Source organism: Fictibacillus sp. S7 (assembly GCF_004127935.1).
Lineage (GTDB): Bacteria > Bacillota > Bacilli > Bacillales > Fictibacillaceae > Fictibacillus_C > Fictibacillus_C enclensis.
This window is the reverse complement of the sequence record NZ_QJKL01000001.1, coordinates 2635113-2747609: the sequence shown is the minus strand read 5'-3', so window position 1 is coordinate 2747609 and position 112497 is coordinate 2635113. Positions and strand designations below refer to the sequence as shown.

At 44.8% G+C, this 112497-nt stretch carries 124 protein-coding genes, 2 pseudogenes and 2 riboswitches (2 of these 128 running past the window's edge); of the genes and pseudogenes, 100 read left to right on the top strand and 26 right to left on the bottom strand.

The features are described from left to right. A riboswitch (purine riboswitch) is annotated at positions 1 to 96 on the top strand (it extends 6 nt beyond the left edge of the window). 137 nt (positions 97 to 233) lie between these two features. The 12 genes from purE (at position 234) to purD (ending at position 13084) form a co-directional block, all read left to right on the top strand. Continuing rightward, positions 234 to 722 (top strand): 5-(carboxyamino)imidazole ribonucleotide mutase, encoded by a 489-nt coding sequence (gene purE / locus DMO16_RS14170; RefSeq protein ID WP_129478223.1) that lies wholly within the window; start codon positions 234 to 236, stop codon positions 720 to 722. After that, positions 715 to 1875 (top strand): 5-(carboxyamino)imidazole ribonucleotide synthase, encoded by a 1161-nt coding sequence (purK, locus tag DMO16_RS14165; RefSeq protein ID WP_241840572.1) that lies wholly within the window; start codon positions 715 to 717, stop codon positions 1873 to 1875. Before purE ends, purK begins: the two co-directional genes overlap by 8 nt. Then, positions 1872 to 3164: an adenylosuccinate lyase gene (gene purB / locus DMO16_RS14160; RefSeq protein WP_129478221.1), complete on the top strand. Its 1293-nt coding sequence runs from the start codon at positions 1872 to 1874 to the stop codon at positions 3162 to 3164. The genes purK and purB overlap by 4 nt, the downstream gene beginning before the upstream one ends. A 188-nt stretch (positions 3165 to 3352) precedes the next feature. Further along, entirely contained in the window at positions 3353 to 4072 is a 720-nt protein-coding gene (gene purC / locus DMO16_RS14155) for a phosphoribosylaminoimidazolesuccinocarboxamide synthase (RefSeq protein WP_129478219.1), read from the top strand. Next, a complete protein-coding gene (gene purS, locus DMO16_RS14150) occupies positions 4065 to 4319 on the top strand; it encodes a phosphoribosylformylglycinamidine synthase subunit PurS (protein WP_129478217.1) in 255 nt (84 codons plus the stop codon). The genes purC and purS overlap by 8 nt, the downstream gene beginning before the upstream one ends. Further along, entirely contained in the window at positions 4316 to 4999 is a 684-nt protein-coding gene (purQ, locus tag DMO16_RS14145) for a phosphoribosylformylglycinamidine synthase subunit PurQ (protein WP_129478215.1), read from the top strand. The genes purS and purQ overlap by 4 nt, the downstream gene beginning before the upstream one ends. Next, complete coding sequence (gene purL, locus DMO16_RS14140; RefSeq protein ID WP_129478213.1) at positions 4983 to 7211, top strand: phosphoribosylformylglycinamidine synthase subunit PurL; 2229 nt, start codon at positions 4983 to 4985, stop codon at positions 7209 to 7211. The genes purQ and purL overlap by 17 nt, the downstream gene beginning before the upstream one ends. After that, positions 7187 to 8605 carry an amidophosphoribosyltransferase gene (gene purF, locus DMO16_RS14135; protein WP_061974999.1) on the top strand — a complete coding sequence of 473 codons (1419 nt, stop codon included), beginning with the start codon at positions 7187 to 7189 and terminating at the stop codon, positions 8603 to 8605. The genes purL and purF overlap by 25 nt, the downstream gene beginning before the upstream one ends. A gap of 23 nt (positions 8606 to 8628) precedes the next feature. Next, a complete protein-coding gene (gene purM, locus DMO16_RS14130) occupies positions 8629 to 9669 on the top strand; it encodes a phosphoribosylformylglycinamidine cyclo-ligase (RefSeq protein ID WP_061974997.1) in 1041 nt (346 codons plus the stop codon). After that, the gene (gene purN / locus DMO16_RS14125) at positions 9666 to 10256 is read left to right on the top strand and encodes a phosphoribosylglycinamide formyltransferase (RefSeq protein WP_129478211.1); all 591 of its coding nucleotides are present in this window, start codon (positions 9666 to 9668) and stop codon (positions 10254 to 10256) included. The genes purM and purN overlap by 4 nt, the downstream gene beginning before the upstream one ends. Continuing rightward, on the top strand, positions 10253 to 11791 hold the full coding sequence (gene purH, locus DMO16_RS14120; protein WP_061974994.1) for a bifunctional phosphoribosylaminoimidazolecarboxamide formyltransferase/IMP cyclohydrolase: 1539 nt from the start codon (positions 10253 to 10255) through the stop codon (positions 11789 to 11791). Before purN ends, purH begins: the two co-directional genes overlap by 4 nt. Positions 11792 to 11815: 24 nt before the next feature. Continuing rightward, positions 11816 to 13084, top strand: coding sequence for a phosphoribosylamine--glycine ligase (gene purD / locus DMO16_RS14115; RefSeq protein ID WP_129478209.1), 1269 nt, complete (start codon positions 11816 to 11818; stop codon positions 13082 to 13084). Here purD and DMO16_RS25325 read toward each other — a convergent pair. Beyond that, positions 13062 to 13163, bottom strand: coding sequence for an EYxxD motif small membrane protein (locus DMO16_RS25325; protein ID WP_338082342.1), 102 nt, complete (start codon positions 13161 to 13163; stop codon positions 13062 to 13064). The genes purD and DMO16_RS25325 overlap by 23 nt on opposite strands. 329 nt (positions 13164 to 13492) lie before the next feature. After that, complete coding sequence (locus tag DMO16_RS14110) at positions 13493 to 13753, bottom strand: YgaP family membrane protein (protein ID WP_061974989.1); 261 nt, start codon at positions 13751 to 13753, stop codon at positions 13493 to 13495. A 121-nt stretch (positions 13754 to 13874) separates the two neighbouring features. On the opposite strand from DMO16_RS14110, the gene DMO16_RS14105 reads away from it, so the two are divergent. The 7 genes from DMO16_RS14105 (at position 13875) to DMO16_RS14075 (ending at position 20179) form a co-directional block, all read left to right on the top strand. Next, complete coding sequence (locus tag DMO16_RS14105; RefSeq protein ID WP_129478207.1) at positions 13875 to 15617, top strand: adenine deaminase C-terminal domain-containing protein; 1743 nt, start codon at positions 13875 to 13877, stop codon at positions 15615 to 15617. Between the two features lie 62 nt (positions 15618 to 15679). After that, entirely contained in the window at positions 15680 to 16717 is a 1038-nt protein-coding gene (locus DMO16_RS14100) for a DUF3048 domain-containing protein (protein ID WP_129478205.1), read from the top strand. A gap of 21 nt (positions 16718 to 16738) precedes the next feature. Next, positions 16739 to 17044 (top strand): YerC/YecD family TrpR-related protein, encoded by a 306-nt coding sequence (locus DMO16_RS14095; RefSeq protein ID WP_129478202.1) that lies wholly within the window; start codon positions 16739 to 16741, stop codon positions 17042 to 17044. A 153-nt stretch (positions 17045 to 17197) separates the two neighbouring features. Beyond that, positions 17198 to 17659: a MarR family winged helix-turn-helix transcriptional regulator gene (locus DMO16_RS14090; RefSeq protein ID WP_164988930.1), complete on the top strand. Its 462-nt coding sequence runs from the start codon at positions 17198 to 17200 to the stop codon at positions 17657 to 17659. A gap of 15 nt (positions 17660 to 17674) precedes the next feature. Then, entirely contained in the window at positions 17675 to 18232 is a 558-nt protein-coding gene (locus DMO16_RS14085; protein ID WP_129478198.1) for a TVP38/TMEM64 family protein, read from the top strand. 40 nt (positions 18233 to 18272) lie between these two features. Further along, positions 18273 to 19106 carry an archaetidylserine decarboxylase gene (asd, locus tag DMO16_RS14080; RefSeq protein WP_061974976.1) on the top strand — a complete coding sequence of 278 codons (834 nt, stop codon included), beginning with the start codon at positions 18273 to 18275 and terminating at the stop codon, positions 19104 to 19106. A gap of 365 nt (positions 19107 to 19471) precedes the next feature. Then, the gene (locus DMO16_RS14075; RefSeq protein WP_074440618.1) at positions 19472 to 20179 is read left to right on the top strand and encodes a VC0807 family protein; all 708 of its coding nucleotides are present in this window, start codon (positions 19472 to 19474) and stop codon (positions 20177 to 20179) included. Here DMO16_RS14075 and DMO16_RS14070 read toward each other — a convergent pair. Then, positions 20176 to 20727, bottom strand: a complete 552-nt coding sequence (locus DMO16_RS14070; RefSeq protein WP_061974972.1) for a GNAT family N-acetyltransferase — start codon at positions 20725 to 20727, stop codon at positions 20176 to 20178. The genes DMO16_RS14075 and DMO16_RS14070 overlap by 4 nt on opposite strands. 107 nt (positions 20728 to 20834) lie before the next feature. Here DMO16_RS14070 and DMO16_RS24610 point away from each other — a divergent pair, with 107 nt between their 5' ends. The 6 genes from DMO16_RS24610 to pruA all read left to right on the top strand — a co-directional run bounded on the left by DMO16_RS24610 (position 20835) and on the right by pruA (position 29200). After that, a complete protein-coding gene (locus DMO16_RS24610) occupies positions 20835 to 21128 on the top strand; it encodes a hypothetical protein (RefSeq protein WP_206738106.1) in 294 nt (97 codons plus the stop codon). A gap of 35 nt (positions 21129 to 21163) precedes the next feature. Beyond that, a complete protein-coding gene (locus DMO16_RS14065; protein WP_129478196.1) occupies positions 21164 to 21853 on the top strand; it encodes a heptaprenylglyceryl phosphate synthase in 690 nt (229 codons plus the stop codon). 72 nt (positions 21854 to 21925) lie between these two features. Continuing rightward, positions 21926 to 24166: a DNA helicase PcrA gene (gene pcrA, locus DMO16_RS14060; RefSeq protein ID WP_129480401.1), complete on the top strand. Its 2241-nt coding sequence runs from the start codon at positions 21926 to 21928 to the stop codon at positions 24164 to 24166. Between the two features lie 34 nt (positions 24167 to 24200). Further along, positions 24201 to 26210: an NAD-dependent DNA ligase LigA gene (gene ligA, locus DMO16_RS14055; RefSeq protein WP_129478194.1), complete on the top strand. Its 2010-nt coding sequence runs from the start codon at positions 24201 to 24203 to the stop codon at positions 26208 to 26210. A gap of 44 nt (positions 26211 to 26254) precedes the next feature. Next, entirely contained in the window at positions 26255 to 27454 is a 1200-nt protein-coding gene (locus tag DMO16_RS14050; RefSeq protein WP_061974966.1) for a CamS family sex pheromone protein, read from the top strand. A gap of 198 nt (positions 27455 to 27652) precedes the next feature. Continuing rightward, the gene (gene pruA / locus DMO16_RS14045) at positions 27653 to 29200 is read left to right on the top strand and encodes an L-glutamate gamma-semialdehyde dehydrogenase (RefSeq protein ID WP_061974964.1); all 1548 of its coding nucleotides are present in this window, start codon (positions 27653 to 27655) and stop codon (positions 29198 to 29200) included. 237 nt (positions 29201 to 29437) lie between these two features. On the opposite strand, the gene DMO16_RS14040 is transcribed toward pruA, so the two are convergent. Then, on the bottom strand, positions 29438 to 30133 hold the full coding sequence (locus DMO16_RS14040) for an FHA domain-containing protein (protein ID WP_061974962.1): 696 nt from the start codon (positions 30131 to 30133) through the stop codon (positions 29438 to 29440). Between the two features lie 152 nt (positions 30134 to 30285). Here DMO16_RS14040 and bla point away from each other — a divergent pair, with 152 nt between their 5' ends. Continuing rightward, complete coding sequence (gene bla, locus DMO16_RS14035; protein ID WP_425590073.1) at positions 30286 to 31071, top strand: subclass B1 metallo-beta-lactamase; 786 nt, start codon at positions 30286 to 30288, stop codon at positions 31069 to 31071. 49 nt (positions 31072 to 31120) lie between these two features. Here the strand turns inward: bla and DMO16_RS14030 are convergent, their stop codons facing one another. Next, a complete protein-coding gene (locus tag DMO16_RS14030; RefSeq protein ID WP_061974958.1) occupies positions 31121 to 31519 on the bottom strand; it encodes a DoxX family protein in 399 nt (132 codons plus the stop codon). Positions 31520 to 31714: 195 nt separating this feature from the next. Between DMO16_RS14030 and DMO16_RS24605 the strand changes: the two genes are divergently transcribed. From DMO16_RS24605 to DMO16_RS13995, 8 genes are all read left to right on the top strand, one after another. Then, complete coding sequence (locus DMO16_RS24605) at positions 31715 to 31852, top strand: hypothetical protein (protein WP_206738105.1); 138 nt, start codon at positions 31715 to 31717, stop codon at positions 31850 to 31852. A gap of 108 nt (positions 31853 to 31960) precedes the next feature. After that, positions 31961 to 32314: a DUF3905 domain-containing protein gene (locus DMO16_RS14025; protein WP_061974957.1), complete on the top strand. Its 354-nt coding sequence runs from the start codon at positions 31961 to 31963 to the stop codon at positions 32312 to 32314. 131 nt (positions 32315 to 32445) lie between these two features. After that, positions 32446 to 32733, top strand: a complete 288-nt coding sequence (gene gatC / locus DMO16_RS14020) for an Asp-tRNA(Asn)/Glu-tRNA(Gln) amidotransferase subunit GatC (protein ID WP_061974955.1) — start codon at positions 32446 to 32448, stop codon at positions 32731 to 32733. Between the two features lie 15 nt (positions 32734 to 32748). Further along, positions 32749 to 34206: an Asp-tRNA(Asn)/Glu-tRNA(Gln) amidotransferase subunit GatA gene (gatA, locus tag DMO16_RS14015; RefSeq protein ID WP_129478190.1), complete on the top strand. Its 1458-nt coding sequence runs from the start codon at positions 32749 to 32751 to the stop codon at positions 34204 to 34206. A gap of 11 nt (positions 34207 to 34217) precedes the next feature. Further along, a complete protein-coding gene (gene gatB / locus DMO16_RS14010; protein ID WP_129478188.1) occupies positions 34218 to 35651 on the top strand; it encodes an Asp-tRNA(Asn)/Glu-tRNA(Gln) amidotransferase subunit GatB in 1434 nt (477 codons plus the stop codon). A gap of 372 nt (positions 35652 to 36023) precedes the next feature. Next, positions 36024 to 36572: a hypothetical protein gene (locus DMO16_RS14005; protein WP_129478186.1), complete on the top strand. Its 549-nt coding sequence runs from the start codon at positions 36024 to 36026 to the stop codon at positions 36570 to 36572. Between the two features lie 13 nt (positions 36573 to 36585). Beyond that, on the top strand, positions 36586 to 37062 hold the full coding sequence (locus DMO16_RS14000) for a hypothetical protein (RefSeq protein WP_061974947.1): 477 nt from the start codon (positions 36586 to 36588) through the stop codon (positions 37060 to 37062). 93 nt (positions 37063 to 37155) lie between these two features. After that, positions 37156 to 37758 (top strand): NUDIX hydrolase, encoded by a 603-nt coding sequence (locus DMO16_RS13995; RefSeq protein WP_129478184.1) that lies wholly within the window; start codon positions 37156 to 37158, stop codon positions 37756 to 37758. A gap of 28 nt (positions 37759 to 37786) precedes the next feature. Here DMO16_RS13995 and DMO16_RS13990 read toward each other — a convergent pair whose 3' ends face one another. Beyond that, positions 37787 to 38194, bottom strand: coding sequence for a hypothetical protein (locus DMO16_RS13990; protein WP_129478182.1), 408 nt, complete (start codon positions 38192 to 38194; stop codon positions 37787 to 37789). A gap of 115 nt (positions 38195 to 38309) precedes the next feature. On the opposite strand from DMO16_RS13990, the gene DMO16_RS13985 reads away from it, so the two are divergent. After that, complete coding sequence (locus DMO16_RS13985; RefSeq protein WP_164988928.1) at positions 38310 to 38540, top strand: hypothetical protein; 231 nt, start codon at positions 38310 to 38312, stop codon at positions 38538 to 38540. Here DMO16_RS13985 and DMO16_RS13980 read toward each other — a convergent pair. After that, the gene (locus DMO16_RS13980; protein WP_061974940.1) at positions 38537 to 39031 is read right to left on the bottom strand and encodes an Hsp20/alpha crystallin family protein; all 495 of its coding nucleotides are present in this window, start codon (positions 39029 to 39031) and stop codon (positions 38537 to 38539) included. The genes DMO16_RS13985 and DMO16_RS13980 overlap by 4 nt on opposite strands. A 78-nt stretch (positions 39032 to 39109) precedes the next feature. Between DMO16_RS13980 and DMO16_RS13975 the strand changes: the two genes are divergently transcribed. From DMO16_RS13975 to DMO16_RS13935, 9 genes are all read left to right on the top strand, one after another. Next, positions 39110 to 39373, top strand: a complete 264-nt coding sequence (locus tag DMO16_RS13975; protein ID WP_061974938.1) for a hypothetical protein — start codon at positions 39110 to 39112, stop codon at positions 39371 to 39373. A gap of 23 nt (positions 39374 to 39396) precedes the next feature. Next, complete coding sequence (locus DMO16_RS13970; RefSeq protein ID WP_061975071.1) at positions 39397 to 39630, top strand: hypothetical protein; 234 nt, start codon at positions 39397 to 39399, stop codon at positions 39628 to 39630. 105 nt (positions 39631 to 39735) lie between these two features. Beyond that, entirely contained in the window at positions 39736 to 40506 is a 771-nt protein-coding gene (locus tag DMO16_RS13965) for a GNAT family N-acetyltransferase (RefSeq protein ID WP_129478178.1), read from the top strand. 131 nt (positions 40507 to 40637) lie between these two features. Further along, complete coding sequence (locus DMO16_RS13960) at positions 40638 to 41510, top strand: SDR family oxidoreductase (RefSeq protein WP_129478176.1); 873 nt, start codon at positions 40638 to 40640, stop codon at positions 41508 to 41510. Between the two features lie 120 nt (positions 41511 to 41630). After that, positions 41631 to 42128 carry a GNAT family N-acetyltransferase gene (locus DMO16_RS13955; protein WP_206738104.1) on the top strand — a complete coding sequence of 166 codons (498 nt, stop codon included), beginning with the start codon at positions 41631 to 41633 and terminating at the stop codon, positions 42126 to 42128. Continuing rightward, positions 42125 to 42613, top strand: coding sequence for a DinB family protein (locus DMO16_RS13950; protein ID WP_061974930.1), 489 nt, complete (start codon positions 42125 to 42127; stop codon positions 42611 to 42613). Before DMO16_RS13955 ends, DMO16_RS13950 begins: the two co-directional genes overlap by 4 nt. Before the next feature lie 66 nt (positions 42614 to 42679). Next, positions 42680 to 43294 carry a PH domain-containing protein gene (locus DMO16_RS13945; protein ID WP_129478174.1) on the top strand — a complete coding sequence of 205 codons (615 nt, stop codon included), beginning with the start codon at positions 42680 to 42682 and terminating at the stop codon, positions 43292 to 43294. A 140-nt stretch (positions 43295 to 43434) separates the two neighbouring features. Then, positions 43435 to 43815 carry a YkvA family protein gene (locus tag DMO16_RS13940; RefSeq protein ID WP_129478172.1) on the top strand — a complete coding sequence of 127 codons (381 nt, stop codon included), beginning with the start codon at positions 43435 to 43437 and terminating at the stop codon, positions 43813 to 43815. Positions 43816 to 43825: 10 nt separating this feature from the next. Further along, positions 43826 to 44428, top strand: coding sequence for a transglutaminase-like domain-containing protein (locus DMO16_RS13935; protein ID WP_129478170.1), 603 nt, complete (start codon positions 43826 to 43828; stop codon positions 44426 to 44428). A 120-nt stretch (positions 44429 to 44548) separates the two neighbouring features. Here DMO16_RS13935 and DMO16_RS13930 read toward each other — a convergent pair whose 3' ends face one another. After that, positions 44549 to 44989, bottom strand: a complete 441-nt coding sequence (locus DMO16_RS13930; protein WP_129478168.1) for an Rrf2 family transcriptional regulator — start codon at positions 44987 to 44989, stop codon at positions 44549 to 44551. 153 nt (positions 44990 to 45142) lie between these two features. Between DMO16_RS13930 and DMO16_RS13925 the strand changes: the two genes are divergently transcribed. Then, positions 45143 to 45784 carry an NAD(P)-dependent oxidoreductase gene (locus DMO16_RS13925; protein ID WP_129480399.1) on the top strand — a complete coding sequence of 214 codons (642 nt, stop codon included), beginning with the start codon at positions 45143 to 45145 and terminating at the stop codon, positions 45782 to 45784. A gap of 90 nt (positions 45785 to 45874) precedes the next feature. Here DMO16_RS13925 and DMO16_RS13920 read toward each other — a convergent pair whose 3' ends face one another. Beyond that, the gene (locus DMO16_RS13920; protein ID WP_129478166.1) at positions 45875 to 46003 is read right to left on the bottom strand and encodes a hypothetical protein; all 129 of its coding nucleotides are present in this window, start codon (positions 46001 to 46003) and stop codon (positions 45875 to 45877) included. A gap of 127 nt (positions 46004 to 46130) precedes the next feature. Next, positions 46131 to 46274, top strand: a riboswitch (cyclic di-AMP (ydaO/yuaA leader). Between the two features lie 120 nt (positions 46275 to 46394). On the opposite strand from DMO16_RS13920, the gene DMO16_RS13915 reads away from it, so the two are divergent. Then, entirely contained in the window at positions 46395 to 48218 is a 1824-nt protein-coding gene (locus DMO16_RS13915) for an APC family permease (protein ID WP_129478163.1), read from the top strand. 56 nt (positions 48219 to 48274) lie between these two features. On the opposite strand, the gene DMO16_RS13910 is transcribed toward DMO16_RS13915, so the two are convergent. Further along, positions 48275 to 49252 (bottom strand): arsenic resistance protein, encoded by a 978-nt coding sequence (locus DMO16_RS13910; protein WP_129478161.1) that lies wholly within the window; start codon positions 49250 to 49252, stop codon positions 48275 to 48277. 150 nt (positions 49253 to 49402) lie between these two features. On the opposite strand from DMO16_RS13910, the gene DMO16_RS13905 reads away from it, so the two are divergent. From DMO16_RS13905 to DMO16_RS13855, 11 genes are all read left to right on the top strand, one after another. Then, positions 49403 to 49783: a VOC family protein gene (locus DMO16_RS13905; RefSeq protein WP_129478158.1), complete on the top strand. Its 381-nt coding sequence runs from the start codon at positions 49403 to 49405 to the stop codon at positions 49781 to 49783. A gap of 128 nt (positions 49784 to 49911) precedes the next feature. Next, positions 49912 to 50487 (top strand): dihydrofolate reductase family protein, encoded by a 576-nt coding sequence (locus tag DMO16_RS13900; RefSeq protein ID WP_061974914.1) that lies wholly within the window; start codon positions 49912 to 49914, stop codon positions 50485 to 50487. A gap of 30 nt (positions 50488 to 50517) precedes the next feature. Continuing rightward, positions 50518 to 50973: a GNAT family N-acetyltransferase gene (locus DMO16_RS13895; RefSeq protein ID WP_061974912.1), complete on the top strand. Its 456-nt coding sequence runs from the start codon at positions 50518 to 50520 to the stop codon at positions 50971 to 50973. 96 nt (positions 50974 to 51069) lie between these two features. Beyond that, positions 51070 to 52155, top strand: a complete 1086-nt coding sequence (locus DMO16_RS13890; RefSeq protein ID WP_129478156.1) for a glycerophosphodiester phosphodiesterase — start codon at positions 51070 to 51072, stop codon at positions 52153 to 52155. A gap of 276 nt (positions 52156 to 52431) precedes the next feature. After that, entirely contained in the window at positions 52432 to 53742 is a 1311-nt protein-coding gene (locus DMO16_RS13885) for a hemolysin family protein (RefSeq protein ID WP_061974908.1), read from the top strand. 425 nt (positions 53743 to 54167) lie between these two features. Next, entirely contained in the window at positions 54168 to 54872 is a 705-nt protein-coding gene (locus DMO16_RS13880; RefSeq protein WP_129478154.1) for a DUF5058 family protein, read from the top strand. A gap of 21 nt (positions 54873 to 54893) precedes the next feature. Continuing rightward, on the top strand, positions 54894 to 55589 hold the full coding sequence (locus DMO16_RS13875; protein ID WP_129478152.1) for a small-conductance mechanosensitive channel: 696 nt from the start codon (positions 54894 to 54896) through the stop codon (positions 55587 to 55589). A gap of 12 nt (positions 55590 to 55601) precedes the next feature. Then, positions 55602 to 57035, top strand: coding sequence for an amidohydrolase (locus DMO16_RS13870; protein WP_129478150.1), 1434 nt, complete (start codon positions 55602 to 55604; stop codon positions 57033 to 57035). 157 nt (positions 57036 to 57192) lie between these two features. Then, positions 57193 to 57642 (top strand): NUDIX hydrolase, encoded by a 450-nt coding sequence (locus DMO16_RS13865; protein ID WP_129478148.1) that lies wholly within the window; start codon positions 57193 to 57195, stop codon positions 57640 to 57642. Beyond that, complete coding sequence (locus DMO16_RS13860) at positions 57642 to 58094, top strand: GNAT family N-acetyltransferase (RefSeq protein ID WP_129478146.1); 453 nt, start codon at positions 57642 to 57644, stop codon at positions 58092 to 58094. Before DMO16_RS13865 ends, DMO16_RS13860 begins: the two co-directional genes overlap by 1 nt. A gap of 253 nt (positions 58095 to 58347) precedes the next feature. Beyond that, on the top strand, positions 58348 to 59706 hold the full coding sequence (locus tag DMO16_RS13855) for a glycosyltransferase family 2 protein (RefSeq protein WP_164988927.1): 1359 nt from the start codon (positions 58348 to 58350) through the stop codon (positions 59704 to 59706). Between the two features lie 40 nt (positions 59707 to 59746). Here DMO16_RS13855 and DMO16_RS13850 read toward each other — a convergent pair whose 3' ends face one another. Continuing rightward, complete coding sequence (locus tag DMO16_RS13850; protein ID WP_129478142.1) at positions 59747 to 60019, bottom strand: excalibur calcium-binding domain-containing protein; 273 nt, start codon at positions 60017 to 60019, stop codon at positions 59747 to 59749. A 224-nt stretch (positions 60020 to 60243) separates the two neighbouring features. On the opposite strand from DMO16_RS13850, the gene DMO16_RS13845 reads away from it, so the two are divergent. Continuing rightward, complete coding sequence (locus DMO16_RS13845) at positions 60244 to 61086, top strand: aldo/keto reductase (RefSeq protein WP_129478140.1); 843 nt, start codon at positions 60244 to 60246, stop codon at positions 61084 to 61086. 31 nt (positions 61087 to 61117) lie between these two features. On the opposite strand, the gene DMO16_RS13840 is transcribed toward DMO16_RS13845, so the two are convergent. Together DMO16_RS13840 and DMO16_RS13835 are read right to left on the bottom strand one after the other, a co-directional pair. Then, positions 61118 to 61576 (bottom strand): DinB family protein, encoded by a 459-nt coding sequence (locus tag DMO16_RS13840; protein ID WP_061974896.1) that lies wholly within the window; start codon positions 61574 to 61576, stop codon positions 61118 to 61120. Between the two features lie 30 nt (positions 61577 to 61606). Continuing rightward, entirely contained in the window at positions 61607 to 62335 is a 729-nt protein-coding gene (locus DMO16_RS13835; protein ID WP_129478138.1) for an MOSC domain-containing protein, read from the bottom strand. A 234-nt stretch (positions 62336 to 62569) separates the two neighbouring features. Between DMO16_RS13835 and DMO16_RS13830 the strand changes: the two genes are divergently transcribed. The 3 genes and pseudogenes from DMO16_RS13830 (at position 62570) to DMO16_RS13815 (ending at position 64317) form a co-directional block, all read left to right on the top strand. Beyond that, entirely contained in the window at positions 62570 to 63334 is a 765-nt protein-coding gene (locus DMO16_RS13830; RefSeq protein WP_129478135.1) for an SDR family NAD(P)-dependent oxidoreductase, read from the top strand. A gap of 16 nt (positions 63335 to 63350) precedes the next feature. After that, positions 63351 to 63470 (top strand): annotated as a pseudogene (locus DMO16_RS13825) (PhzF family phenazine biosynthesis protein); the annotation flags it as partial. A gap of 292 nt (positions 63471 to 63762) precedes the next feature. Continuing rightward, positions 63763 to 64317: a GNAT family N-acetyltransferase gene (locus tag DMO16_RS13815; protein ID WP_129478133.1), complete on the top strand. Its 555-nt coding sequence runs from the start codon at positions 63763 to 63765 to the stop codon at positions 64315 to 64317. Positions 64318 to 64355: 38 nt separating this feature from the next. Here DMO16_RS13815 and DMO16_RS13810 read toward each other — a convergent pair whose 3' ends face one another. Then, positions 64356 to 64892 carry a sugar O-acetyltransferase gene (locus DMO16_RS13810; RefSeq protein ID WP_061974886.1) on the bottom strand — a complete coding sequence of 179 codons (537 nt, stop codon included), beginning with the start codon at positions 64890 to 64892 and terminating at the stop codon, positions 64356 to 64358. Between the two features lie 26 nt (positions 64893 to 64918). Beyond that, entirely contained in the window at positions 64919 to 65374 is a 456-nt protein-coding gene (locus tag DMO16_RS13805) for a GNAT family N-acetyltransferase (RefSeq protein WP_129478131.1), read from the bottom strand. A gap of 131 nt (positions 65375 to 65505) precedes the next feature. On the opposite strand from DMO16_RS13805, the gene DMO16_RS13800 reads away from it, so the two are divergent. After that, positions 65506 to 65967, top strand: coding sequence for a GNAT family N-acetyltransferase (locus DMO16_RS13800; RefSeq protein WP_129478129.1), 462 nt, complete (start codon positions 65506 to 65508; stop codon positions 65965 to 65967). Positions 65968 to 66034: 67 nt separating this feature from the next. Next, positions 66035 to 66475, top strand: coding sequence for a YybH family protein (locus DMO16_RS13795; RefSeq protein WP_129478126.1), 441 nt, complete (start codon positions 66035 to 66037; stop codon positions 66473 to 66475). A gap of 125 nt (positions 66476 to 66600) precedes the next feature. Here the strand turns inward: DMO16_RS13795 and DMO16_RS13790 are convergent, their stop codons facing one another. Beyond that, entirely contained in the window at positions 66601 to 68046 is a 1446-nt protein-coding gene (locus DMO16_RS13790; protein WP_129478124.1) for a PLP-dependent aminotransferase family protein, read from the bottom strand. Positions 68047 to 68165: 119 nt separating this feature from the next. Here DMO16_RS13790 and DMO16_RS13785 point away from each other — a divergent pair, with 119 nt between their 5' ends. From DMO16_RS13785 to DMO16_RS13770, 4 genes are all read left to right on the top strand, one after another. Beyond that, positions 68166 to 68783, top strand: coding sequence for a LysE/ArgO family amino acid transporter (locus tag DMO16_RS13785; protein WP_129478122.1), 618 nt, complete (start codon positions 68166 to 68168; stop codon positions 68781 to 68783). Positions 68784 to 68795: 12 nt separating this feature from the next. Next, positions 68796 to 69251, top strand: a complete 456-nt coding sequence (locus tag DMO16_RS13780) for a GNAT family N-acetyltransferase (protein ID WP_129478120.1) — start codon at positions 68796 to 68798, stop codon at positions 69249 to 69251. Beyond that, positions 69214 to 69603 carry a GNAT family N-acetyltransferase gene (locus tag DMO16_RS13775; protein WP_241840571.1) on the top strand — a complete coding sequence of 130 codons (390 nt, stop codon included), beginning with the start codon at positions 69214 to 69216 and terminating at the stop codon, positions 69601 to 69603. The genes DMO16_RS13780 and DMO16_RS13775 overlap by 38 nt, the downstream gene beginning before the upstream one ends. Before the next feature lie 65 nt (positions 69604 to 69668). After that, positions 69669 to 70187 carry a histidine phosphatase family protein gene (locus tag DMO16_RS13770; protein ID WP_129478116.1) on the top strand — a complete coding sequence of 173 codons (519 nt, stop codon included), beginning with the start codon at positions 69669 to 69671 and terminating at the stop codon, positions 70185 to 70187. A gap of 8 nt (positions 70188 to 70195) precedes the next feature. Here DMO16_RS13770 and DMO16_RS13765 read toward each other — a convergent pair whose 3' ends face one another. Next, on the bottom strand, positions 70196 to 70924 hold the full coding sequence (locus DMO16_RS13765) for a MurR/RpiR family transcriptional regulator (RefSeq protein WP_129478114.1): 729 nt from the start codon (positions 70922 to 70924) through the stop codon (positions 70196 to 70198). Between the two features lie 218 nt (positions 70925 to 71142). Between DMO16_RS13765 and DMO16_RS13760 the strand changes: the two genes are divergently transcribed. The 7 genes from DMO16_RS13760 (at position 71143) to DMO16_RS13735 (ending at position 76790) form a co-directional block, all read left to right on the top strand. After that, entirely contained in the window at positions 71143 to 71865 is a 723-nt protein-coding gene (locus DMO16_RS13760) for an ABC transporter ATP-binding protein (RefSeq protein WP_129478112.1), read from the top strand. Further along, complete coding sequence (locus DMO16_RS13755) at positions 71862 to 72968, top strand: ABC transporter permease (protein ID WP_129478110.1); 1107 nt, start codon at positions 71862 to 71864, stop codon at positions 72966 to 72968. The genes DMO16_RS13760 and DMO16_RS13755 overlap by 4 nt, the downstream gene beginning before the upstream one ends. An 11-nt stretch (positions 72969 to 72979) precedes the next feature. Then, positions 72980 to 73630, top strand: coding sequence for a TetR/AcrR family transcriptional regulator (locus DMO16_RS13750; RefSeq protein WP_129478107.1), 651 nt, complete (start codon positions 72980 to 72982; stop codon positions 73628 to 73630). A 57-nt stretch (positions 73631 to 73687) separates the two neighbouring features. Then, a complete protein-coding gene (locus DMO16_RS24345; protein ID WP_164988926.1) occupies positions 73688 to 73828 on the top strand; it encodes a GyrI-like domain-containing protein in 141 nt (46 codons plus the stop codon). Positions 73829 to 73937: 109 nt separating this feature from the next. Further along, positions 73938 to 74195, top strand: a complete 258-nt coding sequence (locus DMO16_RS25445) for a GyrI-like domain-containing protein (RefSeq protein WP_129480397.1) — start codon at positions 73938 to 73940, stop codon at positions 74193 to 74195. A gap of 309 nt (positions 74196 to 74504) precedes the next feature. Beyond that, positions 74505 to 75950: a glycoside hydrolase family 1 protein gene (locus DMO16_RS13740; protein WP_129478104.1), complete on the top strand. Its 1446-nt coding sequence runs from the start codon at positions 74505 to 74507 to the stop codon at positions 75948 to 75950. Positions 75951 to 76217: 267 nt separating this feature from the next. Beyond that, the gene (locus tag DMO16_RS13735) at positions 76218 to 76790 is read left to right on the top strand and encodes a non-oxidative hydroxyarylic acid decarboxylases subunit B (protein ID WP_129478102.1); all 573 of its coding nucleotides are present in this window, start codon (positions 76218 to 76220) and stop codon (positions 76788 to 76790) included. Positions 76791 to 76855: 65 nt separating this feature from the next. Here the strand turns inward: DMO16_RS13735 and DMO16_RS13730 are convergent, their stop codons facing one another. The 3 genes from DMO16_RS13730 to DMO16_RS13720 form a co-directional block, all read right to left on the bottom strand. Beyond that, positions 76856 to 77185, bottom strand: coding sequence for a DUF1516 family protein (locus DMO16_RS13730; RefSeq protein ID WP_129478100.1), 330 nt, complete (start codon positions 77183 to 77185; stop codon positions 76856 to 76858). 106 nt (positions 77186 to 77291) lie between these two features. Next, positions 77292 to 77822: an HXXEE domain-containing protein gene (locus tag DMO16_RS13725; RefSeq protein ID WP_129478098.1), complete on the bottom strand. Its 531-nt coding sequence runs from the start codon at positions 77820 to 77822 to the stop codon at positions 77292 to 77294. Further along, positions 77815 to 78309 carry a GNAT family N-acetyltransferase gene (locus DMO16_RS13720; RefSeq protein WP_164988925.1) on the bottom strand — a complete coding sequence of 165 codons (495 nt, stop codon included), beginning with the start codon at positions 78307 to 78309 and terminating at the stop codon, positions 77815 to 77817. Before DMO16_RS13720 ends, DMO16_RS13725 begins: the two co-directional genes overlap by 8 nt. 138 nt (positions 78310 to 78447) lie before the next feature. Between DMO16_RS13720 and DMO16_RS13715 the strand changes: the two genes are divergently transcribed. The 5 genes from DMO16_RS13715 (at position 78448) to rlmD (ending at position 82303) form a co-directional block, all read left to right on the top strand. After that, on the top strand, positions 78448 to 79023 hold the full coding sequence (locus DMO16_RS13715) for a TetR/AcrR family transcriptional regulator (protein ID WP_129478094.1): 576 nt from the start codon (positions 78448 to 78450) through the stop codon (positions 79021 to 79023). Between the two features lie 13 nt (positions 79024 to 79036). Further along, the gene (locus DMO16_RS13710; protein ID WP_061974862.1) at positions 79037 to 79378 is read left to right on the top strand and encodes a DMT family transporter; all 342 of its coding nucleotides are present in this window, start codon (positions 79037 to 79039) and stop codon (positions 79376 to 79378) included. After that, a complete protein-coding gene (locus tag DMO16_RS13705) occupies positions 79378 to 79692 on the top strand; it encodes a DMT family transporter (protein ID WP_129478092.1) in 315 nt (104 codons plus the stop codon). Before DMO16_RS13710 ends, DMO16_RS13705 begins: the two co-directional genes overlap by 1 nt. Before the next feature lie 148 nt (positions 79693 to 79840). Further along, positions 79841 to 80761, top strand: a complete 921-nt coding sequence (locus DMO16_RS13700) for a diacylglycerol kinase (protein WP_129478090.1) — start codon at positions 79841 to 79843, stop codon at positions 80759 to 80761. Between the two features lie 153 nt (positions 80762 to 80914). Then, positions 80915 to 82303, top strand: coding sequence for a 23S rRNA (uracil(1939)-C(5))-methyltransferase RlmD (gene rlmD / locus DMO16_RS13695; RefSeq protein ID WP_129478088.1), 1389 nt, complete (start codon positions 80915 to 80917; stop codon positions 82301 to 82303). A gap of 217 nt (positions 82304 to 82520) precedes the next feature. On the opposite strand, the gene DMO16_RS13690 is transcribed toward rlmD, so the two are convergent. Beyond that, positions 82521 to 83390: a LysR family transcriptional regulator gene (locus DMO16_RS13690; protein WP_129478086.1), complete on the bottom strand. Its 870-nt coding sequence runs from the start codon at positions 83388 to 83390 to the stop codon at positions 82521 to 82523. A gap of 127 nt (positions 83391 to 83517) precedes the next feature. Here DMO16_RS13690 and DMO16_RS13685 point away from each other — a divergent pair, with 127 nt between their 5' ends. From DMO16_RS13685 to DMO16_RS13660, 6 genes are all read left to right on the top strand, one after another. After that, complete coding sequence (locus tag DMO16_RS13685) at positions 83518 to 84069, top strand: prolyl-tRNA synthetase associated domain-containing protein (protein ID WP_129478084.1); 552 nt, start codon at positions 83518 to 83520, stop codon at positions 84067 to 84069. A 49-nt stretch (positions 84070 to 84118) separates the two neighbouring features. Beyond that, positions 84119 to 85027, top strand: a complete 909-nt coding sequence (locus tag DMO16_RS13680) for a DMT family transporter (RefSeq protein ID WP_129478082.1) — start codon at positions 84119 to 84121, stop codon at positions 85025 to 85027. A gap of 360 nt (positions 85028 to 85387) precedes the next feature. Beyond that, entirely contained in the window at positions 85388 to 86050 is a 663-nt protein-coding gene (locus DMO16_RS13675) for a Type 1 glutamine amidotransferase-like domain-containing protein (protein ID WP_129478080.1), read from the top strand. 302 nt (positions 86051 to 86352) lie between these two features. Further along, entirely contained in the window at positions 86353 to 87327 is a 975-nt protein-coding gene (locus DMO16_RS13670; RefSeq protein WP_129478078.1) for a tRNA dihydrouridine synthase, read from the top strand. 395 nt (positions 87328 to 87722) lie between these two features. After that, positions 87723 to 88499: an SRPBCC domain-containing protein gene (locus tag DMO16_RS13665; RefSeq protein WP_129478076.1), complete on the top strand. Its 777-nt coding sequence runs from the start codon at positions 87723 to 87725 to the stop codon at positions 88497 to 88499. A gap of 27 nt (positions 88500 to 88526) precedes the next feature. Next, positions 88527 to 88967 carry an SRPBCC family protein gene (locus DMO16_RS13660; protein WP_129478074.1) on the top strand — a complete coding sequence of 147 codons (441 nt, stop codon included), beginning with the start codon at positions 88527 to 88529 and terminating at the stop codon, positions 88965 to 88967. A gap of 144 nt (positions 88968 to 89111) precedes the next feature. On the opposite strand, the gene DMO16_RS13655 is transcribed toward DMO16_RS13660, so the two are convergent. Continuing rightward, positions 89112 to 90074: a helix-turn-helix transcriptional regulator gene (locus tag DMO16_RS13655; RefSeq protein WP_129478071.1), complete on the bottom strand. Its 963-nt coding sequence runs from the start codon at positions 90072 to 90074 to the stop codon at positions 89112 to 89114. A 104-nt stretch (positions 90075 to 90178) separates the two neighbouring features. Here DMO16_RS13655 and DMO16_RS13650 point away from each other — a divergent pair, with 104 nt between their 5' ends. From DMO16_RS13650 to DMO16_RS13625, 6 genes and pseudogenes are all read left to right on the top strand, one after another. Continuing rightward, positions 90179 to 90658 (top strand): GyrI-like domain-containing protein, encoded by a 480-nt coding sequence (locus tag DMO16_RS13650; protein ID WP_129478069.1) that lies wholly within the window; start codon positions 90179 to 90181, stop codon positions 90656 to 90658. A gap of 18 nt (positions 90659 to 90676) precedes the next feature. Next, positions 90677 to 91126 (top strand): annotated as a pseudogene (locus tag DMO16_RS13645) (phage tail protein). A 307-nt stretch (positions 91127 to 91433) separates the two neighbouring features. Continuing rightward, positions 91434 to 92171, top strand: coding sequence for a tRNA pseudouridine(38-40) synthase TruA (truA, locus tag DMO16_RS13640; RefSeq protein WP_129478067.1), 738 nt, complete (start codon positions 91434 to 91436; stop codon positions 92169 to 92171). A gap of 168 nt (positions 92172 to 92339) precedes the next feature. Then, positions 92340 to 94271 (top strand): BglG family transcription antiterminator, encoded by a 1932-nt coding sequence (locus DMO16_RS13635; RefSeq protein ID WP_129478065.1) that lies wholly within the window; start codon positions 92340 to 92342, stop codon positions 94269 to 94271. Positions 94272 to 94427: 156 nt separating this feature from the next. Continuing rightward, a complete protein-coding gene (locus DMO16_RS13630; protein WP_129478062.1) occupies positions 94428 to 96362 on the top strand; it encodes a PTS fructose transporter subunit IIABC in 1935 nt (644 codons plus the stop codon). Positions 96363 to 97237: 875 nt separating this feature from the next. Then, on the top strand, positions 97238 to 97633 hold the full coding sequence (locus DMO16_RS13625; RefSeq protein WP_129478060.1) for a VOC family protein: 396 nt from the start codon (positions 97238 to 97240) through the stop codon (positions 97631 to 97633). Between the two features lie 51 nt (positions 97634 to 97684). On the opposite strand, the gene DMO16_RS13620 is transcribed toward DMO16_RS13625, so the two are convergent. Next, positions 97685 to 98617, bottom strand: a complete 933-nt coding sequence (locus DMO16_RS13620) for a nucleoside hydrolase (protein WP_129478058.1) — start codon at positions 98615 to 98617, stop codon at positions 97685 to 97687. A gap of 126 nt (positions 98618 to 98743) precedes the next feature. Here DMO16_RS13620 and DMO16_RS13615 point away from each other — a divergent pair, with 126 nt between their 5' ends. Next, a complete protein-coding gene (locus DMO16_RS13615; RefSeq protein ID WP_129478055.1) occupies positions 98744 to 98992 on the top strand; it encodes a hypothetical protein in 249 nt (82 codons plus the stop codon). 55 nt (positions 98993 to 99047) lie between these two features. Here the strand turns inward: DMO16_RS13615 and DMO16_RS13610 are convergent, their stop codons facing one another. After that, positions 99048 to 99920: a LysR family transcriptional regulator gene (locus DMO16_RS13610; RefSeq protein WP_129478053.1), complete on the bottom strand. Its 873-nt coding sequence runs from the start codon at positions 99918 to 99920 to the stop codon at positions 99048 to 99050. 175 nt (positions 99921 to 100095) lie between these two features. On the opposite strand from DMO16_RS13610, the gene DMO16_RS13605 reads away from it, so the two are divergent. The 3 genes from DMO16_RS13605 to DMO16_RS13595 all read left to right on the top strand — a co-directional run bounded on the left by DMO16_RS13605 (position 100096) and on the right by DMO16_RS13595 (position 103785). After that, positions 100096 to 101325: an MFS transporter gene (locus DMO16_RS13605; protein WP_129478051.1), complete on the top strand. Its 1230-nt coding sequence runs from the start codon at positions 100096 to 100098 to the stop codon at positions 101323 to 101325. Positions 101326 to 101458: 133 nt separating this feature from the next. Beyond that, entirely contained in the window at positions 101459 to 101836 is a 378-nt protein-coding gene (locus DMO16_RS13600; protein ID WP_129478049.1) for a VOC family protein, read from the top strand. A gap of 149 nt (positions 101837 to 101985) precedes the next feature. After that, positions 101986 to 103785, top strand: coding sequence for a GmrSD restriction endonuclease domain-containing protein (locus DMO16_RS13595; protein WP_129478047.1), 1800 nt, complete (start codon positions 101986 to 101988; stop codon positions 103783 to 103785). 51 nt (positions 103786 to 103836) lie between these two features. Here the strand turns inward: DMO16_RS13595 and DMO16_RS13590 are convergent, their stop codons facing one another. Beyond that, positions 103837 to 105861, bottom strand: a complete 2025-nt coding sequence (locus tag DMO16_RS13590; RefSeq protein WP_129478045.1) for a Na+/H+ antiporter — start codon at positions 105859 to 105861, stop codon at positions 103837 to 103839. Between the two features lie 586 nt (positions 105862 to 106447). Between DMO16_RS13590 and DMO16_RS24945 the strand changes: the two genes are divergently transcribed. Next, positions 106448 to 107551 (top strand): DUF6946 family protein, encoded by a 1104-nt coding sequence (locus DMO16_RS24945; protein ID WP_241840570.1) that lies wholly within the window; start codon positions 106448 to 106450, stop codon positions 107549 to 107551. 62 nt (positions 107552 to 107613) lie between these two features. Here the strand turns inward: DMO16_RS24945 and DMO16_RS13580 are convergent, their stop codons facing one another. Continuing rightward, positions 107614 to 108141: a GNAT family N-acetyltransferase gene (locus DMO16_RS13580; RefSeq protein ID WP_129478044.1), complete on the bottom strand. Its 528-nt coding sequence runs from the start codon at positions 108139 to 108141 to the stop codon at positions 107614 to 107616. Positions 108142 to 108520: 379 nt separating this feature from the next. Here DMO16_RS13580 and DMO16_RS13575 point away from each other — a divergent pair, with 379 nt between their 5' ends. From DMO16_RS13575 to DMO16_RS13560, 4 genes are all read left to right on the top strand, one after another. Next, on the top strand, positions 108521 to 109024 hold the full coding sequence (locus DMO16_RS13575; RefSeq protein WP_129478043.1) for a GNAT family N-acetyltransferase: 504 nt from the start codon (positions 108521 to 108523) through the stop codon (positions 109022 to 109024). Positions 109025 to 109197: 173 nt separating this feature from the next. Then, complete coding sequence (locus DMO16_RS13570) at positions 109198 to 110247, top strand: LacI family DNA-binding transcriptional regulator (RefSeq protein ID WP_129478042.1); 1050 nt, start codon at positions 109198 to 109200, stop codon at positions 110245 to 110247. 91 nt (positions 110248 to 110338) lie between these two features. Then, positions 110339 to 111679, top strand: a complete 1341-nt coding sequence (gene fucP, locus DMO16_RS13565; RefSeq protein ID WP_129478041.1) for an L-fucose:H+ symporter permease — start codon at positions 110339 to 110341, stop codon at positions 111677 to 111679. A gap of 75 nt (positions 111680 to 111754) precedes the next feature. Next, positions 111755 to 112497 carry the 5' portion of an aldose 1-epimerase family protein gene (locus DMO16_RS13560; RefSeq protein ID WP_129478040.1) on the top strand. Its footprint extends 271 nt past the window's final position, so 743 of the gene's 1014 nt are visible here — the first part of the coding sequence; the start codon lies at positions 111755 to 111757; the stop codon falls past the right edge of the window.

Here is a 112497-nt window from a genome sequence, read left to right as displayed (position 1 = left end):
AAAACAATAGTACCTCATATAATCACGGGATTATGGCCCGTAAGTCTCTACCCGATGACCGTTATTCATCGGACTATGAGGGGAAGCACACTGCTGTTTTCGGCATATCCGCAGGTGATGAAGTATGTCCAGCGTAGTAGCTTTCTCTCAAAGATAGAGAAAGTGAGTACACTGGACTTTTTTATTGCAAAAAATTCATTTCACATAGCATTTTTGATTGCGGGGAGGATACGATGGAAAACAAAGTTGGCGTAATAATGGGAAGTACATCCGATTGGGAAACAATGAAACATGCCTGTGATATTCTTGAGGAGCTGAAGGTTCCTTATGAAAAGCAGGTGGTGTCGGCTCATCGGACGCCTGACCGCATGTTCCAGTATGCTGAAGAGGCAAAAAGCAGAAATATTGGCGTTATAATTGCAGGAGCGGGCGGTGCAGCCCATCTGCCGGGAATGGTGGCGGCTAAAACCGTGCTGCCGGTCATCGGCGTTCCGGTACAATCCAAAGCCTTAAACGGACTGGATTCTCTTCTGTCCATCGTGCAGATGCCTGGAGGTGTTCCGGTAGCAACTGTTGCCATCGGGAAAGCTGGAGCCACCAACGCAGGTCTCCTGGCCGCACAGATTCTAGCCATTACAGATCAGGATTTAAACAATCGTTTAACGAAGCGGCGTGAGAAGATTGAACAAGCCGTTATAGAAAGCAGTGATTCTCTTGGCTAAAAACAAAACGATTTTGCCGGGCCAAACGATTGGCATCTTGGGCGGAGGCCAATTGGGCCGTATGATGGCAATCAGCGCTAGAGAAATGGGATACGGAATTGTAGTTTTGGACCCTGGTGAAAATTCACCGTGTGGACAAATCAGCGACCACCAGATTGTTGCACCTTATGACGATGTAAAGGGCATTGAAGAACTGGCTCAAAAAAGTGACGTGATCACCTATGAATTTGAAAACGTGGACAGCGAGAGAGCGCAATGGCTTGAGAATAACGCCTATATGCCACAGGGCAGCGAGCTTCTCTATCTGACTCAGCACCGCATTCGTGAAAAGCAGGCGATTGAAAAAGCGGGCGTACGTGTTGCTCCTTACCTTCCTGTACAAAGCAAGGAAGAGCTCCAGGCGGCTGTCAGCCAGCTCGGTCTTCCTGCCGTTTTGAAAACGTGCCAGGGCGGCTATGACGGAAAAGGCCAGGCTGTCATCCGGACAGAAGGGGATATGGAAAAAGCAGAGGAGCTTTTCGCAGGGAGCAGAGAATGCGTTCTTGAAAGCTGGGTATCCTTTGAAAAAGAACTGTCGGTAATCGTCACCCGAAGCACAAAAGGTGAAATGAGCACGTTCCCTGTGGCGGAGAACATCCACCTGGAAAACATTCTTCACGAGTCGATTGTGCCGGCAAGAATTTCAGAGGAAACAGCGGCCAATGCGTATGACATGGCCAAGAAAATTGCTCATGAGCTTAACCTGTATGGAACGCTTGCTGTGGAGATGTTCCTTGGCATCAACGGGGAAATTTACGTGAACGAACTGGCGCCGCGGCCTCATAATTCCGGCCACTACAGCATTGAAGCCTGTGAAACCTCACAGTTTCAGCAGCATGTACGCGCCGTATGCGGACTTCCGCTCGGCCGGACGTCACTGGTCAGCCCCGTAGTCATGATCAATGTGCTCGGTGAACATGTGAAACCGCTGCTTGAAAACCTGGAACTTCTGAAAGACGCCAAGCTGCATCTTTACGGAAAAGAAGAAGCAAAAGTGAAACGAAAAATGGGACACATCACCGTGCTCGGAAACACGGTAAGCGAAGCACTCAACAAAGCAGAATACATTAAAGCTGCTGTACTCAAGATGGAAAAGCTGGAGGTAACGACATGATTGAACGGTATACACGCCCTGAAATGGGAGCGATTTGGACAGACGAGAACCGCTTTAAGGCTTGGCTGGAAGTCGAGATTTTGGCTTGTGAAGCATGGGCAGAGCTTGGGGAGATTCCAAAAGAGGACGTTAAGAAACTGCGCGAGAACGCATCATTTGATATTAATCGTATTTTTGAAATCGAGCAGGAAACACGCCATGATGTGGTTGCTTTTACACGCGCGGTATCCGAATCACTCGGCAAAGAGCGCAAGTGGGTCCACTACGGACTGACTTCCACCGACGTAGTGGATACAGCATTATCTTACCTGCTTTTGCAGGCGAACGAAATTTTGATCAAAGACATCGAGAAGTTCATCGAGATCATCGGAAACAAAGCGAAAGAACATAAATACACGGTCATGATGGGCCGCACGCACGGTGTTCACGCAGAACCGACTACCTTTGGTTTGAAGCTCGCGCTCTGGTATGGAGAGATGAAGCGAAACCTTGAGCGTTTCAAGCAGGCAGCTGACACCGTACGCGTTGGAAAAATCAGCGGAGCTGTTGGTACATATGCCAACATCGATCCATTCGTTGAAAAATATGTTTGTGAAAAGTTGGGGCTTGAAGCATCGCCAATTTCCACACAAACCCTGCAGCGTGACCGTCATGCGCATTACATGTCAGCATTGGCGCTTGTAGCAACAAGCATTGAGAAGTTCGCCGTTGAAATCCGCGGACTGCAAAAAAGTGAAACGCGTGAAGTGGAAGAGTTCTTCGCCAAAGGCCAAAAAGGATCTTCTGCGATGCCTCACAAACGCAACCCGATTGGTTCCGAGAACATGACGGGTATGGCACGCGTCATCCGCGGCTACATGATGACCGCGTATGAAAATGTGGCACTTTGGCATGAACGTGACATCTCTCACTCTTCTGCAGAGCGTGTCATTCTGCCGGATGCAACCATTGCGCTCGATTACATGCTTAACCGCTTTGGCAACATCGTGAAGAACTTAACAGTGTTCCCGGAAAACATGAAACGCAACATGACAAGGACGTACGGATTGATTTACTCGCAGCGTGTGCTGTTGAAGCTGATCGATAAAGGCATGAGCCGTGAAGCTGCTTATGACATTGTTCAGCCGAAAGCCATGCAGGCTTGGGAAGAAGGCATCCAGTTCAAGCAGCTCGTACAGGAAGAGCCGCGCATTACGGAAAAACTTACACCAGAAGACATCGAAGACTGCTTCGACTACTCGTACCACCTACAGCATGTTGATACGATTTTCGAGCGACTCGGTCTTTAATATACCAATGGGATATTCAGGACGGAAAAGCAGATTGGTGCCGTCCTGGAAACCCTGCTGAATTGGATCGCGTTTTATGATCAAAAGTTCCAACGCTTGTCGGGTCTTAACGGACATTTCAGCATTTCTATTTTTCCAATATTCGTGATTTTTGCAATGAAATTCGACTTATGTCAGGGGGATTTTGAATGGAAAAGCAAACCTTGCTTTATGAAGGAAAGGCGAAGAAGATTTACAGCACAGAAGACAGAAACACCGTGTGGGTGGAGTACAAGGATTCAGCAACTGCGTTTAACGGTGAGAAGAAAGCAACCATCGATGGAAAAGGCCGCTTGAACAACGAGATCACCAGCCTGATGTTTGCACTTTTGCAGCAAAACAACATTCCAAATCACTTTATCTCCAAACAATCTCCAACCGAACAGATTGTCCAGCATGTGGAGATCATTCCACTGGAAGTGGTTGTCCGTAACGTGGTGGCAGGAACACTGGCCAAACGGACGGGACTGCCGGAAGGACACGTTCTGCGTAAGCCGATCGTCGAATTTTATTACAAAAATGACGACCTTGGCGATCCTCTTTTTAACACCGACCATATCGCAGCTTTAGAGCTTGCTGTTCCACAGCAGCTTGAAGAAATGAAGGAGCTTGCGCTTCAGGTCAATTCCGTTCTTGTTCAATTTTTTGCAGAAAAAAATATAAGATTAGTAGATTTCAAACTGGAGTTCGGCACCAATGCCAAAGGTGAGCTTCTGGTGGCCGACGAAATTTCACCGGATACGTGCCGCCTTTGGGATAGTGAAACGAATGAAAAGCTCGATAAAGACGTATTTCGCCGAGATCTTGGCAGCTTAACAGATGCTTATGAAAAAATCTTAGAACGCTTAGGGGGAAACCTTCATGTATAAAGTAAAAGTATTCGTCACATTGAAAGAAAGCGTATTGGATCCACAGGGATCAGCGGTTAAAGGCTCATTGCACCGCATGGAGTACAACGAGGTACAGGATGTCCGCATCGGTAAATACCTCGAGCTTACGATTGAAGACAGCGTTCAGGATTTAGACAAATCCGTCAGAGAAATGTGTGAAAAATTGCTTTCCAACCCGGTCATTGAAGATTACCGCTATGAGGTGGAGGAGGTTGTCGCACAGTGAGGTTTGCGGTCATTGTTTTTCCAGGATCCAACTGTGACATTGACATGTTTCACGCCGTAAAGGACGAGCTTGGTGCAGAAGCCGAGTACGTTTGGCATGACGAAGAAAATCTCGACCGTTTTGACGGCATCCTGCTGCCGGGCGGCTTCTCGTATGGCGATTACCTTCGTACAGGCGCCATCGCCCAGTTTTCCAATGTTATGGATGAAGTGAAAAAAGCGGCACAAGCAGGCAAGCCAGTGCTTGGCGTCTGCAACGGATTTCAAATCCTTTTAGAAACCGGATTGCTTCCGGGGGCCATGCGCCGGAACGAATCATTGAAATTCATCTGCCAGCCCGAAACATTGAACGTTGTAAACAACGAAACCATGTTCAGCTCTTCTTATGAGAAGGACGAAGAGATTGTTATTCCGATCGCTCACGGCGAGGGAAACTATTATTGTGATGAAGAGACACTAAAACAGCTGGAAGAAGAGAACCGCATTATTTTCCGCTATAAAAATAACCCGAACGGATCGATTTCGGATATTGCCGGAATCATGAATGCCAAAGGCAACGTGCTTGGCATGATGCCGCATCCGGAGCGCGCGGTAAGCGAGCTTTTGGGCAGTGCCGACGGACTGAAATTGTTTCAATCAATCGTAAAAAGCTGGAGGGAAAACCATGTCTTATCTTCATGAGCCGACTGCAGAGCAAATTCAGGAGCAAAAATTATATCGTGAAATGGGCTTGAATGACGAGGAGTTTGGGCTGGTCCAATCGATCATCGGCCGCCTTCCGAACTGGACGGAGACCGGATTGTTCTCGGTCATGTGGAGTGAGCATTGTTCATATAAAAACTCCAAGCCGGTGCTTCGAAAGTTCCCGGTGGATGGAGAACGCGTGCTTCAGGGACCAGGAGAAGGAGCCGGAGTGGTAGACATCGGCGATGGCCAGGCAGTTGTTTTCAAAATTGAAAGCCACAACCACCCATCTGCGATTGAACCGTACCAGGGTGCAGCCACAGGAGTGGGCGGCATCATCCGTGACATCTTTTCCATGGGTGCGCGCCCGGTTGCGCTGTTAAACTCGCTTCGTTTTGGCGAATTGACGTCTTCTCGCGTGAAATATTTGTTTGAAGAAGTGGTAGCCGGGATCGCAGGCTACGGCAACTGTATCGGGATTCCAACCGTTGGGGGCGAAGTTCAGTTTGACGCTTCCTACGACGGAAATCCTCTTGTCAACGCGATGTGTGTGGGCTTGATCGACCACAAGGACATCCAAAAAGGACAGGCAAAAGGCGCTGGCAACTCGGTTATGTATGTTGGAGCAAGAACAGGACGCGACGGAATCCACGGGGCGACTTTCGCCTCCGAGGAATTGACCGAAGCTTCTGAGGAGAAGCGCCCTGCCGTTCAGGTGGGCGATCCGTTCATGGAAAAGTTATTGCTTGAAGCGTGCCTTGAGCTGATTCAGAACTGTGATGCTCTTGTTGGTATCCAGGACATGGGAGCAGCCGGCCTTACCAGCTCATCCGCTGAGATGGCAAGTAAAGCAGGAATGGGAATCGAGATGAACCTTGACCTTGTGCCGCAGCGTGAATTGAACATGACCGCTTACGAAATGATGCTATCTGAATCTCAGGAACGTATGTTGATCGTTATGCAAAAAGGCAGAGAACAGGAAGCCATTGATATTTTTGAAAAATGGGGTCTTGAAGCAGTAGTCGTTGGTACGGTTATTGAAGAAAAACAGCTTCGCCTTCTTCATCACGGCGAAGTCGTCGCCGATGTTCCGGTTGATGCACTTGCAGAAGAAGCACCGGTTTATCATAAGCCATCCAAGGAACCCGAGATGTTTTCACAGTTTCAAAACGAGGAAGCGTTCGTTCCAACAGTAGAAAGCAAAAAGGAAACGCTTCTGGAGCTGTTATCACAGCCGACGATCGCGAGCAAATCGTGGGTATTTGACCAGTATGACTATATGGTTCGCACGAACACGGTCGTGCCTCCGGGATCGGATAGCGCTGTTATCCGCATCCGTGAAACGGATAAGGCACTAGCGATGACAACTGACTGTAACTCACGCTATCTCTACCTTGATCCGGAAACCGGCGGAAAGATTGCAGTGGCAGAAGCAGCGAGAAACCTCGTTTGTTCCGGTGCTGAACCGCTTGCCATTACGGACTGCCTGAACTACGGAAATCCGGAAAAGCCGGAAATCTTCTGGCAGCTGGAAAAATCCACGGACGGAATGAGTGAAGCATGCCGCACGCTAAGCACACCGGTTATCGGCGGAAACGTATCTCTTTATAATGAAACGAACGGTGTGGCCGTGTATCCGACGCCTGTGATCGGGATGGTTGGACTCGTACATCACCTTGACCATATTACAACCCAATACTTTAAAACACCGGGAGATCTGATCTATGTGATTGGTGAAACCCATCAGGAGTTTGGCGGAAGCGAGCTGCAAAAAATGCAGCTTGGCAAAATTTCAGGAAAAGCACCGGCGTTGAATCTTGAAACGGAAGTCAAACGCCAGAAGCAATTGCTAGAAGCGATTCAGAACGGACTTGTGGAATCTGCACATGACGTAGCAGAGGGCGGATTGGCTGTTGCGCTTGCCGAAAGCATGATGAACGGCAATACAGGGGCGTCCGTTGAGCTTGAGGGAGACCTTGTTTCAGCCCTTTACAGCGAAACCCAATCACGCTTCCTTGTTTCAGTAAAACCGGAAAACGCCAAAGCGTTTGAATCAATGAACGAAGACGCGAAACAGATCGGATTTGTAACGGATAACGCGGTTCTGCGCATCGACCATGAAAATGAAGAAGTGCTGACCGCAACTTACGATGAACTTCATTCGGCTTGGAAAGGAGCCATACCATGCTTGCTGACATCAAAGGCTTAAACGAAGAATGTGGTGTGTTTGGAATCTGGGGACATCAGGATGCTGCCCAGCTCACCTATTACGGGTTGCACAGCCTTCAGCACAGAGGACAGGAAGGCGCAGGAATTGTTGTAACAGACGGTGAAAAGTTGAAAATGCACAAAGGACATGGGCTTGTTACCGAGGTGTTCAGCCGCGGAGAACTTGAAGGAATGACAGGGCATGCGGCCATCGGCCATGTGCGCTATTCCACAGCAGGGGGCAATGAATATGCAAATGTTCAGCCCCTGCTTTTCCGCTCACAAACGTCAAGCCTTGCCGTTGCACATAACGGAAACCTTGTGAACGCGAACGCGCTGAAACACCAGCTCGAAGCGCAAGGAAGCATTTTTCAGACGACATCTGATACGGAAGTTTTGGCCCATCTGATCAAGCGCAGCGGTTATATGGATCTCAAGGATCAGGTAAGAAATGCCCTTACTATGCTGAAAGGGGCTTATGCCTTTGTCATCATGACCGAGGAAAAGCTGATGGTCGCTCTAGACCCAAACGGTTTGCGTCCGCTTTCCATTGGCATGCTGGGAGATGCTTATGTGGTGGCTTCCGAAACCTGTGCCTTTGACGTGGTGGGTGCAGAGTATCTTCGCGATGTGAAACCGGGAGAACTTTTGATTATTGACGATAATGGAATGACAGCGGACCGTTTTTCTTCACCGACGAACCGTTCGATTTGTTCCATGGAATATATTTATTTTTCACGGCCTGACAGCAACATCGACCAGGTGAACGTTCACAGTGCCAGAAAGAACCTTGGAAAAGAATTGTACCGTGAAGCTCCAGTTGAAGCGGATGTCGTGACAGGGGTTCCGGACTCCAGTATTTCAGCCGCGATCGGCTATGCCGAAGCATCAGGCATTCCATACGAAATCGGCTTGATCAAAAACCGTTATGTGGGCCGGACATTCATCCAGCCTTCACAGGAATTGCGGGAGCTTGGTGTGAAAATGAAGCTGTCCCCTGTACGGGGAATCGTCGAAGGCAAACGCGTGGTGATGGTCGATGACTCCATCGTCCGCGGAACAACGAGCCGCAGAATCGTGAAAATGCTGCGTGCAGCAGGAGCAACTGAAGTGCATGTGCGGATTACAGCGCCTCCAATTGCTCATCCGTGCTACTACGGCATTGATACATCCGAGCGTGCTGAATTGATCGCCTCCAATCACTCGGTAGAGGAAATCAGAGACATTATCGGAGCAGATTCATTAGCCTTCTTATCACCTGAAGGATTATTGAGAGGCATCGGACGCCCGGACGGCGATCCGAATAACGGACAGTGCCTGGCTTGCTTTACCGGGAAGTATCCAACAGAGATTTATCCGGATACCGTGCTTCCGTACGAAAAAGAAATGGTGTAATGGCAAAAAAGGGAGGAAATACAATGGCAGAGGCATATAGACAGGCCGGAGTGGATATTGAAGCGGGTTACGAGGCGGTAGACAGAATCAAGAAGCACGCATTGCGTACACGCCGTCCTGAAGTCATGGCAGGCCTTGGCGGCTTTGGGGCAATGTTTGACTTGTCCAATCTGCCGTACAAGGAGCCGGTTCTGATTTCCGGTACGGACGGAGTGGGCACAAAGCTTATGGTCGCAATCATGATGGATAAACATGATACCATTGGAGTGGACGCTGTGGCGATGTGCGTGAACGATATCGTTGCACAGGGAGCCGAGCCGCTGTACTTCCTGGATTACATCGCATGCGGAAAGCTGGATCCTGTGAAAATTGAGGATATCGTCAAAGGGGTAGCCGACGGATGTGAGCAGGCAGGCTGTGCCCTGATTGGTGGAGAAACGGCAGAAATGCCAGGCATGTACAGCAATGGTGATTATGATCTTGCCGGCTTTTCGGTCGGCGCTGCAGAAAAATCCAAACTCATTCACCCTGACCTTGTAAAAGAAGGAGACGTTCTTATCGGGCTTGCCTCCAATGGCATCCACAGCAACGGCTATTCCCTCGTCCGCAAAGCTCTTCTGGAATCAGGCCAGCTGGATTTGGATGGCAGCTTTGGAACGGATGGAAAAACATTGGGCGAAGAGCTGCTGGCTCCAACACGCATTTATGTAAAACCGTTGCTTAATGTCTTTAAAAACTATCAAGTACACGGCGCAGCTCATATTACGGGCGGCGGATTTGAGGAAAATATTCCGCGTATGCTTCCGGAAGGACTTGCAGCAGAAGTGGATTACGGTTCATGGCCGGTTCCCGCTATCTTTGAAACCATTGAACAAACAGGAAACATCGGAAGAAAAGAAATGTTCACTACGTTCAACATGGGGATTGGGATGGTGCTTGCTGTCGATTATGAGGAATCTTTTGATGTGATCAAGTCACTCGAAAATGACGGGGAAAAGGCGTTTGTCATCGGCCGCGTGAAAACGGGCGAAGGTGTCCACTTTGGCGGCGGTGAGCTGAAATGAAGAAAATCGCTATCTTCGCATCAGGAAGCGGCTCGAATTTCCAGGCGATCATCGACGCCATCAATGAAAAGAAACTGGAAGCGAACGTCTCGCTTCTGGTTTGCGACAAGCCCGGCGCGCGCGTAGTGGAGCGTGCTGAACAGTCAGGAACGGAAACGTTTGCGTTTTATCCAAAAGAGTATGAAACAAAAACAGCGTTCGAAACGGAAATTTTAAAACAGCTGAGGGACAGAAACATAGAATTTATCGTGCTTGCGGGTTACATGCGTCTGATTGGTTCTACATTGCTGTCTGAATATGAAGGGCGTATCGTTAACATCCATCCTTCGCTCTTGCCGGCATTTCCGGGCAAGGATGCGGTCGGACAGGCTCTCGACGCAAAGGCAGAAGTAACCGGTGTTACCGTACATTTCGTGGACAGTGGTATGGATACAGGTCCAATCATCGCACAGAAAACGGTAGCGATTAAAAAAGAGGATACAAGAGAGACACTGCAGGAGCGGATTCAGCAGGTCGAGCATCAATTGTTTCCAAGTGTGCTGCAACAGCTATTCAACCAAGAGAAAGTAGGAGGCGTATCATTTTGAGCATCAAACGAGCATTAGTGTCAGTTTCCAATAAAGAAGGGTTGGTTCCTTTTGTTCAGGCGCTGGCCGAACAAGGCGTGGAAATCATCTCCACTGGGGGAACAAGCAAGGCATTGCAGGAAGCTGGTGTTAAGGTAACCGGTATATCTGAAGTAACAGGCTTTCCGGAAATCATGGACGGACGTGTAAAAACACTTCATCCGATGATTCACGGCGGCCTTCTTGCGGTTCGCGACAATGAGAGCCACGTTCAGCAAATGGAGGAGAACGGCATCTCCCCGATCGATCTTGTTGTGGTTAACCTTTATCCGTTTAAAGAAACCATCGCAAAGGAAAATGTAGCGTTTGAAGATGCCATTGAAAATATTGATATCGGTGGGCCAAGCATGCTTCGCTCGGCTGCGAAAAACCATGCGTATGTAACGGTTGTCGTAGATCCTGCAGATTACTCCAAAGTGCTGGAAGAAGTTCAGCAAAACAATCAGGTGTCGGATGAAACACGCAAAAAGCTTGCGGCAAAGACATTCCGTCACACAGCGGCTTACGACGCGCTGATCGCAGAATACCTCACCAACATGGTGGAAGAGGAGAACCCGGAATCTTTCACGGTTACCTACGAAAAGAAACAGGATCTTCGCTATGGGGAGAACCCACACCAAAAGGCAGCATTTTACAAAGCGCCGCTTGGCACGAAAACATCGATTGCCCAGGCTGAACAGCTTCATGGCAAAGAGCTTTCCTACAACAACATCAATGATGCGGATGCAGCTCTCCAAATCGTTCGCGAATTTTCAGATCCGGCTGTTGTGGCTGTTAAACACATGAATCCGTGCGGAGTCGGCACAGGCAGCTCTGTAGAAGAAGCGTTCGCGAGAGCGTTTGAAGCCGATCCGATCTCTATTTTTGGGGGCATCATCGCATCCAACGTGGAAATCAACGCAGCGGCAGCGCAAAAAATGAGCGAGATTTTCCTTGAAATCGTCATTGCACCATCGTTCAGCACAGAAGCGAAAGAAATTTTAACAAAAAAGAAAAACATCCGTCTCCTTACATTGGAGCTCGGTGAAGATAAAAAGCAGGAGAAAAAGCTGACTACCGTCCGCGGCGGCCTTCTTGTTCAGGACGAGGATGCTTACGGTCTGGATCAAGCCAACATCTCCGTGCCAACGAAGCGTGAGCCGACCGAAAAAGAATGGGAAGATCTAAAACTCGCATGGAAAGTGGTTAAGCACATTAAATCCAATGCGATTGTTCTAACAAAGGATCAAATGACCATCGGTGTCGGTGCCGGACAGATGAACCGTGTCGGCGCGGCAAATATTGCGATTGAACAGGCAGGAGAAAAAGCACAGGGAAGCGCCCTTGGATCAGATGCCTTTTTCCCAATGGACGATACCGTCGAAGCCGCAGCGAAAGCAGGAATCACTGCCATCATCCAGCCAGGCGGATCGGTTAAAGATGAAGATTCCATCAAAAAGGCAGACGAATACGGCATCGCCATGGTATTTACCGGCGTACGCCACTTCAAACATTAAAATCTGTACCAAGGAGGAGACAGCATGAACGTTTTGGTAGTAGGAAAGGGCGGCCGTGAGCATGCCATCGTATGGCGTTTTGCGAACAGCCCGAGTGTAACAAAAGTGTACGCCGCACCGGGCAATCCGGGAATGGCAGATGTGGCAGAATGCGTAAACATCGAGGAAAGCGATCATGAAGGTCTTATCGCGTTTGCCAAGGAAAATGACATCGCGCTTACCTTCGTGGGAGCTGAAGTCCCTCTTTTAAACGGAATCGTCAATGATTTTCAACAAGAAGGGCTGTCTATTTTCGGTCCGTCAAAGGAAGCCGCATTGATCGAGGGAAGTAAATCATTTGCGAAGGATCTTATGGACAAGCACGGCATCCCGACAGCGAAATCAAAAACGTTTACTTCCTATGAGGAAGCAAGAACGTATTTGAAGGAGCAGGGGGCACCAATCGTTTTAAAAGCGGACGGACTTGCGGCAGGTAAAGGTGTAATTGTGGCCATGACCGAAGAGGAAGCAGAAAAAGGCCTTGATGAAATGCTGAACCAGGCCCGTTTTGGAGAAGCAAGCGCTTCTGTCGTGATGGAAGAGTATCTGGAAGGCGAAGAATTTTCTTTCATGGCGTTTGTGAACGAAGAGAACGTGTACCCGATGGTGATTGCTCAGGACCATAAACGTGCCTTCACAGGCGACAAAGGGCCAAACACCGGAGGAATGGGCGCTTACTCACCGGTACCTCAGATTCCTCAAACCGTGGTGGAGGAAGCACGAAAAACGGTTCTTGATCCTGCTGCCCAAGCGATGGTGAAGGAAGGCCGTTCATTTACAGGGATTTTGTACGCAGGTCTCATGCTGACGGCAGACGGTCCGAAGGTCATTGAGTTCAACGCCCGTTTCGGCGATCCGGAAACACAGGTCGTATTGCCAAGGCTGCAGGGTGATTTTGCCCAGATCCTGCTTGGTATTTTACGAAAAGAAGAAGTGGAATTGAACTGGAGTGACGAAGCGGTGATCGGTGTGGTTCTCGCTTCTGGCGGCTATCCTGATCAATATGAGAAAGGCATCGCCATCAACGGGATTGAAAACCTTGATGAGTCTACACTGTTATTCCATGCCGGAACGAAACTGGCAGGAGACCAGCTGGTGACGGATGGCGGACGCATTCTCCTGGCGGCTGTAAAAGGAACAGACTTGGCCAGCGCTCAGGAAAACGTGTATACAGAAATGCAGAAAATCAGCTGCAGCCAGTCCTTTTACCGGACAGACATCGGTTCGAAAGCTATTTCACGCGCCGCTTTTTAACCACAGCAAAAAGTATGGCAATGATCCCGCCAATGAGCGTGGCATATACAAAAATCGTATCCATTAAAAATTCTTTCATAGCTGTCCCTCCTTGCAGAAAACTCCCCAATCAAGGGGAGTTTTTTTGTATGCATTTTTAGTTGATGTGGGTAGTTGATTTACGCTAGAGGATGCTCGCTTTCCGAGGGTGGGCGCTGAGCCCATACGGCGCAAGCGGCTTCCTGGTCTCAGCTGTCCCGCTTTTCCCTCAGGACAAGGAACGCTTCAGCAGCGATACATCGCACGAAGAAAATGTGGTGTTCATTTTCGAGGAGTCTCGCACCTTGCACTCAATCAACTCTTCAATGAAGATTTTTTGCAGGAGACTCTCTAAGCAATAATTTTATAACCGCTTGGGAAATGTGAGATTTAGCTCGGGTTAATCGGGTTGCCTTCTTTGGTGATGTCATTGAGGTCCATGTCTTTCAGCTCGGAGCCTTGTTTGACCATTTCGGTGACCGGACAATAGCGGAGGATGCCCTCGGCGACTTTCATGGCGGCAAGGGTCATCATGAATACGTACGAACCTTTCCATGGTTTACGGGTGTATTTGGCAGTTAACATGGCAAGCATGGTTAACCCGCAAACAATGCGGATCATGGCGTTGAGGATTCCGATATTCTGTTTCATAGCAGTGATTTTCCTTTCTGTTAATGAATTTCAAGTGTTTGGAGTTATGACACACATTCAGCGCAAATGTATGGTATCCTTGAGAAAATGTAACTTACAGAGAAAAAGGTGAAACAAGCACATGTCTAACCAGATTTTATTTTGGTCAAAGGTGGAATTGCGCCGTCATCAGGCCGTTATTCTCGGCGAATTGGCTCCCACCATGGTACTGAAGAATGCAACGTATTTAAATACTGCCCGGCATTGCTGGACTAAAGCAAATATATGGATCTACGATAACCGCATTGTATATGTGGGGGACAACCTGCCCCATGAAACCACCGGCACAGAAATGGTGGAGCTGGACGGAAAATATGTTGTGCCCGGATATATTGAACCGCATGCACACCCGTTTCAATTATATAATCCCCAGACGTTGGGTGATTATGCGTCGGTTCGCGGCACAACCACATTCATCTGCGACAACCTCAAACTTTTTTTATCGACGCCAATTACGAAAGCGCTTTCTCTTATGGAGGACATGAATAAACTGCCTTATACCTATTATTGGTGGTGCCGGTTTGATTCACAGTCCGAGCTGTTAAATGAAGATGCGCTCTTCTCATTGAGCAATGTGAAAAAAATGCTGTCTTCTCCGTATGTCATTCAGGGGGGAGAACTAACCAGCTGGCCTAAAGTCATGCAGGGAGATGATAACCTGCTGCATTACATGCGTGAAACCCGAAGAGCAGGAAAAAGGGTGGAAGGGCATCTGCCGGGAGCTTCTGAGAAAACCCTCACGCAAATGGCTCTTCTCGGAGTGGATTGTGACCATGAGGCGATGACAGGGGAAGAGGCCATGATGAGACTGAATCTCGGGCTGACCACGTCACTAAGGTATTCATCCATTCGCCCGGATCTTCGTCAAATCCTAAGGGAAATGAAAGAGATTGGTGCGGCTCATTTTGACCGTGTGATTTTTACAACAGATGGCTCCACACCTGCTTTTTATGAAGAGGGTGTGACGGATAAAATGATTTCCATTGCGCTTGAAGAAGGAATTGACCCGATTGATGCGTATAAGATGGCATCCTATAACATAGCAAGATATTACGGCAAGGAGCATATACTCGGAATGGTCGCACCGGGAAGAGTGGCTCATCTTAACATTCTCGACGCTGTGCAGCATCCAAATCCTGAGGCCGTGCTGGCGAAAGGACAATGGATCAAGCGGGACGGCAAAGCTGTGAAGGAGAGATCTTCATTCCCATGGAACGATTATGGAATGGGTCCTCTTGATTTGAACTGGGATTTAACGCTGAAGGATTTTCAGTTCAGCTCACTGGCCGGAATTGATATGGTGAACTCTGTTATTACGAAGCCGTATCATATTTCTCTCAATCCAACGGCTGAAAAGCTCGATGATGATCATGATGAGTGCTTTTTCATGCTGGTGGACAAAAAGGGCAAATGGAGAGTGAACACGCTTCTCAAAGGATTTGCCACGAGTGTATCGGGATTTGCAAGCTCGTACTCCAGCACAGGAGACATCCTTTTAATCGGAAAAAGCAAGCGTGATATGCTTGCAGCTTTCAATCGCATCAAGGAAATGAAAGGCGGCATCGTTCTAGTTGAAGATCGAAGCGTTGTAAGTGAGATCAAGCTCCCCATCGCGGGAGGAATGTCTCCGCTTGCGGTCGAAGAACTAATAGAGGAAGAGAAAAAATTAACATCTGAACTCCGAAAACGCGGCTATGCGTTTGAAGATCCAATCTACAGCCTGCTGTTTTTTTCATCTACACATCTTCCGTATGTCCGCATTACACAGCTTGGATTATATGATGTGAAAAAGAAAGTCATACTCTTTCCTTCGATTATGCGTTAAACTAAAGAAGTAAAGTGTTTGATCACTTCAGGCCGGGGGGCCATAGGGGGCAGGGGTGCCTAATGAGAAAATGGATGCTTGGTATTTGTGCTGCGTTCTTGATTCTTGGAGGAACCGGGTGCCAAAAGGAAGAAAAACCAACGGCGCAGGAAACGAAGCCTGCGCAGCCGGCGGAAAAGCCGGAGAAAAAGGAAGAAAAAAAGGAGCACTTAAATACGTTCCCGCTGACGGGAATAAAAACAAAGAAACCGACCGATGCCAGAGTGTTTTCAGTGATGGTAAATAATCATCAGCGGGCTCGGCCGCAGTCCGGCGTTTATAAGGCTGACCTTGTGTATGAGGTGCTCGCAGAAGGAGAAATCACGCGGTTCCTTGCTGTTTTCCAGAGTGAAAAACCGAACGTGATCGGACCGGTACGCAGTGCACGTGATTATTTTATCGAGCTCAGCCAGGGATATCATTCGTTTTATGTCCATCATGGCTGGAGCCCTGATGCAAAGAAGATGCTTTCAGGGAAAAACAGCAAGGTGGACTCGCTGAACGGACTTTATTATGACGGGACGCTTTTTCACAGGGCAACATTCCGGCAAGCGCCTCACAATTCGTACATCACCTACGAGGACCTGATGACAGGTTTAAAGAAGAAAGGGTATGACGATAAAGATAAAATAAAGCCGCTTCCTTTTTTGAAACCAAAAGAGGTTAAAGGGCTTACCGGTGACAAAGCGGATCAAGTTCTGATAACATACAGTCAAAATGAGAAAGTTGGTTACAAATTTAACCCGTCTACGAAACGCTATGCCCGGTCAAGCAACGGAACGCCGACAACCGATCTTGAAACGAAGAAACCGGTCGAGGTGAATAATGTGTTTATCGTGGAGATGAAGCACAGGATTATCGACAGCTATGGCCGCAGAGCCATTGATCTTACATCAGGCGGCAAGGGCCTTCTCCTACAGCAGGGAAAAGTGAGAGAAGTGACCTGGAAAAACAAAAACGGCAGAATTATTCCGTCAGGCACCGGATTTGTTCCGGGAAAAACCTGGATTAACATAATTCCGACGCAGCCAGGAATCAGCAAGAGTGTTTCTATTGAATAGAGCAGAAGGAGTGCTAAATCTATGCAAATTGATAAATTAAGGGGTAAAGCGCTGGATCAGCTGTTTGAAGCGGTCCTTTCGCTGAAAAACCTTGAAGAGTGCTACATGTTCTTCGATGATCTGTGCACAATGAACGAAATTCAATCGCTGGCACAGCGTCTCGAAGTGGCACGCATGCTTCGGGAAGGAAAGACCTATCACAAAATCGAGTCTGAGACCGGCGCGAGCACGGCGACTATTTCACGTGTCAAACGCTGTCTGAACTTTGGAAACGACGCCTATCAAATGGCACTTGACCGAGTACATGGTCAAGAAGAAGCAAAATAAACTCACAATCACCTTTTGTGAGTGCGGCCCGAATCATGGACTCTCTTGGCTAAGCGTCCGTGATTCGGGTTTTTCGTATGCTTGTTTTTATTGACGGAACGTTGGAAGGGTAGTATAGTTTATCTTGTTAAACTGTTTAAGTGGATAAACGAGGTGAAAGAAGTGGAGCAAGGCGATTATATAAAAGAGGCATACGACTTTTTTGATAAAGTGAATGCTCATTTATTGAAGCATTATTTCTCATCGTTAGATTATGAGATTACTCCAAAGCAATTTTTAATCCTGGACCGGGTACATAAGCATCAGCCGGTAAAGGTACAGACGATCGCCGAGCAGCTGAACTTTTCGATGAGCTCCACGAGCCAGCTTGTCAGCAAGCTCGAACAGGAAAGCTATGTTGTTCGAAGCATAAATCCCCAAAACCGGCGAGAAATTTTTTTGACGCTTGGAGAAAAGGGAAATGAATATTATGATGAATACGACCAGATAGACCAGTTTGTGATCGATAGGTTCTTTTCCCAATTGACAGTAGAAGAAACAAAGCAATTAAGGGACATTGCCGAAAAACTCCATACCATCGTTACGGAGGAGAAAAAGGCCATCACCCATGAATAAAAAGGTTCATATCCAATGACGGTGCTAAAGGATACCGTCATTGATTGGCTGGTATCGTACGGGCAGGTCGCCGTTATCATCAGCATCTTTTTGAATGTTGTGATCAGTGTGCTCGGAATCGTACCGAGTGTTTTTTTGACTGCTGCCAACCTGGCTGTTTTCGGCCTCTGGCCAGGCATGGCTGTATCGTTTGCGGGAGAAGCAATCGGTGCCGTCGTGTCCTTTGTTCTGTACAGAAAAGGGTTCCGGAAAGCAGCGGAATGGAAGGCCATGCATCATCCCAAAATAAAACAATTGCTCGAAGCGAAGAGCAAAGAGGCGTTTATGCTGATTTTGGCGCTCCGGATTTTGCCCTTCATGCCTTCGGGTGTAGTTACATTTGTGGCGGCTGTCGGCAAATCCTCGCTTTTGCTGTTTGTGCTGGCCAGCTCCATCGGAAAAATCCCTGCGATTTTAATCGAAGGATATTCGGTTTACCAGCTCATCCAATGGACATGGGAAGGAAAGCTTGTGGCTACCGTCATGGCGGTTCTTCTATTGCTGTGGTGCTGGAAGAAGCTTAGAACACCGTGACTGCAGGATGTGTCAGTCGTGAAAGGATTGTAGAATAAACATGATAAACTCTGTACTAAAGCATGTAATCAGGCTTTTGCCGCAAAATGCAATTTCCCGAACGGCGGGGAAATGGGGACATTCGTCCCTCAGCCGGCACATCATTAAACCTTACAGCGCGCTATATAAAATTGACAAAGAAGAGATCGAGAAACCTCTGGAAGAATACCCGACGTTTACCGCGTTTTTCACAAGAAAGCTGAAAGAGGACGCACGTCCGATCTCATCGGGCATCGATACACTAGTCAGCCCTGTCGATGGAAAAGTGGCACAGTTTGGCACCATTACAGAAGGAGCACTTATTCAGGCTAAAGGCATCAATTATACGGTTGAGCAGCTTTTGGGATGCACGTCCGAGATCTCGGATAAGTATGAAGGAGGCACGTTCCTCACCATCTATCTCAGCCCGAGTGACTATCACCGTATCCACATGCCTTTGCCGGGCAAGCTGACCAAGGCGACTTACCTTCCAGGCCGGTTGTTTCCGGTGAACCGGATCGGGGTGGAGCACGTCCAAGGCCTGTTTACCAAAAACGAGAGGCTCATCACGTATGCTGATACACCGGCGGGTGAAATGGCGCTCGTCAAAGTCGGCGCGTTCGTGGTCGGAAGCGTGCGTGTGCCGTATGGCGAGCACTCGACCAATGTAAAAAACGGGCGTGCCTATTCCACCGAGCTTCCGGATGTTCCTTTTGAAAAAGGGGAAGAAGTCGGGTTGTTCGAATTCGGCTCCACCGTCGTCCTGTTGTTTGAAAAAGATCACATTTTTTTGAGTGATAAAATACAGCCCGATGCTCATCTAAAATACGGAGAGGCCATCGGCACGTTTCGTTGATAAGAGCCTGTACCGCCTGGGGTGGTGCGGGTTTTTGTATTGTTGTTTATGAAAATGATGTGTTTGGTGAGTAACTGTTGAAAAACGGTCAGTCAAGTGCGTTTTTGCGTGAGTAAAGCCCATAAAACGGTGAGTAAACAGAAGATTCCCGTGAGTAAACAAAGAAAAACCGAGAGTAAACGCCAAGCATACCTGCCAGCGACATTAAAAAAAGCCGCCCAGGGACTCGAGTGGCTCTCAAAATCAGTTTTTTACGCAAATGATGATAATATTTTCCAATCGTGGTATCATTTCAATAGCATGTCCGAAAAGGACGGGGAACGGCCGAACACTATAGTCAAGGATTGCCAGAAGGATGACCCTCAATGGCAAAAGAACGAACCAATTCAAAACGGGAAGTGAAAAACTTGAAGAAAAGTATCGTCGTTTTTGATTTGCTGTTTTATTTGATTATACCGTACCTGATCTGGAACCAGGGAAGAGACATGCTTGGCGACTATTACGCCATTCTTCTTTCGTCAGTTCCGGGTTTTATCTATACCATTTACCGGTTTGTGAAGGAAAAGCAGTTCAATGTCACAGGGATGTTTATCCTGTTTTCCCTTTTTGCCGGAACAACGATTGACCTCTTGTCCGGATCGGCCGGAAGAATGCTCTGGAACCAGGTGTTCTTCGGTATCTTCATGGGACTGCTTATTTTCTCAACCATTTTCATTAAACAGCCGCTCGGCATGCACTTTGCCGTGGACATCGCCTACCTTCAGGGGGAGCCGCGCAACGAAACCCAGGCGTTGTACCGGAAGCCGGAGTTTTACAAGCACTTTGTCTGGCTGACGGCCCTGTTTGCATTTCGCAGTCTGTTTCAGGCCGGGTTAAAATCCTACCTGCTGATGGAATACGGCGTGAAAAAGTATGACTTTATTTTATTTGCGATGAAGATTTCAGGCTGGATTTTTGGCGCCCTGATCACAGCAGGATTTGTATTCATTTCAGTCAAAATCTATAACTATCATGAGAAGAAAAAAGGACCGGAGGAACCGGGCAGCAACATTCGGACCGAACCCAAGATTTAAGTTTTGGGAAATGCCCAGTCCTCTGCCAGCATGCCGTACAGCGCGACATCCACAAAGTGATCGTGCAGCCATTCGGCCTGCCGGAGCTCTCCTTCCTGCTTAAAACCAAGCCGTTCGGCCACCGAGCGGCTTCTTTTGTTTGCCAGGGCTGCCTTTAATTCCAGGCGGTTCAAACCGAGCGTGCCAAACGAATAATCCACCATAGCACCGCACGAACGGGTCATAATTCCCTTCCCTTCAAAGTCCTTGCCCAGCCAATAGCCAATGTTTGCAGAATAATTATTCCACTTGATATCATACAGAGCCAGGGAACCCGCCGGGATGCCTCGGTACCAAACCATGGTAACGAGATCCGTGGAATCAACGTATTTTTGATTGGCAAGCTTGATGAATGTTTTGGTATCCTTGAGCGTTCGCGAGTAATCAACCCAGCCCAGCCAGTTCCGGAGATGATCCCTGGAATGTTCCGTGAGCTGAAAGAGGAGCTGGGCATCTCTTTTTTCGAGCAGCTTTAAGGAAATTTCCTCATCGACTTGTAAAAAAAACATACACATTCTCCTGTTCCTTGCGTGTCGTAGCAAAGCGTAAGATTTAATTTTGGTGTAAGCGTTGTTTCACAGTGTGAAAGATGAGTAGCCCTATAATTTTTGATATAATGGCAAAAGGTATAAAGAGAGAAAACCAGCCGGGAAATCCGGATATAAAAATATATGAGTTTACGTTTGGTATCATCCAGCTTCAACGCTCAAAAGCTCGGCCGTTTCACTCTCTCCCAAAATACAAAAAGCGTATTTGTGATCGAGAGTTCCAACGTCTGCCGCTTTTAAACGAGCGTTTCAGCATTAGTCATCATCCAGCTTCAGCAGCCAGAGCCTCGATCGTTTCACTCTTCCACCTCAACACAAAAATCGTGTTGCTGTGTAAGAGTTCCAACGCTTTTCGGCCCTGAACGGCTGCTTCAGCTTTAGTTAACTAGGAGGATTTATGAATTTTGATTATCGGGTTTGGAAGCATGTGTTTAAGCTGGATCCCAATAAGGAAATTTCCGATGCGGATCTTGAAGCGATCTGCGAGTCGGGTACAGATGCGATTTTTGTGGGCGGGAGTGACGGAGTAACACTTGATAATACTCTTGATCTGATGTCCCGTGTGCGCAAGTATGCTGTTCCCTGTGTCCTGGAAGTGACCACGATTGAATCCCTCACACCGGGCTTTGATCTGTATTACATTCCTACGGTATTAAATAGCAAGGATGCGAGCTTTATTGTTGGCCTTCAGCATGACGCTGTGAAGGAATACGGCGATCTGATGAACTGGGATGAGGTTGTGACAGAAGGCTATTGCATTGCCAATCCTGATTGCAAAGCTGCTGACTATTCAAACGCCAATGCCAGTCTTTCATTGGAAGATGTTGTAGCTTATGCGCGCATGTCGGAAAAAATGTTCCGGCTTCCCATCTTTTATCTTGAGTACAGCGGAACATACGGAGATATCGAAGTGGTAAAAGAGGTCAGAAAAGTTCTCGACCGCACGAGGTTTTATTATGGAGGCGGCATTCAAAGCGCCGGGCAGGCAAGGGAAATGGCCATGTTTGCGGATACCGTTGTGGTTGGAAACATTATTTATGATAATGTACAGGCAGCAATAGAAACGGTAAAAGCTGCAAAAGGATAATTGAATACAGCTTGGGAATCCTTTATGATAGAAATAAGAACAAACGTTTGGGCGGGTGAAGTTTAAATGAGTATGCATCAAATGATAGAACAGTTGCTGACAGGGCTTAATCCTGAACAAAAGGCAGCTGTAAAACATACAGAAGGACCGCTATTGATTATGGCGGGAGCGGGAAGCGGAAAGACGCGGGTGCTGACCCACCGCATCGCGTATTTAATGATGGATAAAGAAGTGGCGCCGTGGAACATTCTTGCGATCACGTTTACGAACAAGGCAGCGCGTGAGATGAAGGACAGGGTGGCGGCCATTACCGGACCGGTCGCGGAGGACATCTGGATTTCCACGTTCCACTCCATGTGTGTGCGGATCTTGCGCCGTGACATCGACCGGATCGGCATCAGCCGGAACTTCTCGATTCTTGATTCTACCGATCAGCTTTCGGTGATCAAAAATATTTTAAAAGACAAGAACATAGATCCGAAAAAGTTTGAGCCTCGAAGCATTCTGGGCTCCATTTCATCATTGAAAAATGAATTGAAGACGAGCGGCGATTTTGCAAAAACGATGAACGGACCGTATGACACAGTAGTGCATGAGGTATACAAAGAATATGAAAAACGTTTGAAAAAGAACTCTGCTCTCGATTTTGATGATTTAATTATGACAACGATTCATTTATTCAAGCGTGTGCCGGAAGTGCTGCAATTCTATCAGCGCAAATTCCAATACATTCATGTGGATGAGTATCAGGATACGAACCGTGCGCAGTATATGCTCGTGAATATGCTGGCTGACCGGTTCCGCAACCTTTGTGTGGTCGGGGACTCCGACCAGTCCATTTACGGCTGGCGTGGCGCGGACATCGCCAACATTCTTTCCTTTGAAAAGGATTATAACGACGCCAAGGTCATTCTTCTTGAACAAAACTACCGATCCACGAAAACCATTCTTGATGCAGCGAACAAGGTGATCGAAAACAACTTTAACCGCAAACCCAAGAATCTGTGGACCGATAAAACCGGGGGCCGGAATATCACATACTACCAGGGGGATAATGAGCACGATGAAGGCCATTATATTGCTGGGAAAATCCGTGAAATGACAGCTGGCGGCCCGCGCAAATGCTCGGACATCGCTATTCTCTATCGGACGAACGCACAGTCCCGTGTAATGGAGGAAATTTTGATCAAGTCGAATATTCCTTATAATATCGTCGGCGGCATCAAGTTCTATGACAGAAAAGAAATCAAGGATATCCTTGCGTACCTGCGGCTGATCGCAAATCCTGATGATGACATCAGCATGATGCGGATCATCAATGTTCCAAAACGCGGAATTGGTGCATCGACCGTTGATAAAATTTTGCATTATGGTGCAGATAACGACCTTTCTATGTACCAGGCGCTTCAGGAAGTGGAGCAGATCGGCCTGTCACCTCGCTTTACCAATGTATTGCGTGAGTTTTCCGAGCTGATTACGAACTGGAACCGGATGCAGGAATTCCTTTCCGTAACCGAGCTTGTAGAAGAAGTTATCGATAAAACTGGCTACCGCGACATGCTAAAGGCGGATAAATCGCTTGAAGCAGAGAGCCGCCTGGAGAACATCGACGAATTTCTTTCCGTTACCCAGGATTTTGAAAAGAATCAGGACGACAAAAGCCTTGTGGCCTTCCTGACGGATCTTGCCCTCGTAGCGGACATTGACCGTCTGGATGAGGATGAAGGCGACAAACCGAAGGAATCCGTTGTGCTTATGACCCTTCACTCTGCCAAAGGGCTGGAGTTTCCGGTCGTGTTCCTGATGGGTCTGGAAGAAGGAGTTTTCCCTCACAGCCGGGCGCTGTTTGAAGAAAGCGAAATGGAAGAAGAGCGCCGTCTGGCTTACGTGGGAATTACCCGTGCCGAGGAGGAGCTGTTTATGACCAACGCACGGATGCGCACGCTCTTCGGCCGTACGAACATGAACCCGGTTTCCCGCTTTATCGGTGAAATTCCGGAAGAACTCTTGGAATCTGAGCAAAAGGAAAAAGAGGCATCTCCAAGCTGGGGCAGACCTTCACGTTCCCATGCGGCACCGTCCTTCATGAGACAGCAGCCGGGAGTGAAGAAAACATCACCGGTCTTTACATCACCCGGCAGTGAAAATGCAGACTGGAAAGTTAGCGACAAGGTAAAACACCGCAAATGGGGAACCGGAGTAGTCGTCAGCATGAAGGGCGAAGGCGACTCTATTGAACTGGACATCGCATTTCCTCAGCCGGTGGGGCTTAAGCGTCTGCTTGCCAAGTTCGCACCAATTGAAAAAGTTTAGAGTTGAACGTGAATGATTGAAGGAGTTGAAGGATTTGAACGAAGAGCATGCCAGCCAACGGGTGAATGAATTACGTGAGCTCCTTGAAACATACAGTTATGAATATTACGTCCTCGACAAGCCAACCGTGCCCGATTCCGAGTATGACAGGCTGCTGAAGGAACTGATTGAACTTGAAAACAACCATCCGGAACTTCGGGACGAGCATTCCCCGACTGTCCGGGTGGGAGGTCAGGTTCTTGACTATTTCAGGAAAGTGCAGCACAAGGTGCCAATGCTCAGCCTTGCCAATGCCTTTAATGAAGAAGATTTACGCGACTTTGACAGAAGGGTGCGAAATGGCGTCGGCGACAATGTTACTTATGTTGCCGAGCTGAAGATCGATGGCCTTGCTGTGTCCCTTACGTATGAACAGGGGCGCTTTGTGCTGGGCGCGACCCGCGGCGATGGAACGACGGGTGAAGATATCACGAATAACCTGAAAACGATACGGGCCATTCCTCTGCGCATCAAGGACAAGGCTGTGTCCCTTGAGGTGCGCGGGGAAGCTTACATGCCGAAGCGCTCCTTTCAAAAGCTGAACGAATCTCGCCAGGAAGAGGGACAGGAGCCTTTCGCCAATCCGCGAAATGCAGCAGCAGGCTCTCTCCGTCAGCTGGATCCAAAAATAGCCGGCAAGAGGAATCTGTCCATTTTCGTTTACGGTATTGGTCAGCTTTCAGGCCATTCGGTTGATTCCCACAGTGAGAGTCTGAAATTTTTGCAGAGCCTTGGCTTCAAAACCAATCCGGAATGGCACCACTGCCAAAATATCGATGAAGTCGTTGAGTTTGTCAGAGGCTGGGGAGAACGCCGGCCAAATCTTGACTATGAAATTGACGGCATCGTTATTAAGGTTGACTCTCTCCATCAGCAGGAGGAGCTTGGTTTTACAGCGAAAAGTCCCCGTTGGGCCATCGCCTACAAGTTTCCGGCAGAAGAGGTTGTCACCCAGCTGGAAGGCATTGAGCTTAATGTCGGACGGACCGGTGTGGTTACACCGACCGCTCTTTTATCTCCGGTAACGGTTGCTGGTACAACCGTCAAACGGGCTTCATTGCATAACGAAGACTTGATCCGCGAGAAGGACATTAAGATCGGCGATTTTGTGGTCGTGAAGAAAGCGGGAGACATCATCCCTGAGGTCGTCAATGTGATCGTTGACCGCCGTACCGGGGAGGAAAAGGACTTCCACATGCCGACCCATTGTCCCGAATGTGAAAGCGAACTGGAACGGCTGGACGGAGAGGTTGCGCTGCGCTGCCTGAATCCGCAGTGCCCGGCTCAGATCCGTGAAGGTCTGATCCACTTTGTTTCCAGAAATGCCATGAACATCGATGGGCTTGGTGAAAAAGTGATTGCCCAGCTTTTCAGGGAAAATCTGATCCAGGATGTAGCCGATCTGTATACATTGAATAAGGAAGAACTGCTGAACCTTGAGAGAATGGGTGAAAAGTCGGTTGACAACCTGCTTGAAGCTATAGAAAAATCGAAAGAGAATTCGCTCGAGAAGCTGTTGTTCGGCCTTGGCGTCCGACATGTCGGAGCAAAAGCAGCCAAAACGGTCGCCCAGGTGTTTGAAACGATGGACCGTTTAATGGCGGCCACGAAGGAAGAACTGATCGCGATTGATGAGGTCGGCGACAAAATGGCCGATTCCATTGAAACGTATTTTAATAAACCGGAAGTTGCAGAGCTCATCTCCGAGCTGAAGGAATATGGCGTTAATATGGAATATAAGGGACCAAGGGTCATCCGTGCGGAAGATGTGGATTCGTTTTTTGCAGGAAAAACGATCGTTCTGACCGGAAAACTTTCCATCTTGAACCGGAACGAAGCGAAAGAAAGACTCGAAGCGCTCGGCGGAAAAGTCACCGGCAGCGTTTCTAAGAATACCGACCTGCTGATTGCGGGGGAAGACGCGGGCTCCAAACTGGATAAAGCGCAATCCCTAGGTGTGGAGGTTTGGACGGAACAGCGATTTATTGAGGAGCTTGAAAAATAAAGAATAGCTCTGTTCCATCAAGTTATATGGAGGAGTGTTTTACCATGATAAAACGGATCAGTCTGATCCTGTTAAGCTCCCTTTTGCTCCTGACCGGCTGTCTGAACAGAGACAAGCTGCAAAAGGAAGAGGAAGTTGTGAAGAAAAAAGGAAAGACCGAAGAAAAAGCAATCATTACTGGGGAAATCAAGACCGGGGAAAAATACTACCGAAGCATCGTGCCCTTTGAACCCGGGGGGGCCCGCGGCCTGATCAAGTATGGCGTGGACAACCGTCTGGACATCAACGAATTTGAATTGGGTCTTATGCGGATCGCACAGGATGATTTCAGCACAGACAAGTATTATTATCAGGAAGGGCAGTATCTGTCTTCTACAACCGTTAATAACTGGCTGAAGCGTGCTGATGAAAAAGTGGAAAAAAACAGCAAGACGGACATGACGCAAAAAGGTCTGAACCCGGCCCTTGGCGTGAAAAAGGATGCGCCGTACAAGCAAGTGCTGGATGCTGAAGATAAGCATCCGAAATACTTATCTTACGTTCTAGAACAAAACTATCTGGTGCAAAGCGGAAACGACAAAGTAAAGCTGGGCGGCCTGGTGGTAGGTCTGTCGTTTAACTCTACCTATTACTACAAAGCAACAGACAGCTCCGGCTTGATTTACAATGGATCCAAAAAACTTCAGGCAAGCGATGTTGCCCAGGAAGCAAGACAAATGGGTCAGCAGGTGGTGAAACGCCTGCGCCAAAATAGTTCTCTGAAGAATGTGCCGATCACGATCGCTCTTTATCAGGAAGCCGAGAAGGAATCGGTTACTCCGGGACACTTTTTTGCAAAAGCGGAGGCTGGAGCAGGCAGCACCCAGTTGGGCAGCTGGGACAAGATCGATGAGAAATACTATCTGTTCCCATCGAAAGAAGCCACAGCGAATAAACGGGATGATGCGGAGAAGTTTAATAACTTCAAATCCAAAATTCAGGATTACTTCCCGAACTACGTGGGTGTCATTGGTAAGGCCCATTACCATGATGGCAGCCTCGACCGGCTGGATATCGATATTCCGATGCAGTTCCAAGGGAAAGCCGAAGTTATTTCCTTTACACAGTATGTAACGTCTTCCGTTATGAAGGAACTTCCAAACGTACCGGTGACGATTAACATCCAATCGGCCGTCAATGAACCGGAAGCTTTGATTGTCCGGGATGATGGCAGCGGCGAACCAAACGTGCATATTTATAGATAATTAATGAGACAGACCTTTGAACCTTCAAGGGTCTGTCTTCTTCTATTTGCATACTTATGAAAACCCTTGCAAACAAAGGGTTTTTTATTTATTTCAAATAATTCCGACTATTTTCCATAGTTTGAACTGTGGCACGAGTTTAGGGTAGAATAGACATGTTGCATAATGAAAACGCTTAAGGGCATAGGAGGGGACAAAATGATTCGAGAATACAAACACGAACCATTTACGGATTTTTCAGTTAAAGAAAACAAGAAAGCTTTTGAGGAAGCTTTAGATCTTGTTAATTCCCAGCTAGGCAAAGAGTATCCTCTTGTCATTGGCGGAGAGCGCATCACGACTGATGAAAAAATTGTTTCTATCAATCCGGCCAATAAAACAGAAGTAATTGGTACGGTTTCTAAAGCAAATAAAGATTTGGCTGAAAAAGCCATGCAAACCGCAGTTTCCACTTTTGAAACATGGAAAAAGTGGTCTCCAGAATCACGTGCCAACATTCTTTACCGCGCGGCTGCCATCTTGCGCCGCCGAAAGCATGAATTCTCGGCATATCTCGTAAAAGAAGGCGGAAAGCCATGGAAGGAAGCAGATGCAGATACGGCAGAAGCGATTGACTTCCTTGAATTCTATGCGCGCCAAATGGAACTTTTGAAAAACGGCGTACCGGTCAAAAGCCGTGAAGGCGAGATCAACCAGTTCAACTACATCCCATTGGGTGTGGGAATTGTTATCTCTCCATTCAACTTTCCGCTTGCAATCATGGCAGGTACTACAGTGGCTGCGATTGTGGGAGGAAACACTGTTCTTCTTAAGCCGGCAAACAACACACCGGTTGTGGCAGCGAAATTTGCAGAGGTTATGGAGCAAGCCGGACTTCCAGAGGGTGTCCTGAACTTCATCCCTGGAAGCGGAGCTGAAGTGGGAGACTATCTTGTTGACCATCCGAAAACTCGTTTTGTATCTTTCACAGGTTCCCGTGAAGTGGGCTGCCGCATTTATGAGCGCGCAGCAAAAGTACAACCTGGTCAAATCTGGCTGAAGCGTGTAATCGCTGAAATGGGCGGAAAAGACACCATGGTTATCGATAACAACGTAGATACAGACATGGCGGCATCTGCAATAGTATTCTCGGCGTTTGGCTTCTCCGGACAAAAATGTTCTGCCGGATCCCGTGCGGTAGTGCATCAGGACGTATACGATGAAGTGCTTGAAAAGGCGGTTGCCCTTACCAAGTCCCTTCGCGTAGGAAATCCTGAAGACTTCGGAAACTACATGGGCCCTGTAATCGACCAGGCTGCTTTTGACAAAATCATGAGCTACATCGAAATCGGAAGAACAGAAGGAAAAGTTGTGACAGGCGGAGAAGGCGACGACTCCAAAGGCTTCTTCATCCAGCCGACGATTGTGGCAGATGTGGATGAAAAAGCACGCTTAATGCAGGAAGAAATCTTCGGGCCGGTTGTGGCGTTCTGCAAGGCGCGCGACTTCGACCACATGATGGAAATCGCAAACAACACAGAGTACGGCTTAACAGGTGCACTTGTTACGAATAACCGTGAACACATCGAGCGTGCGAAGGAAGAATTCCATGTTGGAAACCTTTACTTCAACCGCGGATGTACAGGAGCGATCGTTGGATACCAGCCGTTTGGCGGATTCAACATGTCCGGTACCGACTCTAAAGCGGGCGGTCCTGACTACCTTCTTCTTCACATGCAGGCAAAAACAACTTCAGAGTTGCTATAAAACAGAAAATCCCCCTTTTGGCTTTAGCCGAAGGGGGATTTTTTTTGAGAAAATGATGTGTTTGGTGAGTAACTGTTTAAAAATGGTGAGTAACATCCCAATTTTCGTGAGTAAAGTCCCCGAAACCGTGAGTAAACGGAATGTTTCCGGGAGTAAACACAGAAAAACGGTGAGTAAGCTCCGATCACCTCACCTTGCATGATGTCAGAGAGCCGTCCGGGAACTCGGCGGCTTTCTTTACAGATTATTATCAGCTTCAAGAGCGGACATCACAAAGCCTTTACGGAGAACCGATTCAATTTGAAGCCAGGGGGACAGCTTTTTTCGTACCCGGTAAATCAAGGAATTCAATTCATCTGATCCTACATCAGGCACACGGCCATCGATCCAGGCCCGCTCATTCCAGACGTGCCGTTTCATTTCTTCCTTTGAAACAAACTGTCCAAGGGAAGCGTAAAGGAGCTGAAAACACTGAAACTCCTTATGGGAGAAATGAATGTCAGTTTCCCTCAAACGTACCTTTTGCAGCACCTCATATACCTCAATAAAGTTGGCAGATGGGCGGCTGACCGGCGTTACAGGATCATAATCGAGCGTCTCAAACGAGTTGGTTACCATATACTTCATGGAAATCATGCCATTGACGAGCGTGATCTGGTCCCCATGATTCAACGAATAGTTTTTATTTGGAACGAGCGGAATGCCGTTCAGACACGTCCCATGCTTGCTTCCAAGGTCCATCAATTGGGGCGCAGAGGTGTCACAGTCGATGACACAATGCTGTCTGGAGACGAGCGGGATATGAAAAGCAATCCCGGGAGCAGGACTTGCCCCAAATCGTCCAATCGATAATTTGCGTTTCAAATAAATAAATTCACTTTCATACGGCTGGCCCCGTTCAATCAATAAATGGCGCTTTTCTAAAACGTCCATTTCCTTCACCTTCATTTATCTGATTTTTCTGATAGTTATTAGAGAATTGTCAGTCTTGTTCCATTGATGATAAGAATGAGAAAGAATACCATCAATACCATAGCAGGAAATTTCAAGTAATGAAAGGTAGGATGGTCATGGATAAAAAGAAAATGGGAAAAGCATTAGTATGTGGGATGATGGCAGCGGGACTCCTGGCTGCACCGTTCGTCACCGGAGCTCATGCTCAAGTGCCAACAACAGAGATTAGCCATCATCAAAATACAATCACAAATGAAAGCGGGACAGTGACCCTCACTCAGATCAAGCCAAATGTATGGGTACATACAACCATAGGAGAGTTTAACGGAGTGGCGGTCCCTTCCAACGGTCTTCTAGTGGAAACGTCAAAAGGGCTTTTGCTTGTCGATTCCTCATGGGATGATCCGAAGACTGATGAACTGCTGGATGTCATTGATCAGCATTTTGAAAAACCGATAAAGAATGCAATCATCACCCATTGGCATTCCGACCGGATGGGCGGGATCAAAACGCTGAAAGATAGAGGAATTCGTGTATATACCACGGAGATGACAGCGACACTCGGTATGCAAAATGGATATGAAGGACCGGACCGGCTGCTCGACCCCGTTTTGACGGAGTTAAAGTTTGGTGATGTGAAGGCGGAAACGTTCTATCCGGGAAAGGGACACACTGAGGACAACATTACGGTTTATTTCCCTCAGTATAAGCTGCTTGTCGGAGGCTGTCTGATCAAAGACCAGAGGGCTGAAGATCTTGGGAACACAGCTGACGGGGATGTACAGGCCTGGCCGGCCTCTGTGCAGCGGGTGATTGACCGCTATCCAAAAGCAAGAACAGTTGTACCGGGGCATGGAAATGTGGGAGGGAATTCCCTTCTTTATCACACGATCGAACTGCTTGAGGAAAACCAATAAAAAAAACAGGCAGGAACCTAAGTTCCTGCCTGTTTTCTTGTGTATTGGATTAGAACCAAAGTGCATCAAGAGAGTACGCGCCTGCGCCTGTAAATGCCACACCAAGTGCGACTGCGATCAAAACGAGGTTATACTCATAACCGCCAGCAGTAGACCATAAGCCGTTAGCACCGTGAACTTTCACAATGGCCATCAGCATGGTAACAATAATCGCTGCAGCTCCAAGCCATGTCACAAGTCCTGCTGCGAACAACAAGCCGCCGCCGAACTCTGCAAGTGCTGCAAACACGGCCATAGTGTAGCCAGGTTTAACGCCAATGGACTCGAGCCAGCCGGCTGTTCCTTTCAAACCGTGGCCACCGAACCACCCAAACAACTTTTGCGCGCCGTGGCCGACGAACAACAGACCTACAACAATACGAATAATAAGAAGACCTAAATCTAACATACTGTTCAACACCCCTTATATAAAATTAGTTAATTACTTACTTTATGTTAGTATTATATAATGAACTCTTACTTTTGTAAAGTACCTTTTAAAACATTTTATTCAAATGGTTTGTACCCTATTCCAAGACATTGATTTTTTAATTGTAGTGACGCTCGCTGAAATATAAAACAACACTCCTTAATACATTGAAAAGTGGAAAACGAAGTTAAGGGAGGAGTTGCCATGAGCCAGCCGCCTGGTCCCCAGCTCCCATGGCACGTAAGCTCTGAACAGTTCAATCAAATGCTTCAGCCGCCAGAACTTTTTGCATTCAAAAATGAACAACGGTAGACCCTCCATGCATCGGTGGAGGGTATTTTTTCGGAAGTAAAGCAACATAAAAAATGATGATATGGAGAAATTAGGAGTAAACGTTTTTTGCGATTGGAGGACGTGCAAATGCCGGATAAGAAGAAAGAAGAGAAGCTGGATTCCCCCATTCTCGATGAAACCCTGCCCCATCAAGCCAACTCTCCCTCTTTTAAAGGCTCTGGTATGAAAATGGAGGCTCCTTTTGTAAACGATTATGGCGTGGTGATCGGAGATAGCCTGTACAACTCGGAAAACTCGCCGCTCAATAATTGGAGCGAGGACTCTGACCCAAGCATTATGGCTGGAGAACAGTGGGTGCATCCCACAAATGACATTGGCTGGAACACGGAAGAAAACCGGGAATTAATCGAAAAGAAGATCAAGCCCAAGGGGGTTCCTTTTACGCATCCGACTAAAGATACGAGCTACAGGAAGGATTAAGAGCAGAAGACCGGCAGATTTGTCGGTCTTTTTTGCTTTAACGTAAAAAAAACCCCGCTTTGTTGCTCATGGGCCTTGATGTTTGGTATCATCAATATATTGTGAAACGTACTGTTATGGAGGTGGCAAGCTTGTCTCAAATTTCAAAAGATGAGGTAAAACACGTGGCGAATCTGGCTCGCCTTTCACTGAGTGAAGAGGAAGTGGACATGTTCACGGAACAGCTGGATGCGATTATCGGTTTTGCCGAGCAATTGAATGAACTGGATACAGAAAATATCGAACCAACAACCCACGTGCTGGAGCTGAAAAATGTGCTGCGCGACGATCAGGCAAGAGAATCCGTACCACGTGAAGAAGCATTAAAAAATGCTCCTGACGAGCGCGATGGACAGTTTAAAGTACCGAAGACGTTTTAGAGTAGGAGGCAGCACATGTCATTATTAGAGAAGAAAGTCTCAGAACTGCACGACCTGTTACATAAGAAAGAAATCAATGTGACGGACCTGGTTGATGCATCGTATGACCGAATTTCACAGGTGGAAGGCAAAGTCCAGGCGTTCCTTAGCCTGAACGAGGAACAAGCACGCCGTATGGCGAAAGAGCTGGACGATGTGCTTGCAGGGTATCCCGGAGAGCGGACCCTGGCAGGACTTCCGATTGCCTTGAAAGATAACATTTCCACAAAAGGACTCCGTACCACCAGCGGAAGCAAGATCCTAGATAACTTTAACCCTATTTATGACGCAACGGTCGCTAACCGTCTGTATAAAGCAGGGGCGGTCACGATCGGAAAACTGAACATGGATGAGTTTGCGATGGGTTCTTCCAATGAAAACTCAGGATTTCATGTGACTAAAAACCCTTGGAACACAGATTATGTTCCCGGAGGATCCAGCGGTGGCTCAGCGGCATCTGTAGCAGCGAGCGAAGTGCTGTTTTCTTTAGGTTCTGATACCGGCGGATCCATTCGCCAGCCTGCGGCGTACTGTGGTGTGGTTGGCCTGAAGCCAACGTACGGACTTGTTTCCCGCTTTGGCTTGATCGCATTCGCGTCTTCTCTTGACCAGATTGGACCGATTACTCGCACAGTCGAAGATAACGCTTATCTTTTACAAGCGATTGCCGGCCATGACCCGATGGATTCCACTTCAGCGAACGTTGACGTTCCTGATTATCTGTCTTCATTGACAGGGGACATCAAAGGACTGCGTATAGCGGTGCCTAAGGAATATTTGGCAGAAGGCGTGAATCCTGAGGTAAAAGAAAAAGTGATTGAAGCCTTGAAGGTGCTTGAAGCACAGGGTGCAACATGGGAGGAAGTATCTCTTCCGCATTCCAAGTATGCATTGGCAACGTACTATCTGTTGTCTTCATCTGAAGCATCTGCCAACCTTTCACGTTTTGACGGCGTTCGTTACGGCGTTCGCTCAGACAATGCGGAAAATCTTCTTGAGCTTTATAAAAACTCCAGAAGCGAAGGCTTTGGGGATGAAGTGAAGCGCCGTATCATGCTCGGAACATTCGCGCTCAGCTCGGGCTACTATGATGCGTATTATAAAAAAGCGCAAAAAGTCCGCACGCTGATCAAGAACGATTTTGAACAAGTGTTTAATGACTTTGATGTGATCATCGGGCCGACCACACCGACGACTGCGTTTAAAATCGGTGAAAAGAAGGATGATCCGTTAACGATGTATGCCAACGATATTCTAACCATTCCTGTTAACCTAGCGGGTGTGCCAGCCATTTCCGTACCGTGCGGCTTCTCGAACGGTCTGCCGGTCGGATTACAGATCATCGGAAAACACTTTGACGAACGCACGATTTACCGTGTCGCTTCGGTCTATGAACAGGCAACGGAACACCATAAAGCGAAACCGCAATTGTAGGAGGTGCAGGGATGAGCAATTTTGAAACGATCATTGGATTAGAAGTCCACGTTGAACTGAAAACCAATTCTAAAATATTCTGCGGCTGCTCCACTGACTTTGGAGCACCGCCCAACAGCCATACATGCCCGATCTGTCTTGGACATCCCGGGGTTCTGCCGGTATTGAACAAGCAGGCCGTGGAATTTTCCATGCGTGCGGCGATGGCATTGAACTGTGAAATCAACCGCGAACAATATTTCGACCGTAAAAACTACTTTTACCCCGACAACCCGAAAGCTTACCAGATTTCCCAGCTGGACAAGCCGATCGGTGAGCACGGCTGGATCGAAATCGAAGTAAACGGCGAAAAGAAAAAAATTGGCATCACGCGCCTTCATTTGGAAGAGGATGCAGGGAAATTGACTCATGCGGCAGACGGATCTTCTCTTGTAGACTTGAACCGTCAGGGCACACCGCTTATGGAGATCGTTTCCGAGCCGGACATTCGCACACCGGAAGAAGCGTATGCCTATTTGGAAAAATTGAAAGCCATCATTCAATACACCGGGGTTTCTGACTGTAAGATGGAAGAGGGATCCCTGCGCTGTGACGCCAATATCTCCATCCGTCCTGTCGGCCAGAAGGAATTTGGTACGAAAACCGAGCTGAAGAACCTGAACTCGTTTGCTTTTGTGCAAAAAGGACTGGAATATGAGGAAAAGCGCCAGGAGGAGGAAATTCTGAACGGTGGCGAAATTCTTCAGGAAACTCGCCGTTTTGATGAGAAAACGAATAAGACCATTTTGATGCGTGTAAAAGAGGGTTCCGATGATTACCGCTACTTTCCGGATCCGGACCTTGTGCAGCTCAGTGTGTCTGAAGAGTGGATTGAGCGTGTGCGCGCCGAGATTCCAGAGCTTCCGGATGTGCGTAAAGAACGCTATGTTTCTGAGTTCGGGCTTCCGGCTTATGATGCAGGCGTGCTGACGGCATCCATCAAGATGGCTGATTTCTTTGAAAAAGGTATTCAGGAGGAAGCCGATCCGAAAATGCTTTCCAACTGGCTGATGGGTGAAGTGAGCGCCTACTTGAACAATGCCTCCAGAGAAATCGATGAAACGCCATTAACGCCAGGTAACCTGGCGAAAATGATCAAGCTCATTGAAGACGGCACGATCTCTTCCAAGATCGCCAAGAAAGTCTTCAAGGAAATGATCGAAAATGGCGGCGATCCGGAAACGATCGTTAAAGAGAAAGGCCTTGTCCAGATTTCGGACGAAGGCGCAATCCGCGAGTTTGTAGTGGCTGTTCTTGACCGCAACCCGCAGTCCATCGAGGACTTTAAGAACGGAAAAGACAAAGCCATCGGATTCCTCGTTGGCCAGGTCATGAAAGAGACCAAAGGGAAGGCAAATCCTCCATTGGTTAACAAATTGATCGCTGAAGAATTGAAAAATCGTTAATTAGTGTGCTGCCGGACGTGTTCCGGCAGCTTTTTTGTGGCGTTGAGGGGGCTGGTAAGGTGAAATTGGGTGGGAATCGAGGTTAATTGGGCGAAATGTCGCGTTAATTGAGCATTATTTAAATTAATTGGGCGAAAAACCGCAGGAATTGAGCATAACTGAGAATTCAGACTTCTTCCCCACGGGAATCATTTTATTAATTTTCTCCAACTTCTTTAGAAAAAATCGACAAACCAACTAAAACCCTCTCCGCACAACGCGTGAGAGGGCTTTTTTACATGCACAAAAAACGTCGAAACTTGCGTACGATTGCCTGTCCGGAAGACCCTGGAAAAATGGTATGATTCAGGTAACAGAATCGGGGGTGGGGCATTGAGAAAGGCAGGGGCAGTTGCAGCGGCATTGCTTGTAACCGTGTTAACTTCATGTCAGGGTTCCATGCTGGCGGATGGCGAACTCAAGCTGGAAACGCATTCGAAAGGTCATTATCCACGGTCATACAAACCGGTTTCCATTGATAAAAGCGAGAATGTTCTACCGTTTAAGGCACACCTTCCACAATACATTCCATACAAGTACAAAAAGCCCAAAGTGGTGATTACCGATTGGGGAAAAAAAGAAAAACTTCAGCTGGAGATGCAGTACATAAGGAAAGACGAAAATACGCAAAAAGGCTTTATTGCGATTAAAATTTTCAACCATAAAAATTTAGTGAGTGATTTGATCAAGCAAAATAAATATGAAGAAACGCTAAAGCTGGCTGATGGGACAAAAGCATACTTTGCCTACTTTGGAAACTATGCCGAGCTGTTTTGGGTTCGGGATGGGGAGGAGTATGATCTTCGGCACATGTTTGCCTCAGAATACACCCAAAAACAGCTAAAAAAAGAGCTTTTGGGAATTGCTAATTCGATTGAATAGAAGGGGACAGCTTATGAAAATGCTAAAAAGTGTTTCATTCATTTTTGCCTTGCTTCTGGCAGTTCAATTTTTTTCAGGAAGTCATGTTTCAGCCAGTTGGACCTATCCTTTTGTGGTCTGGGATCATTACACATATTCAATTAGTGAGGAATATGTGGATCAAGTAGGGAAAGAGATCGGTGAGGTGACAAAGTATTCCGACCAAGAAGGAGCATACACTGGAAACTTCTCCAATCAATATAAAAAAGGAACAAAGTATTTCGAGATCAAAGGCATCAGCACTGACAAAGCGATTGCCGTTCAGGAGCCTGGCGGAAAATATATAAAGGCCATCCGGGAACACAAATATCAAGAAGCCAGCCTGGTGGGGAATTTTATGAGGGAAGCCGAAGCCAATCCATGGATAAGTTTTCTGGTATTGGTGGGAGCAGCATCTGTTTTGATTGTTTCATGCAAGTCACTAAAAGACAAATTTCATATAGAAGACTGAAAATGAGGCTGGCTCTCTGGGAGTCGGTCTATTAATGTTATAAACTGATACAATGAAATGGATACTAGACCACTTTTGAAGGAGCCATAAAATATGAGCTGTGAGGTTGTAAGAATATTTGATGATCAGATGAAGTGTGTTGGACAGAAAACAAGAGAACATGTACATAGAGACGGGGTATGGCATGAAACGTTTCATTGCTGGTTTACTTTGTTGGAAGGTTCAGAGCGTTATATTTTGCTCCAAAAACGAGCAGAAGTGAAAAAGGATTATCCGAACCTGTTGGATATTACTTCGGCCGGACATTTAATGGCTGATGAACGGGTTCACGATGGGACAAGGGAGATCGAGGAGGAACTTGGCGTTTCCGTTTCTTTTGAAGAGCTCATTCCACTTGGAATCATTAAAACGGAAATCAAACAGGATGCTATGTGGGACCGTGAATTTTGCCATGTTTATTTGTACAATTGCGACCGGATGCCGGCCTTTACTCTTCAAAAAGAAGAAGTCGATGCCATTTATAAAATCAGGCTGCAGGATGGTGTTGATCTGTTCAAAGGGAACAAACAGGAAATCAAAGCTGTTGAGGTTTATCCGGATCAACAGAAAACGCGAGTGGACAAAACAGACTTCGTGGATCAAGTGGATTATTATACTGACGTATTTGAGCGGATACAGGAAACGATAAGGAAATGAACAAAATAAGGACTGAATAGCACGAGAACTATTCAGTCCCTTTATGTGAAGGACGGCCTTTGATCGAATAGCTCGGTCCGTCCTTTTTTTGTTTGACTTTTTCTTTTTTCTCGGTCATTTTTTTCATGACGTTCCGGGCGTTTTTGGATTCGTCACTGTCCGAATGCAGGCTCATTCCCTGGCCATAGTTGGCCCCGATGTTCAATTTGCCGTTCAGATCCTTGATGCCAAGGTTGGCAAAATTATTGGTCAGGTCGTATTTATCAATTCTCAGGGTTTCAATATTGATATGTTCTATGACAACAGGCGGCGTGCTGTCGTTGTTCTTTTTTAATTCCGAAAGCTCGGCCTGCAGCTGTTTAAGGTGCAGGTGAATTACTTCCATGTTTTTATCATGATTTGTAATGGCGTTGAGTATGGTTTTAAAAAAAGGCATAGGCTACCCCGCGCTTCCGTTAGCATTGATGATCGGCTTGTACTCTAGTCTATGAATATAAAAGGAGAACATGTCTGTTTTCTCCGTTATCCAAAAAGAGAAAGGAAGGATACAAATGAAATTTTCCTCATCTAAAGTGAATCTTGGGTTTCTCGATCTGAACAAAATGGGTAACAATTGCTTGCTTTCGTTTGGCCAGACGGTTCGAAGCCGGGTCTATAATACGACGAAAAAGAATTCGGCTTTTGGCGAGAGCAATGGGGATTTTCCTCAGCATACGGGTGAGACATACAGAACGAACGATAATGATGTGATCGATAGTGACGCGAAAAACAATCACCGCTAATCAATCCGGATATTCCGTTCAGGCGCCAGGTTGCGCATGATCCTTACTTCCAGCACCCCATTGAAAAATCGGGCAGCCGTACGGGTCTCATTGATCAGCTCGGGAAGTTGAATGGTCCGCTCAAAATGACCGGTTGGCCGTTCCGCTTTAACCACTGTAGCATCCTTGTAGGGAGAGTGAAGCACTCCTTTGATCGTCAGGTTGTTGGCAGACATGGAGAGATTCACATCTTCCTTCCGGATGCCGGGCAGATCAACCACAACCATCCATTCCCGGTTGTTCGTATAAATATCGACCTTAGGAAATTCCGCCTCAGAGGACGGTGCACTCTGGTTGGGCTGGTAATGGTTATACCGGTGCCGTGCATCCTGCTGGTTATTGACCTGGGCAATTTGTCCGCCAGGCGGGCCATCAAAGATACTGTTCCAAAAATCGTTTCCCTGTACCTTTTGCGCCAGCTCCAGCCACTGTTTCAGTTTATCGACGTCCATTCGTTGCCACCTCCGGATTCAAGCAAACATATTTACAGGGAACAAACATATATTTAGGGGAAAAGGAGGGAGAAATTAGTGGGTTCACCTTCTATTGTTATAAATATTTTTCTTTTTAAAATTAATTCCTTTGAAAATGCGTCGGCGGTTAATATCGGAGAGAATTACTTGTCTGACTGGCACAATTCAGATAAAAAAAATCAGGGGTTTGGCCAAAGCTTTGGGGATGATGCGAGGTTTATTGGAAACGACAATTCAGTGGATGACCGTGATGCCGTCGATTCACCGGTTACGCAATCATCCTACGGGCGGGAAATTCCATCGCTGATTGAGAAGGTCTGACAAAAAAGCAGGAGGTTCACATGGTGCTGTTTTCACCCATGGTCGTCAACATGCTTGGGTTTAAAGTCAATACAATGGACCGCTCAGCCACTCTTGGCTTTGGGCCGGTCCAGCAGCTAGACCTGTTCAGCTCAAACAAAATCAATCAGGGATTCGGGGAGGACAACGGTGACCTTACCGTCGTTAACCTGCCGATCATCTGGGTGGCTGATCAGGATGTCATCGATTCAAACTCTGTGAAGAACAGTGTGCTGTAGCATAAGGGCCGTCCTTGAACGGCTCTTTTTTTTCCATTCAGCTCGGAGAAGGAATTCCGTAAGAGCCGGAGAAGGATTCAGCAGAAGATGATAGGGAGGCAGAACATGAATCCTTTTAAAGAATGCAACAGGGATGATGTAAAAGATTTAATGGAAGAATACATACAAACTTTAAGCTCGCCCATCGATTCCTTTTTAGAAAATCATATTTTGAATTCGAAGTTTTATCAGATTTACGCCGGCTCCTTCATGATTGGGTATTTTGCCATTCATAATAACGAAAAGATGACCCAGTTTTATATCCGGCAATCACACCTTCATCTTGCGCAGGATACGTTTAAACAAGTGCTGGAGTGCTATTTTATTCGTTCATTATTTGTTCCAACATGTGACGAACTCTTTTTGGGTTTGGCGTTGGATCAGGATTTTAAGATCGAAAAACAGGCCTATTTCTTTCAGGACAGTAAACAACAGAGAGCGTCAGAAAGTCTTTATTCCGGCGGGGAGTTCCGGCTGGCAAGAGAAGAGGATGTTCCTGGAATCATAGCGATTTCCGCCGATTTTTTTCAGCAGGCAGATGAAATGGCAGAAAAAGAAGAACTGTTTACCTTCACGATGGACGATACTCTGCTTGGAGTCGGAGTCTTTGAACGCAGCAAGCTCCTCAACGGATATGCCAGCATCGGTATGTTCACTAAAGAATCTTATCGTCAGCAGGGAGTCGGTCAAACCATCATCCATCATTTGAAACAATGGTGCTATGAACATCACATGATTCCTATTTGCGGCTGCTGGTACTACAATACCAACTCCAAAAAGACGCTGGAACGGGCGGGGATGGTAACCAAAACAAGACTATTAAACTTTGTCAGATGACCGGGGAATGTACCGAAACTAAAAAATAATGGAAGAAAAAACAAGTGAAGATAACGAACTGTGGTTTATCTCCCCGCAGGATGTGGAAAAGTACATTGTTAAATTTTCCAATCAGACAGGGAGGCTACATTATGGACCAGGATCAACGCCGTTATCCGACCGATACACCACCCGAACAGCAAAACCGGCTGCCGGGCATTGAAGAGAACATGTATTTGCGTCCGCAATTCGACCGTGCGGAATATAAGGGATCAGGCAAATTAAAGGATAAAGTGGCACTGATTACCGGAGGCGACAGCGGGATCGGACGGGCTGTCGCTTCGTTATATGCGAAGGAAGGCGCCCATGTGGTTATCGTATATTACGACGAGCACCGGGATGCCGAGTTTACAAAAGAAGAGGTGGAAAAAGAAGGAGTAGAATGTCTTCTTATTCCGGGAGATTTGCGGAAGGAAGCGTTCGCCAAGGAAGCGATTCAGAAGACGATTGAGAAATTCGGCAAGCTCGATATTCTCGTCAGCAATGCCGCTACAGCAATCTTGAAGGACCAGATTGAGGATGTTCATTGTGAGGACTTTGTCACCACCTTTGAAACAAATGTGTTTGGCGCGTTCTACATCACCAAAGAGGCCGTACCGCATTTGAAAGAAGGCAGTACCATTATCTTCACGACCTCCGACTCGGCCTACAAGGGGCAGAAGAACGGGTTGGATTATGCATCCTCCAAGGCGGCTGTTCTTGGCTTTATGAGATCACTCTCGCTTCAGCTTGTCGACCGGGGCATCCGGGTAAATGGAATTTCGCCGGGACCGATTTGGACACCACTTATTCCGGCGAGCCAGCCAAGATCTACGGTGGATACCTTTGGCCAGGAAACTCCCATGAAACGGGTTGGTCAGCCGGAGGAGCTGGCACCGGGCTATGTGCTTTTGGCTTCAGAAGATTCTTCTTACATGTCGGGACAAGTGATTCATATTAATGGCGGCATGGTCGTCAACGGTTAAACGATTTCAGACAGGCAGCTTTTTTGCTGCCTGTCTTTTTTCATGCGTGAAAAAGGATTCCAAACAGCAGAAGAGAATGTAATGGATGGGGAAATATGACGCCCGGAGGAGGGATGCCCAATGGAACTGATACTTGAAAAAGCAACTCTGGAAAAAAAGAATGTACTAAAGCAAATGCTGGAGCTGTACCGCTATGATTTTAGTGAATTTGATAGCTCGGATCTAAATGAAAACGGTCAGTATGGCTATGCCTATTTGGATGAATACTGGCGAGAGGAAGGGCGTTATCCCTTTTTTATAAAAGTGGACACCCGGTATGCGGGATTTGTGCTTGTCCGCAAAATCAGAGATACGTATGCGATCGCTGAGTTTTTTGTTATGAAGAAGTACCGCAAAATGGGGATTGGCCGACAAGCGGCCTTCCTTACGTTTGACCGGTTTCCGGGCAAATGGGATGTGGCGCAGATTCCAAAGAACAAACCGGCACAATCCTTTTGGGTCCGGATCATTGATGACTATACAAACGGAGAATTTACCGATCAGTTTTCTGAAACCGATCAGGTTCGGTATCAGACCTTTACAACATCCAAATCAGTTACCAGGGAGGCCGTAAAATGAATGCAAAAGAAGTGCTGCTCGAACAGCTGGATGCGTTAGAAAACAATCACTGGTTCGTATCGTTGAAAAACTCTCTCGTGGGGCTGACAGATGAGCAGGCGGCATGGAAAGAAACGGCGGAAAGCAATTCGATTCGCGAAATCGCCAATCATCTCATTTATTGGAATGAACTTTATTTAAACCGCTTTCGCAGTGCGGAACCAGCAACGGGTGTGAGCCTGGAGAATGATGATACATTTCAGGATCACGAAGAGCTGGACTGGAAGCAGACGGTGGATAAGCTGAATAATCTTACCGCGCAGTGGTATAAAGCAGTGGAAGAGGCGGACGAAGCGCGGTTTGACGAGAATGCCTATCGAAACCGGGAAGCAGCATGGGGCAGTGTCATCGCTAACCTCACCATTCATGTGGCCTATCATACCGGCCAGATTTTGTTCGCCCGTAAAAAGCAGGGCAGCTGGAATCCGGAAAACGGTGTCCACTAAACACTGAAACTTTTTAAAATGTGATATCGTATATAGGATAGACCGTAACAAGGAGAGGAAGAAAACATGTTAAAGCGCCTAGCTTCAGATGCATTGGGATTAAGTGATGTCGGGAGTGTGATCAAGCCGGCCGATTACGACAAGGTGGACGCCGATGATTACGTCTTTCATGAGGACAATGAGAAGATTTATTTTCTGATCAAGTCAAAAACAGATGAATACTGCTTTACGAACCGCGCGCTCATCCATCTGGATGGAACAAGCGCCGTCAGCAAAAAACGAATGCTCCACCGGTACAGCTACAGCGAGAACACGATTTCCAACGTTTCTTTGGAAACTGCGGGAACGGTGGACCTCGACGTGGAGATCAAGTTTGTAATTGGATCGGTTCCATTTTCCATCGATGTGCACAAGAAACACATTGAAGAGTTAAAAGATTTGTATAAATCCCTAAGTAAAATTGCGGAGATCGCTTATGAGAACGAGTTTGCCCTGCAATATGCCCAGCAGAGCATCAATGTGGCATCCACGACGCTCAGCCGCGTCCAAAGCAAGGAGAATGAATTGGTGGAAAGCTTCAACCAGTTGAACGATGCCGCTTTTACGTGGCTAATGGAAAGCCGCAAAGAGTACCATGTGAAAGATTACGGCTATGTATTTGAAAAGTATATTAATAACTAAGTAAGGCAGGCTGCATACAGCGGCCTGTTTTTTTATGCAAAAGAGTTTAAGCGGTTTTCTTTAGCAATGGAATATATTTGAAAGAGGATTTAGTCTGGCTAGTGAAGAAGCAAAGGAAATCACCCATGTATGGAGGACCTATGAATAAATTAAAATCCTGGGCTAGAAAACTGAAACGACAGATTTATATTTTGTACTTTGCCTGCAGAGATAACAGGGTCTCTTGGTATGCTAAAGCATTTACCGCAATGGTGGTAGCTTATGCTTTCAGCCCGATTGATCTTATTCCTGACTTTATACCTGTTCTTGGGTTATTGGATGATATCATCCTGGTACCTGCTGGGATCTGGCTGGCTTTGAAAATGATACCCAATCATGTTCTGAACGATTGTGAGGAAAGGGCAGAAGAACTGATCAGACAGAAAAAGCCGAAGAACTGGATGGCAGGCGGACTCATTCTGCTCGTTTGGGCTTTGATTTTTGTATGGATTATAGGAAAGCTCGTAAAAATTTATACATAAGGAGAGCAATATGATTTGTGAGTCAGAACAACTGGGCCATTATTTAGTTGAAACGAAAGAAGTGGACTTTTCCGATCAGGCTATTGCCGCTTTGGCCGACAGGCTTTTTCACCCCTCTCAATCTGAACTGGAAAAGTTAAAAACGGGCTTTAAATACGTTCGGGACGAGATTGCACACTCGTGGGATATCCAAAGCAGGAGGGTCACCTGTTCCGCGTCTGAAGTTCTTACACATAAAGAGGGAATTTGCTATGCCAAATCCAATCTGTTGGCTGCACTGTTGAGAAGGGAAGGAATACCTGCAGGCTTCTGCTATCAACGGCTGATGCTTTTTGATACACCTGAAAAGGGATATTGCATTCATGCATTAAACGGGGTCTATCTAACATCAATGAAGAAATGGATACGCCTTGACGCTAGAGGCAATAAAGAAGGAGTGACTGCGGAATTTTCCGTCGATAAGGAAAAACTGGCTTTTCCTGTTCAAATGGAGCAGGGAGAAAAAGATTATCTGGTTATTTATACCGCTCCGCATCCCAAAACCATTGCGGTACTGAAGGACAATGACGATGCACTCGAAATGTATCTCAACCGGTTGCCAGAAGATCTATAAGAGGAGACTTAGCTTTATAATAGGCTTTCTGACGTTTATAACACGGTTGAAAAGGTAATCACTGCTCTTCAGAACGATAAACCCATTTAAAAGGCATCCATTTGATCTGGGATGCCTTTTTCACTTACTGTTTATTTTTTCTTTCTCTTCAATATCCTTTACCACATCCCCGATCGTTACGCTGCCCAATGCCTTTTCGAGTGCGCTTTGAGCGATGGACAGGATAGGGAAGATGGTCTCCTGAATATTGCGGCCAACCATACACTCAGGATTAGGGTGGTCATGAACACTGAACAGTTCATTTTCCTGGACGACGTTGACGGCCTTATACACATCCAGAAGTGTGATTTCATCGAGGTTCTTCGCAAGTTCTGCGCCAGCTACTCCGGGCCTGACGTTGACGAGCCCTGCATTTTTTAACATTCCCATAATTTTTCGGATAACCGCGGGATTGGTATTTACACTTCCTGCGATAAACTCAGATGATTTTGTTTCATTTTTATAGATCTCTAAGAGAGAGAGTATATGAACGCCTACAGAAAATCGGCTGCTGATGGACAAATTGGTCACCTTCTTATAGTAGCGGATAACGTTTAACCTATAGTACTATTATAGCGTAAATCCATCCTGTTGACAAAATGGTTACATGTAATTACAATGATTACATGTAAACGAAATGATTACAGCATAATTTTGTAATGGAGGGAACAGATGATGAAAATTGGAGTTATTGGTGCGACTGGTAAAGTTGGAAGTCTTATTATCAATGAAGCGATAGAAAGGGGACATGAGGCGACGGCCATTGTCCGGAATGCCGGCAAGGTCAAAAATGAGAAAGCAGATGTACTGGAAAAGAATATCTTCGACCTGAAGACGGAAGATTTAAAAGCCTTCGATGTGGTTGTTAATGCGTTTAATGCACCACCAGGAGAGGAGCATCAACACGTTGAAGTTGGCCATCTTTTAATCAAGGCTCTAAAAGGGTCTTCACAAACCAAGCTTTTTGTTGTGGGAGGCGCAGGCAGCCTGTTTGTAGATGAGGCACAAACGACCCGCATGTTGGAAACTCCTGACTTTCCAGAAGCGTATTACCCAACTGCTTCAAAGGCGGCTGAAAATTTGAAGGAATTGCAAGGTTCAGACGGGATCAACTGGACATATCTTAGTCCCGCCGCCTTTTTCAATCCAAATGGCAAACGTACCGGTTCTTATCAAAAGGGGAAAGATCAGATGATCCTGAATTCTGAAGGTGAGAGCTATATCAGCTATGCTGATTATGCGATTGCAGTGCTGGATGAAATTGAAAAGCCACAGCATGAAAATCAGCGTTTTACAGTCGTTGGCGAAAAAGAATAACGATACGATCAAATACCATTAGTGAAAAGCTAATGGTATTTTTTATTTTAGAAAGCATTACTTTGTACAACCTAGTAACATGAGCTGTTTTTAATCTGCTTCCATTTTCTCAGAAGCATCTCCTTGTTCAAAAGCAGGACCGCCATACAGATCATTGATTTCCCTTTTCAGCGTATCCAGAAATTCATCAGATAAAAGGGGTTCTTTCTTTTCCATCATGACATACTCTCCTCTCAAAAATAATTAGATTTTCGAAGGTTTTATAAATAAGATTACCGATTAATAAAGGTTTTAATCTTTTTATTTACAATTGCCGAAAGCAGGAGTATGATATACGAAGTTTCAATTTCTTAAATCGCTGAAACCTTAGTGTGCGGGGGAACCATCTGGATGCATAAATCCATCCACGGGGTGAATCCTTTTAAAGGTAGGGCTACTCTTGAGGCCCGAATCCGACAGCTAACCTCGTAAGCGTTTTTAGAGGCAAGAAGGTGAAGCTTGTGCGACTAAAATTATAATGTCCACAGGTCTATTTACGTCGGCTTGTGGGCTTTTTTAATACCTTTTTATAGTCATCAAGAGATCAATTTTAAATGGTGGTGAATTCAATATGTTAAATTCCTTGAAGAGGTTATTGATCGGAAGACCCCTCAAATCAACTGAGCTGGGTGAACAGAGGCTGAATAAAACGAAGGCTTTGGCGATTCTTTCTTCCGATGCTTTATCATCAGTCGCCTACGGGCCTGAACAAATATTGATTGTTTTATTTACCATAAGTGCAGCTGCCTTCTGGTATTCCATTCCGATTGCCGTTGGTGTACTCATTCTGCTTACTGCTCTCATCTTATCCTATCGGCAAATCATCTATGCCTACCCGCATGGCGGAGGAGCTTATGTGGTTTCCAGGGACAATCTCGGGAAAAATCCGGGATTAATTGCAGGCGGATCGCTGCTGGTGGATTACATATTAACGGTAGCCGTTAGTGTTTCAGCGGGTGCGGATGCGATTACTTCTGCGTTCCCTGGTCTGCATCCCTATAATCTGCCAATTTCAATTGTGTTTGTTCTGTTTCTGACTACCCTGAACTTGAGGGGAGTCACCGAGTCAGCCTCCATTCTGGCTTATCCGGTTTACTTATTTGTTGTGGCCCTGATTGTCATGATCGGAGTTGGTGCGTACAACATTGTTACCGGTCATGTGCCTGAAAACTTACACACACCGGTCGGTACACCAGTTGCCGGTATCAGCCTCTTCCTGCTGCTGAAAGCTTTTGCTTCAGGAAGTTCCGCCCTTACCGGTGTTGAAGCAATTTCAAATGCTATTCCAAACTTTAAGGATCCTGCACCAAGAAATGCCTCGCGAACGCTTATGGCAATGGGAGGACTATTGGCCATCCTGTTCTCGGGGATTGTGTTCCTTGCCTATTATTACGGCATCACCCCGAATGCCACAGAAACGGTTGTCTCCCAAATTGCGGATGACACGTTTGGCAGAACCTTTATGTATTTCTTTATTCAAGGTACAACTGCATTAATCCTTGTTTTGGCTGCAAATACTGGTTATTCGGCCTTTCCGCTTCTGGCGGTAAACCTGGCGAAGGATAAATTCATCCCGCGCATGTTTACGATTCGCGGTGACCGGCTCGGATACTCCAACGGTATTATTACGCTTGGGGTGGCGGCGATCCTTCTTCTTCTTGTGTTCAACGGGAAGACGGAGCATCTTATCCCGCTGTATGCGGTTGGTGTGTTTATCCCGTTCACCCTGTCCCAGACAGGGATGATCTTGAAATGGATGAGGGAAAAGCCACAAGGCTGGGTGCTTAAACTGATTACCAATGCTACGGGAGCACTCATTAGTTTCATCGTCACCATCATGTTCTTTTTAACTAAATTTCCGCAAGTGTGGCCGGTGCTCGTTTTCCTGCCGCTTATCGTTCTGCTGTTTCACCGAATCAAAACGCACTATGATCTTGTGGGTGAGCAGCTGCGCATCAATCCGAATCAGCCGCCAAAACTTGTTGAAGGAAATGTAATTATTGTTCCTGTAGCAGGAATTACGAAGGTCGTAGAAAACTCAATTAACTTTGCCACTTCACTCACAGATCAGGTTATTGCTGTTTATGTGGCATTTGAGCGGGAAGATGAACATGCGTTTGAAGAGAAATGGAAAAAGTGGCAGCCAAATGTGCGGCTCGTTACTCTGCATTCCTCCTACCGAAGCATCATTATGCCGCTTACGAAATTTATTGATACAGTTCAAAACAAAGCGGAAGAAAACAATTATCGGGTAACGGTATTGATTCCGCAGTTCATCACCAAAAAGAACTGGCATAACATTCTGCATAACCAGTCGAGCCTGCTCATCCGGGCCTATCTGCTGTTTAAGCGGGATGTCGTGGTGGCTACGGTTCCGTTCCGTTTTAAAAAATAATACGGAATACAAAAAAACCAACTTTGAGGAGTTGGTTTTTTGTTTTGTATCTGAAATTAAGGTGCTTCCTTACGTTCGCGTAAAAGGATATTGGGAACGAATCGGATATAAATGAGTTCACCGGCAAGCTCCACGATGGTTTGTGTTACGATGATGGCCGCTACCAATGTGCTCAATTGACCCGGTAGGGATAATGCCAGAGGAAGCACGACAAGCGAATTGCGTGTAGAACCGCTGAAAATCAGGGCGCGGCCAGATCCAATATCAAGCTTGAACCACTTGACCATTAACCTGGAAATGAACGGCATGATGATCATAAAAGCAATATAGACAGGAATGACTTTGATAATCAGGTCCATATTGGTTGATAATTTGCCGATTTGAGAAGATACAACAACAAAAAGCGTAAGAGCCATGAATGGAACAGGAAACCAGGCTGAGGTATCTATGATTTTACTTCCGACTGATGACTTTCTTGCAAATAGCTGCAGGATCACAGCAAGTCCTAAAGGGATAACAATGAGAAAAATAAAGGCTTCAAGGAATGGACGGGGGTCTACGATTTCAGCCGCCTCATTTCCAATCAACAGCCATAAATACAGTGGCAACAGCAGCATCTGTGTAATGAAGAGTATAGGCGTAGAAGTAAGGATGATCTTTTCGTTTCCTCTTCCCAGAGCGGTAAAAACAATCACATAATCAATACAAGGTGTAAGTAATACCAGATAAACTCCAAGCAATAACGGCGGATAGTCGGGCAGTAACTTTGATAGAAGCCATACCACAATAGGAACAGCGAGATAGTTCACCGTTAATAAAGCCCAAATAAAACGGCGATTTGCCAATGACTCTTTTAAAGAAGTAAATGGAATCTGTGAAAACATGCTATACATCAGGATAGCGATGACAAAAGAAATGGTGGCATCTAATTTGGCCCCAATATCAGGAGCGGTTAATCCTAGTCCGGATGCGGAGATCAGTACAATCACATACAGCCAAACTTGGTTGTTTTCTAATCTTTCTCTGGAAATCATTAATTTTGTTTCCCCTTTTTCGTATTCTGCATCTTTTTCTAGTCCTTACGCTACCATTTCGATTGGTTAAAAATCAATAATAACCTTTGTAGAAAAAGGAAATACAGGCTTGTTCTTGAAAATTTATTTATGTAGAAAGGAGAGGATACGATGCAGAAGGTAACTCCGTTTTTGTTGTTTGAGGGAAAAGCGGAAGAGGCGATCCGTTTTTATACGTCCACGTTCAAGGATTCGGAAGTTGGAAACATTCTGTACCAGGAAAATGGGATGGTGCTGTATGCGACGTTTACGATTAAAGGGCAAAAACTGATGGCCATTGACAGCATGATCGAGCATGGTTTTACGTTCACTCCCGCTCTTTCATTATTTATAGAATGTGATTCCGGTGAGGAGCTGGAGGAAATGCACCACAAACTGTCGGATAACGGGAAGGTGCTTATGCCGATTGCCGATACACCAATCAGTGAAAAGTTCTCCTGGGTCGAGGACCGCTATGGGGTCTCCTGGCAGCTGAACATGATGAAGAAATAGGAGAGATGAATACAAGCAAAGCTGGTCAATGATACATTTTTGGCCGCGGCAAAAAAATGGGGTGAATGAAAAATACTTAATCGACTTCAGTAGCGGCAGTGTTTATATCTTGGAAAGGATGATGAATGATGCGGAAAATTACGGTGCTGAACCGAGTATCAGTGGACGGGTATTTTGCGAGTCTGAATGAAGCCGCGTTTGGAATGGATTGGTTCATTCAGGATCCGGAAGTGGACAAAGCGGTCCGGAGTGATGAAGAAGAAGTATCAGCCTTCATCTTCGGTGCAGATACGTATAGAGGGTTTGAACGAAGCTGGGTGCCCATGCTCAACGATCCCAACACTCCGCAGTATTTAAAGGATGTTGCCCAGGTACTCACTGATAATACCAAAATTGTTTTTTCAACAACTATTAAAAAAGCCACATGGGAAAATACCGAGCTGTACAGGAGTGACCCGGTAGAGGTAATTACAAGGGTTAAGCAGGAAGAAGGCGCCAATATTTTGATTTTTGGAAGCGGATCAATCGTGCAGCAGTTGGGAAATGCAGGCCTAATTGATGAATACATGCTGATTATGACGCCTGTCATTGCGGGCGAAGGGAAGGCGATGTATCAGGGGATGAAACAAACCGCTCTGACACTGATAAGAACCCAGGCGTTTGAATCTGGCAATGTGTTATTACATTATCAGACCGCTAAATAGAAATAGATTTTGGGTGGGGAGGAATCGAAAGTGGTTATAAGAGAAGACGATTTAACAGGAACCGAAATCAGGTCACTGATTGGGGAGCACCTTCAGGGAATGCAGCTGCATTCGCCCCCGGAAAGCATTCATGCCTTGAATCTGGACGGCTTACGGAAGCCGGATATCACGTTTTGGAGTGTATGGACGGACGGCGAGCTTATGGGCTGTGGCGCATTAAAGGAACTGGACGCCCGGCATGGAGAAATCAAATCCATGCGCACGGCAACCTCCCATTTGAGAAAAGGAGTAGCGCAGAAGCTTCTCCAACATATCATTGCCGAAGCGAAACATCGGGGCTATGAGCGGCTGAGTCTTGAAACCGGCTCCATGGAAGCCTTTGAACCGGCGAGAAGGCTTTACACTCGTTTCGGATTTGAGGAGTGTAGGCCGTTTGCTCATTATACCAACGATCCGAACAGTGTGTTTATGACAATGAAACTCTAACCATATGTTTTCTTAACATTTGCTTCAATAAGGGTTTATAAAGGCCCTTTATACTTGAAACGTATTCTACTATAGCGTTTAAGGGGAGAAAAGCAGATGAAAAAGAAGGTTATAGGGACGGTTATTTCAACAATCATGATCAGTTCACTGGCTGTTTTTGGAGCGGGGCCAACGGTTTCAGCAGCTGATAAAGGCCATCAATCTTATGGGAAAAGGGGGTTTGATCTGGAAGCCCACCGCGGAGGAATCGGGCTTACGGTGGAATCCACCATCGCTTCCTTTTCCCGTGCTCTGGAGCTTGGGGTGAGCACGCTGGAGCTGGATGTGCAAATTACAGAAGACCACCAGGCAGTTGTTACGCATGACCGGCAAATTTCGGGGGCCAAATGCCGGGATACAAAGCCCGCTTTTGCAGGCGATCCGGAATACCCGTATGTTGGCAAATACATAAAAAATCTGACACTGAGTCAGATTCGGACGTTGGACTGTGGTTCCTCTACGCTGTCCCAGTTTCCGGGACAGGTGGCAAGCCCTGGTGCCAAAATGCCGCTGTTGACGGATATTTTTGATCTTGTGAAACGGTACAAAGCGAAAAAGGTATGGATGAACATAGAAACAAAAGTAGAGGCCGGTGCTCCGGAAGAGACGGCTCCGCGTGAAGAATTTGTACAAATCGTCGCCCGCCAGGTTCGTGAAGCCGGAATGCTCAACCGTGTTTCGATTCAAAGCTTTGACTGGGGATCTCTTATGCGGATGCGTGAAGTCGAACCCCGTCTTCCGATTGTGGCGCTGACAAACGGACCGCAATTCCTGCAGCCTGGACAGCCAGGCGCCTCCCCATGGCTTGGCGGCATTGATATTGACGACTTTAATGGTGACTTTGTGGCGGCCGCCCACTCGTTTGGGGCAGATGCGATCTCACCTGTTCATAGTTTCCCGCAGGATGGAAAGATTACCGATGAAAACTATGAGCCCTACGTGACCAAGCAAATGGTAGATGAAGCCCATAAGGCAGGGATGAAGGTCATTCCTTGGACGGTGGATGATAAGCCAACCATGAACAAGCTCATTAATGACGGAGTCGACGGCTTGATCACCGATTATCCTGACCGTTTGCGCCAGGTGATGGCCCAGCATGGGTTTAAGCTTCCGAAACCATATAAAGCACCAAAGCATGTTTAAAATAACAGGACAAGACGGCCGGCCGAAGAGCCTGCCGTCTTTTATGTGTCCAATTAACGAACGATAGACAAATATTGAAACTTCACGGCCTTTGTTTCGTATTAGATATGGAGATGACTGAAGAATTTGATTATGGGGAGATCAAATGTAGGAAACAATTTCATGAAATGGTATTGAGAACGGACAATTAGCGTAATTTAATACAAAGGAAAAAGATCAATTATTTTTTACCTGGGAGGTGGAACCTCTTTATCCTTTGGGATGGAGAGGATCTTATTGGACATATTTAATTTATTCATGGTTGCGGTACTGATCCTTCTTACAGCGTTCTTCGTAGCTGCAGAATTCTCGATCATCCGTGTGCGTATTACCCGGATTGATCAGCTGGTGGCGGAAGGGAACCGAAATGCAGTTGCAGCCAAAAAAGTCATAACAAACCTTGATGGATCTCTGTCAGCCTGTCAGCTGGGGATTACGATTACGGCACTCGGCCTGGGGTGGCTCGGTGAACCAACGGTCGAACACTTGCTTCACCCCTTGTTTGTGAACCTGGAGCTTTCAGCAGCTTTGGCGAAGACCATCTCGTTTATCATTGCGTTTGCTTCCATTACCTTCTTGCATGTCGTGCTGGGTGAGCTGGCGCCAAAAACCATTGCCATTCAAAAAGCGGAAAGTGTCAGTTTGCTGTTATCCCGTCCGCTTCTCTTCTTTTACCAAATCATGTACCCTTTCATCTGGGCATTGAACGGAAGCGCCCAGCTGTTTGTAAAATTGTTTGGATTTCAAGCAGCCTCCGAGCATGAAATGGCACACTCAGAAGAAGAACTGCGTTCCATTTTAAGTGAAAGCTATAAAAGCGGAGAGATCAATAAATCAGAATTCAGCTATGTGAACAATGTATTTGAGTTTGATAATCGGCTCGCCAAAGAAATCATGGTGCCCCGAACGGAAATTGTTACTCTTCAGGCGGGCCAAAGCCTGGACGAAGCTTTTGAAACCATCATTCAGGAGCAATTTACCCGCTATCCCGTTGTCGGTGAGGATAAAGACGAGATTTTGGGAATGATCAACTCCAAGGAATTGTTCCATGGCGTCATGAAAGGAAAACAGGCGGTGCCGCTCGAGGAGTATACCCGTCCGGTTTTGAGCGTGTTTGAGAACATTCCTATTCAAGAGCTGTTAACCAAAATGCAGAAGAAACGCGCCCATATGGCCATCCTGATGGATGAGTACGGCGGAACATCAGGTCTGGTCACGATTGAGGATATTTTGGAAGAGCTGGTCGGTGAAATCCGGGATGAATTTGACCAGGATGAATCCCCAATGATCCTGAATGTGAACGCCAAAACGAGAATGCTCGACGGCAAAGTGCTGATCGAAGACGTTAATGATATGTATGCCCTGGATATCGATGAAACCGATCTGGACACAATCGGCGGCTGGATACTTTCCATGAACTCAGACATTCAGACAGGCGATATAGTCCGGCATGAAAAATATGAATTTAAAGTAGTAGGAATGGATGGCCACCAGATCAAAAAGATTCAGGTACGTGAAATGGAAGAACAGCCATCTGAAGCGAATTAACAGCCTGAAATGTTAGATGAAGCAAGAAGAAGACTATTAAGCACGAAATAAATGCGTCGAAATTAGTCGAAACTCACTAGGCTTGAACAGTTCGCGGATAAAGTAACTAGTTTCGCGGATTAATCGATTTTTTCGGGGAAAAATAAGTGATTTTCACACATAAGTTAAATACTAGTATGTAATTCTTCTATGATTTGTCTTCTTTACAATGTAACTCGCTAATTAAACAGCAAAGTCAGTCAGGCGCTTGCCTGGCTTTTTTTGTTATAAAAAACGACATAAGACAAATTAAAATCCACGTTAAATATACCAATCGACAGAAATGATTAAAAAAGTTTATGAGAAAAATTAACAAATCAATTTACCGAAAATTTAGAATTGTTTATTATGTTTTTATATTCATTAATGGAGGAGGTTGAGAGTAGATGGATAAGATTTTGGAAATCGCTAATAGTCCTTTAATGTGGCTTTTTTCCATACTGGTAATCATCATTGTTATCACTCAAGCGGTAATTTTTATCCGGCTCGTAAGGAAGAATGCTGCAGCCATTGATATGACCAGGGTTGAGGTAAATAAAGCGCTGCGTACTGGAGTAATCAGTGCATTAGGCCCATCCTTAGGCATCATAATAATTGCAGTATCTCTCATTACAGTAATAGGCGCTCCTCTAACTCTTATGAGAATTGGAATTATTGGCTCAGCAGCATATGAGTTAACAGCGGCTGGTATTGGAGCTAAAGCATTTGGGGTGGAGCTAGGAAAAGAAGGATATAATTTACAAGCGTTTACGACAGCCGTTTGGGCAATGTGCTTAGGCGGTTTGGGATGGCTCTTATCTACCACTCTTTTCACAAAATCTTTAGGTAAGGCACAAAAGAAAATTGCTGCTAAAAATACAAAAATAATGGCATTGGTATCTACTGCTGCAATGCTGGGTGCTTTTGACTTTACTGCAGGGCAAATTACCACAAGTGTTAGTAATAGTATGGTTGTTATTATATCAGCGATTACAATGGCTATTCTAATGATGATTGCTGAAAAGCGTAATGCCGGCTGGTTAAAAGAATGGGCTCTCGGAATTACTCTGGTTGTTGGAATGTCATTCGGTTATGTAACTACCATTTTTTAAACATAGAAGGGAGTAGTATGTATGAGTCAGAAGGATGATCTATCTGTTTTTCATCGTCAAGCCCATTTTTATGGCCGGTTAACACTTTGGGCTGTTATTTTGACAACAATGATACCGCCTTTATATCTATCCTTTGTGTTGGGCTATCATCCTGGATGGGGAGTGGTATTAACTGCTTTTTTGGGCGTTGCTGCTTTTGTTGGTGTGATGTGGATTTTAGAACCTATCTCTTATTTTCCGAGTTTGGGTATTTCTGGTACATACATGAGCTTTCTTGTTGGGAACATCTCAAATATGTGTCTGCCTTGTTCTGCAGCAGCCCAGAATGCGGTTAATGCGGAGCCTGGCTCTAAAAAAGCAGAGTTAGCAGCTACAGCGGGAATTGCCGGTGCCTCATTAGTACATATTGTGGTACTCGTTCCTATCGTTCTTGGTGGGGCATTCATTGTATCCATTTTACCTCCAGCGATTCAAACCGCGTTCCAATATGTTCTGCCTGCCATTTTCGGAGGAGTGACCGTTCAATTTGCAATGAAGCGTCCTATATATGGAATTATTGGGGTTTTTGTTGGAATCGTTATTACACTTTTACCCATATCCAGTTTTATTAAAGTAATACTATGTGTCAGTGGAACTATTGCAATAATGTACCTCTATGAAAAATACAAACAGCCTAAAGAAATTTTGACAGAAGAGCTTTCCATACAAAAAAACTAGGGAGATGATCGAATGGCAAAAATAATAGAAGACTTAAAAACAAACAGTGTGACAGGTTGGATAGATGAACATGCGCAAAAATTGGAACATTGGTCATCAGAAATTTGGAATTATGCTGAGCTTGGTTTACATGAATTTAAATCCTCAAAGTTGTTGGCAGAACAATTGGAGAATGAAGGATTTACCATTGAGATAGGAGTTGCAGGCATGCCGACCGCCTTTGTGGCTACTTGGGGGACAGGGGGACCAGTCGTGGGCATCTTAGGTGAATATGATGCTTTACCGGGTCTTTCTCAAAAGCTGGTAGCCAAAAAAGAACCGGTAATTGAGGATGCCAATGGCCATGGTTGTGGTCATAATATTTATGGCGTAGCAGCAGCAGGTGGCGCAATCGCTGCAAAGAATTATATGGAAAAAGAGAGGATTGAGGGGACCATTAAGTTTTATGGCTGTCCTGCTGAAGAAACTCTTGTAGGTAAAGTTTTCATGGCTAGAGAGGGCGTATTTAATGATGCAGATGTCTGTTTAACGTGGCATCCAAATTCAATAAACTCTTTATGGGCCAGCAGTTCTCTAGCAATGAACTCAGTGAAATTTAATTTTTACGGAAAATCTGCTCATGCTGCTGCTAATCCAGAAACTGGATGCAGTGCGCTTAAGGCTGCTCAATTAATGGATATTGGTGTGAACTTTTTGAGAGAACATCTAATAGATGAAATTCGAATACATTCCACCATAACAAACGGTGGAGGCGGACCGAATGTGGTTCCTGATAAGTCACAAATTTGGTACTATATCCGAGCTCCCCATCGCTCAGAAGTTGAAGAAACGTATGAGAAGTTAATTAATATAGCCAAAGGTGCCGCTTTAATGACAGGAACTGAGTATGATATCGACTTTATTACGGGTTGCTATGAGATGCTTCCAAATAAAGTTTTAGGCAATGTCCTATTTACTAATATGGAAAAGGTAGGAGCTCCATCCTTTGACGAAGGTGACATAAAGCTTGCGGAAGAATTAACAGAAACCTTTGATAAGGGGATGAAAGAAGTTGTTGTAAAAACTTCAGGTGCGCCGAGCGAATTGCTGAAAAAAGTTTTGCATGATGAAGTTATCGGACCTTATGATAAGGGCAAGTGTATGTCAGGTTCAACGGATGTTGCAGATGTATCCTGGAACATTCCTACCGCTCAATTTACCACTGCATGTGCTCCTATTGGAACACCAGGGCATTCGTGGCAGAATGTGGTGTCCGTGGGTTCCACGATTGGTAAAAAAGGAATGCTTTCAGCAGCAAAAATTATAGGATTAAGTGTTGTGGAATTAATGGAAGACGACAATATTATAGCGCAGGCGAAGGAAGAATTTGATGCTGAAATGAAACAAAAAGGAGGCTATATTTCACCATTACCTGAACAATTAAAGCCACCAGTTCCTGCCGTATAATTTTAAATTGGATAATCTGAAAAAAGCCGCTCTATAGCTGCTTTTTTCATGTCGTAAAATTGTGTTGGGTGCGTCTTACCCTTTGTTTTTAGCAGGATTATTCTTAACAACCTAGAATTCTCAAAATGGAAATAGTTAATATATGGTAGGTGGAGAAATGTTTATCGTAAATGTTGAAGCGGCCGTTTACAAAGGAGATCAATGGCTGATCATTGAACGAAGCATTAAGGAAGACCATGCAGGAGGACTGCTTGCCTTCGTGGGCGGAAAGGTGGACCCGGCAGGGGAGTCTGTCAATATTCTGGAGGCGAGCGTAAAAAGAGAGCTTTTTGAAGAGGTCGGAGCGACAGTAAAAGGCGAGCTTCAATATGTCCGCAGCACGATGTTTACTCTTGAGGACGGCCGAGAAGTTATTGATGTGGTTTTCTTATGTGAACTGGATGACTGTACGCCGTTTGTAAAAAGTCCCGATGAGGTTGAGTCGTTGCACTGGCTTTCTGAAGAGGAAATACTAAATCATCCTAAAACGCCGATCTGGCTTACTGAAAGTATTAAGGAAGCCGAAACGCTGCGTAAACAAAAACAAGCCATTCCAGCAGCCCAGTAATGGAACAATTCACCGTTAAACAAATGGATAACCTGAATGAGGAGGAACTCACTCATTTGGTTGAGGAGAGTAAACGGGAAGGCTTTCGTTTTCTCGACCGGTTAATACGTGATTACAAGAACGGCAGTAATTCCTTTGACCAGCGAGGGGAGTCCCTGTGGGGTGTATTTGATCATGAGGGTCAATGTGTGGCCATTGGCGGGCTTAATCGTGATCCCTATGCAAACGAGACATCAGTTGGGAGATTAAGAAGATTTTATGTATCCTTCACGTTTCGAAGGATGGGTCTCGGAACGCTTTTGCTGAATAGGATCATCCATGAGGGCAACCTCCATTTTCACGTACTGGTGCTGCATACGGATACAGAACGGGGAGACAAATTCTACACTTCATTCGGTTTCATTCAAGAAACAAGATATCCCCAATCTACCCATTGGCTGAGATTGAAATGATATTAGCCTGAGACAAGATAGTAATATATTTTTTAAAGAATTTGCGATGCTTAAGTTTCTACTAATAAACTTTTTACCCTTCATAGGTCTTTTGCTTTTTGAATAAAGTATCATTTAGTAATACTTAATAATATTTGAGTTTGGCATATAATGACCTAATCCTTGAATCGTTCAACGACCCACTAAAAAACCTTTTTAAGTTCCAATTATTATAGTTATATCATTTTAATTTATGGGTTTAGGAGGATTTGAGTTGGACTATTTGTGGTATTTTTTCATTTTTATATCGATCGCATTTCCCTTTCTGCACTCTGTTCATTGCCTGCCCCTGTTCAGACGGGACAGCCTTGAGCGGAAAAGAAGAACATTGGAAGAAAAGGGAGTCAGTATTTTGATTCCGTGCTATAACGAAGAAGAAATCATTGAGACGTCAGTCAGCAGCATGAAGACACTTTCCTATGCGAAGACGGAAATTCTTTATATTAATGACGGTTCTTCAGACAAAACGTTTGCCGGGCTCAATTCGTTGTTAAACTTAACGCCCTGCATGAAGGCTCATACCCTGCATTTGCAGCACAGAAACGTAAAAGGCGTGTACCAATCGGAATATTATCCGCACATCTTTGTGCTGGATAAGGTAAATGGAGGAAAGGCAGATGCATTGAACGCCGGCATCGAATATTCCAGCCAGCCGCTCGTTGTCACCCTTGATGCGGATACAATCTTAACGGATGAGGCGTTACCCGCTGTAAACCAGGCGTTTTCAGATGAAAATGTCATTGCGGCAGGCGGAGTCGTGCACGTGCTTCAAACGAAAGTCCAGAAGCCTTTGGATGGTTTGTCTCTCAAGGCCGCGAATATGCTGGTTCGTGCACAGGCGCTGGACTTTATGAAAGCTTTTTATGTTAATAAAGTATCATTGGCACGTTTTAAAGCACTGGCTGTCATATCCGGTGCTTTTGGAATTTTTACAAAGAAATCCTTACTTGATGTGGGCGGTTACCGATCGACCGTCGGTGAAGATATTGATATTACGCTGAAGATGCACAAATACATGGCCAAGCATAAGAAAAGTAAAGTGCTGCTTATTCGGGATGCGGTTTGCTACACCGAGCTGCCGGAGAACTGGAAAGACCTTTTCAAGCAAAGGGTGCGCTGGCAAAAAGCCTTTGTGGATTGCCTTTTTCATTTTGGGCCATTTTTGCTTAAAACGCTGTTCACCAAACCGGTGTCTTTTTTCTATTTGTTTGAAGGGTTCTTTGCCGGTACCATGGCGGTTTATATTATGACAGGTGTATTGATTATGGATGGTCTGGACGGAAAGCTGTTCTCATGGACCTTCCTTTTTCTATATGTGGCTTATATTTTGGGAGTCGGCCTGGTTTATGATATGGTCGCCATTGGCATGAGTGAGAGGCACGGCTATGCCTTTCAGGAAAAGGACACGTATCCTTTGCTGATGGTGATTATCTTTGATATTTTCTTCTATCGCTTCATCACTATGTTTGCTGTTATTTTTGGCACGGTGGACTATTTCTTCAACCGAAAGGCCTGGAATAAGGTGGCTAGAACGGGGCGGCATTATGAAACTGGGGAAGAAACAGCGGCATAAAGTAAAAACAGACTTTCAGGATTTCTGAAAGTCTGTTTTTTTATTGTTCACAAGCGATAAGATCTTTGTCTCTGTCGCTTTTTTTGTTTGCATCATAAAGCGCCTTGGATACATGAGGCTTAAATTTGGTTTTGCCGCCTTTGTTCCTAACGTTTTTGGCGCGGGATACTCCACCTTTGTAATCCTTATGCATCTCCGTGCAGTTTTTATAGGTTTTTACTTTGGCAACAGATGTTTTGGCTTCTGCAGAGAGACCACTGGATAAACTAACAACGAGCCCGCAGGTTAAAAGAACGGCGCTGACTTTTTTCATTTCTACACTTCCTTTTTATGTATGTAGTTCTATTTTATAACCGGCACTTATTACCTGCAACTATTTTCCTGGTTAAAAACCAAACTTTTCTATAATACAGGCACTAAAAAGTTCCCATAAAACCTTTAGGTGCCTACGATACTGAAAAGTGCGTACTTCTCAATACCTTCATTATGGGAAATAATAGACCTTGTTTGATAAGCTCAAGCATAGGAGGAATTAGTGTGGCCAATCATTTACAGGATACAACCACTTTGCATAATGGAGTAAAAATGCCCTGGTTCGGACTTGGGGTGTTTAAAGTAGAGGAAGGACCGGAGCTTGTGAATGCTGTGAAAGCAGCCATCAAAAACGGTTACCGCAGCATCGATACTGCAGCGATTTACGAAAATGAAGAAGGCGTCGGAACCGGGATCAAGGAAGGACTTGCGGAAGCAGGACTTTCCAGGGAAGATTTGTTCGTGACCTCCAAGGTATGGAACTCTGAACTGGGATATGAAAAAACAATCGCCGCGTACGAGGAAAGCTTGAGAAAGCTCGATCTTGAATATCTCGATTTGTACCTCATACACTGGCCGGTGGAAGGCAAGTTTAAAGATGCTTGGAGAGCTCTTGAAACGCTTTATAAAGAAGGCAAAGTAAAAGCGATCGGTGTAAGTAATTTTCAAATTCACCATCTCGAAGAATTAATGAAGGATGCCGAAATCAAACCGATGATCAACCAGGTGGAATATCATCCAAAGCTCACGCAAAAAGAGCTTCAAGAGTTCTGCAAGTCTCAAGGTATTCAGCTGGAAGCGTGGTCTCCGCTTATGCAGGGACAATTGCTGGATCACCCGGTACTGAAGGAAATTGCCCACGCTCACCATAAGAGTGTAGCTCAAGTGATTTTACGCTGGGATCTGCAAAATGGTGTAGTTACCATTCCAAAATCCACAAAAGAACACCGCATTATCCAAAACTCGGAAGTCTTTGATTTTGAATTAACAACAGAAGAAATGAATCAAATTGACGCGTTGAACGAAAACCTGCGGGTAGGACCGGATCCGGACAATTTTGATTTTTAATACAAAAAAGGGCCGGTATTGGTCCTTTTTTTTATGCTTTATTTCTGGTTAGAATTTGATTGTTTATATGATGTTCCATATGTACAAGATAATCGTTGATTAGCCACTCGAAGGTTTCCTGTTGATGACTTCCAATATTACAAAGGTATGATAATTTCTCTTTTGGAACGCTTGAAAGAATTGTTATAATTTGCTGATTAAAGACAATAAAAAGGGTTAGTATCTTTTCAAGCGTCTGTTCCTGATAATGTTGTTCCGACACCCATTGGTCCTGATCATACGTTTGGATTACATAGGGCTGTTCCTCGTACTGTATCTTAATGAATCGGGTCATATTATTGATTGCCGAATCACATAAATGCCCCACAATCTCCTTTTTGGACCATTTATTTGGCGCAGGACGATGAGATGTTTCTGTTTCAGACATCTGTCCCAGCGCTCGCGGCAATTCAAGTATCCAATGGTTTATTCCACTGATCACATGTTCCATGGACAATTTCCTCTCATTTTTAAAAGTTTTTTAAACAACTAGATAGGCTGCATCACCCACACGCACTGTACCGGTTTTGATGGCAGAAGCATAAACACCAAAGTGATTCTGTCGTTCTTTCGCTACTGTTTTTAGTAAAGAAGCATCCCGTTCGGCATTTTCAGGATGATACGTGATGATGGAACACCGTTCACAATGCCGCAGTAACTGAATTTCTACGTCGTCTCCGATTTTCATTCGTTTTCCAAACCAGGTTTCCTCAACGAATGGATTTTTTTCGATAAGTGATAGGTATAGATTGGGGCGAAACCGCCGGTGCTCTATCATTTGTTTTCCTGCCAGTTCCTTCAATTTGTCCAGGGAAGCGTCGGTTACCAATTGCAGATGTTCTTCCTCAATCGGACCTAAAGGGACATGCGTTGGGGTATAGGAAACGGGTAACAGCTTTCGTTGTGATCGTTCTTCCAGTTCCTTTATAAGCTCCTCATCTCCCCACGCTACCACACTGCCCTTGGGTGTAGTGATCTCAACATTCGGATAACGGTCCAAGGACTCTTCACCTGAGAATCTTGCTTTGTACCGGACCATCTCTGGAAATTGCGTGATGGTTAAAAACTTGTTCTTTCGTGTTTCATCCAAAAAGGCATGGCTGCGGTCACCATACAACCCATAATCCATGATCCGCGTCTCCTGTACGCTTTCGCCGAAGAACGATTTCACAGGATGGCGAACGAGTTCTTTGATGTGGCCAACTAACATATTACCGCCTCCTTTAGTATCCTCCTATAGGTTCGATGAAAGCTGGGAAATTCCTCTCATCACATTACCGCAGCCTGTTTGTAGGGGTGATATACTAATCATAGATCTTTTAACCCCATGAGATTCCTTTTCTTACTTCACCCATCAATCTCTTCAACATTATTGTCTTTGCTTTCTCCATCATTACATCAGGATTAACCTTCATGTGAAAAAGTTTGAACGGGAGGATTAATTATGTTGCTCGAAAACAAGAATGCAGTGGTTTACGGGGCAGCCGGATCGATCGGTCGTGCGGTTGCCAGGGCTTTTGCGAGGGAAGGAGCACAAGTATTTTTGGCCGGACGAACCCTCAGTTCTCTTCAAAAAGTGGCAGAAGAATTGAAAAGCGAAGGTGGAGCAGCTGAAGCGGCACCAGTTGATGCGCTGAATCAGGAGGCTATCGAGAAGCATTTGAATGAGGTTGTACAAAAAGCAGGGCGGATTGACATTTCATTTAACGCCGTATGGATTCGGGGCGACCTGCAGGGGACACCGCTGCTGGATATGCCTGCGGAGGATTTTACGGTGCCTGTTCTGACAGGAATCAAAACGCATTTCCTTACAGGAACAGCGGCGGCCCGCCACATGGTACAGCAAAAATCCGGGGTTATTTTGACGCTTTCTTCTTCGTCATCTGTACTTTCAGGACGCGACCGCAGATACCATTTGACAGGAGGCTTCTCTACCGCATGTGCTGCGATAGAAGCATTTTCCCGCAGCCTGGCAGGCGAAATTGGCCCGGCGGGTGTGCGTGTGGTTTGTCTGCGGCCGGATGCCATCCCGGAAACATGGAGCGGTGATGTAGCCAACGTGAAGGCTTACATGGAAGACGGGACAGTACTCGGCCGGTTGCCACAGTTGAATGAAGTAGCCAATGCCGCTTGTTTGATGGCCTCTGACCATGCCAGTGCGATGACCGGAACCATTGCCAATTTGACCTGCGGCTCGTTTATGGAATAAGAGGAGGACCGAAAACATGAAGACAGTTAAGGTGTATCATTACGAAGCGTTCAGCAAGGTGCCTAATAAAGGCAATCCGGCAGGCGTTGTACTGAACGGCGATGAGCTGACTGAGGAAGAGATGCAGGAAATCGCAGTTACATCTGCTAGTCGAACAGGGGCAGGAAATCGAAAGGGACGGTCGAGTGCAGGTGCAAGTGACGAAAACGGACGACCGAATGGAAATCCAAATCACCGGAACAGCTGTCAGAGTGGATGAATTTGAAGTCGCTTTTTAGAAACAGCAGGGAATCTTTTCTGAAATAAGAATAAGAAAGAAATAGGGAATTTATTTTTCTGAAGGGATGTGACGCTTATGGTACGCATGAATCGTGTTTATGACCCGATCACCATTTGTAAAAAACGATTAAAAGGACGGGATGTTATTCATGATGACTGGACAGAAGACCGAACTGCGGCCGGTGTCACTCGGCGATTATAAACGAACCTATGATTGGCGGAATGATGAGGAAACGGCGCGGTTCGAAGCCGGTACAGGTTTCTTTCGCCTCAGCAATGTGCCAATGGAAAAAATTGAAGCGGACTATGAGCAATCGATCATCAAACTGGATAAACGGGAAGAAGGAGAGTTTTCCATTTATACCGTGGAAGATACTCCGGAACATATTGGATCCATTGGCTACCGGGAACTGAACATGATTGCCAGGCGCTGCACGGTGGGAATCGGGATCGGCCACAAAGAGTATTGGGGCAAAGGCTATGGGACAGATGCGATGAAAATCTTGATCCGCTTTTTATTCCAAACGATGAATTTGGAACGCATTCAACTAGACACCTGGAGCGGAAACAAGAGAGCGATCCGCTCATATGAAAAGTGCCGATTTGAAGTGGAAGGGCGCTTAAGAAACCATTCTTATATTGACGGGAAGTATTACGATACGATCGTGATGGGATTGTTGAGGGAAGACTTTCAATGTGAATAGACCATTGGAAAAGGCAGCTAATTGCGCTGCCTTTTTTGTTATATAGATTTAATTACTTTTGCTGGGTTTCCAGCCACAACCGTATCTGGGGGAACATCTTTCGTCACAACAGAACCCGCTGCCACAATGGAATGGTCACCAATCGTCACACCGGCCAGAATGACACAGCTTCCGCCAATCCATACGTCATTCCCGATGGTAATGGGAATGGCATATCCAGTCTTATTCCGGTCTTTCGGTGTAATGGAATGGCCTGCCGTATAGATTCCCACATTGGGACCGATCATGCAATTGTTTCCCACTCTGACTTCTGCCATATCCAAAATGGTGCAATTATAACCCGCATAGAAGTTGTCACCAACATGAATATTGTAGCCAAGGTCACATTGGAAATTAGCTTCAAGGCTGGGCTTTTCGCCGGCGCTTCCAAACAGTTCCCTAACGATTTCGTCTTTTTTTTCCTCGTCTTCGATGTCACAATGATTCAATTCCCGTACCAGTTTTTGAGCAACCGTCGTTTTTAATTTCAGTTCCTCTGTTCCGCGTTCATAAAAAATCTTTTCTTTCTCACCCAAAATACATTCCTCCTTTCAATTAACCTCTATCCTTCAAACGAACCTTCTGAAATCAATTCTTTTGTCATCAAAAGATGGGGAATGCCGTCCTCTATAAAAACATCGGAGGACGTCTGATAGCCGAGTTTGTGGTAAAAGCCTTCTGCCTGTGTTTGGCCGTGCAGCTTAACCCGGCTTGATCCTTGTTCAGCTGCGATATCTTCCAATCCCTTAATAATGACTTTTCCCAGTCCAAATTTACGGAAGGATTCCAGAACGCAGATTCTCTCGAGCTTTCCGACGCCTACTACCCAACGGATGCGTCCCGTACCTGCCGGCTGGTCTTCATAGTAAGCCAGGATATGCTCGCAGTTGCTGTCCAACTGGTCAAACTCATCAAACTCGTCCTCCAACGGAACACCCTGTTCTTCAACAAACACCTTTTTACGGATAGAGAATGCCTGCTCCAACTCTTGATTTGTTGTAATTCTTTTCGCGTTCAATGATGCTTCGCCCTTTCCTGTTATGTAAATAGCTATTCATAACGTATAGCATTTTGGCTTGATTTGCAAAAGGAGAAAATGGAAGGGATTTGAACAACTTTCCAGAATGTAAATGGCTGGGAGGTGGTTCCATGAAAATCGTTAACGTCCAAAAACGGATGGACTTATTTGATCGTGCAGTCAACACGTATTGGGAGCAGTGGGGCAATCAAGATAATTTTGTTTTTTATCAGGACTGCATCAAATATTCCTGCAAGACGGAGGAAGATTTGCCGAGATTCTACATAGGGTTAGTCGATGATCAGATCGTCGGGACAGTCGCTTTGCTGCGGAATGATCTCAACAGCCGCCAAGACTTAACCCCATGGCTCGCCTGTTTATATGTATCACCAGAATATAGAGGAAAAGGGTTAGGCGCACAGCTCCTTGATCATGCCGTAAAGGAAACGCGCAGAAAGGAATATCCTCATCTTTATCTAGCAACCGATCTTCAAAACTATTATGAACGGTATGGATGGTCCCAACATGGGGAAGTTTATGGACCGGACGGCGGGTCGCTAAAGATTTACAGGATGCCTACAGGTCAACAATAGGCAAAAGGATTATCGGATAGTATATCGAAAGTATTACATAAATATAGCCTTTTTAGGAGATGAATGTATGACAGTGAGTATGAGTGTTGTTCAGGACGTTCTCGATAATTACAAATCGGCGGTTTATGAAAAAGATGTGGAGAGGTTTCTATCCAGCTATGATCCAGACGTTCATATTTATGATTGCTGGGGAAAATGGGAGAGCAGAGGGATTGCTCCATGGAAAGAAAGCGTCACCGAGTGGTTCAATGGTTTAGCAGCTGATGGAGTTTACCTCAACGTTGATTTTAACGATCTGGTTGTGGAGGAAAATTCAAATCTAGCATTCATCCATTGCGCGGTTACTTTTGCAGCTCACCAGGAAGAGTCAGGAGAAAAGCTTCGTCAAATCACCAATCGCTTTACCTTCGGCTTACGAAAAGAAAAGGACTCCTGGTTAATCACCCATGAACATTCCTCTCTGCCAATAGACATGAACACAGGAAAAGGTATGTTTAACTTAAAGTAAAAAAAAACGATAAAAGGATTGCAGCCGCCGCAATCCTTTTATTTTACCTTACTACTCTCTTTAAACCATTTCCGCAATTGGTTAATATGTGCCTGATGATATCGGTTATGACATTCAATTGCTCCCTATCCTTCTTTGATCATCTCCGCCACCCGCACCAATCCCTTTTCCAATCGGGGAAGTGAGGCATACGCATACGACAGGCGGAGGTGCTGCTGGTCGCTTCGGTCATACACAGTTCCAGGATTCAGCAAAATGCCCTCCTGCAAGGATTTTTTAAATAGTTTTTCCGTTGAGAGGCTTGCTGTCAGCTTCAGCCAGATGAAGAAACCGCCAGTTGGAACCGTCCACGTGGCGATGTCTTTGAAATGGGCATTCAGGATTTCAAGCGTAAAATTCCGTCGGTTTTTCAGATTCTGCCGGATGTCTTTGATATAGTTTTCATACTGCCCGCTCGCGAGCCACTGGGATACCGCATATTGCGAGAGGGAGGAGGAGCCATAATCCGTCTGCATTTTGATATCGGCCAGCCGGTTAATTACGGGCTCCGGTCCGACCACCCAGCCGATTCGAAGACCTGGCCCCAACGTTTTGGACATGCTCCCCATATACAAAATCAATCCCTGGCCGTCTTTCGATTTCAGCGGCGGGGGTGGCGGTTCTTCAAAATATAAATCTCCGTACACATCATCCTCAATGATCGGCAGCTTTTCACTCGTACAGATGTTCAGTACGTCGTTTCGCCGCGATTCAGACATCAGAATTCCTGTTGGGTTATGAAAAGAAGGAGTGGTGTAAAGCAGCGCCCCATTGTACATCTTTTTCAGCCGGGAGATTGAGTTGCTCACCATTCCCTGATCATCCACCGGTATGCCATGCAGGTTCATGCCCGCCGACTGGAACACGTGGACGGAATTCAAATACGACGGGTTTTCGTGAAAAATAGTAGAGCCCCGGTGCAGCAAACCCAACGAAATCAACTGCAGTCCCTGAAGTCCGCCGGATACAATCAAGATGGATGAAGGCGAAGCTTCAATGCCCTTTTTCTTTAAGTACATACTTACTAATTCTCGTAAATGAGGATCGCCTTTCGGCTCCGAATATCCCATCGAAAAAGGAGAAGCAGATTCTCCCTGAAAGAGAGCTTTTGTCTGGTCTATAGGCAGTAAGTCAGGAGATAAATCCCCGGTGCCGAGCCGAATCATATGTGGATTTGCTTCCGCCTGGTTGATGTCCTGGATGGTCTGGATATTCGGTTGATACGCACCGGATTTAACGTAACTGTTCCAGTCGGGCGGTGGAGCTGAGGCGAGCAAACTCCACGTGTTGTTGATGACGAAGGTTCCTTTTCCGATCTTTGATTCGATCAGGCCGTCGGCAGTCAGTTCATCAAGCGCATAGACAATCGTGCTCCGGTTGACCTTGAATTGGGCAGCGAGTTCTCTTTGAGCCGGAATTCGGGTTCCGACGGTCCACTCGCCATTTTCGATTTTTAGTTTAATATGATCATAGATCTGCTGATGAAGGGAGGTCCCCGATCCTTTCACCGGCAGCCAGCGTGTTTCCATCATGGTTCATTACTCCTTGCCGTGCGTTGCAAATTGGTTGGTTCGATACCGTTCCAATTGGATGGAGACGAATGCCTCCGATTCCTATAAAGTAAAGGTAACCTTAATTTAGGAGGAGAGCAATGTTCCAGGCAACACTTCATGGCTTTATTTTGGCATTCGGCCTCATTCTGCCGCTCGGCGTGCAAAATATATTTGTATTCAACCAAGGGGCGGTTCAGCCCAGATTCAGCCGGGTGCTGCCGGTCATTTTGACAGCTTCTGCTTGTGATACCCTATTGATCACGTTGGCTGTTGCGGGGGTTTCGGTTGTTGTTCTCGGTTCCTTTTGGATCAAAACCGTTTTGTTCATCCTTGGAATCCTTTTTTTACTCTATATGGGAGTTGTAACATGGCGAAGCAACCCACGGCCGGTGAAGGATGAGGAAATCAACGTACTGACACCGAAAAAGCAAATGGCCTTCGCGCTCTCGGTATCCCTGCTGAATCCTCACGCGATTCTGGACACAGTAGGTGTCATCGGCACGAGCTCTTTAAACTATGGAGGAACCGCAAAAATGGCGTTCGGCCTGTCCTGTATCGTGGTTTCCTGGCTGTGGTTCCTGGGGCTGGGGATTGCGGGAAATATGCTCGGTAAAATCGATAAGTCGGGCAGAGTTATGGCGCTGCTGAACAAAATCTCTGCCCTCGTTATGTGGGGAACGGCCATTTATCTCGGAACCTCACTAATTAATCAATGAAGGAGAAGCATCATGAGCTGGAAACTAAAAACATTTGATGAGTTAACGACCCGTGAATTGTACAGCATTTTAAAAGAGCGGACGGAAATCTTTGTTGTCGAGCAAAACTGTCCTTACCTTGAAGTAGATGGCAAAGATCTGTATTCCTATCATTTGTATAAAGAAGTGGATGGCGAAATTGCCGCCTATTTGAGGATTTTGCCGGCGGGTGTTTCCTACCAACAAGCCTCCCTCGGCCGAGTCATCGTTAAAAAAGAGTACAGAGGACAGGGGCTTGCACAGGAACTTCTGCGAAGAGGCATTGATTTTACATTGAATGAGCTAAAGGAAGATACGATCAAAATCCAGGGGCAACACTATCTGGAGAAGTTTTATGGATCGTTCGGATTCCAGACGATTTCGGATGTATATATGGAAGATGGCATTCCGCATGTTGATATGCTGCTGGAGAAGGAAGCAAATGGATAGGGGAAAAGGAACTGCTGAAAAAGAGGGTAAGATCATCGGTTTCTTGATCGGTTTTTTGTCTCAATCTTATCCGGATGCAGCATACATCCATTTTGTTGGAGTAGATCCTCGGCATCGTAAAAATAATGTAGGAAAGCAACTTTATCATGAATTTTATAAGGTGGTAAAAAAGAATGGCAGGAAGGTCGCTCGTGCTGTAACTTCCCCGGTCAACAAGACATCCATTGCTTATCACACGAAAATGGGATTTCATATTGAACATGGTGACAAGGAAGTGGATGGTGTATCCGTCTTTTCGAATTACGATGGTCCAAACCACGACAGATTGTTGTTTGTTAAAACGTTGGATTAGGGCCTGTGAAAAAAGGTTTCTTTCCATAGTTAAAGAACCTAGTAGGTGAAAAGGGAGGGCCTCTTATGCAAATTCTATTAATTCGCCATGGGGAAGCTGAAGATGACTTTTTAGATGAGGGTTATGTGGGTTCCACGGATTTACCGTTAACCGAAAGGGGAGTCTTACAAGTACAGAAAATGGCCAAAAGGGTGTTAAACGATTTTCCTCCGGAATTCATATGGAGCAGTACGCTGAGGCGCGCAAGACAAGCAGCAGAAATGTTATCTCAGACCACTTCGTGTTCAGTGGAATATTTAGAAGACCTAACTGAAATGCAGGAGACGGAAAATAGATTGGCATTCAGAAAGCGTGGTCAAGAGGTTTTAGCCTCTATTAAATTGAATAGCGAGGATTTCGGCCGAATTGCAATAGTTACACATGGCGGCATGATTACTCAAATTATTGAAAGCTTTCTGGATTTGCCCATCGAAAATAATATATGGTTTCACACGGACTATACGGGGATTCACTTTCTTGATTATTACCGAGACAAGAAGATTATTAAATTTGCAAACAACATTTCACATTTGCAAGGTTTGTAAGGCTGTCTTTATGTGATCTGTTTATGGATTTTGCGGGCGATCGATTCAAGGATATAGATTACCGGCACTTGTGTAGTGACATTAGACTGCTCCACAAATTCCTCGGTGACATAATACGGAATGTTGAGGTCTGAGAGTTTGGCCACTGTTGAGAGCTTTTGATTGGTAATACTGATGATTTTGCTGCCTTCTTGCTTCAACTGGTGAAGATGAGTGACCGTAAACGGGTTCTCTCCAGAAACGGAAAGGGCGATGGCTACACTGTTAGCTGTAAGCTTGGAATGAATGGGAAAGTGGGGATCCTTGATGTATAGTGAAAATTTCCCCAGGCTGGAGAAGTAGCGTGCACCGTATTCGGCAAGAATTCCCGAACTTCCGATTCCGATGAATATCACATTAGCTGCCTCGAGCACGAGTTCTGCCGCCTCTTTTATTTTCTCGTCGAGATCTCCCTTTAATGTGCGCTCGAAAAACTCCACGACGGATTGCTGGGGACAATTGATCCTCGTTGCTTTCGTCTGGTCCAACTCCATTTTTAGCTTAACTTTGAACTCGGAAAAACCGGCACAGTTTAATTTTTTGCAAAAGCGCAGAATAGTGGCGGTCGAGACATGCGTTTCATCGGCGAGCTCACGGATTCGCATATACACCACTTTTTCGCTGTGCTGAGAAATATAGTTATACAGAGCCATTTCAAGCTCATTAAACGAAGCAATCATTTCGTTTGAAAATAACATGGCTTCCAATCTCCTTATGTCCTTTATCCACATCCTACCACAATAGCTTCTTATGTAACACTGTGTGACATTCTCGATTTCCATTCGGGGAATCGTGCTTTTTTCATAACCATCAAATTATTGAACTTTTTCAAAACACAATTGACCTTATACTTTTAGCTGATTTATAATAAAAAGTGAGTAATCACTCATTTTTTATTCCCGAAGGGGGTTTATCAATGTCAGCATCTATCGTGTTGAGAAATGTTAGTAAAAGTTTTGGAAAAAAAGAGGTTTTGCATAATATCAATCTTTCGGTCGAGCCAGGTAAAATCTATGGTCTAATTGGGCCATCTGGTTCTGGTAAAACAACGCTAGTAAAAATGATTGTCGGGATGGATCGGCCCACTAAAGGTGAAGTACAGGTATTAAATACAAAAGTCCCAAACCTAAGCCTATTGCAAAAAATTGGCTATATGGCTCAAGCCGATGCCCTCTACACTGACTTGACTGGTGAGGAAAATTTAGCTTTCTTTGCTTCTCTTTTTAAATTAAAAAATGGAGTGCAAAAAGAACGCATTGCCTACGCTGCCGATTTAGTCAATCTTACATCAGACTTGAAAAAGAAGGTTCAAGACTACTCAGGCGGTATGAAACGCAGGCTGTCTTTAGCTGTTTCCCTTATCCAAGACCCGCAAGTTCTTGTATTAGATGAACCAACAGTCGGAATCGATCCCGAACTGCGCCTATCAATTTGGGCTGAAATCAACCGTTTAAAGCAGGAAGGCAAAACCATTTTAGTCACAACCCATGTAATGGACGAGGCGGAAAAATGTGATTATCTGGCCATGGTCCGGGATGGGGAAATTTTAACGAGCGGCACGCCGCAGGAACTAAAAACACAATATGGCATAGCAACATTAGAAGAGGTATTTTTAAAGGCTGGGGGCGGGAAAAAATGAGGATTCTTGCTTTAGTTAAACGGATTATCCATCAAATGCTCCGTGATAAACGGGCGCTTGCCTTGATGATGGTGGCCCCCTTATTAATTCTTACCCTGCTCCATTACCTGCTGGGAAGCAATACATTTGACCCGAAAATTGGTGTTATCGGAGCTGATGCCTCCCTTGTGAACCAATTAAAAAGCAAGGATATTATTGTAAAAAAATATAAGGATCATTCTAACTGGGATAAACTCATTAGTGAAGATGATTTAGATGCGATTCTTCAAGTACAAGATAACGATATCAATTTAAAGCTAGTAAATGACCAGCCTTCTGCAACTAAGGCCCTGTTAATCAAGGTCCAACAGGCGGTCGCTGCAGAAAACGCTAAAAAACAATCAGCCAAAATGACACAGTTCATTCAAGAGATTCAGCGTAAGCTTCAAGGAGCACCATTAACGATCGAACAGGCTAAGGCTCCTAAAATCACAACGACCTACATTTATGGTGATAAAGATACCACTTTTTTTGATCAGTTAAGTCCTATCTTAGTCGGATTCTTTGTGTTCTTCTTTGTTTTTCTAATTTCGGGTATTGCTTTACTACGGGAACGGACAACAGGTACACTTGACCGTTTATTAGCCACACCCATTCAGAGAAGGGATATTGTTTTTGGTTACCTAACAGGATACGGTCTATTTGCAGTCATCCAAACATTTATTGTTGTCGTTTATGCTGTCAAAGTGTTAGACATTATGCTTGTAGGTTCTTTTTGGAATGTGGTCATTATTAACCTGTGCCTGGCACTCGTTGCATTGTCCCTTGGAATCCTTTTATCGGCTTTTGCCAATTCCGAATTCCAAATGATGCAGTTTATTCCGATTGCCATTGTTCCACAGGTCTTTTTTGCAGGGATTTTCCCCTTCGAAGGTATGGCAGACTGGATGCAATGGATTGCTAAAATTATGCCCCTATATTATGGCGGCGATGCTTTGGTTGCTGTTATGTATAAAGGTTTAGGATTTAGCGATATTATCAAGGATCTCCTTGTCTTATTAGGATTCGCTCTTGTATTTATCATCTTAAATATAGTAGCTTTGAAGAAGTATCGAAAAATTTAAAGGAGTAAACCATGTTTGAACAAGAAGAAATGCTGATTCAGCAGCTGTTTGATGAGGAAAAATTAACCGAAAAGCAAAGGAAAATACTCCTTGCGGCGATTGAATCCTTTTCTGAAAAAGGGTATGCCTCCACTTCTACTAACGAAATTGCTAAAAAGGCCGGCGTAGCGGAAGGAACCATTTTCCGTCATTATAAAACCAAAAAGGATTTATTGATGGCAATCGTAGCTCCCATAATGGCCAAGGTCGTCGGCCCCTATATCGTAAATGATTTTGATAAGGTCTTAAACCAGCAGTACGACCGTGTTGAGGATTTTCTCAGGGCAACGATTGAAAACCGCAGGGATGTCTTAAAGAAACTTCTTCCTGTTGTTAAAATTATGCTTCAGGAGATTCCCTTCCAACCGGAATTAAGAGAACAATTTATTGACTTGATTGCCAAGAACTTATTTGATCGTGTTTCACATATCATTGAAGGTTATCAGCAAAAAGGCCAAATTATTGAAATGCCGCCCGTTAGTGTTGCTCGCCTTGTAATTACCAGTGTAATGGGCTACTTATTTTCACGATATATCCTGTTCCCGGATGCCCCGTGGGATGATGAACTGGAAACAGAGCGTACAATACAATTCATCATGAATGGGTTAGGAAAGGGAAAATAAATTTTGATTAATTCCTCCCTAATTTTAAAGATATAGAATCTGATGGGAGCAGAACGGATGAATAATAAAATTGTTGAACGAGATAGTTTTCAAGTGGTTGGAGTTAGGCGAGAGTTTTCCTGTGTAAATGGCGAAAACCCTCGGGAAATCCCTAAAATGTGGGATGACGTTCATGCAATGGCACAAATAACTTGTTAATTGAACTGAATAATGGTGAAATCAACCGCGTTGTGGGTGTCTGTGTAGACAAACGTTCCCAGAAGCCCGGATTAATGGATTAATGGATTGCAGCTGAATATGAAGGTTCCTGCCGGAAGGTTTAGAGATCCTTTCTATTCCTGCTACCAAGTGGGGGGTATTTGAAGTTCACGGGGCAATGCCAGACTCCATGCAAAATGCTTGGAAACAGATTTCCTCAGAATGGTTTCCTTCTAGCCATCAAAAGGCAAGTCTTTTTTCTCTAAGTATATCAATCTCTCTAAAAGGTGTTCATAAAGACCTAATTCACTTCTTAATCTTGTTGCATAATGGGAATTTATTGATTTCAGGCATTACTTACTACTGAGCATCTAATATTTCGACAATAAAGAGGAAATTCCCCCCAAAAAATATACGAACATATATTTTTATCGGCGGGTTATGTTTATTTTATCTTTTTTCTGCAGAGTAAGGAACTTTGCCTATTCGTCTATACCTACGGCCTGCGTGTCTTAAGCTCATTTAGTCACAAGTGACTCTCCGTGTGAAACAAAACCAAATGGCCAACACCCGTTTATTTTCATGCCGTATCACGTTACGATTTTAATAAAGCGTATTGAAGACTGCAAAAAACACATCATAACAAGTGTTAACCATAGATACGGAGGTCATCCATTTGAAAACATACACGTTTCGTGAAGGTTTTTTATGGGGAGGAGCAACAGCTGCCAATCAGATTGAAGGCGGTTTTGGTGAAGGTGGAAAAGGGTTAAATATTGCGGACGTTCTTCCGGGCGGAAAAGAACGGTATGATATTTTGCTTAATCCCGGTTTTGATTTCAAGGTTCATCAGGATGAATACAGCTATCCGAACCATGAGGCGATTGATTTCTATCATCGTTATAAGGAAGATATTACGCTGTTTGCCGATATGGGTTTCAAGGTATTCCGTCTGTCGATTGCCTGGACCCGCATTTTTCCAAACGGTAATGAGTTTGAGCCTAATGAGGAAGGATTGGCGTTCTATGACTGTGTGTTTGATGAGCTTCATAAGCATGGAATTGAACCTGTTGTCACCATCTCGCATTATGAGATGCCGCTTCATCTCGTAACTGAATACGGCGGTTGGAGAAACCGGCAAGTCGTCATTTTCTTTAAGCGGTACGTAAATGAAATTTTCAACCGGTATAAAAATAAAGTGAAGTATTGGATGACGTTTAACGAGATCAACAGCGGTCTGGTCATGCCGATCCAGGGACTTGGTTTCGCGATCCAAAAGGAAGAGGACAAATACCAGCCGACATTCCAGGCGTTTCATCATCAGTTTGTGGCGAGTGCGATTGCGGTTAAAGCCTGCCACGAAATCATTCCGGAGGCCAAAATCGGCAACATGATCCTATTTGCACCGGTCTATTCCTATGACAGCAACCCGGAAAATGTGATGTATGCCTATGAGGAAGAGCGTTTGTTTAACTACTTCTGTGCAGACGTTCAGGTACGCGGGGAATATCCCTCCTACATCAAGCGTTATTTTAAAGAACACGGCATCGAGCTGGACATCCAGGAAGGCGACCTTGAGCTCATAAAAGAAGGGACCGTGGACTATATTGGTTTCAGCTATTACATGTCCCGCACGGAAAAGAAAGAGAAGACCGGAGGGGAATCGTCAGAAGGAAACATCATTGGCGGCGTGAAAAACCCATTCCTGAAAGCGAGTGACTGGGGATGGGAGATCGACCCTGAAGGACTTCGCATCAGTCTGAACAAACTCTATGACCGCTACCAGGTTCCTCTGTTCGTTGTGGAAAACGGCTTGGGTGCCTATGACAAGGTGGAAGAAGACGGCTCCATCCAGGATGACTACCGCATCGACTACCTGCGGGAACACATCAAAGCGATGGGAGAAGCAATTGAAGACGGTGCCGAGGTTATGGGCTACACGAGCTGGGGCTGCATCGACCTGGTGAGTGCGTCCTCCGGCGAGTTTTCCAAGCGGTACGGAATGATTTACGTCGACAAGCAGGACGACGGCAGCGGAACCCTTGAACGGAAAAAGAAGAAGTCATTCTTCTGGTATAAAGATGTGATCGCCTCTAATGGGGAGCGACTGGATTCCAAATAGAGGGAGGCTGGCCAGTAAAGTTTCGATTTCAGCCAAATATGGAATTCTGGCCAGTAACAGCAAGTTTCCGATTTTGGCTTGTATTTGAAAAAAGGGCGCTGTATGCGCTCTTTTTTTGTGGTTTTAGAGGGGCTTTTTCTGGGTGAGATAGGTGGAGTGGGAGTATGGGGTGTCATTTGCCCGCAATTATGACTATAATAAGCCTGTGTGTATAATGATTATGATAAGCTATATATAGACTCGTTGATCGAAGAAGGAGAACGATAGATGAAGATAATTGTGGGAATGTCCGGAGCGACAGGAGCCATTTTTGGAATCCGGCTCTTGGAGCTTCTTAAAGATACAGAAGTCGAAACACATTTGGTTATGTCTTCATGGGCAGCTGCGACGATCAAGGTAGAAACGCCGTATACACCGCAGGAAGTGGAGAAGCTGGCGGATTATACGTATTCATATAAAGATCTGGGAGCCAAAATTTCCAGTGGTTCCTTTCAAGTGGATGGGATGATTGTGGCGCCTTGCAGTATGAAAACATTAGCGTCAATCCGTATGGGACTGGCAGATAACCTGGTCACGCGTGCAGCGGACGTCATTTTAAAGGAGCGAAAAAAGCTGTTACTGTTAACGCGTGAGACTCCTCTGAATGATATTCATCTTGAAAACATGCTGTCCCTATCACGTATGGGAACGATCATTTTCCCGCCAATGCCTGCATTTTATAACCATCCAGAAACAATTGATGATGTAGTGAATCATATTGTATACCGGGCATTGGATCAGTTTGGCATTCATATGTCGGATGCAAAAAGATGGGATGGTATAATTAAATCACAAAATTGAAAAGATAAGCTTAGTTACAAACAAAAATCCGGCCCTCTGTAAGAGGAAGCCGGATTTTTTTGTGATTATCCAATAACGTTATAGGCAAGCAATAGAACGAGCGCGAGCAGGATGATGAGGACGATCCACATCGCTGCCATCGGATTGCCTTTGCGTTTGCGGGCAACCATCATTTCCATGACGCCGATCAGCACAATGGCGAGGATTCCTTTTAACACGTAATGAAGCGGGAAGTGAAGCTGTACGAGCATCCCCACGCCGGTCACGATCATGATGAGGTAAAAGAGGCGCTGCAGCATGAGCGTCACTTTTTGTCGTGTGAAATATGTAATCAAAAATAAGATGACCAGAATTGCCCATGAGCCGGAATGCGATTGCAACAAAATATTGAACAACGAAATTTCCTCCTTTTCAAAAAACAAATAAGTGCCTTTTCACATATTAATAGTATCGGTTACCTATTGTTAAAACAAGGGAAAGCCTTCAACATCCGCAAATTGTTCACGATTGGAAAAGCAGGGTGCCGGCAATGACAGCGCCAAGGGCGAGCGGGATCTGAACGACAAAACCTGCCAGGAGATACATCGCCAGTATCCGGCCCTTTATGGAATCTTTTTTCCAGACGAAATAGGCATATGGAAAAATCAAAAGCACTGAAGTTACCACACCGGGTGTGTACCCGGTAAAATAAATCGCCTGCAGCACATGGGCGATTCCATTCATAAACAGTACGGCAGCGAGCAGCCGGAAAACGGGCCGTCGTTCCCCTGTGTTTTTGCTGATATATAAGCACAGCGCCAAAATCACAAGGAAAATCAATCCCACACTGGCCGCAAACGTTCCCGTAGTAATGCGGTCGACCGGCAGCCTGTTGAAAGGGGCCTCGTTTTTATGTGCATTGAGAAATGGTTTAATCCAGAGAATTTCCTCAGCATCATGAAGAAGAAACACAACAGGATACAGCCAGAGCAGCTTCAGCAACAGACTCTTTTCCGCTCCGGGAGGCTGTACATTCAGTTCTGCCCTAGTCATCGAGCATTTTATACATCATGATGTCATCCACATATTGTCCGTTAATGCGAAATTCGTTCACCAGTACTCCCTGGCGGATAAATCCGCATTTTTCATAAAAACGGATCGCTCGTGGGTTGGTGGCCATGACCCGAAGCGAAAGCTTGGTTTTGCCAAGGCGCTTCATCCATTCTTCGCCTTCTTTCATCAGTGCCTGGGCCACGCCCCGGCCCTGAAAGTCCGGATGGATAGCAAGAGCCAATTCCGCGACATGCTGGTTGCTCTCAAGGTGCGTAGGGATGCGATAGGAAAAAGCGCCGCACACCCGGTCACCGGAGAGGGCCAGAAGCTGGCTGCCTTCCGGACAGTGCTGTGCATATTCATCGGTAGAGGTGTAGCGGATCTCTGCCGGTGTGTTCTCCGTGTTCCAAACTAAGTTTTCAAGTTCCGTCAATTGCGGAAAGTCATAGCGGTTGGAAAAACGATAGGTAAGATGTATAGTGGTCATTATTTTTCTCTCCTTTACTAAGTTCCCTTCTTTATGTTCTATCTTACTTTGTAAAAACCTTCCTGAAGCCGATTCCTTTGACATCAATGAAGGTTTGTGAGAAAATTTTACCTAACGAACGATAGGTAGGTGTTAAATGTGACAGCAGATAAAATTAAAGCCGCGGCGCTGACTCATTTTGCCAATCACGGATACAGCGGGGCATCGCTCGCCATGATTGCGGCCGATGTGGGAATCAAGAAACCCTCCATCTATGCTCATTTTAAAAACAAGGATGAATTGTTTTTGGCGGTAACCGAAGAAGCGGTTCAGAACGAGTGGAAGCAGGCGGTCGATTATATCAAAAAGGGCGGCCAATCCTTTAAGGAAAAGCTGTATGGTTACCTGAAGCTGCAAAAGGAAAGCTACGAACAAGATGAACGGGCTAAGTTCTGGCTCCGGACTTCATTTTTTCCGCCCGAACATTTGCAGCAGCAGATCATTGAATACGTATACCGCTATCTGGATCAGATGGAAGACTTACTGCTTCAGGAGTTTGTGGAAGCGAAGGCACAGCATCACGAAATGCAAAACCTGGACATCAAACAGGCCGCAAAAGCGTATATTGCGCTTTTAGATGGTGTGTTTGTCGAGATGCTGTACGGCGGAAACGACCGGGCTGAAGAGCGGCTGCAGTCGTCGTGGTATATGTATGAACGTGCGTTATTCAACTAAGAGGTGAAGGTAAATGAATCGATATTGGTTTTTGGTGATTATGGGAGGATTGCTTGAAGTGCTCTGGGTGAGCGGACTGAAGCATGCGGACACACCGCTGGAGTGGACGGCAACGGGTCTTGTGATCGTTGTCAGCTTCTTTCTATTGATTCCCTGTTTAAATAAATTGCCGGTCGGAACGGTTTATGCCGTATTTACCGGTCTCGGGACAGCGGGAACCGTGCTGGCAGAAATGCTGTTCTTTGGTGTGCCGTTCAGCTGGGCGAAGGTTTCACTGATCGCGCTGTTGCTTGTCGGAGTGATGGGCTTAAAAGCCGTCACCGGAGAACCTGAAGCAAAAGGGAGTGAAGTGTAATGGGCTGGCTCTATGTCATTATTGCCGGATCGTTTGAAGTGCTCGGCGTGATCGGGATGAACCGGATTTCCAGAAAGAAAAACTTCGTGTCCATTCTCGTTCTGATTCTCGGCTTCGTGTGCAGCTTCTCGTTTCTTTCCCTGGCGATGCAAAGCCTGTCCATGGGAACGGCCTATGCGGTCTGGACAGGGATCGGCACAGTTGGCGGAGTGCTCATCGGCATGTTTGTCTACGGAGAATCCCGGGACTGGAAGCGGATTTTATTCATGGCGATGGTCGTTGCTGCAGCTATTGGGCTGAAAGTTATTTCATAAATATTTCCTATTTTCGGTTTTGCTTTTTTGAAGGTGAATCACTATAATAAGAGATGGTATTAAGCAGTCCAGGTTTGGGCTGTTTTTTCTGGTTCAGGCATATCATGTTAATAAACAAATCATTAGAAAAAACAAATCAGGTGAAACTATGAAACGTGCTCGACTTATATACAATCCCACATCCGGAAGAGAAGCGATCAAAAAACAGCTTCCGTATATTTTAGAACGTTTGGAGATCGCAGGCTATGAAACGTCCACCCATGCCACGACACCCGAGGAAGGCTCTGCCACAAAAGCGGCCAGGCTTGCCGGTGAGCGTGGATTTGATCTTGTCATTGCCGCTGGCGGTGACGGTACGATCTATGAGGTGGTCAACGGTCTAGCGGACCTGGAAGAGCGTCCGAAGCTGGGCATTATTCCGGCTGGAACGACGAATGACTTTGCCCGTGCGCTCGGTGTTCCGCGTACGATTGAAGGCGCATGCGACGTTCTCTGCCAGGGTGCGGAAATTCCTGTGGATATCGGAAAAGTGAATGATAAGTTTTTTATCAACATTGCCGGCGGCGGCCGCATTACCGAGCTCACGTATGAAGTGCCAAGCAGGCTGAAGACGATGATTGGCCAGCTCGCGTATTTCTTAAAAGGGATCGAGATGCTGCCATCCATCCGTCCGACCTACGCTGAGATCGAATATGACGGCAAGCTGTTTCAGGGCGAAATCATGCTGTTTCTCGTGGCCAACACAAACTCCATTGGCGGTTTTGAAAAACTTGCGCCAACGTCCGAGTTCAATGACGGCATGTTTGATCTTATCATTTTGAAGAAAACGAACCTGGCTGAATTTGTTCGCATTGCAACCCTTGCTCTGCGCGGTGAGCACGTGAATGACGACCATGTAATCTACACAAAAGCAAACCGGGTCAAGGTTCGGCCAACCGATAAAATGCAGCTCAACCTGGATGGTGAATTCGGAGGACTTCTGCCGGGCGAATTCGTTAACCTTCGCCATCACTTCCAGATGCTCGTGCCAAAAGAACGTGTGCAAATTGCAGAGGATGGGACTCTATAAGAGGGTCTCATCTTTTCTTTTTGCCCGTTACCATACAAGGCATAAGGGTATACTTGAGAGTAAGTTAAACAAACGTTTCATTTAAACGATCGTTTAAGAAGAGCCAGGTATGCTACAATCAGGAAAGAACTGAAGATAAAGGAACGATGTACAATGGCAAAGGCGAATGCGCCGGTCTCAAAAAATGAAATCTATGAAGTGGAATTCTCCGACCTGACCCATGACGGTTCCGGTGTGGCGAAGGTAGAAGGATTTCCGCTGTTTGTTCCAAACGGCCTGCCGGGCGAGCGTGCCATGGTCAAGGTCGTTGGTTTGAAAAAAGGATACGGCTTCGGCCGGTTGATGGAAGTGACAGAAGAAAGTCCGGACAGGGTGGACCCGCCATGCCCGGTTTATAAAAAGGGCTGCGGCGGCTGCCAAATTCAGCACCTGTCCTATCCGGGACAGCTCGAGTTCAAGCGCAAGCAGGTGAAAGACGTACTTCAGCGCATCGGCAAGATCGAAAACGTGCCGGTGCTCCCGACACTTGGCATGGGAGACGAGCCTTGGCGCTACCGAAACAAAGCCCAGGTGCCTGTCGGTGAGCGAGAAGGCCGTCTCATCACGGGGTTCTACCAAAAGCGCAGCCATGAAATTGTGGAAATGGACACCTGCATCATCACAGGTGATACGGCTGATGAAGCCATTCAGGTAGTTAAAAAGATTCTGAACAAATATGGCATCACGCCGTATGATGAAGCGCGCCATAAAGGCATGGTCCGCCATGTGATCGCCCGCTTTGGTAAAACGACAAACGAGCTCATGATGGTTCTCGTGACCAATGGAAAGGATTTGCCGAACCGCAAAAAAATCGTGGAAGACATCGTGGACGCCCTTCCGCAGCTCAAGTCGGTCGTGCAAAACGTTAACACGAAGAAAACCAATGTTATTTTTGGCGACGAAACGAAGGTTCTCTGGGGCTCGGAATACATTTACGACTATATCGGCGATATCAAATTCGCCATCTCTGCCCGTTCGTTCTACCAAATCAACCCTGAGCAAACGAAGGTCCTTTATGATCAGGCCCTGAAATATGCGGAGCTGACAGGAGACGAAACCGTCATTGATGCCTATTGCGGCATCGGGACGATTTCTCTTTTCCTGGCGCAAAAAGCGAAAAAGGTGTACGGTGTGGAAATCGTGCCGGAAGCCATTGAAGACGCCAGACGAAACGCCGAGCTGAACGGTCTCGATAACGCGGAGTTCGCCGTTGGAGAAGCCGAAGTCGTCATCCCGAAATGGAAAGAGCAAGGTATCACCCCTGACGTGATTGTCGTCGACCCGCCTCGCAAAGGCTGTGACGAAGCCCTGCTTCAAACCATTATCGAAATGAAGCCAAAGCGTGTGGTGTATGTTAGCTGTAATCCGTCTACGCTGGCAAGGGATTTGAGGATCTTGGAGGATGGCGGATTCAAGACGCTTGAAGTGCAGCCGGTGGATATGTTCCCGCAGACGACGCATGTGGAGTGTGTGGCGCAACTTATAGTAAAAGAAGGCAACTAACCCTTATGGGTGTTGCCTTTTTTAGTTTCTTGAAATGGATTAACGAAGCTGTACTGGATACAAATGCTGCCGTCTTGTTTACAGGTACCTTTATCAACTAATGAATGAGAATGAGGAACTTGGGGGAGTTCCTTGAGTTTGGGGACTTCTTTTAGCTTATCTCTAAGATTGAGAACAAAATTTCATTTGCAATTGGTTTTTGAATCATCATACTCATTTACTCTCTGTTCCTATATGATAAATATTCTAAAAATTTCTTGGACGCTAGGGAAAGAGATTTTTGTTCCCTCATAGCAACACCAATATTTCTAAAAGCAGGAACTTCAAGCTCTTTAGCAATAATTTTGTGTGGAATACGCTGTAATATCAATTCTGGTAAAATACTGATTCCCAGCCCATTTTCCACCATAGACATAATGGCATAGTCATCCCATGTTGTAAAATTAACATGCGGTGCGATTTGGTGTCTCTCAAAAATTTCGGAAATCTCTGTTTTCGCTCCCTTTTCCAATAGCATAAATGGACTGTTCAGTAAGCCGTTGATGGGAAACTTTTCGCAATTAGAAAGAGGATGATCGTGTGGGATCACTACCAGCAAACGGTCTTGTTCCAAAAATACAGTTTCAAGTTCTGCTGTTGTCGGCAGCCGCATAAATCCAAAGTCAACACGCCCATTAAGGATCCAGCTTTCAATTTCCGTGTAATCACCAAGAAGAAATTCAAAATCAATCATTGGGTAATCCTTCTTGAAAATATTAAGAATGTTAGGAAGCCAATGAGATGCTACGCTGGAAAATGTCCCAATACGAATGATACCGGATTCCAAATTATGCAAGTCTCCAATTTGCTTCATTAAGATTTCGTATTCATTGCAAATTCTCTTTAATTGAGGCAATAATTTTAAACCCTCTGAGGTTAAATTGATACCCGTACGTCCTCTTTCAAAAAGAAAAATCCCCCATTCCTTTTCTAAATCATTAATCATACGGCTAATCCCGGACTGTGAATAGTCCAATATTTCGGCAGCTTTTGTAAAACTGCCCAATTCTACTGATTTGACAAATGCCAAATATTTTTGGATATTCATAGCTCTTTCCTCATTCCATCTGGTTTTGTCATGGAATCCATGATAAACATTCGTTTTTGTAATGGATGTGGGTATGATACATTATTGCTATTCATTATTCAAGTTAGGAAAGGAGTGGTGTATAACGATGTTTTTTGTGAGTGATATTATGGGAAAAGCACCGGACAGCTACAAGTCTTATCTTCAAGAAAAGGTCTATGAATCATTGGCAGAGTTACAGATTCCATTTGAGCGTGTGGATACACATGAAGCAATTTCAATGAAGGACTGCATAGAGATTAATCACAAATTGGATATGAAAATGGTAAAAACGCTGTTTCTCTGTAATAGTAAAAAAACTGAATTTTATTTATATATAACCACCGCAGATAAACTGTTCAAAGCAAAGAATTTCAGCAATACGCTCAGCATATCACGTGTTTCTTTTGCTCCTGCGGAACTAATGGAACAAATTCTTGGCGTGAAAATTGGAGCAGCTACTGTATTCAGTGTTTTAATGGACAAGAAAAATCTTGTGCAAGTGGTTTTCGATAAGGATGTTCTTTTAGAAGAGTGGTATGGATGTAGTGATGGAACGACAACCGGATATATGAAGGTTAAAACTGAGCTCATCGTCAATAACTTCCTAACCTATGCAAAGCACATTCCGAAAGTAATCGAAATGCAAAATATAAACTAATTAAGCATCTGCGAAGATAAGCTGTTTCGTGGATCCGTAGGAGTAAATGATGAAATCTAAAATTCAGTTTATATTATCAATGGTTATTTTCGGTACAATTGGTTTAGTTGCACGAAACATTGATCTAACTTCGAGGGAGAGAGCTTTACTAAGCAGTTCCATAGGCTGCTTATTTTTATTGTTAATATTCTTCGCAACTAAGAAAAAAATATCATGGAATTCAGTTAGATCAAATGCTTTAATTTTGATCCTTTCAAGCATAGCATTGGGAGGTAATTGGATTTTTCTTTACCAATCTTATGACCATACAACAATTGCTAATGCAACGCTAGGTTATTACTTTGCGCCTGTTTTTGTGATGATTCTTTCACCATTTGTACTCGGGGAACCATTATCTATCAAGAAAATTGTGTGTATTGGTGTAGCAATCATAGGAATGTTAATGATTGTAGGAGTTGGCCTGAAAGCATCCAGCACAGATGATTTTCTTGGACTTTTGTTTGGATTAATTGCAGCTGGATTTTATGCTGCGTTATTGCTTCTAAATAAATTTATTAAAGATATGAGCAAGTTAGAGTTGACCATCATTCAGCTGGGAGTAACCACTTTGCTTTTAATGCTCTATATTTTCAAGACTTCCAGCTTTCGTATCTTTGAAGTATCAAGCTTTTCCATTCCTTTTATCTTAATTTTAGGGATTATTAATACCGGGATTGGGTTTTGGTTATTTTTCTCTGGTATGGAGGGTTTAAAAGGACAGAGTATAGCTATGCTGAGTTATGTGGATCCATTTGTATCTATATTAATTTCTGTAATAATCCTGCAAGAAAAGATGACAATTGTTCAGATGCTTGGTGGTTTACTACTATTAGTTTCTACATTTGTTAGTGAAATAAGATCAGTCAACTGTTCCGATCAATTAAAAAAAACAACAGCTGAATACCGTTTAAAGCTGTGAAGATAAGTGAATTAAGAAATTAATTAATGACGGCAAAGTCAACAGATGAAGTGCGGCATTGCTCCAGAATTTTAAAGTAACACTGGATCCGTTTGTTTTTTAAAATCACCAACATCCCATGTGTTGCCACAAACAGTCCAGATATGTGGAGTGTGTGGCGCTATAGTAAAAGAAGGCAACTAACCCTAGTGGGTGTTGCCTTCTTTTTGTTTCTTGTAAAGCTGAATAGATTTGAATTGAATCTATTATCCCTTGACTCTGTTTACACCCTCATATAAACATTAAGATAGAACATGAATCTGCATACCCATAATATAAGTCAGAAGAATTAAAGACACATAAAGACGAGGGAGATGTGTTATGAAATTACTTCTTACATCTGGGGGCATTAGTAACAAAAGCATTCGTGATGCGCTGGTTGACATGCTGGACAAGCCGATTGAGGAGTCCAACGCTCTCTGTATACCAACTGCGGTGTACGCCATACCCGGAGGTGCATGGAACGCATGGAAGTTCTTGAATGGACAATCCGGGGCACCGATGTGTGAGGTGGGCTGGAAGTCTATGGGGGTGTTGGAACTCTCAGCGCTGCCGAGCCTCGGTAAAGAGCATTGGGTTCCGATGGTGAAGGAGATTGACGTTCTGTTAGTGGATGGCGGTGATCCATTGTACTTGAATTACTGGATGAAGCAGTCCGGGCTGGCAGAACTCTTGCCGTCGCTGGATTCAGTTTATGTAGGACTCAGTGCTGGGAGTATGGTGATGGCACCGAGCATCGGGGAATTCTTCGTTAACTGGACTCCACCCAGCGGCGGTGATGAAACGCTGAACCTGGTCGATTTTGCAATGTTTCCGCATCTGGAGCACGAGATGCTGCCGTACAACACAATGGCTAACGCAGAGAAATGGGCAGCCGGGATGCAGGGGCCGGCGTATGCAATGGATGATCAGACCGCCATCAAAGTGATTGATGGAGAGGTCGAAGTGGTATCTGAAGGGCAGTGGAAACTGTTCACGCCATGATCTTACTAATGGTGCACGAAAAGTGAATGGCGAATTTGGAGTTGTAACAATCTAAATAAAATAAACCTTATGGTCCGGCCCTGATCTCGCGAAAAATTCTTTTGCGATTTCGGGGTCTTTTCCTGGTAAATCTTTATTTTAACTTCAACAGTGGAATACTGGTTAATAGAGGTAGAACGAATCCGTTTGATAATAAGTGTTTAAGCATGGTATAAATGTAAAGGAAGCAGGGGCATCTTGCTTTTTAATTTTGGGATAAGGTTTGTTATGTATCCCATCATGAGAGGATTTGGATTTGAATTATGAAAGACAATTTTTGGCGTGACTTACCACGACCATTTTTTATATTAGCACCAATGGAAGAAGTGACGGATGTTGTTTTCCGCCATGTAGTGAGTGAAGCTGGCAGACCTGATGTGTTTTTTACAGAGTTCACAAACAGTGATAGTTATTGTCACCCACAGGGGATTCAGAGTGTGAAGGGGCGTCTAACGTTTACTGAGGATGAACAGCCAATGGTAGCTCATATCTGGGGAGATAGTCCTGAAAATTTTCGGCAAATGAGTATTGGAATGGCTGAAATGGGCTTTCGGGGCATTGATATCAATATGGGCTGTCCTGTACCGAATGTAACACAGAATGGGAAGGGGAGCGGCCTGATCCGTCGTCCGGAAGTTGCGGCAGAGCTAATACAAGCCGCAAAAGCAGGAGGATTACCTGTAAGTGTAAAGACTAGACTTGGTTTTTCTGAGATAGACGAATGGAAGGATTGGCTGACACACATCTTAAAACAAGACATTGTCAATCTGTCCATTCATCTGCGCACAAGAGATGAAATGAGCAAAGTCGATGCGCATTGGGAGCTGATCCCGGAGATCAAGAAACTTCGTGACGAGGTGGCCCCTGATACACTTTTGACGATCAATGGGGATATTCCTGACCGTCAAACGGGCTTGAAGCTCGCAGAACAATATGGTGTGGATGGGGTTATGATTGGCCGTGGTATTTTCCATAATCCATTTGCTTTTGAAAAGGAGCCGAAAGAGCATAGCAGTAAAGAATTGCTGGATCTCTTAAGATTGCATCTGGATCTCCTTGATCAATACTCCGAATTGGAGCTGCGTCCGTTCACAGCTATTCATCGCTTTTTTAAGATCTATGTCAAAGGATTCCGAGGAGCAGGTGAATTAAGAAATCAATTATTCCACACAAAGTCAACAGACGAAGTGCGTGCCTTGCTTGATCACTTTGTTTCAAAGAATCCTGATTTATTTTAGTTAAATGATCGGCCAAAAATGATAAAGCACAACTAAAACGGTGTCTTAAATAATCTTGCTGACGGAATCAGTTGACACTGGTTCGGTTAGTTTTTTTAAAGAATTACCAATATCCATGTGTTGCAACATACAGTCCGGACATGTTGAAGCAGCCGGGAAAATAGTTTTACGGTAAGCAGAAATCGTAAAAATCTTCAACCGATGACTGTGAAACCTCCGTAATTAATAAAATTATCGCTTTAGTAAAAGGCAACTATCCCTTTTGAGTGTTGCCTTTTTATATTTTTACAAGGATTGACTAGTTTTTCTCAACATGTTACTATTAGGTCACGTATTAAATGTTACCTTTTGGTCACTTGAAAGATTTCCAATTGTTTCTGTGAGAGGAGTCTGAAATGAAAGAAGAGCTTTCCAGCGTTTTTAGAGCTTTGGATCATCCAATTCGAAGAGGAATTCTTGACCTCCTGAAGTTATCACCAAAAACAACAACTGAACTTAATGATTTTTTTCCTGATGTTACTCGATATTCTATTATGAAACACTTGAATATTCTGGAAGAAGGGAATTTGGTTATCGTTCGGCGTGAAGGAAAATATAGAAGAAACTTTCTTAATGCGGTGCCTCTCCAAGAGGTGCATAATCGCTGGGTAGGAAAATTCGTACAAACTGCTGCAAGTTCATTAATAAACTTACAAACCACAGTAGAACAAGGGAGGAAAAATACAATGGCAACTAATAATAATCAATTTCATATTGAGCAAGAGATTTTTATGAATGCGCCTAGAGAAAAGGTTTACAAGGCATTAACGAAAGATGTACAGGATTGGTGGGAATTTCGATTAGCTCCAAAGGATCAAAGTTCTCAATTGACTTTTAACCCCGTTCTGGGAGGGCAATTCATTGAAAAATGGGGAGAAAATAAGGGCGCTATTTGGGGAAATGTTTATTATGTGAATGCCCCTGAAGAAATTCGTTTACAAGGTCATCTTGGGATGCAAGGAGCGGTAAATAGTGCTTATACTTATCGGTTAATTGAGAAGGATGGGGGAACCCTGCTTCAACTTTCGCATACAGCGTCAGGTATTATTAAAGAGGATTGGGAACAAGAGCATACTAATGGATGGAATTATCTTCTTGGTACTTTACTAAAAAATTATCTTGAAAATAAATGAGGAAGAAATAATTGGAGGATTACCCGGATGGTAGATGTTGTGACAGAAATCATTATAAACTGTCCTATAGAGAAAGTTTCAAGCTTTGCATCCGACCCTGAAAATGCACCAACTTGGTATGTAAACATTCATTCTGCGGAATGGAAAACACCTAAACCACTAAAAATTGGTTCGAAAATTGCTTTCAAAGCAAAGTTTTTAGGCAGAGAGCTTGCATATGTATATGAAATTGTTGGAGTTATACCAGAAAAGGAGCTTGCAATGAAAACAGCTAATGGTCCTTTTCCAATGGAGACGATTTATACTTGGTCTTCTTTGGATCATAATCAGACTCGAATGATATTAAGAAACAAAGGAAACCCAAAAGGCTTTTCTAAAATCATTACTCCATTTATATCAAAGATGATGAAAAAGGCAAATATGAAGGACTTACAAAAACTAAAATATATCCTTGAAAATCCCAGTTAATAAATCAAAAAACAAATTTAAATTAACTATTATGGTTTTCCTGATCAGGTTCTTCATAATATAGTGACGGCACATTGGTAATGAATTACCGATGTGTCGTCCTCTTTTGTATCTGATATATTAAACCTGCCATCCACTCAATAATTATTGGCAAAATAAGCGCAACTTTTCTTGTAAACCTTCCAAGATTTCTCCAGGCATTTCCCTCACCTTGACTTCTGTACCCAAAAACAATAGCCAATTGGACATTTCAGTCAGCTCTTCGTGCTTTTTTACATCAATAAAAGTCTTTAATAATGCTGTCGTCTGATAAGGGTTGGTATAGGAAATGGACACTTTTAAAGGATGGTATTTTTTGAACTGGGCTATGGCTTTTGGGCCTAGTTCAAGGACAAGGTTGATGGCTTCCTCCTGTTTGCTTATCTTTTCCAGGATCTTTTTCTTGCTCATTCTTTTTTTCTCCGGGTAGGGCTTAACATCGGTAAGATGGTCAACAGGAATGATTTTCTTCTTTTCTTCTTTTAAGTCAAAGCCTTCAATCAGCCAGGCGCTTTTTTCACGGTAAAGGTGTAAGAGATAAATCGGATAAGATGTGCTGGTGTTCTCTTCTCTAATGGTAATGAATAAATAGCGGTCCACAAGCAGGGTTTGTATGAGTGTTTCCAGCAAGGGATGGGGAAGGTCTGACAGATCCAGCAAATCAGGATTATGTGGGTTGGTTCCTTCAAAAAGTAAGATCTGATTTAAAAGAACAAGGTCATCCTGCTGGTTTTCAGATATCAGACCCAGTAATTTTTCAGCTAAAGACTGACGGCTCTTCAGATAGGGGAGCTGTTGGTTTCGAGTGGCCATAAAGGCAATAAAAAGCGCTTTAACTTCATGGTTCGTAAAGCGAACGTCAGGCAGGACAGAGTTGTGCATGACAAAATAACCTCCATCCCTTCCAACCTCAGCGACAAGGGGCATTCCCATGGCTTCAATTTCCCTTATGTCTCGAATGGCGGTCGAACGCGAGATGTTAAACTCCCGCATGATTTCGGAAATGGTAAAGTGGGCACGATTGTTGATGTAGCGCATAATGACATTGATTCGCTCAACTTTTTTCATCGGGGCTCCTAAACAGTATCATTTTTTGACATGATTTAAGGCTATGATATACCTATCAAGCGATGATTACAAATCACTAAAAAAATGGAGAAGAGGTATTGAACATGGCGAATTATACCCTGGAAGAAAAAGAAGGCTTTATCGTGATTGGACTTGGAACCGAGCTTAAGAGCGATTACACAGACTATGCGGGCATTCACAAGGAAAAGGCAGACTTTTGGCAGGCGGTTGACCAGGATGGAAGGCTGGATACGTTAAAATCCATGGCGTCCAATGATTACATTTTTGCCGTGAATGAAGCGGTGAACAACAAGATGATGCATTATGCAGGCGTGATGACAGAGGAACAGGCACCAGAAGAAGCACGAGTGATTCAATTTCCTAAAGGGGAATACGTAGTGGTCAAAGGGGAAGGGGAATCGGCTGATGATCTGAATAACAAGCTTGCTGCGGTTGCTTTTGGGCAAGTCCTGCCAGAAGCAACAAACGTTGCTTATGTTGGCGGACCCAATGCATCGGTTGAGATGGGGCAGCGTAATGGCTTGATTTATGGTGAAATGTGGATTCCTGTTATCCGAAAATAAGAGTAGGGAGGAAAGGCAATGACCTATACTGTTGACTTTAAAAATGTATCCGAGGCTGGATTGGAGTCTTCCCCTGCGTCAGTTGCACTTGCAGGGTTCCGTTACTTTATGAACAAATACAAACACGAATTTACGGTTGTACCAGCCAGCGAAAGCCAGGAAACACTTGATTATGTGAACCGGATTTTAAAGGAAGAACGAGATATTGAGTTTGCGGCCAAACCGCTGGAAACATCAAGGTTTCAAGTGGAAAACATCCAATTCGCCTACGTCTTTTACGAGGATGGTCTTTCGGTCAACGTCATGTATACGGTGGATAACCCTAAGAAACGGGCTGTGGGTTTTAAGCTTTCTTAGGGGATGGAGATACCCAAGGAGTTAGAAGGCAAGTTCAAGTTTGCCAGGCAAAAGTCTAAACTCGCTGGAACCATCCGGGGTTCGTTCTTTGTGATCAAGGGAGAATATTAACGTGTAAAGCAAAAAAGGCTTCAGAGCTTAGTGCGCTGAGCCTTTTTTACATGAGTTTAGGTTGTGGATTCCTTTTTAGAGATTGAAAAAGGTTGTGTTTGCTTGCTCAGTTATATATTTCGATATCTAGGGCAGTTCTAGATGGGGAGAAGTGTTAAAGTTTGATTACAATGCAACTTGTTCCATCGTAGAGTTCTTTTCATCCCTATTAGTGCAGTTTATTTTGGTTCGGTTTGATTCACTGCATGATTACCGTTACACTATCTAAGTGGTAAATTTTTTTTAGTAAGCAAACAAGGAGATAAACATGAACAATTATAAATTAACCATCCAATATGATGGCGGCCGATACAAGGGTTGGCAACGACTTGGGAATACCGAAAATACCATTCAAGGTAAAATCGAGAAAGTACTAACTGAAATGGCAGGAGAAGAGATTGAAATCATTGGATCGGGAAGAACGGATGCGGGTGCCCACGCGCTTGCTCAAATCGCTAATTTCAAGATGCGAAAGCGTATGACCGAAGAGGAAGTGATGAAGTATTTAAACCGATACCTTCCTCAGGATATCAGCGTGGTGAACGTTGAGCTCGTTCAAGACCGTTTCCATGCGCGTTATAATGCGAAGGATAAAACCTACTCCTATAAAATCTGGAATAAGCCATTTCCAAACCCGTTCATGCGAAAATACAGCATGCATGTAGAAGAAAAGCTGGATCAGAAAAAGATGAAAGAAGCCGCTAAACACTTTTTAGGGGAGCATGACTTTACGTCCTATTCCAATGCCAAGGGGAAGAAGAAGTCCATGGTGCGTGAAATCTACTCGCTTGATATCAAGGAAAAAGAAGGCTTTATTGAAATTAAAATCCGAGGCAACGGATTCCTTTACAATATGGTAAGAAAAGTCGTCGGAACGCTAATCGAAGTGGGATTAGGAGAAATCGAGGCGGCTTCCATACCATCTATTCTTGAATCAAAAGAAAGAATCCAAACTGGCCGAATGGCGGAAGCAGAAGGATTGTATTTGGAGAAGGTTGGGTTTTAGGAAGAGACAAGAGATTTGATTCATAGAGCATAAGCAGAAAGCATTCGTTTCGGGGGAATGCTTTTTTCTTTTAAGCAGAAATGCAACGGTGTTAGTTTGCGGCGATTTGATTCGCACTCTAAATATCGTTAAACTAGCTCTATAAGTATAATGGAGCAGGTGCGGAAGATGAATGCTAGGCAAAAGGAACTACTGAAGATGTTGCTCATTGAAAATGATGGAGTCCTCCATATTAAGGATATAGCCGAACGGTTGGCGTGTTCAGAAAAAACTGTGCGGAACGATCTGGACAAAATCGAAGAGTATTTACGTGCTGAATATTCTGATTCTAGTCTGATACGGAAGCCAGGCTTAGGCATTGCGATTGAGAGTAGGGAGGAAGACCGTGCTGCACTGTTAAGCACACTCCTGTCGGCGGAATCGAAAACGAATGAAGAGCGGCTGTTTGAGATCGCCTATGCTTTGTTAATGAGTGAAAAGGCGATGACTCTGCAGTATTTTGCTGATCGCTATTATGTCCCAAAAGCGGCGGTAAAAAAAGATCTGGAAATCATTACGGACTGGCTGCAGCGTTATGAACTGGAACTCGTTTCGAAACCCAGGATTGGCCATGTGATAGAAGGAACCGAATTGAAGAAACGAAATGCGCTTGCCCACTTGTCACAGCTTGATTCGTCGAAACAGGATGGTAAGAACGCGGTGCTTGATCTGTTTCTGCCTTATGAAATCATGTTGGTCAGAAAAGCGCTCCAAAACATGAGCTCCAAGTTTTCCTTTGCTTTTACAGATGAAACGATGGAAAGCCTGCTGGTTCATGCCTTGATTATGATCAAACGGACACGGCAGAGATCGCGCGTTTTTGTTCATGAAACGGAGATGGCAGAGACGGCCGGCCAGCGGGAATATGAGTATACGAGCTATTTATTTGATGTGCTGAAGAATGAATTCGGCTTGTCCTTTCCGAAAGAAGAAAGGGTGTATTTTACATGGCACCTTATGAGTAGTAAACGGTTGGAAGAGGGAAGCGACCCGGATCTGCAAGTGAATTCTGCAGCTTCAAATCTTGCTGCATCCTTGACTGCAAAGATGGAGAGGTTGACTTCTTATCACTTTGAGAATGATGACATCCTCATGAATGGCCTTGCTCTTCATCTGCATTCAGTGCTGAATCGCCTCAGCTTCGGTTTCCCGATTACCAATCCTCTGCTTGCGAATATTAAAAAGATGTATCCTTATATGTTTCATATGGTCATGCTTGCGCTCGAGGAGATGAAGGAGCCTTTTGACGTTGAGGTTCCGGAAGACGAGGCTGCTTATCTCGTGCTTCACTTCCAGGCCGCGGTCCAAAGGCTGGAGCAGAAAAGCGAAACGAAGAAAAAGGTCATCATTGTCTGCCATATGGGGATTGGCATGTCGCATCTGCTGGAGGCAAAAATAGAGCAGCAGTATCAGGATATTAAAGTGCTTGCCTGTGTGGGCAGAGGTGAGCTGGACAACTATTTAAATAAGGAGTACCCTGATTTTATTATTTCGACCATTCCACTTGAAAAAATAGCAGTTAAGCACATTGTTGTTTCGCCGCTGTTTGGGCAGGAGGATAAGAAAAAGGTAAGCTGGTTTGTTGAAGAGCTGGAACAAAACAAGACAGACCATCCAGGCCCTTCCGCCTTTTCTCCTTTCTTGCATGAAGATCTTGTATTTTTTAATGTACGAAAAGAACACCGATATGAGATGGTAGAATCCATGGCACGGGCTCTTTACAAACACGAGTATGTGAGCAAGGAATATATTCATAGCGCGGTGAACAGAGAACGAAAATCGGCTACTGCTATTGGCGGTGGAGTTGCCATTCCCCACGGAAATCCGGAACTGGTTAAGCAATCAGTGCTTGCCGTAGCTGTTCTTGACAAGCCAATGGAATGGGGAAACGAACAGGCATCGCTCATCTTTATGCTGGCTATAGCCAAAAAAGATCATGGATCCATCCGCGGAATCATGGGGGAGATCGCTTCATTAAGCGAGAACCCGATTGCTGTCTATGCGTTATCAGGAGCAAGAGATTATCAGGAGTTTGTAGGAATACTTGAGAGCGGAAAGTAAGGGTAAAGGCAGTATGTGCTTACAGCATGTACTGCTTTTTTTCACTCAATCCTCTCTTTTTACCACAAGCTGCGGTAAAAATTGAAGAGATTAACCTGGAATGTAAGCGTTATTATATAGGTAAGTAAGCGATTACATTGAACAGGAGGAAACAGCATGGGGAAAATTTTAGCGATTACAGCTTGCCCGGTTGGAATTGCCCATACATATATGGCCGCCGAAAATCTTCAAAAGGCGGGCGCAGCGCTGGGTGTTGATATAAAAGTAGAAACACAAGGTTCAATCGGGGTAGAAAATGCGTTGACTGAACAAGATATTGCCGAAGCGGACGGCATTATTATCGCAGCGGACAAAGAGGTGCCGAAAGACCGTTTTGCGGGAAAACGTGTCTTGATCACGGGTGTCCAAGATGGCATTCGCAAACCGGAAGAGCTCATCAAGCGCGTCAAGAGCGGGGATGTACCGGTTTATAAAGCGGGATCTGCTTCCAATCAGAGTTCGAAAAAGAGTACGTCCAAAGAAAACCAAATTTATAAGCATCTGATGAACGGGGTCTCGTACATGATTCCTTTCATTGTTGTCGGGGGATTATTGATCGCTATTGCTTTGACACTTGGCGGGGAGCAGACACCTGGCGGAATCAAGGTTCCAGACGGGACCATCTGGAAGCAGATTGAAAGTCTTGGCAGCACTGCTTTCATGTTTATGGTTCCCATTCTAGCAGGCTTTATTGCCGTAAGTATTGCCGATCGGCCGGGATTGGTTCCAGGTATGATCGGTGGTTATATCGCAGCTACGGGAAGCTTTTATGGAAGTGATGCTGGAGCAGGATTTATCGGCGGAATTATTGCCGGATTTCTCGCTGGTTATGTAGCTCTTGGAATTAAGAAAATCAAGGTGCCAAAAGCGGTTCAGCCAGTGATGCCGATCATTTTTATTCCGATATTATCAAGTGCTATTGTCGGCTTACTCTTTATTTATGTTATCGGAAAACCTGTTGCCGGTGTGTTTGAAGCCTTAACGAGCTGGCTTGCAGGTATGCAAGGCGGAAGTTCCATCGTATTAGCGATGATCTTGGGTGCGATGATTGCCGTGGATATGGGCGGTCCGTTCAACAAGGTGGCGTTCTTGTTCGGATCAGCCATGATTGGAGAAGGAAACTATGAGATTATGGGACCAATTGCTGCTGCCATCTGTATTCCACCGATTGGACTTGGAGTGGCAACCTTTATCAGCAAGCGTAAATTCTCTCAAATGGAAAGAGAAACAGGAAAAGCTTCCTTTACGATGGGGCTGTTTGGAATTACAGAAGGTGCCATTCCTTTCGCGGCACAAGATCCGCTGCGCGTCATTCCGAGTATCGTTGTCGGTTCGATGACAGGTTCCGTTATTGCCATGATGTCTGGAGTAGGAGACAAGGTGGCGCACGGCGGACCGATTGTCGCTGTACTCGGTGCAGTTGACAATGTAGCGATGTTCTTTGTGGCTGTGGTTGTTGGTGTAGCTGTGACGGCTTTATTGGTGACAGTGTTGAAGAAAAATGTAGAAGGCGCATCGATAAAAGAAGAGACTGCTGTTTCACCTGTAAGGGAGATGGAAGCAGGAAATTCTGAAGTGGCTTCCGGCCAAGACATTCACCAATTAACCGATATTACCAACTTGGAATTGATTGAAACGGATCTATCAGGCAGCACACGAGACGATGTCATTGATGAGTTGATTGCGAAGCTTGATGGAGCGGGGATTCTATCCTCGAAAGAAACGTATAGACAAGCGATTCTCAAACGAGAAGAACAAAGTTCAACAGGACTTGGAATGAACATTGCAATCCCTCATGGAAAAACCAATGCGGTCACTCGGCCGGCTGTAGCCTTCGGGATTAAGCGGGACGGAGTAGACTGGAACAGCCTGGACGGGACGGATGCAAAATTGATCTTTATGATCGCTGTTCCTGAACATGCAGCCGGTGACGCACATTTAAAGATACTGCAAATGCTGTCACGAAAACTAATGGATGACGGATTTAGAGAGGATCTCATTAAGGTAACCTCCAAGGAAGAGGCATTCAAGCTGCTTGGAACAATACACTAAATTTGTTTAAACGGTTGTTTAACCCCTCCCGGTCAAAAGATGGGAGGGGTTATTTTTATTGTTATTTTACCCTTTCTATTTCCTGGATGGATTGATTGCCGTTCGGTAAATATATCAGGAGATAAGGACTATTGATTTCTTAAGGCAGGTACATAAATCATCGCTTTATTCTCTCGTTTGGATATTTACCTCGGACAACGAATGACGGAAACTCGGGCCACCTCAGATCCTCTGAATGTGGTATCTATAAACGTTTCCTGACATTTAAAGACTCTCAGCCTGATGGTATTAGGATTTCGCGTTAAATTTAGCTCGAATTCTACTAATCTTCCGGACAATCTGCCAATGCCAGTCGCTCTCATCGAATTATTGAGAGGGCAAGTGAGTGATTCCAAGAGTAATGCTTGAAAGTCCAAACCTTGTGCGATATAACCAAGTTCAATGCCAAAACGGCAATTAAAACAAAGGTTTCCTTCTATAAGGGCGCTGTTTTGGGTTTTTAATCCCGCAAACTCGGAACGGCACTCGCATCTAGTTTCGGCTGGGGATCTTCGGTTACGGGCAAACCATTGGTTCCGATTGGAAGTGCCTGTTTTGGGACAACGATTATATCCGGCCTTCCTGCATCCGCAACTCCCTATTTTTCTTTTATTAAATGACATTGCAGTCTCCCCCAAAAATAAAATAACTATCTATGATCAGAAAACTTACGATAGTACTATCATTCTATGAGGACAAACTATTGGTGGTTCGGGCCCTACTGGGAGAGAAATATATTTTCCGCAATTCTCGTTTCTTGGTTGTATAAACAGGAAAGGAGCAGGTTTCTACCGAATAAATTCTTGTTTGACTTTTTGAAATAATAGGAGGGTATTATGGGAAAAGTGGTTCATTTCGAAATTCATGTAAGTGACATGGAACAGGCGAAGAAGTTTTATGGAGAGGTGTTCGGCTGGACGTTCGAGGATTGGAGCGAATACGCGGGAATGCCTTACTTTGGAGCGACGACAGGCAACAGTGATGAAATGGGGATTAATGGTGCGTTAATGCAGCGGCAAGGCCCCCCGCCAGAGCCGAATCAGGCGTTGAATGGGTCTGTTTGTACGATGGGAATAGCGGATTACGATTCTACCGAAGCGAAGATTCTGGAGAATGGCGGCAAGGTGGCCTTGCCTAAATATGCCCTTCCAGGAATGGCGTGGCAAGGATACTACCTTGATCCTGAAGGGAATATCTTTGGTATTCATCAACCAGATCAAAACGCAAAGTAAAATTTTATAAAGAATACGTAAAAGGAGTTCAGTAAGTTGAACTCCTTTTGTTCAATTATTCAGCATCACTCTGAAAAACTCTTCAACAAACCGGTCATAGTGAAGCTTCATGGCGATGCGGGTTTTTCCTTTTTTGCCTTTGGGCCTCAAATCGATATACGATAACCCTTTTCCTTCTACGGTTCCATCAATGACCTTGGCATCGTAATAGATAAAATCAACAATGGAGGGATTGGCCACAACCATGACGGTAAGCAAGTCGTGTATAGGAGCGCCTTGAATGCCGGGCACCAACCTTTTGTAGGCCTCAAAATAATATTCAAAAATTGGGGACAGCAAAAATTCATACGGTGAGTCTGCCTCCTGGATGATTCGTTTAATCATGGATTCGGTAATTATAGCGTATTTTGTGACATTCAGAGGAGTAATCGTTAAATTGTGGCAGAATTTTAGAAGGTAATTGCTTGAAGTGGGGTCCCCATAAAAATTCGCTTCAGCCAGTGCAGTGACATTGCCTGGAACAAAAAAGGCCCCGCCCATTAGGTAAAAAGCACCCGCTTTTTTTATTTCCTGATTAAATAAAATAAATGCAGTAGCCAAACTGGTGGATCGCCCGGTATCCACAATAATAAGGTCTTTACCATGCTGATTGAGCAGATAGCGGATCATATCAAAAGGATAAATCTGATACTGCATATCACTAGGCGGGCGGATGGGACCGATGCCCTCTTTGCCATGAATCTCGGGATAGTAGGTTACTTCCTCCTGCTGAACCGGATTGGCTGCACCCGGAATAATGGGGATATTCTTATGGCCGGCCAACTGAATTAAATAGTAGGCGTTTGCCGTTGCCGTTTCTTTTGTCACGTTCCCGTAGCTGGTGACAATCCCGACAAGCTCAAGATCAGGATGCAAAAGGCTATAAATAATGGCCAGCGAATCATCAATTCCCGGGTCACAGAAAAAAAGAATCTTTTTCTTCATAATATGCCTCCCCAGCATAGTCATCCCATTTTATGCTGACGTTTATGTTATATTCCAATAATATGGAAAAAGTGGTATGATGAAGCGATCGGAGTAGTTCAATAACTAATGGACAGGAAGATAGTATTGAAAGAAGAAGGAATAATATTAACGGTCTCAGTGGCTTTGATTTTGCTGGGGATTTACTTATGGAAAAAAGGAAACGCACGGGAACCATTCTGGCAGGCCTTCATTGAAACAGTGGGGGACATCGTTTTGTTAGAAATTCCAGTCTTTACGACCTTTAGAGCCTGGTCTGTCTTTCTGTGGTTTGCAGGGCTTGTGCTGTTCATACTATTTATTTTAATGACCGTAAGTAAACTTATTTATACATAACGGGAATATGTACAATGAAGAACACGACTTTTATGATAGAGGTCGTGTTTCTTCATTATGGATGCTCCAACACAAACTGCTTAAATTTCTGCGTGGCAGGAGAAACATATCTGCCTTCCACCCAGGCAATTCCGATGGTCCGCTGGCAATGCGGATTTTGAATGGGGATCTTTGCGATCTTGCTTTGATCGGTTCCTTTTAAGTTCGGGAGAATGGATATGCCAAGACCTGCAGCAACCAGTGCTGCAGCGGTATCCGCCTCTTCGCCTTCAAATGTAATGTTCGGTGTGAGGCCGGCTTCCTTAAACAACTGCTCGACCGTGATCCGCAGGGAAAATCCTTCTTTTAAGTGGATAAATGATTCATCCGCAATCTGTTCCAACGTGATGGATTCATAATTGGCATATTTGTGGTCTTTCGGCACGATGACATAAAGTTCCTCATCCCAAAGCGGCTTCCATACGATCGGGGATTTGCTTTCCATGGAGGCGATAAGGCAAAGGTCGAATTCACCTGCCAGCAGCTTGGCAATGAGCTGATGGGAAGGACCTTGTCCGAGCCGGAAATTTACCTTTGGATAGGATTGGCGAAAAGCGGAAAGCAGGTCGGGAATACGGCCGGTGCTTAACGTATGTAAAAATCCGATGGAGACTTCACCTTGGTTGGGATAAAGCAAATCCTGAATTTCCTGTTTTCCTTCTTCAAATTCCCTCATGATGTTATCCACGCGTTGTAAAAAGAGCTGGCCGTATTTATTCAGCCGGATGGATCGTCCCTGACGTTCAAATAACGGTACGCCGATTTCCTCCTCAAACCGTGTAATCGAACGGCTAAGGGCGGGCTGGGTAATGGATAACGCCTCTGCAGCACGTGTGACATGCTCCATCTGTGCCAGTGTTTTAAAATATTCAAACTGCTGCCATTCCATGGACTACACCACATTTCTTTTGGATTATCTATTACATATATGAATGAAAAAGATGATTATAATGAATTATACAACATAAGATGGCGGTGGTACTATAGATATATGAAAAATATAGATTCTAAGGGATGATGGAGATGCAACAAGATGAATGTCCTGCTAATGAGATGATGACACAATGAGCTATATTCAAAAAGGAACACCGCTTTTTCGAAAAACCAGTATGGCGTTCTTTGCCGCTGGTTTTAATACATTTGCGATACTTTATTGCGTACAACCGTTAATGCCCGAATTCTCTAAGGAGTTTAGCATCTCACCGACAAACGCAAGTCTGTCACTTTCGGTAACCACAATTGTGCTGGCTGTCAGCATGCTTATTTTCGGTTCGTTGTCGGAAGTATGGGGACGAAAACCGATCATGGTGATTTCCATGCTTGCGGCTTCTGTGTTTTGTATTCTTACCGCTTTTAGTCCTAATTTTCACTTTCTCTTGATTTTACGAACACTGGAAGGAATCGCTTTGGCCGGATTGCCTTCCATTGCCATGGCGTATCTTGGGGAAGAGATTGAACCGAGGAGCCTTGGGGCAGCAATGGGGCTTTATATTTGCGGTAACTCCATCGGAGCGGTTTTCGGCCGGGTCTATTCTGGTTTGATGAGCGATTTCTTTGGCTGGCATGTAGCGATAGCAGGAATCGGCATCATCAGTTTAGTCGCCACTCTTATTTTCTGGAAGAGTCTCCCCGCATCACAAAACTTTAATGCCCGCAAGCTGCAGGTTGGAAAGCTAGGGAAATCCATGGTTGACCATTTGAAAGATCCAGGATTAGTTTGCCTGTTCTTTATGGGGTTTTTACTTTTGGGGAGCAATGTGGCGATGTTTAACTATATCGCCTATGTATTGCTCGGCAAACCGTATTCTCTCAGCCAAACCATTGTTGGCTGGATCTTTTTAATCATGATCATCGGCATGTTCAGCTCGGTCTGGACAGGAAAATGGGTGGACCGCCATGGAAGGCAGCGAATACTCTTCATCAATTTGGTTCTTGCGTTGGTCGGTGTGGCAATGACACTGGACTCTCACTTGCTCGTTAAAGTTTTGGGACTTGGATTCTTTACGTACGGTTTCTTTGGCAGCCATGCCATCGCCAGCAGCTGGGTTGGCCAGCGAGCGACTCATGATAAAGCACAAGCCTCTTCACTCTATCTGTTTCTTTACTACACTGGCTCAAGCGTAGGGGGAACACTTGCAGGATTCTTCTGGACCGATTTCGGATGGGGTGGCGTCATAAGCATGACCGCCGGCTTCCTTGTGATTGGTGTAATGCTTTGGGCGGCTGTCTCAAAAATTGCACAGAATGGGAAGAAGGTCAGACGAAGTATTGGCAGCGAAAGCATGCAGCATTGACACCCGATGATTCGGGTGTTTTTTATTTTGTAAAAGGGATTCTTCGATAGTTGTTGAATATAAACTTCAGCTATGTCTGTGAAATGCACTTTAAAATAACGGAACAATTAATCAAGGGAGAGAGGAAAAGACGATGTTCAGTAAACTAGGCGAAGTGATGCTGTATGTCAATGACCAGGATCAAGCAGTGAAGTTTTGGACGGAAAAAGCAGGATTCACTGTCATCTCTGAGGGCGAAAGTGGTCCAATGAGATGGATTGCAATTGCTCCCAGTAAAGGCTCAGAAACCACAATCGTGTTGTTCAACAAGGAAGTTGTAGCGAAAATGTCACCTGAGCTAAACCTCGGCACACCCTCCTTAATGTTCTTCACAGAAAATCTCGATGAACTATACAAAAACCTATCCAGCAAAAATGTGAACGTCGGCGAACTTGTAGAAATGCCTTCGGGCAGGGTGTTTAACTTCTCAGATGATGAAGAGAATTATTTTGCGGTGATGGAAAACAATTAACTGTTGAATGACGAAGGCAGCTACTCCTTTGAAAGGAGGGTTGCCTTCTTTTATTTTTGGGAAATGGATAATTAAAGTTTAATTAACAATATTAATAGTATTCAGTATAATTAACACGACCAAAAACCGAAGTTAAAGGAAGTGTCTAAGTGTCAAATTATAATGTGAATAATAGCACCGTAGAATCGATAATCAGTTGGATAAAAAATAAAATGATTGCTATTCCTGAAATTCAAAGGCCATTTGTATGGGATGCAACTAAAGTAAGGGACTTATTAGATTCCCTTTATAAAAATTACCCAGTTGGTTATATTATTACCTGGCAAAATCCTGATACAAAATTAAAAGATGGATCTGTATCATCAGGTAAGAAAATATTAATAGATGGACAGCAGAGGATTACGGCTTTAACAGCTGCCATAACAGGTCAAGAAATAATAGATTCAAATTATAAAAAAAGGAGAATAAGAATTGCTTTTAATCCAATAGAAGAGAAATTTGAGGTTAGGAACCCTGCTATATTAAAAAATTCAAGATGGATACATGATATTTCTGAAGTTTTTTCTCCAGAATTTAATTTATTTACTTATATCAATGAGTACTGTGAGAGGAACCCTGAGATTAAACAGGATGAATTGAATCGTATTCTTCAAAAATTACAGCAGATAAAATACAGTAGTATCGGGATGATTGAGTTATCACACAATCTAGATATTGAAACAGTCACTGAAATTTTTATACGAATAAATTCAAAAGGCGTTGTTTTAAGCCAAGCTGATTTCGCCATGTCAAAAATTACGGTCAACGAATCTTATCAAGGACCAAATATACGCAAGACAATTGATTACTTTTGTCACCTGATAAAAAATCCTTCGGATTATGACAACATTAAAAATAATGACAGTGATTTTTCATCTTCGGATAGCTTTAACAGAATTAAATGGGTTAAGGATTATAACTCATCGATTTATGAACCGAGTTATTCTGATTTATTAAGAGTGGCCTTCACATATAAATTTTTACGAGGTAAAATTTCAAATTTAGTTAGTTTATTGTCTGGACGAGATTTTGAAACTAGAGAATATAAAGAGGAAATAACGGAGGCGTCTTTTTCCAAGCTGAACGATGGGGTATTACAATTTATCGATCAGACAAATTTCAAACGATTTATTATGATTGTTAAATCAGCCGGGATTATTTCCCCTAAGTTAATAAGATCAAAGAATGCAATAAATTTTGCATATACTTTATTTTTACTGTTAAGAGATAAAAATTTAGAAGGTAATAAAATTAATCATATTGTTCGAAAGTGGTTGGTTTTATCTATACTAACAGAACGGTATTCTGGATCTCCTGAAACAATGTTTGAATTTGATATTCGCAGGTTCAATATACATGGTAATCCAGAAAATTATTTAAACAATGTTGAAGAGGGTGAACTTTCGGAAGCTTATTGGACCAATATTTTAGTAAATAATTTAGATACATCTGTGACGAGTAGTCCTTATTTTAATCTGTATGTTATGTCACAGATTTATGGGAACGATAATGCCTTTTTATCTAAGTCTGTAAAGGTTAGTCATCTAATTGAAGAGCGAGGAGATATACATCATATATTTCCAAAAAAATATTTGCAGAAATGTGGTATTAAAAACAGAGGTAAGTATAATCAAATTGCAAATTATGTGTATACCGAGCAAATTGTGAATTTAGCTATTAATCAAAAAGCACCTAATATATATATGGGACAAGTTCGCGAACAATGTGAATTAAATGCGACAAGTAAAATAGGAGAAATAACAAACAAACAGGAATTAGAGATAAACCTAGAAGTGAATTGTATTCCAATTTCAATATTTACAATGGATTTTACCAATTTTGATGAATTCTTATTAATTCGTAGGCGCCTTATGGCACAAAAAATCCGCAACTATTACAAAAGTTTATAACAATATTTCAAAAAGGAGTAAGAGGCATTTATGTTCTCATACTCCTTTTTATTAATGAAAATGGACACTATTCTCTTCCATCCAGTAGGCTTCACGAATATTGATCTGTCTCCGAATGTCCCGGATCACATCAATTGTCACCTCGCCTTTTTCGTACAGATCCTGCACTTCATCGCGTTCCGCCTGGAAGGCCTGGATTTGAAGGTCGCGCTGCATGCGGGCGAAGTGAGTGGTTTCATCACTTTTTTTGGCAAGGTTGTATTTGACGATTAACTGATTGTATTCTCCCATGACATCGAGAAACAGGTGCCGGTTTTCAGGTGTCATGTGCGTTTTTAAATAGTGAATGGCAGCCTTGGCCATGTTGACCTTTAGGCCGACCAGCAGCTTTCTTCGCTTACGGCTCTGTTTGCGCTGTTTGCTGTTCCTTGGCAGGAGTAGCTGCAGCAGGGCAAACGCACTCCGCTTGAAAAGGATCCAAACAAACAGCCGGCGGTATTGTATGCGATTCGTTTGAGCAAGACGCCTTCGCTGCAGATGTTCCTCAACCAGAATGGCGGTATCCCGATCCACTTTCCCAGCTTTCTTCAAGTTCGTATAGTAAAGGCTTTCGGCTTCAATCGCCTTCATCCTGACCGCATTTTCCTGGCGTTCAATTTTTTCGGAACTTTTGGAACTGAACTCATTTCGCATATTGTTGTAGGTGCTGATGATGGATACGGCAGCTTCCCGGTTCTCCTCCGTCATGGAATTCTGAACGGAATGGATAGCGGCCTCGAATGTACGCAGTTTGGCATTCCGTTCCATTTCATCTCTTAGCTCCTGGGCATTGGTGTTTTCGCTTTTTGCCAGGATCGGCAAGAAAATGCTTGCGAGGATCAAGGTCACCAGGATGACGCCGGCTGCGATGAAAATGATAAGCGAACGATTTGGAAAGGGGCCACCGCCCTCAATGACAAATGGAATGGTAAATGCACCAGCGAGAGTAACCGCACCACGCACGCCTGAGACTGTCAAGATGGCAATGGCTCTTTGGGATTTCATATGGGGCATTCCTTTTTCTTTCCATTTTCGCCAGGTGACCGAAATCCACAGAAAACGAAGCACCAGCAGAGCAACTGAGATGATCAGGATATACTGGATAACCTGCCAATTATCAAACAAGGGATTTTTGAAAATTTCATTGAGTACACCAGGGATCTGTAATCCGAGAATGACAAACACCAGTCCGTTTAGAATATAAATGAGGACAGTCCATGTACTTCGTGAAACGATTTCAAGTGATCCGGCGGGAATCCGTTTGCGATCCTGGTGAATGGCATGCACAATTCCAGCGGCAACGACTGAAAGGATGCCGGAGAGGCCCAGATGTTCAGTCACGAAAAAAATAACAAATGGGGTCAAGAGCTGGATGAGCATATGAATCGTAACATCATCCATGCCGAGCCGCCGAATAAAGGTTCGCAGCTGGATCACGATCAGGGCCAAGAGGGCACCGCCGAGAAAACCGCCAACTGAAATGATAAAGAAGCTTCCACTTGCCTCTGTAATGGAAAAGGCTCCGGTTACGGTAGCGGCCACCGCAAATTTAAATGCCACCAATCCGGAGGCATCATTCATCAGCCCTTCGCCTTCAAGAACGTGCATGATTTGTTCTGGCATTTTTACCCGGCTGGAAATGGAACTGACGGCAACCACGTCCGTAGGCGAGAGGATCGCGGCAAGCGCAAAGGCTGCCGGCCAAGGAATGGACGGGATGAGCCAATGTATCAAACTGCCGATGGCAAATACGGTCATAAAGACAAGGCCAAGAGCAAGCAGAAGGATTGGTTTTCGAAGCTTCCATAATTCTTCTCTTGAAGCATGCCGTCCGTCATGGAAGAGAAGCGGCGCGATAAAGAGGATGAAAAACAGCTCCGGATTCATCGGGACTTTTATGCCCAGTGGCAGGACTGAAAGCGTCACGCCAAGCGCAATTTGGATCAGTGGAACAGGTATGTATGGAATAAAATGATTGATGAAACTGGCCAGGCCGATTAAGGCCAGCAGAACCAAAATAACGAGAAAAAATTCCATGCGCAACTCCTTTCCTCTACATTTTGTACCATAATAAAAGATTTAATTGTATTCATCCTCTTGATATGGAAAAATTTTTCTTTTAAGAAATACCCGTCAAAGCACTGCTGTAACCTATGGTTCGAAATAATTGTTGCTTTGCAATGTAGATTTGTACTTTTTATAGACAGAACAGTTACATCTAATTCAATATTTTTACGTTTAATTTACAATAAATTCCTGATATCATTAAAAGAAATGATATTTTGGCGAAGGGTTTACATATTGAAGAGGATAAGCAGGGGGAGGGCTGATATTATTGGAATTTGAAGAATACTTAAAGCAGAAACACATGTTAAAAAAGGTGAGAAAAAATTAAAGGATATTTCAGTTAAACAGTATTTAAATAGGTTAGAAAACATGCGCCGGAATGGGATCTATGTCGAAGAACAACAAATTGATTTTTCTTTGAAACAGAGAGTTCAAGACAGCTATCGGGATTGGAAAACTTATTTGAAGACGATTGATCACTATCTATCTTCAAAAAATTATTAATTGAGCCACTGTAGTAGAGTACATTATACAAATATCTTAAGGGGCGAAGAAAATGAGTAAATTCTTTATTCCTTCAAAGGGAGCTTTATCATGGCAAGAATTCCTTGCAGATCCTAAAAAGCAATGGAAGGAAAGATTTTCTGCATATGAATTAGCTAATTGTTGGGAAGGGGCTGACAATTTCCCATTAAGTGTAGAAAGGATTTTAAAACAGAGTAAGTTGCCTCTGTTTAATGATGTAAGAATTTTGTATGGATTCCCAGAGTACAAAGTTGCTTTACCAGGAGGAAATAAAAGCTCACAAAACGATCTTTATGTCTTGGCAAAAACAAATAATGGGCTTTTACCCATTATAGTGGAAGGAAAAGTGTCTGAACCCTTTGGAGAAACTGTGGCGTCCTGGCTGGATGAAAACCCAAGTAGCGGCAAAGGAGAAAGATTGGAATACTTACTTAAGCTACTAGGTATAGAGAAGGATGACATCCTGGATAAAAGATATCAATTAATACATAGAACCGCATCTGCTCTAATCGAAGCAAAGAATGTCATGGCTAACCATTCATTAATGCTCGTTCATTCATTTAGTCAAACGGGAAAATGGTTTGAAGACTATGCTGATTTTGTTCAACTTTTTAATCTATCTCCTCTAAAGGATGAGATTGTCGGACCAGTAAATTTAAGTGGAGTAAATTTATATTTTGGATGGGTTAATGAGAGGTTAGGAGTAAAATCAAAAGAGTACTTTTATAACTTGTTCAAAACAGAGAAAGCCAGAGTGCTGGCAAAAGAAATCGATAATTATATTTATAAAAAAAGTTCGTACAAAGACGAGGTTGAGGACTACCACGGTCGTTATAAAAATGGCATTCGAACAGATTGCATAGGTTATATAAGTAAGAAAGGTTCATATAAATTTGCAACCACAACTGCAGCTAGGAAAGTATGCTTTGTTCTTCATCTGGGAAAAAAACTGCACACAGAAACAGCGAAGCAATTACAGCGAGAGATAGATGAAATGCTTGGACATATATATGAAAAATCTGATCCAGTCAGGTTAACACCTGGTGAAGTGTATATTAGGTTAGAATGGGTGGATTCTTTAAGGCAAATAACTAGCTATATCGATAAAGCTTATGAATGTAGGTTGCAGAAGTAATAATGAGGAATCTTACGATAGAAATCAATAGCCGACTTATTTGTGGTTAAAAAGGCATCTGCTCAGATGCCTTTTTCATTTTTCCATTCCTCCTCCAAAATGGCGTAATAGTATTCATCCCACCAGCCATCTCTATGGGGGATGCACTTTTTGAAATAGCCTTCCCTTCGCATTCCGATCTTCTCCATCACCCGGTAGGACGGCGGGTTCTCCGGCTGGCATGTGGCAATGATCCGGTGGAGTTTCAAAGTATCGAAGCCGTAATCCAAAACAGTCTGTGCTGCTTCCGAAGCATATCCCTTATTGTGGTACGCCGTATTGAACACCCAGCCGATCTCGTATGTATGGTTACCAAAGTATTTGTGAAACACAATATGGCCGATTAATTGGTTCACGTCCCGCAGAACCACCGCATATTTCTCCGGGTGGTCTCCGCTGTTCTCTTCAATAAATGCTTTGGCGTCACCTTCAGTAAAAACTCCCTCAGGAATATATTCCATGACAGCAGGATTGGATGTGTAGTGATGCACCGCTTGCCAATCTTCTGGAATAAACCTTCGAATATGAAGCCTCTTTGTTTTAATGTCCATTTTCTCCTCCAGTAGCCGTTCTTTTCTCTTCTCAATTCAATGAGGGAAACAAAATCTCCTTCGTTCATTTACACAAAAATAGTGGTTGAAATTCATTGGGGTCGGGTTTATTATATAAATCATTAGAATATTACAAGTTTTATTATAATAAAAATGGAATAAAGGGAGGTAACAAATAGAAGTATAGCAAGGAAGTTGATTTTGTTTCATTCTACAGTTCAAAAATAGGAGAAACTTTCATGGCAAAGTCCATTCAGATTGAATCATCTGCGCAAAAAAAGTTGGATCAGCTTCTTTTTCTTATTTAGTAACAGCACCCAGACATTAAGTGATATTCTTATGGGAGTATTACTTGAATTCTTATAGGAGGTTAATAGCCATGGTAAAACTCAGGTCATTCGAAACCGCCGATATCAAGGAACTTCACCGATGGTCCAATGATTCACGATCCATCTTAATGGTGGGACGAACGCCGCTGACGTATGAGCAGGTCCTCCAGGAAGTAGAAGGGAAGCGAAGGAATAACGATTTATTGCTGGGGATTGAAAATGAAGAACAGCAGCTGGTCGGATGGGTATTTCTTAAAGATATCGATCATGGACATGGACGCGCGAGCATCGGAATCCTTCTCGCTCCTGAAGCAAGAGGGAAGGGCTACGGAAAAATTGCCATGGAGCAGATGATTGATGTTGGCTTTAAGCAGCTGCGTTTGAACAAAATCTATTTAACAACGAGAGGAACCAATGAACAAGCGATTGGGCTGTATAAAAAGATTGGTTTTACAGTAGAGGGCAAGCTGAGGCAGCACGCTTATGTGGACGGCCAATATGTTGATACATACTTTATGGGAATTCTGGCTTCTGAATGGGGTACGCAAGAGTAAGGAAAGCGGTTTCAAAAAACTTCTTGCATTTTCTATTTTCTCATGCTAGATTATATCCAAGAACAAAAATCTAAACGTTTACATTAATTGTTCAAAACAGACTCAGTGATTTCAGGCATAAATCTATTTTTTTGTAAAAAAATCTAAACGTTTACATTTTAGGAGTTTTGCCCATGGAAGGGAAAGCAAACATTCAGGATGTGGCTAAACGGGCGAATGTATCGATTGCGACTGTCTCCCGGGTCATCAATAACCAGGGCGGCGTGCGCAAGCAGACGGAGGAGCGGATCCTGAAAGCCATTCAGGAGCTCGGCTATATCCGCAATGCCGCAGCACGTACGATGAAAAGCAAGGATACGAAGACGATCGGTGTCATTGTGCCAGACATCAACAACCCGTTTTTTCCATCCGTAATGGCCGGAATTGAACAGAAGGCCCGGGAAACAGGATACTTCGCGATTCTGAGCAGCACGAACGAATCACCGGTGGTCGAGCAGGAGATTCTGAAGAATTTCATCGAGCGGGGAGTGGACGGGGTCATCATCACGACAGCCAACGAAAATGGCGATCACCTGAAGCAGGTTCATGAGCAGGGCATTCCGATGGTCGCGGTCGACCGGAGCATTCAGTACTATGACGTGGATACGGTGCTCGTCGATAACGTAAAAGGCTCTTACCAGGCCGTTCAGCACATGATTCTGCAGGGGCATGAGAAGATTGCGATCATTTGCGGTCCGCAGAACACCACACCGGGTCGTGAGCGTTTTATCGGCTACAAAAAAGCGCTCGAGGATTACAACCTGAAGCTGGACGAGCGCTACATTTTTCAGGGAGACTTTGGTGAGCGCAGCGGGTATCAGGGGGCACACCAGCTGTATTCACTGGACGACCGTCCGACGGCCATTTTTTCATCCAACAACTTGATGACCATCGGGTGTGTGAAGGCCTTTGGCGATCTGGACTGGAAGCTCGGGGAGGAAATTTCGTTTTTCGGGTTTGATGACGTGGACATTGCCACCTTCTTGAACCCAAAGCTCAGCGTGGTTTCACGGCCCATGCACGCGTTAGGGGAGCTTGCCTTTCAGCTGCTGCATGAACGGATCCAATTTAAAGATCCGGTGCCGAAGCGCGAGTACAAGCTGTCTCCGGAACTCATCATCCGGGAATCATGCCGGCTGCGCTATCCGAAGAATTCACCTGACGGACAATCTCTTAAAAAGTAAACAAGGTACAGAATGGTCATTCTGTACCTCTTCTGGAACGCGATATGTAAGCGCTTTACTACTAATCTATTTAAAAAAAGGGGATGTACACATGAAGAACAGCAACCTGATTCAGCTGCCTGATGGCTATTTGAACAAAACACCGATTTTTCAATTTATCCTGGTCTCATTGCTTTTTCCTTTATGGGCTGTGGCGGCGAGTCTGAACGACATTCTGATTGCGCAATTTAAACATGTGTTTGAACTCAGCGATTTCGCGAGCGCTTTCGTGCAAAGTGCGTTTTACGGTGGTTATTTTGTGGTTGCGATTCCGGCCTCGATGGTCATTAAGAAAATGAGCTACAAGTTTGCGATCATGACAGGCCTTCTGTTTTATATCGTGGGCTGCTCATTGTTTTACCCGGCGTCACACATGGGGACGTACACGATGTTCCTGTTCGCGATTTTTGCTATTGCGGTTGGGCTGAGCTTTCTCGAAACAGCGGCCAACACCTACAGCTCAATGATTGGACCGAAAAAATACGGCATTCTTCGTTTGAACATTTCCCAGACGTTTTATCCGCTGGGATCTATCGCGGGTATCCTGCTAGGAAAATATCTTGTGTTCCAAGAGGGGGCAAGCCTGGAGTCACAAATGGCCAAAATGTCACCGGCAGAAGCTCAGGCGTTTGGATTGAAAATGCTTCAGCATACCCTTCAGCCTTATAAGTACATCATATTTGTTCTGATCGCCATGTTTATTCTGTTTGCGATTACGAAGTTTCCGATTTGTAAGCCGGTGACCAACCGTGCTAAAGGAGGAGAAAAAGCTCCGGGAATCGGTCAGACGCTCAAGTATTTGGCGGGCAACAAACGATTCAAAAAAGGAATTGCAGCTCAGTTTTTATATGTGGGCATGCAGGTTACGGTCTGGTCGTTCACCATCCGTCTTGCGCTTGATTTGAACCCGAACTTTAACGAACGAACCGCGTCCAACTTTATGGTCTTCAGCTTTATCGCCTTTTTCGTTGGGAAATTCATTGCGAACTTCCTGATGACTCGCTTCTCTCCGTCCAAGATTCTGTTCAGCTATGCCATCATCGGATCCGCGTTATTGGCGTATGTCGTGCTCGTACCGAACATGACGGCGGTTTATGCAGCAATTGGGGTAAGCATGCTGTTTGGTCCTTGCTGGCCAACGATTTATGCAGAAACGCTTGAAGTGGTCGATAAGAAGTACACCGAAACTGCTGGTGCAATTCTTGTTATGGCGATTGTCGGCGGTGCGGTAATTCCGGCTCTGCAAGGTTATGCGTCGGACGCGTTCGGCTCCATGCAAACGGCATTCCTGGTTTCCATGGCTTGCTTCGTCTATGTCGGCATCTACTTCTATGGCGAAATGAAAAAGTCTGCGGTGAGAAAAACAGACAAAACGATCGAGTTGGCACAATAAACCATTAAACCTTGTCAGGCAGCCTTTTCCTGGCTGCCTTGATGAGGTTAATCAGCAGGAAAGGGATGCTTAGACATGAGTGGAATCATTGAACTTCAGCGGGAATTTTTTAAGGAAAACAAAAAAGTGATCTATCGTGACAATGAGTTTACGGTAAGCCTGTTCCGCTATCCGTCGGGAGTGGAAGCCATCGAGCTGACAAACTCGCGCGGGGTAATGGTCGTGCTGCCGTATATGGGACAGATCATCTGGGACCTTGCGTTTGATGGCATCGATCTGAAGATGAAAAATATGTTCTCGCAGCCAAAGAACGTGCGAGAGGTCGTGGATACGTACGGATGCTTTTCGTTTCATTCAGGGTTGATTGCCAATGGCTGTCCGGGACCGGAGGATGATCACGAGCTGCACGGGGAAATGGCATGTGCTGAATTGGACCGTGCCTGGCTTGAAATCAGCCACCAGGGAATCAAGGTTGGCGGCGAAACCGAATATGTAAAAGGATTCGGCCATCACTATTTGGCATCACCGAGTGTTAAAATGGGCAGAGGAGAATCATTCATCGAGATCGGAATGACGGTGAAAAACCTCTCCGGTGGCGAGATGCCCCTGCAGTACATGTGTCATACCAACTATGCATATGTGGAAAATGGGGTTATGAAGCAAAGCATTCCAGATGACGCATTCGTGCTTCGGGAATCGATTCCAGCCCATGTGAAGCCGACGGATCAATGGCTCGGATATAACAAAAAGCTGTTGAGTGGGGAAGAAACGCTCAATGTACTGAATCAGCCGGACATGTATGATCCGGAGATTGTCTT

Excerpts from the sequence above, each read along its gene's own strand:
- purE (WP_129478223.1), top strand. The coding sequence starts at position 234 with ATGGAAAACAAAGTTGGCGTAATAATGGGAAGTACATCCGATTGGGAA.
- purB (WP_129478221.1), top strand. The coding sequence starts at position 1,872 with ATGATTGAACGGTATACACGCCCTGAAATGGGAGCGATTTGGACAGAC.
- purC (WP_129478219.1), top strand. The coding sequence starts at position 3,353 with ATGGAAAAGCAAACCTTGCTTTATGAAGGAAAGGCGAAGAAGATTTAC.
- purS (WP_129478217.1), top strand. The coding sequence starts at position 4,065 with ATGTATAAAGTAAAAGTATTCGTCACATTGAAAGAAAGCGTATTGGAT.
- purL (WP_129478213.1), top strand. The coding sequence starts at position 4,983 with ATGTCTTATCTTCATGAGCCGACTGCAGAGCAAATTCAGGAGCAAAAA.
- purF (WP_061974999.1), top strand. The coding sequence starts at position 7,187 with ATGCTTGCTGACATCAAAGGCTTAAACGAAGAATGTGGTGTGTTTGGA.
- purM (WP_061974997.1), top strand. The coding sequence starts at position 8,629 with ATGGCAGAGGCATATAGACAGGCCGGAGTGGATATTGAAGCGGGTTAC.
- purN (WP_129478211.1), top strand. The coding sequence starts at position 9,666 with ATGAAGAAAATCGCTATCTTCGCATCAGGAAGCGGCTCGAATTTCCAG.
- purD (WP_129478209.1), top strand. The coding sequence starts at position 11,816 with ATGAACGTTTTGGTAGTAGGAAAGGGCGGCCGTGAGCATGCCATCGTA.
- DMO16_RS25325 (WP_338082342.1), bottom strand. The coding sequence starts at position 13,163 with ATGAAAGAATTTTTAATGGATACGATTTTTGTATATGCCACGCTCATT.
- DMO16_RS14110 (WP_061974989.1), bottom strand. The coding sequence starts at position 13,753 with ATGAAACAGAATATCGGAATCCTCAACGCCATGATCCGCATTGTTTGC.
- DMO16_RS14105 (WP_129478207.1), top strand. The coding sequence starts at position 13,875 with ATGTCTAACCAGATTTTATTTTGGTCAAAGGTGGAATTGCGCCGTCAT.
- DMO16_RS14100 (WP_129478205.1), top strand. The coding sequence starts at position 15,680 with ATGAGAAAATGGATGCTTGGTATTTGTGCTGCGTTCTTGATTCTTGGA.
- DMO16_RS14095 (WP_129478202.1), top strand. The coding sequence starts at position 16,739 with ATGCAAATTGATAAATTAAGGGGTAAAGCGCTGGATCAGCTGTTTGAA.
- DMO16_RS14085 (WP_129478198.1), top strand. The coding sequence starts at position 17,675 with ATGACGGTGCTAAAGGATACCGTCATTGATTGGCTGGTATCGTACGGG.
- asd (WP_061974976.1), top strand. The coding sequence starts at position 18,273 with ATGATAAACTCTGTACTAAAGCATGTAATCAGGCTTTTGCCGCAAAAT.
- DMO16_RS14075 (WP_074440618.1), top strand. The coding sequence starts at position 19,472 with ATGGCAAAAGAACGAACCAATTCAAAACGGGAAGTGAAAAACTTGAAG.
- DMO16_RS14070 (WP_061974972.1), bottom strand. The coding sequence starts at position 20,727 with ATGTTTTTTTTACAAGTCGATGAGGAAATTTCCTTAAAGCTGCTCGAA.
- DMO16_RS24610 (WP_206738106.1), top strand. The coding sequence starts at position 20,835 with ATGGCAAAAGGTATAAAGAGAGAAAACCAGCCGGGAAATCCGGATATA.
- DMO16_RS14065 (WP_129478196.1), top strand. The coding sequence starts at position 21,164 with ATGAATTTTGATTATCGGGTTTGGAAGCATGTGTTTAAGCTGGATCCC.
- pcrA (WP_129480401.1), top strand. The coding sequence starts at position 21,926 with ATGCATCAAATGATAGAACAGTTGCTGACAGGGCTTAATCCTGAACAA.
- DMO16_RS14050 (WP_061974966.1), top strand. The coding sequence starts at position 26,255 with ATGATAAAACGGATCAGTCTGATCCTGTTAAGCTCCCTTTTGCTCCTG.
- pruA (WP_061974964.1), top strand. The coding sequence starts at position 27,653 with ATGATTCGAGAATACAAACACGAACCATTTACGGATTTTTCAGTTAAA.
- DMO16_RS14040 (WP_061974962.1), bottom strand. The coding sequence starts at position 30,133 with ATGGACGTTTTAGAAAAGCGCCATTTATTGATTGAACGGGGCCAGCCG.
- bla (WP_425590073.1), top strand. The coding sequence starts at position 30,286 with ATGGGAAAAGCATTAGTATGTGGGATGATGGCAGCGGGACTCCTGGCT.
- DMO16_RS14030 (WP_061974958.1), bottom strand. The coding sequence starts at position 31,519 with ATGTTAGATTTAGGTCTTCTTATTATTCGTATTGTTGTAGGTCTGTTG.
- DMO16_RS14025 (WP_061974957.1), top strand. The coding sequence starts at position 31,961 with ATGCCGGATAAGAAGAAAGAAGAGAAGCTGGATTCCCCCATTCTCGAT.
- gatA (WP_129478190.1), top strand. The coding sequence starts at position 32,749 with ATGTCATTATTAGAGAAGAAAGTCTCAGAACTGCACGACCTGTTACAT.
- gatB (WP_129478188.1), top strand. The coding sequence starts at position 34,218 with ATGAGCAATTTTGAAACGATCATTGGATTAGAAGTCCACGTTGAACTG.
- DMO16_RS14000 (WP_061974947.1), top strand. The coding sequence starts at position 36,586 with ATGAAAATGCTAAAAAGTGTTTCATTCATTTTTGCCTTGCTTCTGGCA.
- DMO16_RS13995 (WP_129478184.1), top strand. The coding sequence starts at position 37,156 with ATGAGCTGTGAGGTTGTAAGAATATTTGATGATCAGATGAAGTGTGTT.
- DMO16_RS13990 (WP_129478182.1), bottom strand. The coding sequence starts at position 38,194 with ATGCCTTTTTTTAAAACCATACTCAACGCCATTACAAATCATGATAAA.
- DMO16_RS13985 (WP_164988928.1), top strand. The coding sequence starts at position 38,310 with ATGAAATTTTCCTCATCTAAAGTGAATCTTGGGTTTCTCGATCTGAAC.
- DMO16_RS13980 (WP_061974940.1), bottom strand. The coding sequence starts at position 39,031 with ATGGACGTCGATAAACTGAAACAGTGGCTGGAGCTGGCGCAAAAGGTA.
- DMO16_RS13965 (WP_129478178.1), top strand. The coding sequence starts at position 39,736 with ATGAATCCTTTTAAAGAATGCAACAGGGATGATGTAAAAGATTTAATG.
- DMO16_RS13960 (WP_129478176.1), top strand. The coding sequence starts at position 40,638 with ATGGACCAGGATCAACGCCGTTATCCGACCGATACACCACCCGAACAG.
- DMO16_RS13955 (WP_206738104.1), top strand. The coding sequence starts at position 41,631 with ATGGAACTGATACTTGAAAAAGCAACTCTGGAAAAAAAGAATGTACTA.
- DMO16_RS13950 (WP_061974930.1), top strand. The coding sequence starts at position 42,125 with ATGAATGCAAAAGAAGTGCTGCTCGAACAGCTGGATGCGTTAGAAAAC.
- DMO16_RS13945 (WP_129478174.1), top strand. The coding sequence starts at position 42,680 with ATGTTAAAGCGCCTAGCTTCAGATGCATTGGGATTAAGTGATGTCGGG.
- DMO16_RS13940 (WP_129478172.1), top strand. The coding sequence starts at position 43,435 with ATGAATAAATTAAAATCCTGGGCTAGAAAACTGAAACGACAGATTTAT.
- DMO16_RS13935 (WP_129478170.1), top strand. The coding sequence starts at position 43,826 with ATGATTTGTGAGTCAGAACAACTGGGCCATTATTTAGTTGAAACGAAA.
- DMO16_RS13925 (WP_129480399.1), top strand. The coding sequence starts at position 45,143 with ATGAAAATTGGAGTTATTGGTGCGACTGGTAAAGTTGGAAGTCTTATT.
- DMO16_RS13920 (WP_129478166.1), bottom strand. The coding sequence starts at position 46,003 with ATGATGGAAAAGAAAGAACCCCTTTTATCTGATGAATTTCTGGATACG.
- DMO16_RS13915 (WP_129478163.1), top strand. The coding sequence starts at position 46,395 with ATGTTAAATTCCTTGAAGAGGTTATTGATCGGAAGACCCCTCAAATCA.
- DMO16_RS13910 (WP_129478161.1), bottom strand. The coding sequence starts at position 49,252 with ATGATTTCCAGAGAAAGATTAGAAAACAACCAAGTTTGGCTGTATGTG.
- DMO16_RS13905 (WP_129478158.1), top strand. The coding sequence starts at position 49,403 with ATGCAGAAGGTAACTCCGTTTTTGTTGTTTGAGGGAAAAGCGGAAGAG.
- DMO16_RS13900 (WP_061974914.1), top strand. The coding sequence starts at position 49,912 with ATGCGGAAAATTACGGTGCTGAACCGAGTATCAGTGGACGGGTATTTT.
- DMO16_RS13890 (WP_129478156.1), top strand. The coding sequence starts at position 51,070 with ATGAAAAAGAAGGTTATAGGGACGGTTATTTCAACAATCATGATCAGT.
- DMO16_RS13880 (WP_129478154.1), top strand. The coding sequence starts at position 54,168 with ATGGATAAGATTTTGGAAATCGCTAATAGTCCTTTAATGTGGCTTTTT.
- DMO16_RS13875 (WP_129478152.1), top strand. The coding sequence starts at position 54,894 with ATGAGTCAGAAGGATGATCTATCTGTTTTTCATCGTCAAGCCCATTTT.
- DMO16_RS13870 (WP_129478150.1), top strand. The coding sequence starts at position 55,602 with ATGGCAAAAATAATAGAAGACTTAAAAACAAACAGTGTGACAGGTTGG.
- DMO16_RS13865 (WP_129478148.1), top strand. The coding sequence starts at position 57,193 with ATGTTTATCGTAAATGTTGAAGCGGCCGTTTACAAAGGAGATCAATGG.
- DMO16_RS13860 (WP_129478146.1), top strand. The coding sequence starts at position 57,642 with ATGGAACAATTCACCGTTAAACAAATGGATAACCTGAATGAGGAGGAA.
- DMO16_RS13850 (WP_129478142.1), bottom strand. The coding sequence starts at position 60,019 with ATGAAAAAAGTCAGCGCCGTTCTTTTAACCTGCGGGCTCGTTGTTAGT.
- DMO16_RS13840 (WP_061974896.1), bottom strand. The coding sequence starts at position 61,576 with ATGGAACATGTGATCAGTGGAATAAACCATTGGATACTTGAATTGCCG.
- DMO16_RS13835 (WP_129478138.1), bottom strand. The coding sequence starts at position 62,335 with ATGTTAGTTGGCCACATCAAAGAACTCGTTCGCCATCCTGTGAAATCG.
- DMO16_RS13830 (WP_129478135.1), top strand. The coding sequence starts at position 62,570 with ATGTTGCTCGAAAACAAGAATGCAGTGGTTTACGGGGCAGCCGGATCG.
- DMO16_RS13815 (WP_129478133.1), top strand. The coding sequence starts at position 63,763 with ATGATGACTGGACAGAAGACCGAACTGCGGCCGGTGTCACTCGGCGAT.
- DMO16_RS13800 (WP_129478129.1), top strand. The coding sequence starts at position 65,506 with ATGAAAATCGTTAACGTCCAAAAACGGATGGACTTATTTGATCGTGCA.
- DMO16_RS13795 (WP_129478126.1), top strand. The coding sequence starts at position 66,035 with ATGACAGTGAGTATGAGTGTTGTTCAGGACGTTCTCGATAATTACAAA.
- DMO16_RS13790 (WP_129478124.1), bottom strand. The coding sequence starts at position 68,046 with ATGATGGAAACACGCTGGCTGCCGGTGAAAGGATCGGGGACCTCCCTT.
- DMO16_RS13785 (WP_129478122.1), top strand. The coding sequence starts at position 68,166 with ATGTTCCAGGCAACACTTCATGGCTTTATTTTGGCATTCGGCCTCATT.
- DMO16_RS13780 (WP_129478120.1), top strand. The coding sequence starts at position 68,796 with ATGAGCTGGAAACTAAAAACATTTGATGAGTTAACGACCCGTGAATTG.
- DMO16_RS13775 (WP_241840571.1), top strand. The coding sequence starts at position 69,214 with ATGTTGATATGCTGCTGGAGAAGGAAGCAAATGGATAGGGGAAAAGGA.
- DMO16_RS13770 (WP_129478116.1), top strand. The coding sequence starts at position 69,669 with ATGCAAATTCTATTAATTCGCCATGGGGAAGCTGAAGATGACTTTTTA.
- DMO16_RS13765 (WP_129478114.1), bottom strand. The coding sequence starts at position 70,924 with ATGTTATTTTCAAACGAAATGATTGCTTCGTTTAATGAGCTTGAAATG.
- DMO16_RS13760 (WP_129478112.1), top strand. The coding sequence starts at position 71,143 with ATGTCAGCATCTATCGTGTTGAGAAATGTTAGTAAAAGTTTTGGAAAA.
- DMO16_RS13755 (WP_129478110.1), top strand. The coding sequence starts at position 71,862 with ATGAGGATTCTTGCTTTAGTTAAACGGATTATCCATCAAATGCTCCGT.
- DMO16_RS13750 (WP_129478107.1), top strand. The coding sequence starts at position 72,980 with ATGTTTGAACAAGAAGAAATGCTGATTCAGCAGCTGTTTGATGAGGAA.
- DMO16_RS24345 (WP_164988926.1), top strand. The coding sequence starts at position 73,688 with ATGAATAATAAAATTGTTGAACGAGATAGTTTTCAAGTGGTTGGAGTT.
- DMO16_RS13735 (WP_129478102.1), top strand. The coding sequence starts at position 76,218 with ATGAAGATAATTGTGGGAATGTCCGGAGCGACAGGAGCCATTTTTGGA.
- DMO16_RS13725 (WP_129478098.1), bottom strand. The coding sequence starts at position 77,822 with ATGACTAGGGCAGAACTGAATGTACAGCCTCCCGGAGCGGAAAAGAGT.
- DMO16_RS13720 (WP_164988925.1), bottom strand. The coding sequence starts at position 78,309 with ATGACCACTATACATCTTACCTATCGTTTTTCCAACCGCTATGACTTT.
- DMO16_RS13710 (WP_061974862.1), top strand. The coding sequence starts at position 79,037 with ATGAATCGATATTGGTTTTTGGTGATTATGGGAGGATTGCTTGAAGTG.
- DMO16_RS13705 (WP_129478092.1), top strand. The coding sequence starts at position 79,378 with ATGGGCTGGCTCTATGTCATTATTGCCGGATCGTTTGAAGTGCTCGGC.
- DMO16_RS13700 (WP_129478090.1), top strand. The coding sequence starts at position 79,841 with ATGAAACGTGCTCGACTTATATACAATCCCACATCCGGAAGAGAAGCG.
- rlmD (WP_129478088.1), top strand. The coding sequence starts at position 80,915 with ATGGCAAAGGCGAATGCGCCGGTCTCAAAAAATGAAATCTATGAAGTG.
- DMO16_RS13690 (WP_129478086.1), bottom strand. The coding sequence starts at position 83,390 with ATGAATATCCAAAAATATTTGGCATTTGTCAAATCAGTAGAATTGGGC.
- DMO16_RS13685 (WP_129478084.1), top strand. The coding sequence starts at position 83,518 with ATGTTTTTTGTGAGTGATATTATGGGAAAAGCACCGGACAGCTACAAG.
- DMO16_RS13680 (WP_129478082.1), top strand. The coding sequence starts at position 84,119 with ATGAAATCTAAAATTCAGTTTATATTATCAATGGTTATTTTCGGTACA.
- DMO16_RS13675 (WP_129478080.1), top strand. The coding sequence starts at position 85,388 with ATGAAATTACTTCTTACATCTGGGGGCATTAGTAACAAAAGCATTCGT.
- DMO16_RS13670 (WP_129478078.1), top strand. The coding sequence starts at position 86,353 with ATGAAAGACAATTTTTGGCGTGACTTACCACGACCATTTTTTATATTA.
- DMO16_RS13665 (WP_129478076.1), top strand. The coding sequence starts at position 87,723 with ATGAAAGAAGAGCTTTCCAGCGTTTTTAGAGCTTTGGATCATCCAATT.
- DMO16_RS13660 (WP_129478074.1), top strand. The coding sequence starts at position 88,527 with ATGGTAGATGTTGTGACAGAAATCATTATAAACTGTCCTATAGAGAAA.
- DMO16_RS13655 (WP_129478071.1), bottom strand. The coding sequence starts at position 90,074 with ATGAAAAAAGTTGAGCGAATCAATGTCATTATGCGCTACATCAACAAT.
- DMO16_RS13650 (WP_129478069.1), top strand. The coding sequence starts at position 90,179 with ATGGCGAATTATACCCTGGAAGAAAAAGAAGGCTTTATCGTGATTGGA.
- truA (WP_129478067.1), top strand. The coding sequence starts at position 91,434 with ATGAACAATTATAAATTAACCATCCAATATGATGGCGGCCGATACAAG.
- DMO16_RS13635 (WP_129478065.1), top strand. The coding sequence starts at position 92,340 with ATGAATGCTAGGCAAAAGGAACTACTGAAGATGTTGCTCATTGAAAAT.
- DMO16_RS13630 (WP_129478062.1), top strand. The coding sequence starts at position 94,428 with ATGGGGAAAATTTTAGCGATTACAGCTTGCCCGGTTGGAATTGCCCAT.
- DMO16_RS13625 (WP_129478060.1), top strand. The coding sequence starts at position 97,238 with ATGGGAAAAGTGGTTCATTTCGAAATTCATGTAAGTGACATGGAACAG.
- DMO16_RS13620 (WP_129478058.1), bottom strand. The coding sequence starts at position 98,617 with ATGAAGAAAAAGATTCTTTTTTTCTGTGACCCGGGAATTGATGATTCG.
- DMO16_RS13610 (WP_129478053.1), bottom strand. The coding sequence starts at position 99,920 with ATGGAATGGCAGCAGTTTGAATATTTTAAAACACTGGCACAGATGGAG.
- DMO16_RS13605 (WP_129478051.1), top strand. The coding sequence starts at position 100,096 with ATGAGCTATATTCAAAAAGGAACACCGCTTTTTCGAAAAACCAGTATG.
- DMO16_RS13600 (WP_129478049.1), top strand. The coding sequence starts at position 101,459 with ATGTTCAGTAAACTAGGCGAAGTGATGCTGTATGTCAATGACCAGGAT.
- DMO16_RS13590 (WP_129478045.1), bottom strand. The coding sequence starts at position 105,861 with ATGGAATTTTTTCTCGTTATTTTGGTTCTGCTGGCCTTAATCGGCCTG.
- DMO16_RS24945 (WP_241840570.1), top strand. The coding sequence starts at position 106,448 with ATGAGTAAATTCTTTATTCCTTCAAAGGGAGCTTTATCATGGCAAGAA.
- DMO16_RS13580 (WP_129478044.1), bottom strand. The coding sequence starts at position 108,141 with ATGGACATTAAAACAAAGAGGCTTCATATTCGAAGGTTTATTCCAGAA.
- DMO16_RS13575 (WP_129478043.1), top strand. The coding sequence starts at position 108,521 with ATGGTAAAACTCAGGTCATTCGAAACCGCCGATATCAAGGAACTTCAC.
- DMO16_RS13570 (WP_129478042.1), top strand. The coding sequence starts at position 109,198 with ATGGAAGGGAAAGCAAACATTCAGGATGTGGCTAAACGGGCGAATGTA.
- fucP (WP_129478041.1), top strand. The coding sequence starts at position 110,339 with ATGAAGAACAGCAACCTGATTCAGCTGCCTGATGGCTATTTGAACAAA.